Here is a 114,300-nt window from a genome sequence, read left to right as displayed (position 1 = left end):
AGCGGGATTTTCTTGTTTGGAAACGAGGAAGCATTTTTTCTTTTAATTCGTCCCATAGCTCAAACATCACAGGAACAAATTCTTCCGTTTCCTGCCATGGAAGCTCGTCTGTTAAAACTTCTAAAGATAGATCATATGCGAGCGGATTGGCTCTCAGTATATCTACTCGATCACCTTTAATCTCTACCTTTTTTTCTTTTAGCTTTTCGACATATGAGATGAAAACAGCTGCCCCGCTCATGCCAGCTTCACCAATCCTTTTTTCAGCCTCTTCTGCCCTTCTCTGCACATATCAAGAAGTGGACACGATTCGCACTGCGGCCGCTGCGCCTTACAATGATATCTCCCAAAAAAGATCAGACGGTGATGCGTCACAGACCAATCTTCTTTTGGCACCTTTTTCATCAAGGTTTGCTCTACTTCAAGCACAGAATCCTTCCAGCGGCAGATGCCGAGACGTTTGCTGACTCGTTCTACATGTGTATCTACTGCTATTGCCGGTACCCCAAAAGCGACTGAAACGACGACATTTGCTGTTTTCCGGCCAACCCCAGGAAGCTTAACAAGCTCGTCCCGGTCCTTTGGTACTTCACCGCCATATTCTTCAATCAGCATTTTGCTCAACTTTTGAATGTTTTTAGCCTTATTTCGATAAAGACCAATCGATCGAATATCTTGCTGTAGTTCTTCAAGCGGTACACTTAAATAGTCTTCTGGTGTTTTATATTTTTGAAATAACGTTTTGGTGACCTTGTTTACAAGCACGTCCGTACATTGAGCTGAGAGCGCAACAGCAATCACAAGCTCAAATGGATTGGCATGAACAAGCTCACACTCAGCCTCTGGAAACATATCTCCTATAATATCTAAACACTCATTGATTTGTTTTTTTGATAACATGCCTTCTCCTTTATTGGTTATTGTTCCAGCCAATTATAAAAAGGAACTTGTCGTTTATAAGTGGACGTCTCTTCGTTTGAAGGTGGCGTTTTCTGCTGAGAACGGAAGTGCTGGCTATGTTCTTTTGCTTCTTTCGCTGTTTTCAGCCCTTTCTTTTTCCACTCAAATAAAATTCGATCAATATAACGGAAATTTAATTTCCCTGATAAAACGGCTTCTCTTAGTGCTAGCCGTATCATCTCAGCATCATGATGGTCTTGATCCATCCAGATCGAAAGTGTTTCTCCTTCAAGGGGTGACAGCGGTCTGCCGAATTCATCTTCAAATAAAGCATATAAAGATTTTTCAGCCTGCACCTGCTGTTTTTGAACTTCTTTCGCCTGTTTTGTTTCTAAAAAGTCATACAGCACGCCCCATAAAGGTTCTACTGAGTAACGGTCATGCTGAATACCAGACCTGTCTTCAAATGGCTGAATCGAGATAAATCCTTTTTGAATCAGATGCTGAACCATATACGCGCACTCTTCCGCTGAAATGGTCATGCCTTGAGAAAGCTCTTCAAATGTTTGAAAGAAAACGCCTTGTTCTTCATTCATTTTAATTTTGAGCATCACCATCATCTGTGATTCATTCAGTCCTAACTGCTCATAATGAGCAATCAGCAAATTAGGCAAACTTGTCGACCCCATTTGCTGCATATTAATAAATTGCTGCCTATTCATCGGATACACCTCTTCACTTTAAGTATATCACGTTTTATTTCACGTGCCTCTCTAAAAAGACGTTTGAAAAAGCCTCCATTTGTTGGAGGCTTTCACGTCTTAAGGGTATAAACGGTTTAATAATCTTGGGAAAGGAATGGTTTCACGCACATGCGGCGCTCCGCTAATCCAAGCAACTGTACGTTCAAGTCCAAGACCAAAACCTGAATGCGGTACAGAACCGTATTGTCTTAATTCTGTATACCATTTGTAAGTTTCCTGATCAAGCCCATGTTCTTTCAATCTTGCTTCAAGAAGCTCTAAATCATGAACACGCTCAGAACCGCCAATAATCTCTCCGTAGCCTTCTGGTGCAATCAAGTCTGCACAAAGGACAACATCTTCACGATCCGGTGCTGGCTGCATATAAAACGGTTTTAATGATGTTGGGTAATGAGTGATAAACACTGGTTTATCATAGCTTTCGGCGATCGCAGTTTCGTGAGGCGCTCCGAAGTCATCTCCCCATTCGATATCATCAAAGCCTTTTTCCTGCAAGAATTTAATCGCTTCATCGTAAGTGATGCGCGGGAATGGTGCTTTGATATTTTCTAATTTTGCTGTATCACGGCCTAATGTTTGCAGCTCCACTTTACAGTTTTCAAGTACACTTTGAACAACATGAGTCACATAATTTTCTTGATACTCAAGGTTTTCATTGAATTCGACAAAAGCCATCTCCGGCTCGATCATCCAAAACTCAATTAAATGACGTTTTGTTTTAGATTTTTCAGCTCTAAATGTTGGGCCAAATGAGAATACTTTTCCGAGTGCCATTGCTGCAGCTTCCATGTAAAGCTGGCCACTTTGAGAAAGGTATGCATCTTCATCAAAATATTTCGTAGCAAACAGTTCCGTTGTGCCTTCAGGTGCACTTCCAGTTAGAATTGGCGGATCTACTTTCACGAAACCTTCTTGATGGAAGTATTCATATGTAGCACGAATAATTTCGTTACGGATTTTCATAATGGCATGCTGTTTTTTAGAACGAAGCCATAAATGACGGTGATCCATTAAGAATTCTGTTCCATGCTCTTTTGGTGTAATTGGATAATCTGTCGCTTCATGAATCACTTCAATGGATTTCACTTGCAATTCAAAACCTAGCGGTGAACGCTCATCTTTTGTCACTTGACCTGTCACATAGACAGATGTTTCTTGAGTGACTGATTTCGCAAGCTTAAAGACTTCCTCTTCCACTTCTGCTTTTACTACGACTCCTTGAATAAAGCCTGTCCCGTCACGCAGCTGCAAAAATGCAATTTTTCCGCTTGAACGTTTATTGGCAATCCATGCGCCGATGGTTACTTCTTGATCGACGTGTTTGAACACTTGATTAATCGTTGTTTTCAACATAATTCCCTCCAAAGCCAGAAAGAAACTCACCTATTTGGCAGGTGTGAATCTTTTTTCATACATTTTATTATAACCGTTCTAAATCAGCATGGTCAACGCAAGACAGGAGAAACTACGGTGTTAAATTTTTTTCCACGTGTCCTGTCGAGAAGTCGACATAGCTGAAGCTATATTGATTGTTTTCATTTAAATATGTCACTTCCCAAAGAAGTACGTCACCTTCTCTCGCTAATTTGACTTCTTTTAGCTTAGAGACCGTGTTCTCCTTTTGAACGGCTTGTACTGCTTGATTCGAGGTAATGCCTTCTTTTGCTTTTTTTGCGATCACTTTTTCTTTTTTGCTGGCAGGAACCCAAACGTAGGTCGTTTCGTTCTGTTTGTTTTTCCCTTCAACAATAAATTGTTTTTCTTTCCCGACAAAGGTTTCCACTTGCTCCACTTGTACGATGTTTGCTTGTTCTTTTGCTCGTTCGATCGCTGCTTCATGCCCTTGTTCTCTTTGTCCCATGGCAATTTGATAAATCCACGTAAAGCTGATGATGCCAATAAGCAGAACGAGAGCCACTACAGATGAAATAATCCAGACTATTTTTTTCATGTCAAGCTTCCCCTATGTGCGATATATCGTAAATACCGCTTGATTTTGGTCTTCTTGATCTAATGCTAATCCAAACATGAGATCTTCTCTTTTAAGCGTTCTGTTCAATAAATCAACAATTTTGTATAGGTCTTCTGAATGCTTAATTTGAACAGTTGAAAGTACCTCTATTTTACTTTCCAATTCTAATTCCTCCTCGGTACGTAAATATTGTTAGTCATACTTTTCTGCACGGGAACCGATACTATTTTTACAACGGAACACAAAAAGCCGTTACGATAAATTAACTCCAAACCCACACCAGCTAAAGGCCGCTTATGACAGCGGCTTTTCGTTGTTAAGGTTTTCTATATACGCCTCAAGTGACTCTTTTGACATCTCGTGAACCGGCGCATGAGGGAGTGATTCTAAAAATAGTTTTCCATATGAAGCTGTTTTCACTCGGCGGTCTAAAATCAGCAATGTGCCTATGTCTTTTTCAGAGCGCAGCAAGCGTCCAGCTCCTTGCTTAAAGGTTAACACAGCTTCTGGTAAAGCGACGGCTTTAAACGGATTCTTCCCTTGTTTTTTAGCTGCATCACATTTGGCTTCAATGAGAGGAGAATCAGGCGGCCTGAACGGAAGACGTGCCATGATGACCGTTGTCAGCTCTGAGCCTGGAAAATCAACACCTTCCCAAAAACTACCCGTACCAAGTAAAATGGCTTGTTTTGCTAATTTGAACATTTTCGTTAATTTTACGGGGCTTCCGCCTGTCAAACCTTGAGCAAAAAGCGCTGACTGCATCCCTTCTGTTTTTAGCTCTTCATAGACTGCTTTTAACATCTCATGTGAATTAAACAAAACCAATATTTTTGCATGCTGCTGCTTTTCCATAACCTTAATATATTGCGCAGCCTGCTTTACATAATCTCGTTCATCACGGTTTGTAATCGGCGGCATGTCTGCTGGAACAATGACCTTAAGCTGTTTTTCAAGTTCAAAAGGTGAATCAATTTGCACAAGATGAGGGTAAAAATCTTGCAGGCCAAACCGTTCCAAGCAATAATCAAAGCGGTGATTGATGGTGAGTGTCCCTGATGTGAGGACAACACTCTTTTTGTTCATAAAGAAACGATCAGCCAAAAGCTCCCCAGTATCTAACGGCTGTGCATGCATAAAGACTGCGTTTTTGGCACCTTTTGCATCAATTTCAATCCAAACCGTTTCATCGTTTTTCGGTTCAAAGATAAATCGGTACAGTGTACTGCAAAAAGTATGCATAAACGACATGACTTGGTCGTATTCCTCTGCTTCAAAGGCAAAGTGTTCTGTCAGCTGATCACTTTTTTGAAGAAGCTCATTTTTTTGCTGTTCATACAGTTTCTCACAAGCAATTAACAAGGAACAAAGCTTACTTGCTGTTTCTTTAATCCGTTTCCACTGAGCATGCTTTGAATGATGACGTACTCTATGAATGAGACGATTGATGTCGGCTTTTGGTTTTGTCCTTTTCACAAATGAATGAACGGTGCTAAAGAAAGCGTCACTTTCCATTTGAAGCTGATTGAGATACTCATCCATTTCAATAAAGGTGTCTGTCTGTAACCCTGCATGATGAAATCTCTTTTTCAGTTTCTTTAACAGTCCGCCTTGCAAGGAGCCAAGCTGCGTTAATTTCGCATGAAGCTGGATATAAGAAGCACTATCCCCTAGTGTTTCATTGGCTGTTTTCTCAAATTGATGGGCTTCGTCTATCACATATACGTCAGCATGCTGAAAGATAGACGATGCCTCCGTTTGTGATAAAAGCAGACGATGATTCGTTAAAATTAAATCAGCTGTCCTTGCCCTTTTTTTGGCGCGCTCATAAAAGCAATACTCTTTAAAACGGCGCTTTTTCGATGTAAACGGCATATGCACACAGGAAATGCGGTCTTTTATATTGGCAGCTCCTGACGGTAAATTCAGTTCAGATAAATCACCTGTTTCTGTTACAAGGAGCCACATTAAAATTTGCGCCTTCGTTAAGACGACATCATAGTTATCATCTTCCTCATGAAGCACATGCTCAAACTTATCTAAACAAATATAATGCGCCCGACCTTTAAATACACAGGCAGCAGGCTCAAACGGGAGCAATTGATTCAACATCGGCACATCGCGCTGAAGCATTTGCTGCTGCAAAAGTATGGAATATGTACTAATAATGACAGGTTTTCCTGATTTCCTCGCTTCTAGAGCTGCTGGGATGAGGTAAGCGAGCGTTTTCCCAATACCCGGCGCCGCTTCAATTAATGCATAGGCTCTTTCATGAAACACGTCTCTCACTTTATTCATCATCGTAAGCTGGCCTTCTCTTACCTCATAGCCTTCTACCGTTTGCGGAAGCTTCTTTTTGATTTCCTCAAACAGCTGTTCATCATCTTCACTTACTGAATGTGTCGCCCTGCTGATAGGATTGGTGACATTTTTTACAGCAAAAGAGCCGACTTCTACTAAAGAATCTTCCCGGCTAGCATGGCTTGTTTCAAGCTGCTTAATTAAAAGTCCTATATCACTTAGGAGATAAGAGGATAATCTGCGCAGCTGCTTCAGCACATTTTTCGGTGTATGTTTTAATTGATGTAATAAAGTTAAAAATAACATGGCAGTAACTTCCGCATCACTATCCGCCCTATGCGGGTGGTCATGTGGAAGCATGAGCTCTTCACTTAATTCAGTGAGCTTATAACCTTCAAGCTCAGGATAAAGAATTCTAGAGATCTCAACTGTATCAATTGCTAGCACATCCAGCTCATTTTTCCCGCATGCTTTTAGTTCATCATTTAAAAAATTCAAGTCAAAATGAACATTGTGCGCAACAAAATAAGCACCCTGTATGAGATCATACACCTCTTGGGCAATGTCCTCAAAAAACACCGCATCGTCAACCATGTGCTGCTGAATGCCTGTCAGCTGTTCAATAAATCCTGGGATTGCTTTTCCCGGGTTCACATATTTTGAATACCGTTCGACAATTTGTCCATTTTCAATGACCACCGCAGCTATTTGAATGATTTTATCACCCTTTTTAGGTGAATTCCCGGTGGTTTCAATATCAACGACAACAAACCTTTGATCGGTCATAAAATGGACACCTCAATTCCTCGTTTCACCCTGAAGTGAAACACGCTCTGGACAAAATAGATGAAACAGAACAGCCTCTCTTCTGAACCTGTTCTGTTTCCACGGAGCCTGCGTTATAAAATCGTTCTCGCAGGCTCTTGCCCAATCATTTGTTCAATTTGATTTTGTTTATTTAACACGACCACTTTTGGTGTATGTGACTTAGCTTCTTCTTCTGACAGCATCCCATAAGCGATAATAATGACTTCATCCCCTGGCTGAACGAGTCTCGCCGCCGCCCCATTTAGACAAATGACACCGCTCTTTCTTTCGCCGGGAATAATATATGTTTCAAGTCTCGCGCCATTATGATTATTGACAATTTGTACTTTCTCATTTGCCATCATACCTGCCGCATCAAGTAAATCTTCGTCAATTGTTATACTTCCTACATAATGTAAGTTTGCTTCTGTTACCGTTGCTTTATGAAGCTTAGATGTCATAAAGGTTCTATACATGTTTTTCACCGCTTTCAGGAACATGGAAAATCACATTATCAATCAGTCTTGCCCGTGAGAATTTCACCGCAACCGCCATAATGACTTGACCTGCTAACTGCTGAAGCGGCTCAAGTTCTGGATAAGAATAGATCTCAATATAATCAATTTCTCCGCACGTCTGAACAAGTTCCTCTTCAATCAGCTGATATACACGACTGACATCACGTTCACCTTTTTCAACAGCTGACCGGCCTTTTTTTAATGCGCGGTATAAAGCGGGTGCTTCTTGTCTTTCTTTTTCTGACAAGTACACATTCCTTGAGCTTTTCGCTAAGCCGTCTTCTTCTCTGACTGTGGGTACAGATACAAGGTGAAGATCAAAGAAGAAATCCTTGATCATCGCATCGATCACAGCGACTTGCTGTGCATCCTTTAGTCCAAAGTAGACATTTGTTGGTGACACAAGATGAAACAGCTTTGTGAGCACAGTGACAACGCCGTCAAAATGTCCTGGACGTTTTTTTCCGCATAAGACATCTGTCCGCTTTTGAACCGTCATCGTAATAGATGGTTCATTTTGGTACATTTCCTTCACATCAGGTGTAAATAAAATATCCACCCCTGCTGCTTCTGCCAGACGCTGGTCTCTTTCCATATCCCTTGGATAGGATTCAAAGTCTTCATTTGGTCCAAATTGCAAAGGATTGACAAAAATACTCATCACGACAATGTCATTTTGACCTCTTGCCTCTTTCGCAAGCGTCAGATGTCCTTCATGAAGAAAACCCATCGTTGGGACAAAGCCGATGGAATGCTGTTTTTCTTGATGCTGCTTGATTAATTCTTTTAGCTCGTGAATATGGGTGACAACGTTCATTTTTTGATTCCCCCATATAAGCCATCAAGGACTTCTTCTTTGATATGAAACGTGTGCATGTCCTCTGGAAATGTGCGTGCTTTTACTTCTTTCGTATATTGAATGAGCGCTTCTTCTAAAACATTATCAATTTGCGCGTATTGTTTCACAAACTTAGGTGTTCTAGACACCCCGTATCCTACTACATCATGGTAAACGAGAACTTGTCCGTCTGCCTCAGCTCCTGCACCAATTCCGATCACAGGAATCTTCAGCATGTCGGTAATTCGTTTTGTCAGTTCGCCAGGTACACATTCCAGCACAAGAGCGATTGCACCGGCTTCCTCACATTTCAAGCTGTCTTCAATCAATTTTTGAGCACTTTCGTGGTCTTTTCCTTGCACTTTATACCCGCCAAGTACACCAACTGATTGAGGTGTGAGGCCTAAATGACTGACGACAGGAATTCCGCCTCTTGTTAAAGCTTGAATGGATTCAAATACTCCGTCTCCGCCTTCTAGCTTTAAGGCATCGGCACCACTTTCTTGCATGATGCGTGCAGCATTTTTCATTGTTTCTTCTAACGAATAATGGTAAGACATAAATGGCATATCAGTCACAACAAATGTGTCTTTTGCGCCTCTTTTCACTGCTTTTGTGTGATGGATCATATCATCCATCGTGACTTGAACTGTAGAATCTAGTCCAAGTACAACCATCCCAAGTGAATCACCAACTAAGATCATGTCGACTTCCGCTTTTTCCGCTTGCTTTGCAGCTGGATAGTCGTATGCGGTCAGCATCACAATAGGTTCGTTTTGTTCTTTCATTTTGAAAAAATCTAGCTTTGTCTTCATTTGTTCCTCCTCATTCTGGAGAGGAGATGGCTAGCCTCACATCACATGCTTTGATTTCTCATGTGCGGCGAATCATCCCTCTGTCCAAGTCCCTTAGGATCAAGGCAGAAATTTATCGAATTTTTCTTCCTAACAGGTACAGTTCTTTGCAGATACTGCCCACACGAAGTATATCAAAAATGTGCCGGGTGTTCCACTCAAGTTGACTTGATCTCAATGTCTGCGGAGTAGATTTTTTGGATACCGTCCTCCGTTTCAAGCAATAAAACACCTTCTTCATTGATGCCAAGCGCCTTCCCCGTATATTGCCCATTGACGGTGCGGGCAACAATATGTTGACCGATCGTCATCGCAAACGATTCCCATAATTGTTTAATCGGCGCAAATCCTTGCTTCATATAATCATCATATCTTTTTTCAAAAGTGGACATGATCTGTTGGATGAGTGCAGCACGATCCACTTTTTCATTCAGTTCCATCCGCAGACTTGTGGCGACATCCTTTAGGTCATCCGGGAAGTCATCAGCTGTTTGGTTCACATTTATGCCCGGTCCAATAATGACCGCATGAACCTGGTCCGCTTCTGCTTTTAATTCAGTCAGAATGCCAACGACCTTTTTTCCATTCAACAAAATATCGTTTGGCCATTTAATAGATGGACTGAGTCCTGTTTGCTGCGCAATCGCTTCTGCGATGGCTACAGATGCCAAAAGTGTCATTTGCGGCGCTTTATGCAGCGGAATTTCAGGCCTGAGAATGAGACTCATCCAAATGCCTGTCCCGTTTGGTGAATGCCACGTTCTTTGAAGACGCCCTTTTCCGTTTGTCTGATGATCGCTGACAACGATCGTGCCGTGGGGCGCACCTTCATTGACAAGATCATGGGCAATCAACTGAGTTGAAGCGACTTCTTTCTGAAAGTAAATATGCCTGCCGAAGCTCTCTGTTTCCAGACCAAACAGAATTTCGTCCTCACTAATTTTGTCCGGTTTACGAAGCAGACGGTATCCTTTTCTTCTAACTGCTTCTACCTCATACCCCTCTTTTCGCAAGTCCTCCATATGCTTCCACACAGCTGTTCGGGAGCAGCCAAGTTCATCACAAATCTGCTGACTTGAGACAAAATCCTCACTGGATGCTGTAAATAGTTCAATTAATCGTTTTCTAATTGCGGATCGCATGCTTTAAGCCACTCCTCTATGGCTTCTTTTCGGTTTTCTAAACGGTTTTGCAAAACGGCTTTTTTCACAAAATTGAGCTCCTCTGCAATCCATTTCCCAGACGTCTTTTGCCGAAAGGCCATTAAATCTTTTCCTGAAACAGCGAGGTCTTGGAGCTTTTTAATCGGCAGTGCATCATAAGAACGTTTCGCTGCCTCCAGCTCATCAAAGAAAATGCGGCGCTCATGTTTTAGCTGTGTGATCTTCAAACTAGATAAGAGCACGTGTTCACCAGCTTCAAACATGTTTTCCGCATCCCAGTCACAATCAACGTATTTACTAATGGCTACTGCTTCTTTCAAAAGCTTGGTTGACAGCTTCCATTCTTTTAATAAGGCCGCAGCCTCCGCTTCATCTAGGCCGAGCAAATGGATGCAAGCCCCCCATACCTCTTCTAGTCCATCCAGTAAGTAATATGGAAAGGCTTGAAAGGATTCATGAAGACGCTCCTCTTTAAGACCTGGCAATTCTTCATATAATTTGGTTGAAATGAGCACTTGAATGGCCTGCTCGCAATGACGGCCTTTTAAAAGCTTCTCCATTTCAATTTTTTTGCGCTCAACTGATATGTTGGCAAGCAGATGCTTATCCTTTTTCATAGCTTCAGCCGTTTCATCAGCGAGTTCAAAGCCAAGCTGGCTTAAAAAACGGACAGCTCTCATCATGCGAAGCGCATCTTCTTGAAAGCGGCACGCAGGATCTCCAACAGTTTGAATTCGTTTCCGCTTAATATCCTGTTTACCACCTACATGATCAATAATTTCTCCATTTATATCCATGGCCATTGCATTAATCGTTAAATCTCTTCTTAAAAGATCTTCCTTAAGCGACGTAATAAACGCCACTTCTTTCGGTCTGCGAAAATCTTCATATTCTGATTCCGTTCGAAACGTCGTGACCTCATAGCTGACACCATCATGCAACACAATGACAGTGCCATGCTCCTTACCGACATCTACTGTTTTTTCAAATAAAGACTCAACCTTATCAGGTGTTGCATCTGTCGCAATATCGATATCACCGATTTCCCGTCCTAATAGAACATCTCTCACCGCTCCGCCGACAAAGTAAGCCTGATGCCCATGTTCGTGCAGTGTATGTAATATAGGGATCGCATGTGTGAATGGTTCATTCATCTTCATCATCACCTTCGATCAATTCTAGGTAAAGCTTCTCATATTCACTCACAATCTTATCAGAGGAGAAATGAGCCTGAACACTAGACTGAGCTGCCGCTGACACTTTTTCATGAAGCGCTTCGTCTTTCAGCAGAGACACTGCGTGCTTTGCTGCTCCGTCTATATCGCCGAGCGGGACAAGAAAACCTGTTTCTCCATGTGTAATGACCTCTGGAATACCGCCGACATCCGTACCGATACAAGGAACACCGCACGCCATTGCTTCAAGAAGCACAAGCCCAAAGCTCTCCTTCTCTGAAAGAAGCAGCTTCAAATCACTTATTGAATATAGCTCCTCAACCTTCTCTTGCTTGCCTAAAAACAACACGCGGTCTGTCAGTCCTAATTTTTTCACGAGTTCACATACAACCGATTTCTCAGGACCATCACCAATGAGCAGCAGCTTTGCCTGCACCTGTTCAGCAATCTTTTGAAACACATGAATCACGTCATGCACCCGTTTCACCTTTCGAAAGTTTGATACATGGATGATGACCTTTTCGTTCGGTAAAAGACCATAATGTGTCTTTAGCAAATCGTGATCTTCACGCAAATACACCCGTTCATCTACAAAATTATGAATCGTATCAATCTTTTTATCTGGTTTGATGAGATCGTATGTCTGCGCAGCTAATGAATGCGACACCGCTGTTACGCGATCTGATGATTCGATGGCGAACCGAATCACTTCTTTTAATGATGGATCATAGCCTAAAACCGTAATATCCGTTCCATGAAGCGTCGTAACGACTTTCACAGAGTGTCCAGTCATTTGTTTGGCTAAGAACGCACAGACAGCGTGCGGGACTGCATAATGCGCGTGAATAATATCAAGCTTTTCTCGTTTTGCGACTTCTGCCAATTTACTTGCCAGCGCAAGGTCATAAGGTGGATATTGAAAAACTGCATATTGATTCACATCCACCTCATGAAAATAAATATTCGGATATACTTTATTAAGCCTAAACGGAATGCTAGAGGTAATGAAATGAACATCGTGCCCTTTTTCAGCTAAACGTTTTCCAAGCTCCGTGGCTATAATGCCTGAGCCGCCGACACTTGGATAACAAGTAATTCCGACCTTCAGTTTTTTCATAATTACCCCCCAAGTAAGTCATCGTCCAACAAAAGTGGTTTCTTTGTGATAAACCCTTCTGCATAAGCTTTGTTGACTTCTCTTCCATACATAGACTCTCTCATTTTGACAAAATCAATATAACCGTTCACAAGAGGTGTCTCTACTGAGTTTGCCGATTTAACAAATTGGCTTTTATACGCATGCAGGCTATCAATTTTTTGGTGCATTTCCTCAGAAATATCGATCACAAAATCTGGACGATGGTGCCCATTAATCATGTAATAATACATTTGGCTTATTTTATGCGCTGGCTGCTTGTATGAATCTTCAAATTTATGTATACCTGCAGAAAAAGCGGCCTCTTCTACAAGTGAGCCCGCATGGCCATGATCTGGATGCCGATCTTGGTGGTACGGAGCGAAAATCAGTTTCGGTTTGTAAGTTCGAATCACGCCCGCAATTTCCTTCATCGCTTCATCATTTAGATACAGCCCTCTATCTGGCAGTGTGAGCTGGATTCTCGCTCTGACACCTAAAATAGCGGCGGCGGCTTTTGCTTCTTCTTTGCGGCTCTCTACTGTTCCATTTGAAGATAATTCGGCCTGGGTCAAGTCGCAAATCCCGACGCGCGCCCCTTTTTTTACGTATTTTGCAATCGTTCCGCCCATTCCGATCTCTACATCATCGCTATGGGCACCGAATGCAAGGATATCAAGTCGTTTCATTTGTTCCTCCGTTTTTTGCTACATCTCGAAAATCAAACGTACCTTTATTTAAATTCCTGACTAAAATTTCAGCAGTTCCCATATTGGTGGCTAATGGAATGGTATACACATCGCAAAGCCGGATGAGTGCAGATACATCCGGTTCATGCGGCTGCGCAGTTAGCGGGTCTCTAAAAAAGAGCACAAGATCCATTGCATTATCAGCAATTAAAGCACCGATCTGCTGATCTCCCCCAAGTGGTCCTGATTGGAAACGATGAATGGGAAGCCCCGTCGCTTCTTTCACTCTCAAACCTGTTGTCCCTGTTGCGTAAAGTGTATGATCTGCCAAAATATCACGGTACGCAGTGGTAAACTGAATCATGTCACTTTTTTTCTTATCATGAGCGATTAAAGCAATGTTCATCAGGAATCCACTCCTTATTAGTCGATGATATTTTCTAAACCATAAACGAGCTGATCAATGTGCATGACCTGCTCTACTGAAAGCTTCACGCCTGACATAAAGGATGCACGGTTATAAGAATCATGACGAATGGTGAGCGTCTGTCCGTCCATTCCAAACAGCACTTCTTGATGTGCAATCATGCCAGGAAGTCTCACGCTGTGCAGACGGATACCATCATAATCTGCTCCTCGTGCACCTTCGATTAATTCTTTCTCTTCTGGATGTCCCTGTTTCTTGCTTTCTCTTACTTCTGCAATCATTTCAGCCGTTTTTAAGCCCGTACCGCTTGGGGCATCTAATTTTTTATCATGGTGAAGCTCAATGATTTCAACGTCAGGAAAATAATTCGCTGCCATTTTGGCAAATTTCATCATTAAGACCGCACCCACAGCAAAGTTTGGTGCAATAATACAGCCTATGCCCTTTTCTTCTGTTAATTGCTGAAGCTCTTTTAGGTCATCTTCTGAAAATCCAGTTGTTCCGACGACTGGACGCACGCCATGTTCAAGTGCTTTTTTTGTATGTACTTTCCCGATTTCTGGTGTTGTTAAATCAATTAATACATCTGGTGTTGTTTCTGAAAGACACACATCAATATCCGTATAAATTGGCGCATGAGATGTCGTATGAATCACATCAGATAATTTTTTTCCTTCATGCGCGTGATCAAGTGCTGCCACCAGCTCAAAATGGCCTGTTTCTTCCGCCAGCTTCACAGCCTCTATCCCCATTCTTCCTCTTGCTCCAGCGATTACTACTTTGATGGTTTCGTTCGTCATCGTCTCTACTTCCCTTCTTTTTTCGTCCAGCGGTCTTTATCTCTTGTGTTGAATTTATGCATCACACGATCATGTGCTTCTTCTAGTGAAATATCAAGTGAATTAGCAAGGCATGTTAACACAAACAAAACATCGCCAATTTCTTCTTCCATGCTTTTTTCTGTTTCCGTTGTTTTTTTCGGCTTTTCTCCATAGTAATGGTTAACCTCTCTTGCCAGCTCCCCTAATTCTTCTGTCAGGCGGGCCATCATGGCAAGCGGGCTGAAATAGCCTTCTTTAAATTGTCCTATGTAATCATCTACTTCTTGCTGCACGTGACGCAGCGTTTTTTCTTTCGTCATGAAGCTCATCCTCCTATCCATCTCTTACATGTTAGCGAAATCATAAATATTTGACAAATGTTTAAGACTCAGTTTGCTTGTTTCTCTCCCATACCATATAATATTATCGCTGTCTAAGCAAAAAAAGGAGTGGTCTCTTGCTAAAAGAAATTCGTCTTAAAAATATCGTATTTATTTTAATAGGATCTGCGATTTTTTCTTTCGGTCTTGTTCATTTTAATATGCAGAACAATTTGGCGGAAGGCGGATTTACAGGTATTACACTGCTTTTATATTTTCTATTTCACATTGACCCATCTATTTCAAACCTTGTCTTAAACATTCCGATCTTTTTTATAGGCTGGAAAATGCTCGGCAGAACGATGTTTACTTATACAATTGTAGGAACAGTGAGTCTTTCTGTCTTTCTTGCCATCTTCCAGCGCTTTCAAATACATATGCCTCTCCAGCACGATTTAGCCTTAGCCGCCCTCTTTGCAGGTGTATTTATCGGAACAGGCCTCGGAATCATCTTTAAATTCGGCGGTACAACAGGCGGTGTGGACATCATTGCAAGACTGATCAACAAGCATTATCAGGTGGCAATGGGACGAACAATGTTCATCTTCGACGCATGCGTCATTACCATCTCTCTGACCTACTTAAATTATAAAGAAGCGATGTATACACTTGTCGCAGTGTTTGTGGCTGCGAAGGTCATTGACTTCATGCAAGAAGGCGCTTACGCTGCCAAAGGCGCCATGATTATCTCTGAAAAAGACGACATCATTCAAAAGAAAATCACAGATGAAATGGAGCGCGGTGTCACCATCTTAAAAGGGGTCGGTTCCTACACGAAACAGGAGCGCAACGTTCTTTATTGCGTCGTTCCGAAAAACGAGCTTGTCCACCTTAAAAGCGTCGTGACCTCAGTCGATCCCCATGCGTTTGTATCTGTCAGTGACGTGCATGATGTACTCGGTGAAGGCTTTACATTAGATGAACACAAAAAGCCGCTCAATCCACATTAAAAAAGAAGCACCAGTTTTGGGCTTCTTTTTTTATGATTTAGGATAATCAGCCTGACGTTTTTGCTTCTTTTCTTTTTCTGCACGATATTTCCGAAATCCAACATACGTTAACGTTAATAAAATGATACTCCCGGTTGTTAAGATGACCCATAAAAGCGATGGATCCGCTTCATCTTCATCGACGTGAGCAAACACACTCGATAAATCCTCTTCCAGCTTCGTGAGACGTTCAAGCTTTGTCCCACTTGATGCTTTTAAAAATTCACCTTGCTCAATCACTTCCATGTGCTGCTTAATTGTCTGCAGCTTTTCAGGCGAAATATCAATGGTTAAACTTGGATAGATCATATCGTATAAAGAAACCAGCTCATTCCAAGTTTCATAAAATGTCGTCGATTCTGGATCTTTTACTTCTTTTTTCAAAGTAGGAAAAGAGCCCATAATAGGCTTCTCCAGCGAACCCCAAAGAGGCTCAGAATCCGACTGGATCGCATCAAGCAGCATTCTAAATTGAGAGGCATAACGAAGCTTTTCGCGCTCATTCAATTCTTCCTGCGGCAGCCCTTTTATCATATCTTGATAGCCAAGTGTAATTTGCCGAATCTGCGTATTCGTCAAAGTTCCACGCCAATTCTCAGCTTTAAATGTCTTTTCAACATACAATGCGACTTGTAACGCCTCATCATATTTAGCTTGTCTCGTTAATTGAAAGATGGAATCTGATAGTTCCGTTAATTCTTGCAGCGTGTTAGCAGCTGTTTCCTCACCTTTGACAACTGCTGGCTGTAATACGAGAAAAAATAATAGAATCATCGCGATTGGCTTTCGTTTCATGCAAGTCCCTCCTAGCCCTTCTCCTTACAGCGTATGAAGAAAAGGACAAGGTTAGACCAACATTGTTAAGGGAGTTCCAGCTTGACCGATTTTTTCGATAGAACGAGATAATACGAAACAAGAAGAACCGCAATACTTAGCCAAAACGTCACGTAGCCGATCTCGTTTGAGTAAGCAGACAGCATAGAATAACGGGGCATCATACCAAATACATAATCAATTACATCATTATGTAAGATCCAAATGCCTGCTACCACGAGATGACGCATTTGAAAACGATAATATGGCGCAAACAATACAGCCTGAACCGCCATCGCAAAGTGAGACCCAATCAGCATGTATCCTTCCCACGGAAAATCATCAACAGATAAAAGCACAAAGATATTCATTCCTACTGCCCATAGCCCATATTTAATCAAGGTTACAAGAGCTAGTGCTTCAAAATAAGGAGCGTTTCGTTTCATCAAAAACGCAAGTAATACAAATAAAAAGAAAAAGCTGGCTGTTGGACTATCTGGTACAAAAGCTAAAAAGACAGCCGGCGTCTCTACGAGCTGCGGAATATACCAATAGTAGCCGTACACAGTGCCAAGGAAATTGATCATAAGCACCAGCACAAGCATGTAGCGCGTCGCTAGCAAATATTGAATCCATCTCATATGTCTCTTCACTCACGATCTGTTAAAATCAGAAAAAAGCTGACAGCGCCAGCTTTTTCTCTTTTGAGTATATCCTTGTACTTGCATTTAAACAACTGAATTATTTTGATTTGACCTCAGATAAATATTTAGAGAGCTTCTCAAGTTCTTCATCACTGCCTTTAAAGACACCCTTCGGCATGTTGCCTTTTCCTTCTACAGCGATTTTAGCGATCTCCTCAGGCGCAAGACCGTTGTCAACGAGTGACGGTCCGGCTGCTCCGCCCTGCATGTTATCCCCGTGGCAGGAGATACATGTCTGCTCTTGATAAATTTTATACTCTTCAGCTGAAGTATCAATCTCTGCTTCTTTCTTAATCTCACCTTGTTTTGCCGCTGCTTCCCAATCATGAGTTGCAACAGACTCCCACGTTAAATATGTTGCTGCGCCGACTGCAAGAATCATCATCCCGACTGCAATTGGTCTTCTATACGGTCTGCGTTCTGGACCTGAATCAAGAAATGGTGCGAGCAAAAGTGCACCAAACGCAATTCCAGGCATAATCATCGCGCCGACGACAGTGAAGTTTCCTGCAGCAAATTCATATTTTAATAACTGGTACAAAAATAGGAAATACCAGTCTGGCAGCGGAATATAGCCAGTATCTGTTGGATCAGCCATCCGCTCAAGCGGAGGCGCATGAACAACAGTTAGGACAAGAAATCCAATTAAAAAAACGGCACCTACAAGCCATTCCTTTAAAAGAAAGTTCGGCCAAAAGGCTTCTGTTTTTCCCGGATATTCGGAATAGTCTTTAGGTATGTTAGGTTTTCTTTCTGCCGGTATTCTGGAATCTCCGACAAACTTCATCCCTTTTCCCCTATGCAAAGTCATCCCCTCCTCATTGAACATTCATCAAACGCAGCATTTTATAGCGGTCCAGAAATTCCTTGCTTACGAATCATAATAAAGTGGGCAGCCATCAGCCCAAATAATGCCGCTGGCAAGAAAAAGACATGGATAGCGAAAAATCTCGTCAGCGTTTGTGCCCCTACAATGTCAGGATGACCTGCAAGCAGCGTTTTGATCTCTTTACCAATGAAAGGTGTTGCTTCTGCTATTTGAAGACCAACCTTCGTCGCAAACAGCGCCTTCATATCCCATGGTAAAAGATAACCTGTAAAACCAAGTCCAAGCATCACAAAGAAAATGAGCACACCAACAATCCAGTTCAGCTCTCTAGGCTTTTTATACGCCCCTTGGAAAAAGACCCTTAGCGTATGTAAAAACATCATCACAATGACTAAACTCGCACCCCAGTGGTGCATCCCTCTGACAATCTGGCCAAATGCCACTTCATTTTGCAAATAATAGACAGATTCCCAGGCATTTTTAATATCCGGCACGTAATACATCGTTAAAAACATGCCCGACAGGACTTGAATGACTGTCACAAAAAACGTTAAACCGCCAAAACAATACACAAAAGCGGAGAAATGATGTGCTGGGTTGACGTGCTCTGGCACCTCGTGATCCGCAATATCTCTCCATATTGGTGTAATGTCCAGCCGCTCATCTACCCAATCGTAAATCTTGTTAAGCATCGTTACCCTTCCCCTTTCGGCACAGCTTTTCCAAGATAGAGGTATCCGTCCTTCACTTGCTGCTTATAATGGTCAAGCGGTGCAAGCGGTGGAGTTCCGGGTACGTTTGTACCATCCTTGTCGTACAGCCCATAATGGCACGGGCAGAAAAATTTGTTTGGATTTTTCGGATCACTGTTCCAGTTCACTGTACATCCTAAATGTTTACAGATTGGCGATAAAGCGACAATTTCATCCCCTTCTTTGTACACCCATGCTGACCTAGATTCCTTTGACTCGTACCATGCATCTACTTGATCAATTTTAAAGTCAAAGCGCTTCGGTTCCTTTGTCAGTTCATCTACACTGACAACTTGAACCATATCCTGATCCTCTGTTCCTTTTAGCACAGGGTCAAGCGCAAAGCGAACCATAGGCATGAGCATTCCAGCGGCCATAAATCCCCCCACGCCGGTCAACGTGTAATTCAAAAATTGACGCCTGGACACTCCATGTCTCTTCTCGCTCATTTTTTTCTCCCCCCCTCAGGTCGTCAGCTACTTTATAACTGAATTAGAAAAAATTTCATAAAACTAGGACACCCTCATAATATATCAATCTATTCACAAGGTCAACATCCTAAAAAGCTATGTACAATGCAAATGTAAGGGTTTTTATGAAGGGTTCCATTTTTGTAACAAAAAGTTCAAAATTTGTTCTACACTGTCTTGAATGACTTTTTGCTTTAATTCAACCTTCAAATGCTCCAGCGGAACCGGCTTGAGCAAAAATAGCGATTCACTGATCTCAGTATGCTCTTTCCACTGGTGATCAGATGTGATCAATACGACATGCTGAAAATGATCCTTGAGCGACTGCTTCATTATGAGTATATCTTCTTGTTTCCGGTCACTCACTTCCAAATATGTATGTGGCGGAAAAAGAAAAACCCGCCCTTTTAACTGTCTTTCAAGTTCATCTGCTACAAGAATAGTAAACTCTCCTAAAGACACGGTTTGTTTCATTTGATCCGCATCAATCCCAACTAATGGAATGATAGCGGTATCAATGTAAGCTTTAGATTGCAAAAAGCGATCCGCGTCCTCTGCTTGAAACCTCATCAATTTCCCCTCTTTCATGACATAAGCCCTGCCTGTGTAGGGCAAGGCTTATTCGTTCAGTTTATGACAATAGGCTTAATTCTTTTGCCAGCTTATTAAATGTTTCTTGATCATGACGGTCAAGTGCTTCATCTATCTCTTTCATGAGCCGTTCTTTTTGGAAAGTTGCGATTGAGTGCTCAAGCACTTTCTCAGCAAGATCCTTATCTTTTTCGTTCTCATAAAGATCCTTTGGAATATGAGGATTTGTTTCAAGAACAGCTGCATATTCCGGCGAACGATAAGCAGAACGGAAATTCAATTGAATAAACAAGTCCTGCTGTTTATTCAAACGAATATCATGAAATGACTTTTCAGCATCTGTCGTCATGATGTTTTCTTTATAAAATCTAAAGGGAACTTCATCCACACAGTGTGTTGACATGATGATTCCCCTTGGGCAAAATTCTGCTTGCTCTACAAAATGAACCTTTTCCATCAAAGAGTCGTGACTCATTAAATAATTTAATATCCAAACACACTCTCTTCGCTTTAGCTGATAATGGTTTAAGAACCACCGGATAAATTCCTTTTTTTCATTGACAGAAACAGGGGTCTGCATGTTATTCCCTCCTCTATCGTAAATTAAATTGCTATACATGAATTATTCAACAAACCAGTTCTTCATTCCTGCAAACTATAAGGAAATTTCGTCTTCAATTCTTAAAATCGTTTCTTCAATTTCTTCATTCGTGCCATCTTTCTCTAGAACTTTGCGTAATAACGGCAATGCTTCTTTTTGTCTGCCCTCTTCTAAAAGGAACGAAGCGTATTCATATAAAAAGTCACGCTCCTCATCAAAATCAGGCAGGGCAAGCTTGAAATACTCGGCAGCTTCTTTGTATTCTTCTCGCCCGACAGAAGCAGATGCAGCATACCAATTCCATTTTGGATCATCTTCCCCAAAGCTTTTTACCTCTTTAATAACATCCAGAATTTCATCAAACAGCTCTTCATTTAAATAGATCGCCAGCAATGTTTGAACTGCTTCAATATAACCCGGATCGAGAGCAAGTGCTTCTTGAAGAAGTTTTTTCGCATCTTCTGAATCCCCATTTTTCAAATCAATCTTGGCACCATATAAATATAATTCTTTGTTATATTCATCAACTTTAATACCCTCTTTTACTACCTCTAAAGCCTCGTGATATAGTCCTTCTTCCTCATAACTTTTCGCTAAAGGCATATAAAGTGACGAATAGGACGGATCAATATCTTTCAGTTCTGTAAGCTGCTGAATGGCTGTTTTTGTTCTGCCAGCCCTCATTGCTGTAAATCCGTAGCCAAAAAGAGTATTCGGGTCTGCTTGATCTTTTACTGCCTTTTCGTACCATTCAAGTGCATCCTCAAATTCTCCAGCTGTGCTGAGCGATTCAGCGAGCCGCTGATACACATTGACACCGCCAACCTCATGCTGTTGATCTGCCACTTTGTAGAAATAATCGGCCGCTTTTTTTGAAAGGCCTTGAGAAAAATACAACTCACCTAATGCAAAATCGATGATGGCTTCATTCGGAAGTAGTTCTTTCGCTTTTAAAAGCTTTTGTTCACTGACTTCAAATAGTCCTTGCATTTGATACAAATCTGCCATTAACAATAAACTCTCTGGGTACGCATCATCATCTTCAGGAATCGTTTCTAATACTGCTATCGCCTTCTCTTCTTCATCAGAGTCAATCAACAGCTCTGCATAAAAACACGTTAAACCTGTTTCCTCTGGATATAAATCATGTAAATCACTGATGAGATTCCGTGCTTTATCGATATCTCCCCAATCATAATATAATTGAGCCGCTTGCGCCTTTTCTTCATCATGCAAATGCTTCTCTGCTTGAGCAAGTGTTTGGAGTCCTTTTTCAGTCTCACCCGCCTCAACTAATTTTATGGCTTCTTGTAATGAACTATTCAAATCAAACCGTTCCTTTCTGTTTCCAAAAACCTAAACTATTGTTACTTCATATCATAATCGACAGGTACACATCCAGCAAATATGTTGCTCTTTTAAAATGAACCCATTTTTGTGTTTTAAAGACTGTTTTTCATTTCATCCTATACGAAACTGATGATTTGTAAACTGCAGACACTATTTTTATAGGACAAAATGTTTTTTTTCAAGGTTTCACCTTGAGACAAGCTATGCTATATTTCTGACAAATATGCAAAAGGAAAGAAAAAGCCTGAGGACCTCCTCAGACTGTTTTCGTTAAATATTCAATGTGTTCAAAGAAATTCGGGTATGAGACACGAACAGCATCTGTATCTTCAATCTCAATTGCTTGCTTTGTCACACATGCGGCAATTCCCAGCATCATACCGATACGGTGATCTCCGTAGCTTGAGACGACTGCGCCGCCTTGAAGCGTAGTTTTACCATGAATCTTCATACCATCATCTGTTGCTTCAATATCAGCACCGAGTTTTTTAAGTTCTGATACGACTGTATCAATTCGATTGGTTTCTTTAACTTTTAACTCAGCAGCATCTTTAATGATCGTTGTTCCTTCTGCTTGGGTCGCAAGAAGCGCAATAATCGGAATTTCATCGATGAGTCTTGAAATCATGTCACCAGAAATTTCAATCCCTTTTAATGATGAAGTAGAAATCGTTAAATCACCATACGGTTCTCCGCCTTTGGCTTCTACTTCATTGATCTCAAGGTTTGCACCCATAAGTTTCAGCACATCAATAATACCTGTTCTTGTTTTGTTTAGCCCGACATTTTTTAAGACAATCCGGCTGTTAGGAACGATTGATCCAGCTACAAGGAAAAATGCAGCTGAAGAGATGTCTCCAGGAACAAATATATCGGTTGCTGTTAATGTCTGGCCGCCTTCAATGGAAACACTTTGTTCATCTTCATCTAGTTTTACACCAAACATAGAGAGCATTCTTTCTGTATGATCTCTTGATTTATGTGGTTCAGTTAATGTTGTTGTACCCTCTGCTTGCAGCCCAGCTAAAAGGACAGCCGACTTAATTTGTGCACTTGCCACCGGAGACTCATAAGTTATGCCTTTTAAATGACCGCCACGAATAGACAGTGGTGTATACTCGCCATTTGCTCTGCCGTCTATTTTGGCTCCTAGTTGTTTCAGCGGACCCGTCACACGTTTCATTGGTCTTTTGGCAATACTCTCATCACCAATTAGTGTACTGTGAAACTCACAACCAGCTAATATTCCCATCATTAATCGAATGGTTGTACCAGAATTGCCAACATCAAGAATGTCAGACGGCTCCTTGAGCTCTTTCAGTCCTTTACCATGAATGACAACATCTGTCCCTTTTTGTTCAATTTCAACGCCCATCTTTCTAAAGCAATCAATCGTACTTAAACAGTCAGCTCCAGGAAGAAAGTTTTTCACTACTGTGGTCCCTTCAGCAATTGCACCAAACATCACTGATCTATGTGAAATAGATTTATCACCTGGGATATGAATTTCTCCATTCATAGGAGCATTTTTATGAATTTTCATGTTTGTCACCTCAGTCAGCATAAAATGTATCGTAATTCGCTCTATTTTTTATACAGATTTCTGCACGCTTGCGGTCGTCGTCTGTTTGAAAACTAATGCGTAAAATCCCATTAATGTCTTCCCGCGTCTCAATAATACGGATATTTGTAATACTAATGTTTTCACTTGCTAGATGCCCTGTAATCTCCGATATGACCCCAGGGTGATCCGGAACATCGACATACAGATCATAAAAAGCAGGAATGGCACCTTTTTTCCTTAGAGGCAGTCCATCACGATATTCCTTTGCATCTTGAAAATAAGAGAACAATCCTTCAGCATCTTCTTGCTCTACGAAGGTTTCAATGCGGTTAATCTCTTTTTTCCATTCATGAAAACGGTCTAAAATCTTGTGTTTATTGTGCAGCAGGATATCCCGCCACATTGCAGGATTGCTTGAAGCAATTCGTGTGATATCACGAAAGCCTCCAGCAGCAAACCGTTTAACAAGTGGGAATTGTTCTTCAAAATGATGTGCTTGATGCACAAGGCTGGCTGCAACAATATGAGGAAAATGGCTAATTACACTCGTCACAGCATCATGTTCTTCTGGTGTCATCTCTATGAAATGAGCATTTGTCCCCTTTAGCAAATCCATCAACCGATCAACAGCTTGGCGGTTTGTTTCCTTTGCAGGCGTTAAAATGTAGAACGCATTTTCAAATAAAAAGTCTTTTGCTGCAATAACACCTGACTTATGAGATCCTGCCATTGGATGTCCACCAATAAATTGGTACTGCTCAGGTAGCGCTTTTTCAGCAAAATGGACAACCTTTTGCTTTGTGCTGCCGACATCAGTGATTGTGAGCTCTCTTTCAATTCCAGAGTCTGCAATATCACTAAGCATCTTTACTGTTTGCTGGACAGGTGTTGCCAAAATAATGGTCGAAGATTCTTCTAAACCAGCCAGAAACGAATCAGCTGTTGCATCAATAATTCCCAGCTTTGTTGCAGCAACCATTTGCTCTTTGGAAACATCAAATCCTACAATTTTTTTATGAGGATACTCTTTTTTAATCGAGAGTGCAATGGATCCCCCAATTAAACCGAGTCCAGCGATTAATATTGTTTCGTTTGCATCATTCATATTCATCACCTGATTTTTCGCGAAAATTAAACAACTTATTTCAACAGCTTATATGTATTGAGGTTGGTACAATGAAAGCCATATCCTGCCTTAGGATATGACTTTATGGTTATGCTACGCACGAATGCCTTGCAGTAAATCGGCAAGTGTACTTAGAATGTCTTCATTTTGCTCTTTTGTTCCGACGGTAATACGTAAAGAAGTCGGAAAACCAAGTGCTTTCCCGGAACGAACAATGTAACCTTTTTTCAATAATGCATTGAACAATTCATCTGCATCTCTTTTAAAATCAATCAGCACAAAGTTTGTTTGAGATGGATAGATATATAGTCCAAAACGGTCTGCAAAATCTTGATATTGCTTGAGACCTGCTTCGTTTTTCTGTCTGCATGATTGTATGAAATCTTGATCTTTGATCGCTGCACGAGCAGCTGCCTGAGCGATACGGCTGGTATTAAACGGCTCTCTCGCTGGTTCAATGGCAGTAATCAGCTCTTCTGATGCAATTCCGTAGCCTACTCGAAGCGCTGCAAGTCCATATGCTTTAGAAAACGTTCGAAGTACAATGACATTTTGATAATTGTGTAATAAAGATAAACTGTTTGGAAAATCTTCCGCACGAACGTATTCAAAATACGCTTCATCTAGAACAACAAGCACGTGAGCTGGCACTTCGTCTAAAAACGCCACAATCTCAGATTCTGACAAATGATTTCCTGTCGGGTTATTTGGATTACATACCCAGACAACCTTCGTGTTTTCATCGATCGCATCCAGCATGCCCTTCAGATCGTGAGCTCCTCCTTCTAAAAGAGGCACTTCTCGAATTTCAGCATGTTCAATCACTGCATTGTGACGGTATTGCGGAAAAGATGGAGATGGGATGACGGTATTTGTATGTTGGTCAAGGAAAGCTCTCGCAATAATTTGCACAAGTTCATCTGAGCCATTCCCGAAAATTAATTGCTTTTCACTTACTTGAAGAAACTCAGCAAGCTCCGTTCTTAAACTTGCGCTGTATCCATCAGGATAAATCGCTAAATGTTCGAGCTCAGCTTGTATTGCCTCTCTTGCATGTACAGAACATCCAAAAGGGTTTTCATTTGAAGCCAATTTCACAATTTTGTCTAATTGATATTCTTTTTTGACCTCTTCAATTGGTTTCCCAGGTTGATACGGTTTTAGCTGTTTTAATTGATCTTTGATTTGCAAAATGTTTCACCTCATTTGAATGAATAGAGGGCACTAAATGTTTTTGCATATGTTTCAAATTCTCTTAAAGCCTCTTGACGTGTATCACTTGCCAGCAATTGTTCATGAAGCTCTTCAATTTTTTTCACAAGTGCACTTCCGACAACAACACCGTCACTCAGTTGATTCATTGAGTCTACCTGCTCTCTTGTTGAGATGCCAAAACCGACCGCAACCGGTATGTGACTCAGCTGTTTCACTTGTTGAATAAAATCTGTAATTGACGCGTCAAAGGATTGTCTGACACCTGTTACACCAAGAGATGAAACACAATACACAAAACCTTCTGCCTGCTCTACAATGTTTACTAATCGTTCCTTGCTTGTTGGTGCAACGAGTGAAATATATGAAATGTCATGTGTTTGACAGTTCTTTTGCAGCTCGCTGCTCTCTTCAAACGGCAAGTCGGGTGTTAAGAGTCCCGAAATATGATTTTTGCGCAGTAAAGCGAAAAAGTATTCTGTGTCTAATTGTAACACAGGATTATAATACGTAAATAGAATTACAGGAATTTTTACACCGTTTTTTTTCATCTTCCCTGCTAATTCTATCGCTTTTACGATATTCATGCCATGATTTAGAGCTCTTTTGGAGGCTCTTTGAATGACAGGACCGTCTGCTAATGGATCGGAATAAGGAACACCGAGTTCAATCGCATGTGCACCGGCAGCTTGAAGGGAGATAGCTAAATCAATCGTGATGTCTTCTGACGGATCTCCAGCTGTGATAAATGGGATAAATAATTTTTCGCCTTGCTCTAATTGAAATCTAATCATTTTGTTTTCCCCTCACTTTCGAGCACGTTCATTAATGTATGCACATCCTTATCGCCTCTTCCTGACAGGCAGACAAGGACGATTTCGTCTTCATCCATCGTCTTGCTTACCTCAAACGCTTTGGCTAGCGCATGTGCAGATTCAATTGCTGGCAGAATTCCTTCTTTTTCAGTCAGCAGCTTTAGTGCAGCTAGTGCTTCTTGATCTGTCGCACTCACATATTGAACCCGTCCGCTCGCATGTAAATATGCGTGTTCTGGTCCAATTCCCGGATAATCTAAACCAGCAGAAATAGAATATGGCTCAATAATTTGGCCAAATTCATCTTGAATTAAATATGTCAAAGACCCGTGGATCACACCTTTGGTTCCTTTCGTGATGGTTGCAGCATGGAGCGGCGTATCGATTCCTTTTCCAGCTGCCTCTACACCAATGATATCTACTTCTTCATCTAAAAATGCCCGGTACATTCCAATGGCATTACTTCCGCCGCCAACACAGGCAATGACTTTATGAGGAAGCCTTCCTTCTTTTTCAAGCAGCTGCTCTTTTGCTTCATCACCAATCATGCGCTGGAACTCGCTGACGATTTGAGGATACGGATGAGGGCCTACAACGGAGCCAATCATATAAAAATGATCACTGCAGTGCTGAACCCAATAGCGGATGGCTTCGTTGGTTGCATCTTTTAGTGTGCCATTTCCGCTTGTGACAGGTATGACTTCAGCGCCCAGCAGTTTCATTCGGAAGACATTGAGTGATTGTCTTTCCACATCTTCTTTTCCCATAAATACCGTGCAGGATAACCCGAACTTTGCGGCCACCGTTGCAGCAGCTACTCCGTGCTGGCCCGCGCCTGTTTCTGCGATGATGTTTGATTTCCCCATTTTTTTCGCAAGCAGGGCCTGACCAAGCGCATTGTTAATTTTATGAGCACCCGTGTGGTTTAAATCTTCTCTTTTTAAATAGATTTTTGCGCCGCCGAGGTATGCTGATAATTGGTCAGCATATGTAAGCGCAGTTGGTCTGCCCGAATAGTTTCGAAGTAGTGAAACATATTCTGCTTGAAAAGCAGGGTCTTCTTTTAATTCACGAAATGCCTGCTCGATTTCTGCAAGTGGCTGCATGAGCGTTTCCGGGACAAATTTCCCTCCGAATTCTCCGTATCTGCCAATCTCATTTGGATATGCGTACATCATTTAACATCCTTTCTTCGAGCGCTTCGATCTTAGCGCTGCTTTTCTTTCCGTTTTCTTCTATTCCGCTTGAAAGATCGATCGCTTCTGGACCATAGGCAAGGAGCTCTGCTATCGTTTCTGGTGTGATGCCGCCTGCAATTATGCAAGTTTTCTCCAGCCGTTTTGCATGCTGAACGTATGCAGGCACCGCCTCCCAAGCAAAAGCTGTTCCAGAGCCGCCTCTCATCCCTTTTACTTTCGCATCAATAAGGAAGCCATCGACAACAGGCGCAAATGCCGTCATTTTTTCAAGCGTGTTTGTGATATTGGATGCGTGGTGGAACACTTTCCAAACGACAGCCCCTGTTTGTTGTTTGATTTCTTTAGCGTCATCCTGCGTTTCATCTCCATGAAGCTGTACGATATCTAAAGGTATATGTTTTGTGATCTCACACACTTTTTCGATCTTTTCATTTACAAATACACCGGCAATTTTTTTCTCACACTTTGTTTGGATGAGCCATTGTTTCACTTGATCTGGCTGGACTTGTCTTTTACTTGGAGCAAAAATAAATCCAATGGCATCTGCGTGAGATTGCGCAATACATTCCACATCATCTTGTGACACTGCCCCGCAATATTTTACATAAGGCTTCATCCTGTTCATTCTCCAAACAATGTCTGAACGGCTTTTTCTTGTGATTGTTCTCTCATTAATGATTCTCCTACAAGAACTGCACCCGCTCCATGTTTCTTCACAAAGGCCAGATCATCAAATGTTTGAATACCGCTCTCACTCACTAGTAAAACATCTTTTGGAACAAGGGGTGCGATCTCTTTTGTTTGTTCGACTGTTGTTGTAAATGTATTTAAATTCCGGTTGTTCACTCCAATGATTTCAGGAGTGAACAACTTTAAAATATTTTCCAGTGTATCTGCTGCATGTACTTCGACAAGGACATCAAGGCCTTTCTCTTTCGCTTCAGCATAGAGCTCTTGCAGCTTTTGCGGCTCAAGTACTTCTCCAATTAATAAAATGGCATCTGCCCCTATACGTCTTGACTCTTCTACCTGTATGGAGTCAATGATGAAATCTTTTCTTAAAATTGGACGATCTACGTGTTTTTTAATGAGGGATAAGTATTCGTTTTTCCCTTGAAAGAACGGTTCATCCGTTAAAACAGATAAGCAATCAGCGTTTGATTTTTCGTAAGCTTTTGCTGTTTGTAAAGGATCAAAATTCGGTTGAATGATTCCTTTGGAAGGAGACGCTTTTTTCACCTCCGCAATGAGACCAATTGAGCGATGAGGATTCATGAGTGCTTCTTTAAATGATCGTCTTTCAAAGTGTCCATCTACTGGTAACTGCAATGTTTGAATATGTTCTTTTTTGCGGGCAATGATTTGATTAAGCATAGATCTCTTCCTCTCTCGTTTTTTGTTTTAATCGAGCCAATTGTTCTTTGGCTGCGCCGTTTTTAATCGTTTCAATCGCTTTTAATGTTCCGGCCATGAGGCTTTCTGACTTCCCTGCGACATATAAAGCCGCTCCAGCATTCAGGGCTGTAATATGAAGCGGCGCCCCTTCTGTTTGATGATTCAATATATTCTGAATCAATTTAGCACTCTCTTCCGGTGATTGGACCTGAATTTCTGATAAATATCCTTTTTGCAGCCCAAAGTCTTCGGGATTGAGTGTATATTCTGTCATGACATCTTTTTTGAGTTCAATCACATATGAATTTGCTGTAATCGTTAATTCATCCAGTCCATCTTCTCCGCAAACAAACAGCACATGTTCTGGCTCTAACGGTGCAAGGGCTTCTGCCATTAATTTTGCCTTTTCCTTTGAGTAAACACCGATGATTTGCTTTTTGGCTTGCATTGGGTGGCAAAGCGGGCCTAAGAGATTAAATACCGTCCGGAAGCCGAGCTGCTTGCGGACTGCGGCTACTTGTTTCATAGATGAATGATACAATGGTGCAAATAAAAAGCCCATGTTTTTCTCTTGTATTTGTCTTCTTGTTTCTTCTGGTGTGGATTGAATATGAATCCCAAGACACTCTAGTACATCGGCACTCCCGCTTTTAGAAGAAACTGATCGATTTCCGTGTTTGGCGATTTTGGCTCCAGCAGCGGAAGCGACAATGGCAGCCGCAGTTGATATATTAAAGGTGGAGAGTCCATCGCCTCCTGTGCCGCAAGTATCTACTACATCAAGCGCTCGTTCCATTGGTGCTGCATTTTGCCGCATGGCTTTCACAAAACCCGTCATTTCTTCAGCGGTTTCTCCTCTATGCGCTAAAATCGAGAGACTCGCAGCGACTTCAGCATCTGTTAAAAAGCCGCTCATCATATCTTGCATGAGTTTATTTGCTTCATTTTCTGATAGAAAGCCTCCATTAACAAGAGCTGATAGTCGGTGATTCATCCTGCACACTCTCCTTTTCTGAGAAAATATGTTCCGCAAGCTGAATGGCTTTCAGAAGTGCTCCTGCCTTGTTACAAGTCTCTTCCCATTCATTTTCTGGGACAGAATCAGCCACAATGCCGGCGCCTGCTTGTATAGAAGCGGTCTGATTTTTGACGCTCATCGTACGAATCGTAATACAGGAGTCGATATTGCCGTCGAATCCAATATAAGCAATACAGCCGCCATACGTTTCCCTTGGCTCAGGCTCCATTTCATTTAATAATTGCATCGCTCTTATTTTCGGGGCACCTGTTAATGTGCCTGCTGGGAATGCGGACATGAGCGCATCAACTGGATGTGTATCCCGCTTTAGCTTTCCTGTCACAATGGAGATGATGTGCATGACATGAGAGAAGTTCACTACTTTTGTAAAGGTTGGTACGGACACACTGCCGTATTCTGCCACACGGCCTACATCATTTCTGGCAAGATCCACTAACATGTAATGCTCGGCTTTTTCCTTTTCATCTTCAAGCAGCTCTCTTGCTAGTTCAGCATCCTCTTCTCTTGTTGTTCCTCGTTTTCTTGTGCCAGCAATAGGATGAATTTCTAAATGCCCATTTTTGGCATGGATTAATCGTTCTGGCGAGCTGCCGACTAAATCACGATCTTTTAATTTCATAAAATACATATAAGGAGATGGATTCACAATCCGAAGCACGCGGTATAACTCAAATGAACTCACTGATACAGGGATATCAAATCGCTGCGAGAGTACGCCTTGAAAAATGTCACCCGCTCGAATGTATTCTTTGATTTTTTCTACGTCTTTTAAAAATTGCGCTTTTTCATAGGTTGACGTCACATGTTCAAAGGATGGCGGCTCATTCATATTCCCTGATAAAATCAGTTCTTTCATATCAACCTTTGAATGGAGCTTGTGAATCATCTGTTCAAGCTGTTTTTGATTTTCTTTGTAAGCTCGAATTTTTTCGTCTTCTGTTTCATGTCCGGCCAGCTGAGTGTATTGGATAAAATGAACATGATTTGTTTCATGATCAAAGGCAATCATCGTTTGGCAGACAAATAATGTGCAATTTTCTGCCAGCGATGCGCTGCGGTGAGGCCTGACAGAAGGTTCAATGTTTGGGATCAGATCGTAGCTTAAGTACCCAACAGCCCCGCCTGTAAATGGGATATCAATATCTGGCGTTTTGATTTGATATTGCTCTTTCATCCAATCCAGCAGTTCTTTCAGCTCTTGCTTTTGCATGACTTCCTGCCCCGCAGCGTCACGTGCAACGTATTTGTTTTGGTCATCATGTAAGGTTAAAAACGGGTGCAATCCAATGAAGGAATATCTCGACCAGCTGGAAGACTCATCTTTGCTTTCTAGCAAATACACAATATCTTGTTTGAGTTTTTCAACAATTTGAATCGGTGAGAGCGTATCGACTGTAATGGTTTCAACAATTGGGATCGTTTTGTAGGACTCACTGTCCTTTAAAAATTGGGTCAGGTTTGATTGGGAATTCATAAGCACACTCCTTAAATGGGATTAAGGAGAATGAGGGGACATATAGAGGGTTTGTATGAGTATACGAAATAAGCCTAAAAGAGGATTGCTCTTTTAGGCAGTATGATTAAATAGAAGTATCGTATCTCTGCTCAACTCTACTCATCTCAACTACCCTAGTCTCATTCTCATCTTCTCTAAGCTTGCAATGCCGTTTACACCTGTGTGTAAACTTCGGCTGTTCATATCGTATTATAATTCCTTGTTTTTTGTCAACTGTAAATCAGGGCGAAGCGTCACAGCTTCTTCCAAGTATACATGCTGTATGTCTTCCTGCTTTGTATCCGTCTGGACAGTCATTAAGACACGAATACATTTCTTTAAACCGCCATCAATGTCCAGTTCCTGCATGCAAGTAACTGGTACATATGTCCATCCTTCAAACTGACGAAGTGCTTTTGCCGGAAAAACGGAGTGAATATCTTGTGTAGCTGAAATCAAGATCTGCACGACACGTTCTGGATCTACTTGGTTTCTTGAAATGATCACTTCTAACAGCTGTTTCGTTTTGTTTAACACTTCTGTTTCTGTATCTTCTATCACAGTTGTAGCCCCACGTATCCCGCGAAACATCATAGACACCCCTCCTCCCGTTTCCATTCTTCGAGCCAGTAGTGCAGCTCATCTTTTGTGAAAGACTGCAAGGTGACGTCTCCAACCTGTTTTAATAAAACAAATTGAACACTGCCGCCTCTTGCCTTTTTATCTCCAATCATCCGGTCAACAAAAGTTTTTGTGGAAATATCTTGTGTGACTTTGACCGGGAAACCGAGATCTTTCATCCATTCTTTTAGTTCCAAACGATTAAGGCTGAGCCCCAGCTGCTTTTCGCTCACATACAGCGCAAACTGCATGCCGATTGCAATGGCATCTCCATGCGTGATGGCGCCATATCCATACTCTGCTTCAATGGCATGCCCCAGTGTATGGCCTAAATTCAAAAATGCACGCACACCTTGTTCTTTTTCATCTTCTTGAACGATTGACGCTTTGACTTGAATGCCTTGATACAGCATATGTGCCAGCTCGCTTTTTGATAAATCCGTCAAAGAACGAATGGACATGAGTTCTGATAAAAATTCTTCACTTGAAATCAGTGCATGTTTGATGACTTCTGCAAAGCCTGATCTTCGTTCAATTTGAGATAGTGTCTCAAGCATACTAGTATCATAGATCACAGCTTTCGGCTGATGAAACGCACCGATTAAATTTTTACCGAGCGGATGGTTGATCCCTGTTTTCCCGCCAACTGCACTATCATGTGCCAGCAGTGTGGTCGGCACTTGGATAAAATCAATGCCTCTCATATAAGTGGCAGCAGCAAAGCCAGCCAAATCTCCAATTACGCCGCCTCCCAGCGCAATGATGCAGGAGGAACGATCAAGCTGAAATCGAATGGCTTTCGTATGAATATGCTCAAATTCGGCAAAGGATTTTGACTGCTCTCCGCTCGGCACAACCACTTTGTTCACAGGCCACTTCTGCTGAAGTAAGCGAACCATCTCATCACCATAAATGGCATCAACAGCTGCATCTGTGACGATTAAAAGCTTCGTATAGGAATGCCCAGTGGAAGTTATCAAGTCGACGATATTGCGTTTAATCCCATCACCGATAAATACAGGATAAGTGGCTGAAGACGTCTTAACTTCCAGTGTTTTCATTAAAATTCCCTCTGAAGCTGGCGCATTTTCTCAACATTTTCTTTAATGCGGTCGATTTGGTCAAGGCCAAACTGCTCCACAACTGCATTGGCAATTTCCCATGCAACGACTGCTTCTGCAACAACACTTGCAGCAGGAACAGCACAGCTGTCAGATCGTTCAATACTTGCAGAGAAAGGTTCTTTTGTTTCAATGTCAACGCTTTGAAGCGGCTTATAAAGCGTTGGGATTGGTTTCATAACCCCTCTTACGACAATTGGCATACCCGTTGACATTCCGCCTTCAAGACCACCTAGGCGATTTGTTTTTCTCGTATAGCCCTTTTCCTCATCCCAGATAATTTCATCATGGACCTCACTGCCATTTTTAGAGGCTGCCTCGAAGCCAATACCGAATTCAACCCCTTTAAAAGCGTTGATACTAAGTACAGCGCCAGCAAGCTTGCTGTCCAATTTACGGTCGTAATGAACATAGCTGCCAACCCCAACCGGCATCCCTTCAACGATGACTTCAACAATTCCACCAATTGAATCGCCGTTTTTCTTCGCTTCATCAATTGCATCCATCATTTTCTGACCTGCTTCACTGTCATAGCAGCGAACAGGTGATTCTTCTGTTACCTTCTGCAAATCTTCAATAGACTCATATGCTGTATGAGCTGCTTTCACTCCGCCAATTTCAAGAACGTGGCCAGCTACTTTAATCCCTAGATGCGCCAAGATTTGTTTGGCAACTGCGCCTGCTGCTACGCGAACAGTTGTCTCGCGGGCTGATGAGCGCTCTAATACGTTTCTCATATCACGGTGTCCATATTTAATCGCCCCATTTAAATCCGCATGTCCTGGTCTTGGACGGGAGATTTGACGCTTCATTTCACTTTCTTCTTCTTCTGTGATCGGCTCTGCCCCCATCACCTTTGTCCAATGCTTCCAATCGTTGTTTTCAACAACAAGTGCGATTGGGGAACCTAATGTTCTCCCGTGGCGAACACCACTTAACACTTTCGCCTGGTCTTTTTCAATCTGCATTCTTCTTCCGCGGCCATGACCTTTTTGTCTTCTAGCCAATTCATAATTGATGTCATCCTGCTCTATGTAAAGTCCCGCTGGAACTCCTTCAATAATTGTGGTCAGTTGTGGACCATGTGATTCACCTGCTGTTAAGTACCTCATGACTCAATCTCCCTTCATCGCATTAACGCTTTTAAGTAAAAATATAATAACACACTTGCTACTAAAAAGTCAGCTACATACCCTTCTTTTGATAAAAGAAAGTATCAGCAGATGTCAGTCCAAACTTTTCTGGGTGAAAAATTTGCTCTGTAGAACCAACAAATAATACGCCATTTTGTTTTAAACTGCTGCTCATTTTTAAGTAAATTTCTTCTTTTGCCTCTTCAGTAAAGTAAATCAGTACATTTCGGCAGACGATGAGGTCAAGCTGTTTTTCATATGGATCTGCTAAAAGGTTGTGCTTCTTAAATTGAATATGCTTTCGAACCTCATCCTTCACAGTGTAAAATGAAGAATCTTCTTTTTTGAAATATTTTTGCTTGATATGATCTGGCACCTCTTGCAGAGAGCGTTCGTGATATCTGCCTTTTTGAGCTGACTGCAGAACTTTATCATCAATATCAGTTGCAATAATTTGGAAGTCTTTCACAAGAGGATGACTTGACAGCAGCATGGAAAGTGTATATGGCTCCTCTCCTGTCGAACATGCTGCACTCCAAATCTTTAAGGTGCCGCCATTTTTCGAGAGCAGCGGCAGGATTTTTTGATCAAGTACTTCCCAGCGCTGATAGTTTCGGTAAAATTCTGACACATTTATCGTCATGCGGTCCATCGTCTCATCTAATAATGCTCTGTCCTTTTCAAGCGCGGCCGCGAATGCTTCAAAATCTTTAAATCCTTTTTTATCATAAAGTGAGGTTAATCTACGTTTCATTTGTGCTTCTTTATATAAATTTAGATCAACCCCGGTTAGTTTTTTCCATTTTCCAACAAATACTTGATATGGATCCATCAATGTCCTCTCCTGTCTCATCTATCTTTGTCCTAGTATAGCTGTTTTTATCGAAAATTTGTATCTTCTCACGAGAAATTTCGTGTAGAAAGTTCAATATAAAAAAAGCCAAAGTGCTCATTAGATGAACACCTTGGCTTGAAACTTAATAAATCCAGCTTGAGATGGTTTGATCCCAGCTTGTGAGTTCTTCTTGTTTGAAGAATAAGTTAATTTCTCTTTCAGCACTTTCTGGTGAGTCTGACCCATGGATAATGTTTTTCCCAACAGTCAATCCATAGTCTCCTCTTATTGTGCCTGGAAGCGCTTCCTTTGGATTTGTTTTGCCGATAATCTGTCTTGTTACGTCTACTACCTGTTCACCTTGCCATACCATTGCAAATACAGGTCCTGACGTAATAAAGTCAACCAATTCCCCGAAAAACGGTTTTTCTTTATGCTCTCCGTAATGGGTTTCTGCTACTTCCTTTGGAATACTCATTAGTTTTGCACCAACAAGCTGAAGCCCCTTTTTTTCGAATCTTGACACAATGTCACCGATTAATTGTCTTTCCACACCATCAGGTTTGACCATAAGAAATGTTTTGTCCATATACGTTTTCCACCCCGTCGTTATGTATGTATAGGCTTACATTGTTACAAAGTGATCGTATCATTTTTTTTTATAATAATCAATTTTTGACAAAAAATTTCACAAAAAAACCAATCAACATCACGTTGATTAGAATTTTCGTTTCCCAATATATTTTGCAATGGAGGCGAGTGACGTTCTCGCTCGTCCTCGAGGAAGTTTGTCGAGCTGTTCAAAAGCTTTTTTCAAATACATTTCACTCACTCGAATCGAGCGGTCGATCGCATCTGTTTGTTTGAGGCTTTCAATGACAGGCTCCAGCTGCTTCTCCGTCGTTTCACTATTGATCAGCTTCAATTGACCTTCTAGCGTCGGATTTTTCAGTGCATATAAGACTGGGAGTGTGACATTCCCTTGTAAAAGGTCTCCTCCGACAGGCTTGCCCAGCTCTTCTTCAGTTGATGTGAAATCAAGGACATCATCAATGATTTGATAGGACATGCCGACATAGTATCCAAACCAATAGAGGGCTTTATGTGTTTTTTCATCTGTACCTGCTGCAATGGCGCCTAATTGACAGCTGCCTGCAATGAGCAAGGCTGTTTTTCGTTTGATTCTTCTTAAATATGTACGGAGGTTTTGATCCATATTATATTTATCTTTCACTTGCTCTATCTCACCAAGACAAAGCTCGACGACCATTTTTGACAAAATTTCATGTGCCATTGGGTGATTGATTTTTGTCATGTATTCAAGTGATCTCGCAAACATATAATCCCCTGTGTACATGGCAATTCTGTTATCCCATTTTGCCTTTATCGTTGGTTTGCCTCTTCTCAGCTCTGCATCATCAATAACATCATCGTGAACAAGTGATGCCATATGAATCAGCTCGAGGGCAACGGCAACATATTTAATTTTATTAATGTCATAGTCACCAAACATGCCTGAAAGGAGAACAAAAACGGGGCGGATTCGTTTTCCGCCCGCTTGCAGCAAATGAAGACCTGCTTCACTTAATAATGCATAATCAGAGCGAACTGTTTGTTCAAGCTCTTTTTCAATTATATCGATATCATGATTTAAAAAAGAGATCATTGCTTTTAGTTTCATTATCTTCACCCAAATATCGTTTATTCAAAGCTTCTTTCCGATATGTGTTGCTGCTACACCGCCTGTAAATGGATGATACGAGACATCAGACAACCCGGCCTCTTCGAACAGAGCCGCCAGCTCTTTCATGCCAGGGAACGTTTTGGCTGATTCTTGAAGCCATGAATACTCCTGATAGCTTTTGGCAAACAATTTACCAAAGAGCGGCATAATGTATTTGAAATAGATGTAGTAGCCCTGTTTAAAGCCGATCATCTCAGGCTGTGAAGTCTCCAGACAGACAACCATTCCGCCAGGCTTCACTACTCTTGTCATTTCCTTGAGCACCGTTAAATAATCAGGAACGTTTCTAAGTCCAAAACCGATGGTGACATAATCAAATGAGTTGTCCTCAAAAGGGAGCTCCATCGCATTGCCATGAAGCAATTCAATTTGTTTGTAGCCCCCAGTCTTCACCTTCGTTTCTCCAACACTCAGCATGTTTTTACTGAAATCAAGGCCTTTGACCTCGCCTTTTTCTCCAACAGCATCTGCAAGCGCAATTGTCCAATCGGCTGTCCCGCAGCATACATCTAATGCTTTAGAGCCTTTTTGCACATTCATGAGTTTCATTGTTTTATCACGCCATTTTTTATGCTGTTTAAAGCTGATGACAGAGTTCATTTGATCATAGTTTTTATAAATTTTTTCAAATACACCGTGTACTCGCTGTTCTTTTGATTGCTGCATGACTTACCCTTCTTCCACTTTCTGATGGTACGCAGGCTCATTTTTCATATGATCCAAGCGATTTAATAGCTCTTTTTGAACGACCGGAGATGAAACAAGATGCTCCTTGATCGGCCGTTTGGCCTTTTCATAGCCTTCATTCTCAAAGTTGTCAAAACATGAATAGGCGTCCGTATAACGATCGTTCAAAAAAAGTTTTAAATGTTTGTCATTTTCTGCTTGTTTCATGAAACGTTTATAAACAAGAAAACGACTTGCAATCTCATTCCAATGCGTTAATTGAAAATGCTCAGAAATCCTTTGGAAAAGCGCAGATTCAACTGTAGCTACACTTTTGTAAAAGTGCGCTGCATCTTGAATGGACCGGTCATACAGTCTAATTTTATGTTCATTGATCTCTTTGATCGCCGTAGCGAGCGTGCGGATCATATAAATGTCTTTCATGTCAGAGAGAAGAGAATAATAGAGACCGCTGAAATAGTCTCCTGCCAGGATGGTCAGCTGACGATTTTTAAATTCGTCTTGCTTGATGGCTGCAGCAGTTGTGACTTCGTCATGGGTATCAAGGGCAATTTGCACAAGCATCGCCGTTAAAATATAATTTTCTTTTTTCTCTGCATCAATTTGAGCTTCTTCAAACATTGCATGAAAAAGAAGGAGCTTATCTTCATCGATGAGTGGTGCGCGTAAATGCTTCGCCAAATAAGGATGAGAAAGCTTTTTATTTAATTTTATATTTAGATTAGATAAAATTCCGTAGATGTCTTGCAAAGATATCACCCTTGTCCCAAAAATTACAGTTTCATATGTAGACCTGCACATTGTATAGAGATTTATTATACCATATCAGCTCTCACTTTTATGCTATCAAGTGCTACAAGTTCTTTATTTCTTTGCTTCGCTTTGAATTTCGCCGAAGCTTGTTTGAATGACAGCATCGCCTCTTACTTTGATCGCTGACGTATGCTCAGTAAATTGTGCAATGATCACTTCACCTTTATCGAGTTTCTCGGAATGGTGAAATCTTGTATCAGAGCCTCTTGTTAGGCCGATGACATTTACACCATTATCAATGGCTTTAATCACCACAAAATCAGATGCTTTATTTTCACTCATTTTGTTCACCTTCCATCTATTGAATTAGTCGTTTTTAATAAAGGAAAGCACTTCTGCTCTTGCGGCTGCATCATTTGCAAATGTGCCGCGGACGGCTGATGTCACTGTTTTAGCGCCTGGCTTTTTCACTCCGCGCATCGTCATACACATATGCTCTGCTTCAACGACAATCATCACGCCATGCGGATTAAGTGTTTCCACCATACTATCTGCAATGGTTGATGTAATGCGTTCCTGAAGCTGCGGGCGTTTAGCCACGGCTTCTACAGCTCTTGCCAGCTTACTAAGTCCCGTTACTTTTCCTCCGCGCGGAATATAAGCAACATGGGCTTTCCCGTAGAAAGGCACAAGGTGGTGTTCACACATTGAATGGAAAGCAATATCTTTTACAAGGACGAGTTCTTCGTGGTCTTCGCCAAAAATGGTTTTAAAATGTTCTTTTGGATCTTCATTTAATCCCGAGAACACTTCTTCATACATTTTTGCGACTCGTTTTGGGGTATCAAGAAGTCCTTCACGATCCGGATCTTCTCCGATTGCTTTTAATATATCGCGTACCGCGTGTTCAATTAATTCTTTATTTATTTCACTCATGTATTATATCCTCCAAAGGCGATTACATTTCATTCAGATTCTAGCACACTTCAGATCCTAAAAGCAAAGGAGAGCGTTCTAAACGAACCTTTTGATTCAAAAGGAAAAGCCCCTTATGAAAGGGGCTTTTCTAGACCAGTGTGAAACTGTATATGTATAACTCCTTCAACAGGATCATTACACATAACGATTATTTACCTGCCACCGCGTCTTTAAGTGCTTTACCTGGTTTGAAAGCAGGTACTTTGCTTGCAGGGATTTCGATCTCTGCACCAGTTTGTGGGTTACGTCCTTTACGAGCTGAACGCTCACGTACTTCAAAGTTACCAAAACCAATAAGTTGGATTTTGTCACCATTTTTAAGTGCATCTAAAATTGTATCAAAAACAGAATCAACTGCTTTTGTCGCGTCTTTTTTAGATAACTCGCTTGCTTCAGCAACCGCGTTAATAAGTTCTGTCTTGTTCATGCCTTTCACCTCCTCCCAAAAATATGCATTCAGTAGATTGTTATCATTTCTTCACAATTCATCTTCTTTCTATACCCTTTTTCAGAAAAAAAAGAGCGTCTAGAAAGCGTTATACATGGCTTTTCATTAGAAAACATCTCTTTGAAGGAATGTTTGTCCAACAAAGTGAAGATTTTCTGTAAGTAGATTAACACATATGAAATACCATATCAAGCATTTTAAAGGGAAGAATCCTTATTCGTCAAGGATTAAGGGCACTTTTGCGAACGAATATTCCTAATTTCAGCCTGAATCTGACTAATCTTTATACAATTGTCTTTTTATGACTCATTCTACACGCAAAAAAAAGACCCCATCAATGAGAGGTCTCACTTACTATAAAATAATCGCGATCAAACCGCCTGATCCTTCGTTAATGATTCTTTCAAGCGTTTCCTTCAGCTTATATCTTGCGTTTTCCGGCATGAGAGACAGCTTTGCTTGAATGCCTTCTCTGACAAGGGAGCTGAGGGAACGGCCAAATATATCTGAATTCCAGATCGAAAGCGGATCATCTTCAAAGTCTTGCATTAAGTAGCGGACGAGCTCTTCACTTTGTTTTTCTGTTCCGATAATCGGTGCAAATTCGCTCTCTACATCTACTTTGATCATATGAATAGATGGAGCGACCGCTTTTAATCTCACGCCGAATCTTGACCCCTGCCTAATGATTTCCGGCTCATCTAAACTCATATCTGATAACGCTGGCGCTGCAATCCCGTAACCAGTCTGCTTCACCATTTTTAATGCGTCTGATACTTGATCATATTCTGTCTTAGCATGAGCAAAGTCTTGCATGAGCTCTAGAAGATGGTCTTTTCCTCTAATTTCTACACCAACCACTTCTTTTAAAATATGATCATATAGATCATCTGGCGCATACAGGTCAATCTCCGCAATCCCCTGACCCATTTCAATTCCTGCTAAACCCGCTCTTTCGATAAAATCAAATTCACTGAATTGACCAACAACACGGTCGACATCTCTTAATCTTTTAATATCCTTTACAGTTTCCTTTACTGAATCCTGATAGCTCTCTCTCAGCCAGTGATCTTCTTTTAGCACCATCACCCAGCTTGGCAGGTTCACATTCACCTCTAGAACTGGGAATTCATATAATGCTTCACGAAGAACGCTGAGTACGTCTTGCTCTCTCATACTTTCTACGCTCATGGCGAGTACTGGAATATCATACTTTTGGCTAAGTTCCTGCCGGAGCGCTTCTGTTTCAGGATGATATGGCCTCACAGAGTTAATGACCATAATAAACGGCTTTCCAACCTCTTTGAGTTCATCAATTACACGTTCTTCAGATTCAATATAATCATGTCTTGGAATTTCTCCAATGGAACCATCTGTTGTAATCACTACACCTATTGTTGAATGCTCTTGAATGACCTTGCGTGTACCAATTTCCGCTGCTTCATGAAACGGGATTGGCTCTTCATACCACGGCGTATTGATCATTCTTGGGCCATTTTCATCTTCATACCCGCGCGCACCAGGGACAGTGTATCCCACACAATCGACAAGCCTGATGTTGACATCAAGGCCGTCACTCACGTGAATTGATGCTGCTTGATTCGGTACAAATTTTGGCTCTGTGGTCATAATGGTTTTTCCTGCTGCGCTTTGCGGCAATTCATCCTGTGCTCTTGCACGATCTGCCTCATTATTGATATTCGGGAGCACCACGAGCTCCATAAACTTTTTAATAAACGTAGATTTCCCTGTACGAACAGCGCCAACGACTCCTAAATATATATCGCCTCCTGTTCGTTCAGCGATATCCTTGAAAATATCGACTTTTTCCAAGTGATCCCCTCCCGGACTTGCTATCCTCGTTTTCAAATTAAATACTCTATTCTTCAATCAAACTGTGCTTGAAAGGTGTCTGGACAATATATGTGTATGACGTTGTCCTATTTGAATATGACACCTTTTTGTTTTGAGAGTAAGTTAGCCATAAAAAAACCTTTCTCCTCATTTATATGCAGAGGAAAAAGGTTCATTCTTGTTTATGACGTCTTTTTTTCTAAAAAGGCAGGCTCACCTTTTTTGTTGATGGTATATGGGACAGAAAACGCGGGTACAAACGGGGTTTCCTGCCAATATACATCTTGAATGTTTTCACCTGGTTTCAGCTTTTGCTTCGTATTCTTCAAAATGTGAGCAAAATCACTGCGGTAGTCCACATAGATGTCACCGTTTGATGAAATCAGTAATGGGAGGGAATTCCCTGTCACAGGACTTATCACCGCAGGGGGCGATTTTAATCCTAGTTTTTTTTCATTTAACGTATATAAATTGGCTGATACGACTTTGCCGTATGGCGGATATGTATGTTCATCTTGATATATCTTGATTCTAAGCCGTAATTCATTGATGGTCTGCGTCATTTTGACATCAAGCAGTTTCACAGTGGGTTTCTTTTCGACGTCTGTGAGGACATAAATATATTCGCCCCCGCCTTCATAAGATGTAGACGGTACATCGTGTAAATATCTTGGTGACAAGCGCTTAAAGTCGATGACATATTTCTGATAAACCGGCGTGTCTGCTTCTTTCGTTTCTATAGGCAAAAGACCATTTGTTGCTTTTTGAAATTCCTCAATCGCTGTCTGTACACTTTGCAGCTGCTCTTCGTATGGCACCCGGTTCTCAGCTTTGCGATTTTCTGGATACAGACATCCTGTTAATAAAATAAGTGCTAACAGTGTGACACTGACTTTTGCTTTGATCATCACATTCTTCCTTTTTCTTTATTCATTGACCGGTCCGCTAAAGACAACTAAAAACACAATGATACCTGATATCAGCATCAAGCTGTATGCAACGGTCGAGGCCGTTATTTTAAGAAATTTGCTTTTCAGCTTAAACCTGCTGAGATAAATGGTTACTACGGCTAAAAACATGAGCCCCATTGAACCAAGCGCAAACCACATCTTGATTAAAGCAAAACTCATCGTGCCTGTCCCCCTTCAAAACGAACGAATTGTAAGCGTTTATATTTCATTTTAAACCAAAAATAAGGTAAATATCAATCATTTTTCCAATCATTCAGAAAAAAGCGCATAAAAAAACTGAAGCAAAGAGGGGGACTCTGCTTCAGTCATTGGATCGACTATTTTCCTCATTCTGTAGAGGCAAAGCTCTATTCAAACTTCATTGCTATGTTATGCAAGTCTTCCCCTTCTTGCATCCTCTACATGCCTAAGTTCAGTCTTTCCTTTTATTTTGTTTGGTTTTCAAACATGTTCACAAGGTCTTCCATCTCATGTGTTTTCACACGTGCCATCAATGATTCTACAGCATCGTCCACCTTTTTCCCTTCAAACAGGACGCCGTAAAGAGCCTCTGTGATCGGCATGCTGACCTTGTATTCTTTGGAGAGCTGATAAGCGCCTTTTGTTGTGCGGACGCCTTCGACAACCATGCCCATTTTTTCAAGCACTTCTTCGAGCTTATATCCTTTACCGAGTAAATTCCCGCAGCGCCAGTTACGCGAATGAACACTTGTACATGTCACGATCAAATCGCCAACGCCTGTTAATCCAGCAAATGTAAGGGGATTCCCTCCCATTTTTGTGCCAAGACGTGCGATTTCAGCAAGTCCTCTTGTGATAAGCGCCGCTTTTGCATTGTCACCATATCCAAGTCCGTCTGTGATACCAGCCGCAAGAGCAATGATATTTTTCAATGCGCCGCCAATTTCCACCCCAATCACATCAGGGTTGGTGTACACTCTAAAATGATTGTTCATGAACAAATCTTGAACAAATTGAGCTGCTTCAATGTTTTCTGACGAGACAGTGACAGTTGTCGGATGACGCAGACCTACTTCTTCTGCATGACTCGGTCCTGATAGGACAACGACAGCCTCTCTTTTCTCAGATGGGACTTCTTGTTCAATCATTTGAGAAATTCTAAGAAGTGTATCTGGTTCAATTCCCTTACTGACATGGACAAATGGCACCTTCGATGAGATCAGCTCATTTGCCTGCTTCAATACCTCACGAATGGCCTTTGTTGGCACAGCGACAATAACCGCCTCTGTCCCCTCTAAAGCCTGCTTCATATCGGTTGTCGCCTGAATAGACGCTGGCAGTTCGACATTTGGCAAGTAATCATGATTTTCATGTTTCTCATTGATTTGATCAATGAGCTCTTGTCTATGTCCCCACATGTGTACATCATGATGATTATCAGCTAATACAAGCGCAAGAGCTGTTCCCCAGCTGCCTGCTCCAAGTACTGAAATTTTCTTCATCCTGCTCACCCTTTTTATTTTCTCGCTCTCGCAAATATTTTAATCGGTGTTCCTTCAAAACCAAATGCATCTCGAATGCGGTTTTCTAGGAAACGCTCATAAGAAAAGTGCATAAGCTCTGGATCGTTGACAAACACAACGAAGGAAGGAGGCTTAATGGCCACCTGTGTTGCATAGTAAATCTTTAGGCGCTGTCCGTTATGGGTCGGCGTTGGATTCATCGCCACCGCATCCATGATGATATCATTTAAAATATTGGTTTGAACGCGCATTGCATGGTTTTCGCTTGCTGTGATAATGGACGGCATTAATGTATGAATTCTCTTTTTCGTAAGAGCAGACATAAACAAGACAGGTGCATAATCAAGGAATTGAAAATGCTCGCGGATGTTTTGCTCAAATTCCTTCATCGTGCGCTCATCTTTTTCAACAGCATCCCATTTGTTCACAATGATGACAACTGCTTTACCAGCTTCGTGTGCATATCCAGCAATTCGTTTATCCTGCTCAATAATGCCTTCCTCGCCGTCAAGTACAACAGCGACAACGTCAGAGCGGTCAATGGCTTTTAATGCACGAAGTACACTGTATTTCTCTGTTGTTTCATATACTTTCCCTTTTTTCCTCATACCTGCTGTATCAACAATGACAAAGTCACGCTGATTGTACGTAAACATCGTATCGACAGCATCTCTTGTTGTACCAGCGATGTTGCTGACAATGACGCGGTCTTCTCCGAGCATCGCATTCACTAAAGAAGATTTCCCTACATTCGGACGGCCAATTAAGCAGAACTGGACAACTTCTTCATCATATTGCGTATCCGGTAAATTCTTAAAATGTTCTGCCACTGCATCAAGCAGATCACCAAGACCTAATCCGTGTGTTCCAGAAATCGGATACGGCTCGCCAAATCCGAGTGCATAAAAGTCATACACGTCGCTTCTCATTTCAGGGTTGTCCAGTTTATTGACAGCAAGTACAACTGGCTTTTTCGTGCGATATAAAATTTTTGCGACTTCTTCATCCGCAGATGTCACACCATCTCGGCCATTCACCATAAAGATAATGACATCCGCTTCGTCCATTGCGATTTCTGCCTGATGGCGAATTTGCGCCAAGAATGGCTCATCTCCAATATCAATTCCACCAGTATCTATTAAATTAAAGTCATAATTTAACCATTCAGCAGAGCTATAGATTCGATCTCTTGTTACACCAGGTGTGTCTTCTACAATCGATATTCTTTCGCCTGCGATTCGATTAAAAATTGTAGATTTTCCAACGTTGGGCCTTCCAACAATGGCTACGACAGGTTTACCCATAGTACCCTTCCTTTCAATCCAGCCGCGATTCAATATGTTCATCATCATGTTTCAACCGGGATTTATAATTTTCATTCAGTTTTATGAAATAAACCCTTCAAACATGAAGGGTTCAACTTATATATTATATCAATTTTTAATCAGACCACAATGAATAACTTAAAAATGTTTGACAATCAAGTAAAGATCTTCTCCAATGCCGTGTGCAATTCCATCTAAAATGGCCTCTAAATTCATGGCATACATGTCGAGCTCTTCTTTATTTTCACAGAAAAAAACCGCTGTTCCGCCAATGACCCGCTCTTTATTAGTTGTTGCCACAGCCAATATAAATTGTTCAATGGTGTTCGCCATGCCCTATTACCTCACTTTCTTTTTAATGAAATCTGTCGGCATTCTTATGGCATTTTCTAAAATAGGCACCTCTTCTAATACACGGACAGCCAAATCTTCACGCTGCCATTGCGGTAAAATGAACACACCAAGTGTACCGGTATTCAGATCACGTTTTGCGAGTGGACAGAGCGATGGTTCACCAGAATCGCGGTACACACCAAGCACGTTCGATAAATCAAATAAAATGGCTTGCCGCTGTCCAAGGTTAGCAATCGTTGTAGCAGAGTTGAAATTTTTCGGTGTCAAAATAAAACCCATCCCATGCTCTAAAATGAGCTTTTGCTTTTCAGGCAGCCCGATATTCATAATGTATATATCATTCACATAAAGCCCTGCCCCATCAAAGCGAAGTTCCCCTTTTTGAATGCTGACGATATCCTTTAATTGACTGCCTGACATTAATAGCTTTGCCATGAAAAAACAAAGAATACCGACCACTGTTCCAACAACAAGCGAGAAGAAAATACAGGCTGTCGTTGTAATAAGTGCAGTGAGAATCGCAATATAATTTCGACTTTCAAAGGCAATGGCAATGCCTTCTATATATGTACTGCCTCGTGAGACAAGCTCATACGAATCCATTTGGGTTAACGTATTTCTTTCCATATTTCGGACATCTCGAAATTGCGTGGCTGCCAAAGTGAGAAAGGTAATCGCTGTAAATTCCTCCTGAATTAGTGCAGGCATAATGATCGCACCTAATCCTGACGCAATAAAACCAAGTGCAATGTGAATCACTTGTCCATGAATATACGTAGGGTATTGCCGGTAATCCGTTCTTAACATGTAAAGTCTGGCCGCCATCCCAAAGATGACACCAATAATCACAGGAAACGTATAATCTGTCATGTTGATTTTGCAGCCCCTTTTACTGATTTTCTTGATGAACGGGCGTTCAAGAGCTTTTCAAACTGATCGACTCCTAATAGGAAGACGGCTCCTTGTACAACGAAGGAAAGAAAAGAGAGATCCCCTATGACAATTGATGATGTGAGGCGGTGAATCGTCAGCGCATAAAGGGCTTCGCCGAGACATACTGACATCATCCATAAGGTGATTCTTTCCGTTAACGGCTGTCCATATGTCATACACATTAAGATCAGCAGGGCAAATACGACCCAATCCACCTTTATTATCGTGAACCAAACAGGGTCATATAATGCAAATATCATAAAAAAGGCATACGCGCTCACCATCGAGCCCAATTGCATGATTCTCATCATTCGGTAACTAGGCCTGAATATGACGAAAGCAGCACATGCATATAAAAAAGTCATCAAGAAACCCGCATTGATGCTTATATCTAAAACGGATATCATGACATGACTGAATATAATATGGACAAGTACACAGATGCCCAGCACGGTGCGCCACAAACTTTTTTCCATGATAAATGTCACCATAATCCAAACGAACCATATAGACCAATAATAGTACAAAGCCTCCAACGCCTCATCACCTCAATTACATTATGGGAAAATCCCCAATTTTTAAACATGCGGATCGTTACCGGCTTTGTATGAAATAAACAAGAGGTGACACCCTAATAACCTGAGGAGGGATACATGATGGGAAAAGATAGACAGGAAAAGCGTTTAAAGGCGTCAAGAAGAGTGGAATCTGACCGCGATCAATCCATTCATCATAAGGGTGCAACAGCATTAGAAGGTCCAGAAAGCGCTCGAAAAAGAAATCAATAAAAAAAGGCATGTGATGATCACATGCCTCTCTTACTATAGTACTTTGTGTCAACGCCTCTTTCTTTGAGCCAATGACTTGTTTCCCCTGAGATCACAACTTGAGCCTGTCTCAGTTCTTCAATCGTCTTCACGCCAAGCACTGTCATCATCATCTTGATATCTTCTTGAAGTTCCATGATATCTGCGATGAGGCCGCTTTCTCCTCCACTGGTCAATGATTTTAAGAAAAATCCAGCTAGACCAGCAGCAGATGCGCCAAGAGCCATTGATTTGGTTACATCAAGAGCATCTTGAATACCTCCGGAAGCTAAAATCGTTTGATTTGGAAAGGCTGTATGTACTTCAGTAAGACTCGCTGCAGTTGGAATTCCCCATTGATCAAAATAACGAAGTGCTTTTTGGCGGCGGAGATTTTCAATCTTTGAAAAGTTCGTTCCACCAAATCCGCCTACATCAACGGCTGCAACCCCAGCATGGAATAACTTTCCTGCCGTCTCCTTGCTCATGCCAAATCCGACTTCTTTTACAACAACAGGCACACCAACAGATTCAACGATAGCTGCAATCCGCTCAAGCGCCCCCCTGAAATCGCGATCGCCTTCAGGCATGACAATCTCTTGGATGACATTCAGATGAATTTGGAGCATATTTGCCTCGAGCATGCTGACTGCTTCTTGAGCTTGCTTCATTGTCGCTTCACTGCCTAAATTCGCAAATACAATTCCATCCGGATTGACTTTACGAACGACTTCATATGTTCGTCTTTCTTCTTTATCTTTCAGTGCAGCCATTTGTGATCCAACTGCTACTGGGATATTGGTCTCCTTCGCTGCGATCGATAAAGAGCGGTTGATCTCATAGGTGGATTCTCCGCCTCCGCCAGTCATTGCATTGATAAAAATTGGCGAACCGAAAGTCAGTCCGCCAATTGTCGTATGTGTATCAATTTGTGATGTCGCAAGATCTGGTAAACTGGCGTGAACGAAGGAAACATCATCTAAACCTGTTGCTGCATGCTGGCCAGTGGACAGCGCATGCTCAATATGCTGCTTCTTTCTTTCTGCTCGCGTCAATTTTGATCACCAAATTATTTTAGTTTATTGAGTTTATCGCCGATCAGGTCACCAAGCTGGAATCCGCTTGTGTTTTCTTCTTTCGCCTGATATTGACGATAATCCTCTTCGATTTGTTTTTCAGGATTTTCTTCTAAATCACGGATGCTTAGTGAAATGCGCTCTTCGTCTTCATTCACATCAAGCACTTTCACTTTCACAGTCTGCCCTTCTTCAAGGACTTCTTGCGGCGTGCCGATATGTTTATGAGAGATTTGGGAAATATGCACAAGCCCTTCTACACCTGGCAGAATTTCAACAAATGCACCAAAGCTCACAAGACGTTGAACGGTTCCTTCAAGCACATCACCTTGTTTTACCTTTTCACCAATTTGGCTCCAAGGTCCTGGTAATGTTTCTTTAATAGATAGTGAGATACGTTCGTTATCACGATCAACAGCAAGTACTTTGACCTTGACTTCCTGTCCTTCTTCTACTACGTCAGATGGCTTTTCAACATGCGCATGGGATAGTTGAGAAATGTGAACTAATCCATCAATGCCGCCAATGTCAACAAATGCACCAAAATCAGTAAGCCTCTGCACTTTACCATCAATCACACTGCCTACTTCAAGCTTTTGCAGGAAGTCTTGCTTTTTGTCTAATTGCTCTTGCTCAACGACTGCACGGTGCGAGAGAATCACGCGATTTTTTTCGCGGTCAAGTTCTACCACGACAAGTGAGAGTGTTTTCCCTTTGTAATCTGTGAAGTCTTCTACATAGTGTGCTTCTACAAGAGATGCAGGAATAAATCCGCGCACACCAATGTCAACGACAAGACCACCTTTTACAACGTCTTTTACTTCAGCTTCAAATACCTCTTTTGTTTCAAACTTTTTCTCTAGGTCTTCCCAAGCGCGGTCTGCATCAACAGCACGTTTAGATAAAATCAAAGCATCGTCTTCGACCTTTGTTACTTTAAGCTCTAACTCGTCGCCATCTTTCACGACATCTGATGCTTTTTCAACGTGAAGACTTGATAATTCACTGATTGGGATGATACCAGGTTGTTTCACATTGACGATATCTACATTGACATGCTTGTCCTCAACTTTAGAAACAATCCCTTTCACTACATCTCCAACCTCTGGTACCTGAACATCGATTTGATTCATTTCCTCTGTCATTTCGATAACCTCCTTGGTCCAAACCTACACAGCTTAGTTAAAACGACTGGGCGAATATGTGTCTTAAGCATGATGATTGCCAGCCGAATATGTATTATAGAAACATTCAAATCAATATAATTGCTTGAATGATCAATAAAAATAGTATTAGTATAAACTTCTAATAAAAGACCTTGTTTGTCAAGAGATAAACCTCTAACTTATAAAAGTTTTCTAAAATTTCTTACTGTTTCTCCACGCGGTCTGCTGCATCTAAAATTTTCCCTGCCACCTCTTGAATAGAAAGGGAAGTGGTGTCAATCTCAATGGCGCCATCTGCTTTCTTCAAAGGTGAAACTTCGCGCTCAGAATCAAGCTTATCGCGTCTTGCAATCTCTTCGATCAACTGATCGTAATTGACATCGTAGCCTTTTTTCTGATTCTCTTCAAAGCGGCGTTTTGCTCTTTCTTCTACTGATGCAAGCAAGAAAATTTTCACTTCAGCATCTGGAAGTACGTGAGTGCCTATGTCTCTTCCGTCCATAACGACGCCGCCTCGTTTGCCAAGCTCTTGCTGCCTGCGGACCATTTCTTCCCGAACAGCTCTGTGCTTTGCAACAACCGATACTTGGTTGCTTACGCGGTCTGTGCGAATATCCTCTGTGACATCCGTATTGTTTAGATGGACTTTTTGACCCTCGTCTGTTGTGACTAGTTCAATGACCGTTTTTTTCAGTAATGAATCAAGTGCCTGTTCGTCTTCAAGGTCTACACCTTGATTGAGTGCCGCAAGTGTAATCGCGCGGTACATAGCACCTGTATCAATATAAATATATGATTTTTTGGCTGCGACAATTTTTGCCACAGTGCTTTTGCCTGCTGCTGCAGGACCGTCAATTGCAATAGATAATTTCTTTTTCATAATACCTCTCCTTGATTGAATCTCCCTTATGAATTGTAACACGATCACCGCTCAAACGGGGGAATTTTCTATCAATCCTTCTGCTTAAACGTTTCAATCCATTCTTCAATGCTCATGTTGTTCACACCCTCATACTGCACGACTTTTGACAAAAAAAGTTCTCCTTTCGTCAAATGAAGTGTGATCTGAACGGTGAGCAATAAAACAAGCTGAATGAGCACCACTTTCAATAACCATCTTTCCATTGTCTTCATACAAAAAGCCTCCACGCTAGATTCTTTCCTCTCTAGTATGGAAGCTTTTTACACCCTTTATTCTTATGCTTTTTTCACACGTGTTAAAAGCTGCTGCTGGAAGCAGTATTTCATGATGTGCTGCTGGTGGTCATTTGTGATCTCTGAAAACTCCATGATCGCTCTTGTTTTGCCAGACTGTTCATCTTGATATACTCGATTCATCTCTGCAACCGCTTTTATTTTCACGGGCTCTTTTAGGGGTAGTTCAAACTCTGTGACCACTTCTCCATATTCTTTCAATGACACGCCCTCAGGAACAGAGATTGCTACGCCGCCAGCACTCATATTTACAATAAACGTCTCAAAGGCCTCTTCGTCCGTTTGCATGATAGTAGCTTTGACCATCGTATCCACTCTCAGATATTCTCTTCGCTGAAGGCGAATCATTTCTTCTTTTGGCGGTATGGAAATGACAATCATCGGAATATCTTCTTTTCTTTTTCCGATGACTTCGCTTGTACATTTGTATGGAATTTGGTTTTCGTCAAAAAAGAAGACGGTGATTTCTGTCTGCTGGTTTAAGTAGATGGTGCGTCCCGTTTCTTTATCAGCTGGATAATTAATGCAAATATCATCGTTATTATTTTCCAAAACCTTCGATTTTGCTGTTTTCACTTCTTTGTTCTCATTGACATATTCAATTGTGATTGCATCCCCTATTTGTAACATTCCTCATCACTCTTTTCATCTGTGAAATCGTATCCTCTCCTATATTAAACCATGTCTAAAACAAAAGGAAAAGACTTATTAGCCTTTTCCTCGTTTCCTTTTTTATAGGTCTTTATATATAGGTTCTGCGTTTTTTAGTTTATCTACTCGTTCTTCTTTTCCAGTATCTGCATTAATGAACATGCGATACGTATCGTTTTTTATCGTTCCGAGGAACTCATAGCACAGAACTTCCTCTGACATATCATTTTGCACAATCGCTAAATGAGTATCTTCGATCTTTACATGCTGATTTAATGTTTTCTTCGCTTCTTTTTGCGAGATTTTAGGTGCTTTAATGTCTCGTGTTTTATGATTCGTTAAGTAATCCTTCGCTGAAAACCCAACAACCTCACCATCGTCCAATGCGACTTTCATGCGTATACTATCTGGATAAAGCAGAACATTTTTCTGAAGAGGAACATAGGTAAATACACCGATATTATCAAATTGTGCACTTTCATCTAAATGGAACGATTCTGTGTCAAACCCTTGCTTCTTTAGGAAGCTGAGTGCTTTTTCTGATGCCTCATTCAAACTGATTTTCTGTTTTTTCACGTCACGATTCTGAAGAAGGTAGACTGGGTGTCCTCCTTTTTCAGTTAAGTCTAGATAAAAGTTTGCATGGCTGTCTGGATCAGACATCGATAAGCTGTACACGTCGCGATTGGTTTTGCTGCCGCTTTTTCTCACTTTAAAATGTTGATTATGGTCTGGTGTGAATTGCTGTGCAATGCGGATCGCTTCTTTTTTTGAAATCTTATCGCCTTTTAAATGATTGTAGCCTTGTGTTTCTTTTTCTGTGGACACATTTGTAGGCCCAAGATCGACATCTGCAAATGCATCTGCATTTCTCTCGACTGTTTTCAGCCCGTCAATGATGGTGTTGTCGTTCTTTCGATCGCCGTCAGCGAGCGCCATTTCAACATCCATCCATTTTAAGTTTTTATTAAGTACGAGGTGCTGCACTTGTCTAAGTTCGTTTTGGATATCTGACGCTTGATTATATAGAGCTGTAATGGTTTTGTGCGTATCTTTATTTAATGGTTCATCTGATAAAGATTTGACTGATGATTTGTAGCTAAAATCTCCGACATTCGCCAGGAATTCTTCCGTTTTATTAAAAGGCATCAATGTAAGCGGGAGCTGGCTGACATTGTTATGCGCTTCTGATGACATTCTCCATACATCTGCAAGTGCTGGTGAGATGGATGTTTGGCTGTTCATCGCAAGTGTTGCGCCCAGTTTGTCATGCAGCTGATCCACCTGATACGTTAAATCATGGAATGCTCTTTGGTAGTTGTTCTCAGCATGAAGCAGTACGGCGTCTTTTTCTTGATGTTCTTTATAGCCCCAATAACCTGTTGAGATGACAGCAATTCCTAAAATAGCAATCAATATTCCTCTGATCATTTATTTACACCTCTTTTTATTCGCAGAATATATGTTTCCCGATTCGTTTAATTTGTGGTCTTCCCCAAATCCATGGACTTGTTGCTGTATCAGGATTAAAGTAATAGATGGCGCTCTCAGATGGATCCCAGCCATTGATTGCATCAAATACAGCTTTTTTTGCCGTTTCATCTGGCGTCATATAAAATTGCCCATCTGCTACAGCAGTAAACGCAAGCGGTTCAAAAATGACTCCTGCGATCGTATTTGGAAAGGTCGGATTGTTCAAACGGTTTAAGATAACGGCCGCGATAGCCACCTGTCCTTCATACGGCTCACCTCTTGCTTCACTGTACACAGCTTGCGACAAGAGCTGAATGTCATTACTAGAAAAACCACCAGGCATGTTGGCTGCTGTTTGTTTTGGTGTTTGATTTCCCTGCTGGCTGCCTGACTGATTGCCAGACTTCCCAGATGATCCACCTTGACTTTTTTGATTTTCGTTTGTACCTTGGGCTGTCTTTTTTTGCGAGCTTCTTTGCGCAGGAGCCTTTGTTTGCTGATCAAGAGGCTTCCCGCCATAATGGGTAAACTGGTTCCCTTCCTGCAGCTGCTTTTGAACAAACTCTTTGTAGTATTTCGTCTTTTGAACTAATAAGCTTTTTGTTTTCTCACCTACAAGTCCATCGACCTTCTTCATGCCAAATTGGCTTTGAAAGTTGCGAACGGCCCAGTACGTCCCCCAGCCATAGACGCCATCGATTTTGCCATTGTAAAAACCATTGTATTGGAGCCGCGCTTGCAGCTCGACTACATCTTCTCCTGTTGCCCCGCGCTGGATGACTTGGGCGGTGAAGGCTTCACTTTTACTGACTGTCAAAAGTGAAGACGCAAGAAGAACGATTGAGAAGATAAGAACAATTTGTTTCATGAAACGAGCTTTATCCATATTTGATCCTCCTGTACTTTTGATGTTTGAATATATGTTTCTTCCGATCCCTATTTTTATACATTCAACACAGGAGAGAATTGGATGGAAAAGACAAAAAAACGCCCTATAAACAAATAGGACGTTTTCCAAAATTAAATTTGCACCATTTTTACCGCACGGGCTTTTTTTGCTTTCCTTAAACCAAACCACCATAAAAAAATCATGAACGGCACCATGATATATCCCCAGTTTTTCATCCCTAATAGAATGAAATCATACAGGCCGTGAAACAGCACAGGGAGCGTTAAAGAAAGGATCAGCCATTTGCGCTGCTCTTTTTTATCAGAGAAGCGGGCTTTTCCGATATAAAAACCCATCACAACACCAAATAATGCGTGACTTGATACAGGTAATAAAGCACGGGTAAACGCATATTCGACCCCGTGACCGACTAAGTAAAGGATATTTTCAAGTGTTGCAAAACCAAGTGAGACACTCGTTCCATACACAATTCCGTCATAGTGTTCGTCAAACTGGGCATGTGCATAAACGCTGACCATTAAAATAAACCATTTTAATGATTCCTCTAAAAAGCCCGACGTCACAAATGAAATCAAGATAGGATTTGTTGCGATATTTTCCTCTTGAAGGACATATTGAATAAACATGGTTGGAAACACAAGTATGACACCTAGCATAAAAGATCTGATGACCATGTGAACCGGCTCATTGTCGTACTGATCTTTCAAATAAAAATAACTTAAAAGTGCGATGCCGGGAGCTAAACCTGCTGAGATGATTGCGATCATAACCAGACCTCTTTCCCTACATTATCCTTCATTATCGTACCATGATTTACCCTTTTTTTATATGACTCGGGCCCATTTTTCTAAAATATCTTTCTATATAATCCCAATTTATATAAAAAGAACCGAACCCCTTTGAAGGATTCAGTTCTTTTTTTATCCGTTGATTCTTTTGTTGATTTCTTCTGCAATGAGTCCGCCATGAAATCTTCCATTTTCAATGAAAATTTCATTGGCATTATTTCCAGCAGCAATGACTCCCGCAATGAAAATACCTTCAACATTCGTTTCCATCGTCTGTTCATCAAATGCTGGACGGCCTGATTCTGGATCAATCGTGACACCCATTTTTTCTAAGAAAGAATGATCTGGGTGATAGCCAGTCATAGCAAATACATAGTCACTTTTCACTCGATCCGTTTGATCTTGCTGGTTTGTAAAGATCACATCTTCTTCTGTGATTTCTTTCACCTGCGCACCAAACTCCATTCGAATGGTTCCATTACGGACAAGCGCTTCAAACTCTGGTAGTATCCAAGGCTTGATGCTGGATGAATATTCGGTTCCTCTATACAGCACAGTGACTCTGCTTCCGCATTTCACAAGTTCTAGCGCAGCATCCACACTGGAGTTCTTTCCGCCGATCACCGTCACATCTTTATCAAAATATGGATGTCCTTCTTTAAAATAGTGATATACGTGAGGAAGGTCTTCTCCTTTGACGTTCATATAGTTTGGATGATCATAGTAGCCAGTCGCAATGACGACGTAATCACATGAATAGTTGTCTTTTGTTGTATTTACCGTAAAACGGCCATCTTGTTTCGTCACGGCGTTTACTTTTTCAAAAGCATGTACACGCAGTTTTTTTCGTCTGACGACCTCTCGGTAATAAGAAAGTGCCTGAATACGAACGGGCTTACGGTTCTCAGTAATAAAAGCGACATCACCGATTTCAAGCTTTTCACTTGTACTAAAAAAGGTTTGATGTGTTGGGTAATGATAAATACTGTTCACGACATTCCCCTTTTCAATCACAAGTGCATCAATCCCAATTTGCTTGAATGCGATGGCAGCTGATAACCCGCATGGGCCGCCTCCTATTATGATCGCTTTTTCTTGTTTCATTTGTTCCACTCCTGTCATTTCACTGCAATAACAATTGCTGGGCTGTTTGATTCTTTGTTCCATTCCATAAAAAAATCTCCTATTTAAGGATAGGAGATTTTAAGGCGCGATGCAAATCAGCCGCTTAAATCCAGCCTCTGAATCGAGAAGCTTCAGCCATTTTACGTACACCGACCATATATGCAGCAAGACGCATATCAATTCGGCGGTTTTGCGCCATTTCATAAATATTATTAAATGATTTCACCATCATATCTTCTAAACGAGTTTCAACTTCTTCTTCAGTCCAGTAAAACCCTTGGTTATTCTGAACCCATTCAAAGTAAGAAACAGTTACACCACCCGCGCTCGCAAGCACGTCTGGAACAAGCAGTACACCACGATCTGAAAGAATTTTGGTTCCTTCCAGTGTCGTTGGACCATTTGCTGCTTCTACGACAATTTTGGCTTTAATATTTGCCGCATTATCTTCTGTGATTTGGTTTTCAATGGCTGCAGGTACTAAGATATCACAATCCAGCTCAAGCAGCTCTTGGTTTGTAATTGTATCGTTAAATAGTTTAGTGACGGTTCCAAAGCTGTCACGTCGGTCAAGCAAGTAGTCAATGTCTAGACCATCTTCATCGTATAATCCGCCGTATGCATCTGAAATCCCTACGATTTTTGCTCCAGCATCATACATGAATTTAGCTAAGTAGCTTCCTGCATTTCCGAATCCCTGTACGACAACACGAGCTCCGTTAATGTCAATTCCTTTTTTCTTCGCCGCTTCTTTGATGCAGATCGTCACACCTTTTGCTGTTGCAGTATCACGTCCGTGTGATCCTCCAAGAACAATTGGCTTCCCTGTAATAAATCCTGGCGAGTTAAACTCATCAATTCTAGAATATTCATCCATCATCCATGCCATAATTTGAGAGTTTGTAAACACGTCTGGTGCTGGAACATCTTTTGTTGGTCCAACGATTTGACTGATGGCGCGAACATAGCCGCGGCTTAGTTTTTCAAGCTCTCTGAATGACATTTCTCTTGGATCACAGATAATACCGCCTTTTCCTCCGCCATAAGGAAGATCCACAATTCCACATTTTAAACTCATCCAAATTGAAAGCGCTTTTACTTCTTTTTCCGTAACGTTCGGGTGAAAACGGATTCCGCCTTTTGTTGGACCGACAGCATCATTGTGCTGTGCACGGTAACCAGTGAAAATTTTCACCGATCCATCGTCCATACGTACTGGAATTTTGACCGTTAATAGACGAATTGGCTCCTTCAGCAATTCATACACTTCCTGCGGATACCCTAATTTGTCTAGCGCTTTATGTATGACGGTTTGAGTTGACTTTAAAACATCTAGCTTATCTTCTGCGTTATGAGCGGCGTTTTGATCGGCTGCCATTAAAATAAACCCCCTAGAAATCTTTCATGATCTACTGCTCCCTTTCAAGCAATAGTATACACCTTCGTACTGGTAAAGCAAAGGTAAAAAGCGTTTTTTATCAAAATAAAATATCAGCGTTTATAAATATAAAAAAGGATATAAAAAAATACTGTTGTTTCATCACAACAGTATTAAATATAATAGATAAAAGTGATTAAAAATACATTTGAATCGTTTTCACAGCATCGTCTTGCATGATCACTTTTCCATATTCTTTTAGCCGGTGGATGGTGAGTGTCGTAGGTGAGCCAAACTCTGCTAAAATCGAAATGACTGTATCAGCAGATAATTCTCCAACATCATCCAGGCTGAGGTAATATTGACCTTCATAATGGTAAACTGTACCCCCTAAAAGTCCAATACGACTTAAACTATGGGACAGTTGAATCACATCTTCAAACGAGGCAAATTGATAGAGCACATGCTTGCTCTCGTCGAGCTTGACTTGCATCTCAATGTAATCTTCATCAAACTCATCATCAGCATCTTCCTGCTGACTCTTTGTGACAATGACGACCATCCCCTGCGCCTGAAGAGAAAATACTTCAACAGCAATCGGTCCATTCGCTTCAAAACCGAGCTCCTGATTCGCCTCGTTCATCATGTCTTTAAACAGCTGATGGACTTTGAACGAATCTTTCCAAAGGTCTTCTTTCGTAAGACCTCGGTCTGTCAGGTCATCTAGTGTGAGAAAAATTTTGATTTTATTATAATTCAGACGCTCCAGTCGCATAACGTTCCCTCCTGCCTCTTCTAAACACACATCATACTGTAGTATATGAGATGATGAGTCATAGGTTCTTAATTTTGTATTCAGTTTACACTGTGTCAAGACGGAAGACAAGCATGAAGCTATGCTTACGGTGACTTTTATGGAAAATATTGAGGGTGCCGCAAGTTAACGCTTTTTTAGAGGCATTAAATAGATCAGATGGGTTTCTGGTTCTGCTCCGAGACGCATGGGAATTTTTGTTGTCCCGTAGCCATTACTAATGAGAAAGAACGCACCTTTGACCTGGCCTGTTCTTCCTTTTTCATATGGACCAAATTTCCCAATTCGGATCTGCCCCCCATGCGTATGACCGCTCAGGACAAGATCGATTCCCTCTTCTTCACTCATCAAATGATGTACATCTGGATTGTGTGATAAGAGAATATTGACATCTTCTTTCACAAACTCTGGCCGTATCGCTTCATAATCTGCTTTTTCAAGCCGAATATCATCAATTCCTCCGATTTTGATTCGCTGGCCATCGAAATTCCATACAGCCGTTTCATTTTGCAAAGTCGTGACATCGTATGCATGAAGAATCTCTTTAAACCTTTGCTGATGCAGCTCATGATCATTATTTCCCCAAACAAAATAAACCGGCGCAATTCTTGATAAACGTTTCACATTTTCTTCAATTCTTGCGTAGGGCACACCTTTTTCTGCTAAATCTCCGCCAATCATAATCACATCTGGCTCTTCCTGTCTGATTTCTGCTAATAAAGTGTCACTGATGAGACGTCTGTGTGTATCAGAAATAAAGAAAATGACAGCAGGCCGGTCTGATTGAAGTGCTTCTATTGTAAAGTAATGCTTTTTGATGTTGTTTTGTTTTGCCGTTTTCACCATTTTTGCCGTTACACACACACCTGTTGTAACAGCCGCAATGGCGGCAGTAAATCCGATGGCATATTTCATCACAAATGGCTCCCTTACATATCTTTCTTTCATAAGACGCTTGAATGAAAAAAGACGTTTCAACTGTTAAACGTCTTTTTTTCTCATTTATTTACTTTCATAATAGAGATTAATGTCAAATTGCTTCTGCATATAGTGAAAAACCGCCTCGCGCTCTTTCCACTGATTTGACTGCGGCCATAAGTCTGTGCTCTTTTGTATAATTTCACATCGAAGCCGATGATATTCATCTTCAGCCTTTTCTTCTTTTTTCTTATAGTAATAAGATGCGTAAAAAGCAAAGACCTCGGCCATGATCCAAAACAGAAATACGTCATGACCAAGCAGTGTGGCAATCATGGCTTCCGGCTGAAGCGAGCCGCCTCCCGCATTTGCCGTGATCACAAAATAAAACAAAAGAATGGCCAGCGATAGAAGGGCTGTCCATTGCCATCTTTTGCACTGCTTGGCAAAACCCTCATATTTATGCTTTCTTTTGATCAATGTTTCCATCATCTTCTGTGTCGGCTGATCCATATATCGGCTGATTGTGTGCAATGTCATCACATACACCCTGTCCCTTTTTTCTACATATGTATGTGCATGCTTCTTCGTTCATGTCAGGTGATTAGTTTTCTAGTGGAATATTCAGCACTTGACCACTGTACACGCTGTTACCTTTTAAATGATTATAGGCTCTAATTTTCTCTTCACCCGAACGGTTTTTGTAATATTTCATTGAAATTCGATACAGGTTTTCCTCTGGACCAACAGTGTGCTGCACGACACGGACTGGCTTTTCTTCCTGCTTCTTTTTCTCTTCGGCTTCTTTTCTTTTTTTCTCTTCCTGTTGCTTTTGCAAGGCTAGCTGCTGCTGTTCACGCTTTTTGGCAGCTTCAGCTCTCTCGCGTTCTTTTTCTTTCGCTGCTTGTTCACGCTCTTCTTTCTCTTTAGCAGCTTTTTCTTTTTTCTTCTGTTCAGCTTTTTCTTTCAATCGCTGTTTTTCTTCCTCTTTCTTTTGCTTCTCATCATCAGACGCATCCGCTTTATCAGCGCTTGAGTCATTTTTCGTTTCGACAAGTGCTGACGGGACTGGGTCTGTGTCAGCACTTGATGTAGAATCAATATTATATACATCTTGATTATTATTATGGTTGATTTCCTTTGATGTGTAGTAGATCAAAAGGAAGAACACTGTGACAACGATAATAGGAAAGATAATAGCCAGTGTTGTAAACAATGGATTGCGTACCTTTTTCGTGCGCTGTTTTTTATATTCATGAAAATCTTCTCGTGTAGGAAAGTGAGAGTCATCTGAAGGCTGAACTTCTTCTTCAAAAATTTCCTCTACATCATCATGGATGTTTGTCAGCTGCTCCTTCTTTCTCTTCATTCTCGACATTTCTTCCATGTTCATCCCTCCCCCTATATTTCAAACGAATTTGACAAGCAAAGACTAAGTCAATGACAAAATGGGTCATGACAGGAACAAATAAATTCCCCGTCCACTCGTATAAAAGTCCTAAAAAAATACTAATAGAAACCACAAGGATAAACAAGAGTATTTTTGATAAGTAGCGAAAGTGAAGGAGCGCAAACACAATACTGGCAATTTCCAGTCCAAATTGCTGCTGGACGATCCCTCGGAATAGAATTTCCTCTGAAAAGGCGATGAGCAGGGTTAACCAAACAATATGCGGGATGCTGCGGTTTTTGAACATTTTTTCATTTAATCCGCCATCATCATACATATGAGCAGGAAACACCTTCATGACAATCGCATCCACAATGATCACAACCGCAGCGCCGCCAATTCCATAAGTCAGTATCCGCGCATCTTGGATCTCCCAAAGAGATGTGAAATCTGTCCAATGATCAAACATAAATATACCTAGTAAATAGGAAATGACCAGCATCAGCAGCTGCGTGAAATACAGCTGTTCTACCACTTGTCGATCGGTTAATTTTTCGATGATCCGGCGATGTTGTTCAATCAATGCTGCGCCTCTTTTGTCAGATGAAACATACGATCCAGCACGGTCTTCCAGTGTTTCATTTCATTCAGCTCCAATGGTTGATCTTTTTTTTCATAATCAGACAGGTCAAGTCCGCAAGAAGAGCAGCAGCTGCCAGAGGATGTGCTCTCTGTTTGATCAAGCTGTTCGTAAAAGTATGATAACAGAGATTGTCTAAAGCAGCCATGATCTGTGATCCGCTCCTTAAATTGCCACACTTTTCTCAGTTTTTCTGTTTGTCTGTCCTGCAATTTCTCTTTCAGTTTCATCAGGAGCACACGCGGCTCGTCAGACTGATACATCCTGTAATAATGGATCAGCATTCTTGCACGTGTCTCCTGAAGCCCTGATTCCATTAATTGTTCACGTAATTTCTTTTCATCATTTGTCTGCATTTGTGTCAGCCTGGCTAAGAAGAAATCAATTTCTGGCTCATCAAAGCCCTCTGCTTGTATTAAATGCTGTTGAATGTCCGCATCCTCTTCTGTATATAAAAGAATGCTGACACTCTTTTTCCCGTCCCGTCCTGCTCTTCCAATTTCCTGCATAAATGCTTCAATTGACTGCGGCGGGCTCATATGAATAACAAATCGTATATCCGCTTTATCAATTCCCATTCCAAAAGCACTTGTACAACAAATAAGATCAAGCTGTCCGCTGATAAATTGCTGCTGAATAAGCATACGGTCTCCTGCATCCATTCCGCCATGGTAATACTCTACACGCTGATGGGTTTTTTGTTTCATAATGAGCGCCATATCTTCTGTCATTTGCCGGGTTGGGCAATAAATCAGACCGGGACCTTGCAGATATTCAACAAGCTCAATGGCCCGTTTTTCTTTTGCTTCTTTCGTTTCGTGCGCTTCTTTGACTAATGCGATGTTTGGCCGGTTGACAGAATGAATATGAAAGTCTGGATGCTTCAATCTTAACGTTTGTACGGTATCTTTTAGCGTTTGTTTTGTTGCAGTTGCCGTCAGTGCTAAGGCGACAGGATGACCTAACGCTTCTCTCCATTCTCCCAGCTTGGAATATTCCGGACGGAAATCATGCCCCCATTCGGATATACAATGGGCTTCATCGACGACGAACAGACCAATATGCATCGATTTGAGCTGTTCTAGCAGCACCTCTGACATTAATGCCTCAGGGGCGACGAATAAAAATTTATATGATGGCAAATGCCGAATGATATGTCGTCTCTCCTGAAAAGACAATGTGCTGTTCAGTGCCGCCACTCGTTTTTCTCCGCGCATTTTCATTCGTTCGACTTGATCCTCCATAAGCGATAACAGCGGCGAAATAATGAGAACTAATCCATCTGTCATATAGCCGGGAATTTGATAGCAGATGGATTTCCCGCCGCCAGTAGGCAGCATGGCCACCGTATCCTTTTGATTCAGTACACTTTGAATAATGTCCTCTTGACCCGTTTTAAATGAGTCGTAACCAAAATATCGCATGAGCGTCTGATGAAGCTTATCCATTTGCTTTCACCATCCTTGTCAGAGCCAATCGTATTTGAAAATAAGTAAATGGATGTTCGAGTTTTTCTTTAATCAGCTTCATCTTATTTGTCTGAAGCTCTCTGGCTACTGCATGAATGGTCTGCTGCTGTTCTTCGCTCACATACGGCTCTATTGAGAAGCTCGGTTCATGTATGGAAAGCTCGACAATATGGTCTTCGATCGTTGCCTTTTTTAAAGAGCGAATGTGAGCAATTTGATCAATATCAAAGCCTTTTTGCACAAGCTCGAGCGTTTTGTGCGTAGAGGTTGTCAGCACGCGTTTGAATTCAAGGTCACCTACGAGCTTTTGCATGAGCTGCGCCTCACCTTTTTGGGCAGCATGAATAAAATAATGGAGGACATTCCAAAAAAGCAGGTACACATACCACACATCTTCTTTTAGCCACTCTGCCATTTGCTGATACGTACGCCCAATTCTTTCATTTGAGGTCAATGAATAAACAAATATCAGCGCCTCTTGATCACTTATACGGCTAAGGAGCTTTTCGAGTTCATGATGGAGCTCTTCCGAAAGCTTATTCTTCTCGTGATGCTGTTTTAAGAAGGATTTCGTCCAGCTTTGTACAGATACATCTCTTTGTATTGGGACATATTGATGCGATCCAGCCAGATGGTGAGACAGCACTTGTACAAGTAACGAGAGCCTCATCCATAACACCTTTGCTTTATCATGATATTTGGCACCATGAAAATAAGCTGGCATCGGTTTTTCTGAGAAATACTGGTTTAGCATTTGCTGTCCTGCATCTGTAACAATGAATGTCTCCCCTGTTTTTTTGATGTAGTGCTTTTCGTCAAGCTTTATAGTAGAGCGATTCAGCTGATCCCTCGTAAACCCCGGGTAACAGCCGAAATACTTTGAAAGCTGAAACAAACTGGCATCCTGTATGGTTTGTGATGATTTTTTTCCTTTAAAAAGATGGTAGACAGCACTTATGGAGCGTTCGCCGTTCAATTTATATACGCTGTCCATTAACATGACATCCAAGTAATGAAGAGTCATTCGCCAAAGCACCTGTCTTCCTGACAAAATTCGAATATTTTCTCCCTTTATTTTAACAGATTTCATAGAAGAAGAAATGTTTAAACTCAATTTGTGGGGGAAAGTTATGAACAAACCCTTATGTGATAAGCATTCTCAATCACTTTACAGTTGAAATGTGAAATTAAAATCATTACAATAAGGTTTGAGGAAATTGTTTTTTATCGGTGAAACTAAAAAGGTTAGACCATTTGTTCCATCGAACAATCTGGGAGGTATTTTTTTAACATGGCAAAATATACAATTGTAGACAAAGACACATGTATTGCTTGCGGCGCATGCGGTGCAGCTGCTCCAGACATTTATGATTATGATGATGAAGGCATTGCATTTGTTACGCTTGATGACAACCAAGGGACTGTAGAAGTTCCAGAAGTACTTGAAGAAGATATGCTTGATGCATTTGAAGGATGTCCAACAGATTCTATCAAAGTTGCGGACGAATCTTTCGATGGTGACCCGCTTAAGCATGAATAGTATAAAAGCCCCTTATACAGGGGCTTTCAGCATGTAAACAAACCCTCGCATTCGGTGTCAGGTCTGCGCTCCAGTGCTCACGAATATTCAATTCGCTCCGCTCCGGTACTCGTCCTTCCTAGACTGCAAAGGTTTTCTATCACGCTGAAAAGAAGACAAAGAGCTAAAATAAAGATCATTTTAGCTCTTTGTCAACAATCTAAAAGCCCCTTATACAGGGGCTTTTTTTATATTAACTATTTTGAAGTCGGCGTTTATTTTCAAACCATGGACGCATTTTCACAAAAATGAGGCTAAACACGATGGTAATGATGATTCCTTTAATAAAGTTAAATGGTAAGATCCCTGCTGTAATGGTCGTCTTGAGCGCATGATCAGATAGTTCTGGCGCGTTTAAGAACCATGTGTAAGCTGGCAGGAATAAGAAGTAATTTAAAATACTCATCATCACAGTCATAAGCAATGTACCCGCGATCATAGACCATGCCATCCCTTTTGCTGATTTGATTTTTTTAAACATAAAGGCGACTGGCAAGATAAATAGTGTGCCTGCAATGAAGTTCGCGACTTGCCCAACTGGAACGCCGGACATACTGCCTTGAATGAGGTAATGCAGTACATTTTTTAAAGCCTCAACAGCAATCCCTGCACCCGGTCCATAAATTAAAATTGCAATAATTGCCGGGATATCACTAAAATCAATTTTCAAATACGCTGGAAGACCCGGGAAAGGAAAATCCAATAAAATTAACACAAACGAAATACTGCTGAGCATACTGGTAACAACTAAACGCTTTACTTTACTTTGATTCAATATTCTCTCTCCTTTTCGATCAAATCTTTCGAAAAGAGGATTGTTCCATTTTAGCCACAAAAAAACCGCCCTTGAAAACAGGAGCGGGGAAATTGGGCTAGACAAATAAACGTGTGAACATCAATGTTTTCAACGTTTATGAACCTCCATCTTCTCCCATCCAGACTATACTGTCGGCTTCGGAATCACACCGAATCCTGCCAAAAAGGCTCGCGGGCTTAGAGACTATGCTCATCACCGCCGGTAGGGAATTGCACCCTGCCCCGAAGATTGATCATTATTCAATTCGACATCATTATATATGATATATGAGCATTTGTACAGATAAAAATCCTGAGCAAATTCATCAGTTTTAAGAAATCGTAAAAAACACAAAAATTCTAATGACAAATGCGCAAAAATTGGTTATCTTTTGTTTAAAGGTGTTCATTCTTTATAAAGACACAAAGAAATGTTCGTGTTTTCTTTTTCACTTTACTGCTTTAATTTGATTGACACAGTGAAAAGGAATATGGTAAATTATCAGATATTTATGACGTTTATTTTAGGAGGAAATCTTACGATGTTTCGAGTATTAGTCTCAGATAAGATGAGCAATGATGGTCTTCTACCACTTTTAGAATCAGATTTTGTTGAAATTGTCCAAAAAAATGTAGCAGAAGCAGAAGATGAATTACACACGTTTGATGCCTTACTTGTCAGAAGTGCCACAAAAGTAACGAAAGAGCTTTATGAAAAAATGACTTCATTAAAAATTGTCGGCCGTGCCGGTGTGGGAGTAGACAATATTGACATTGATGAAGCGACCAAGCATGGCGTCATTGTAATCAATGCACCAAACGGTAATACGATCTCGACAGCTGAGCATACGTTCGCTATGATTTCATCACTTATGCGTCATATTCCACAAGCCAATATTTCTGTCAAATCAAAAGAATGGAACAGAGGGGCATATGTTGGTGCTGAGCTTTACGGAAAATCTCTTGGGATTGTCGGTTTAGGCAGAATTGGAAGTGAAATCGCCCAGCGTGCAAGAGCATTTGGCATGACAGTCAACGTGTTTGACCCATTTCTCACAAAAGAACGTGCAGAAAAAATTGGCGTCAATGCGAAATCACTTGATGAAGTACTCGAAGTATCAGATATTATTACGGTACATACGCCATTAACAAAAGAAACAAGAGGACTTCTCAATAAAGAAACGATTGCAAAAACGAAAAAAGGTGTTCGCCTTGTAAACTGTGCGCGCGGCGGCATTATTGACGAAGCTGACCTTCTTGAGGCACTTGAAAGCGGCCATGTCGCAGGAGCTGCACTTGATGTATTCGAGGTAGAACCTCCAACTGATAATCCGCTTGTGGATCATCCACACGTCATTGCAACTCCGCATCTTGGTGCCTCTACAAAAGAAGCACAATTAAATGTAGCGGCGCAAGTATCTGAAGAAGTCCTTCAATTTGCAAAAGGCCTTCCTGTCATGTCATCTATTAATCTACCAGCGATGACAAAAGACGAGTTCAAAAAGATTCAGCCTTATCATCAATTTGCAGGAAAACTTGGACGTCTTGTCTCTCAATCCATGAGAGAACCTGTAAAAGAAGTAGGCATTTCTTACGAAGGCTCTATTTCAAAACTCGAAACATCCTTTATCACAAAGAGTCTCCTGTCAGGGTTTTTAAAAGAGCGTGTTGATTCGACTGTGAATGAAGTAAATGCTGGAATGGTCGCAAAAGAACGAGGCATTAGCTTTAGTGAAAAAATTTCTTCCAGCGAATCTGGTTACGAAAACAGTATTTCTATTGAAGTCAAAGGTGATCTTTCAACCTTTACTCTTAAAGCGACTTACATTCCGCATTTAGGGGAACGCGTCGTTTCTATTAATGGCTTTAATATTGATTTTTACCCAGATGGACACCTTGTCTATATCCAGCATACAGATGCACCTGGTGTGATTGGAAAGGTTGGACAGATTTTAGGCGACCATGATGTCAACATCGCAACAATGCAGGTGGGACGTAAAGAAAAAGGCGGCGAAGCCATTATGATGCTTTCTTTCGACAAGCATCTAGAGGACGAAATTGTGAAAAAATTAACTGAAGTGCAGGATATTCTTTCTGTCCGCCTGATTGACCTATAAAAAACAGTGATAAACCTCATGCTTTGCATGAGGTTTATTTTGTTGAAACCATTAAACGATCTCCTGTTCGAATGAGGTGAGTGGTCAGCTCATTGATCTTTTTCAATTGTTCCACAGTCATTTCATGCGCCCTTGCTATCGACCAAAGGGTATCCCCTTGTTTAATGACATATGTATTTTTTTCATGTCCATTTACATGAAGAGCCGGCTCTTGGAAGCGTTCCACAGCAATCATTTTGAGCGGATCTATTGCATCCTCTTTGCTGACTGACCAATTGCCACGATGTACTTCAAAATGCAAATGAGTGCCTCTGGAGGCCCCTGTGTTGCCAATTATGCCAATCGGCTGTCCCGCTTGTACATGGTCACCCTTTTTCACAAAACGCTCGTGTAAATGAGCATAGACAGTTTCGTATCCATTCGGATGCTGAATAAATACAACTTCTCCATATGTAGCCGATACATACGAACGCGTGACCACACCTTCACTTGCAGCAAAAATGGATTCTCCTTCTGGCGCAGCTATATCTAATCCCTTATGCGAACCGCCCCTTGTCCCAAACAAGTCAGTGACTTCTCCTTTCACTGGTTCCACCCATTCGGTTGTCTTCTGTGCATGGGCAAATGGCGCTAAGATCAAGAGCAAAAAACAGCTGGCACCTATGAAGCAATACCTTTTCATCAGTGACTCCCCTTCTTTGAGGTTCTTTTCATGACAGCTTAGTATACAGCAAGAAGATCATTTTCTATACATCAAAAAAGAACGCAATGAAATGCTTGCGTCCTTTAACGTTCTTTGATGACAACTGGATTCGGCAGAGCCGGTACCTCTATTGGTTCATTTAATTCATATGGTCCTATTTGATCTGTTCCTGCATATTGAATGGTGACATCTGTAAAACCAAAATCTTTTGCTGTGAGCAGCAGACCTTCAATGAGTAGAGTATGATCAATTGAGTCCGATAATTGTGCTGATGCTCCAAACGTGATGGTTACATGCTTACCTTTTGATGTCACTTCTTTAATGGGTTCTTCTTTAATTAATGGTTCAAGTCCAGAATCACTCGTGCGTTTCATGGCCTCTACCGCATCTTCATAAGTAGAATAATGTGTTTTTGAGGGCACCAAAAAAGTCCCGCTCTTATTTTCTAACACGTAATAAGCTTTCTTCGTTTGTTTATCAATTGATATCGTGCCAAAGCTGCTAGTCCCTAATTGAAGATGAGAACCTTTGACTGACCTGACCTCCACTTGTTTATACCTGCTCCATTTGAGCGTTTCTTTTACCATATCTTTAAATCGATTGGCTTCCTTTATCGTATCAAGGGACAAATCATTTTTTAACTGAAAAACAAGTGTATTCCCATTTTCACGAAGGTCCACCATCTCAAGATAAGATTGAAGAGGCTTTGTCATTTCAGGCAGCTGCACCTGTTCATATGTGTTCATCAATTCCTGCAAATGGCCATGTTCATTCTCTTTTTCAATACTTATGGGAACCACTTGAGATGTCGATTCATCTATGTATGCAACCGTCATATACTTTTGCTTGTCTTCATGAGAAACAACGTGTGTGGTACCATTTGCCTGTTTGACGGGCTCTAATGTGGCATTTGCCTGTCCTTTGTCAGCACTTGATTCCATTTTCATCTGTTGATGCTGTTCTTGAGCAGCCGGCTGAAATAAATGAGGAGAAATTAAAAACGCCATAAATAAAACCACAACGGTTGCCACCGCTGGACCGATCCATTTGACACTTTTCTTTTTCTTCCCGCTTGCCATCAGCACCTGCTGGTATATCTGCTTAGATGAACGGTTGTCCTCCACCTTTGGAAGCTGACTTAGTAACACCTTGATTCGTTCTTCGCTCCAATCGGACCTGTTCGTTTTCATTCACTAGCTCCTCCTTCAAAAGCTCCATATGTTTTCGGAGCACTTTCAGGCCTCGGTGCTGCGTTGTTTTGACTTTGCTTTCCGAGAACTTTAGCGCCTTTGCCGTCTCCATGATTGAGTAGCCCTGGATAAACCTTAAAATGATGACAGCTCTTTGATCAATCGTGCAGTGATCAAGCGCGGCATAAATTTCTTTAGTATTTTCATCCTGTACAGCCAGTTCGTCTGGGAGCAAGTCTGGGTCTTTTACATCCTGCTTATCCCAATCAAACGTGCCGAGTACCCGTTGTCTAATGGTTTGCTGCTTGCGAAACCAGTCAATCGCCACATGCCTTGCAATTGAAAACAGCCATGTTTTCTCGCTGCTTCTTCCTTCAAAAGTTTTATATGAGTGAAGTACCCGAATGTAAACCTCCTGTACGAGATCCTCTGCCTGATTTTTATCTTTAACCATGTAAAATAAAAACTGGTACAAATCTTGATGGTACGAATCATATATTTTTTGAAAGGTTTCATGCATAGGAAACCCCTCCGTTCACTTATTTTTGTCGAGTGACTCTTATAAAACGTTACATTACAACTTTATGACAAATATATTACAAGTTCGACAGTTTGGGAAGGGCTTTTTGTTTAACTTCTCCTTAAAAATTTGAAAATAGAAAAAACACTTCATTTTCTTTACGAAAAGAAGTGTTTCTCATGTAACAAGATTCTTCGTCAAGATTAGACGAGTTCCTGCTTTTTTCTCGGAATATAGAATGTGAAGTGTGTACCTGCACCCGCTTTGCTATGAGCATGTATAGAGCCTTGATGTGCCTCGACGATGTTCTTCACAATCGCAAGGCCAAGTCCAGTACCAGAACGTCCTCTTGTCCTTGCTTTATCGGCTTTATAGAAGCGTTCGAAAATAAAGGGCAGATCCTCTTCCGGAATTCCGCTCCCCGAATCTTTTACATCCATTTTCAGTCCGTTCTCCACCGATTGAACCGAGAAGTGAACCTCGCCGCCCTCTGGTGTATGACGAATGGCATTATCAATGAGATTCGTAAACACTTGCTCGATCTTATCTGGATCGAATAAAAAATTCGGTTCATCCACTTGAATATCATACGTAAGGTCGATTTGTTTTTCTTTCGCAATCCCGAGAAACTTGCGGTAGATCTTCTCAGTCAGCTCTTCCGTATCTGTTGATTCAAGATTCAGTGTAATATGACCTGCTTCCATTCTCGCTAGATCTAGAAGGTCATTCACAAGACGTCCCATTCGAAGTGATTCATCATAGATAATTTGCGCAATCTCTTTCTTTTCTTCTTCTGATCCTGCAATATCATCTACAATCGCTTCACTGTACCCTTGCAGCATGGCAATTGGTGTACGAAGTTCATGACTGACATTGGCAATGAAGTCTTTTCTCAGTTTATCAAGTCTTCGTTCCTCCGTCATATCACGAAGGACTGCAACTGCTCCCCTGACATCCTGCTGATTATACAGCGGAGACATAAGAAGAACCCAGGTGCGCCCTTGCAGCGTAACTTCGATCATTTGCTCTTTTTCTGTGCTGACAGCTGTATGAAATAGCTCGCGCGCTTCTGGCGGCAGTTCATCTCCATCTTTGATCTTCATATTTTGCTCGTAATACCATGCCTGTAAAAATCGTTCTGCTGGAGGATTTGTCATCAAGATCGTTCCATCAATATTGATGGTGATGACGCCATCAGCCATACTGCTTAAAATATTAGATAAATGTTCTTTTTCTTGATTTAAGGCTGTGATATGGAATTTAAGCTGCTTCCCCATTTGATTAAAGGCGATCGCCAGTTCTCCAATTTCATCTTGCGTTAAAATAGGAATCTTTGTATCAAATTTCCCTTTCGCCAAATCTTGTGCACCCTCTCTCATCTTTCTGAGAGGATAGGTGACACGTGTTGACAAGAAGAAAGCGAATATAGTGGTCAGTACAATCGCAATTCCGGCGGCTAAAAAGATGTAGCGTGTCGTATGTTTCGTTGTTTGTTCTACAGCGAGGAGTGACTGAGAAAGAAAGACCATGCCTTTTTTTCCGTTCGCCTCATATGGAACACCGACTACAATCCGTTCATCTTTTTGATTGCCTGCATCAGGTTCTGCCCGTTTACTGATTTTTTTACGATCTTTCAGTGCTTGATTTAAATCGCTGTCTGCTTCAATTTGTTTCTTTGTAATCGCAGGAAGCTTCCCGTCTTTTTCAGACGAATACCACTCTAGCCCGTCCTCTTGGATGATCGCAATACTCGTCAATTTGTCAGCGAGCTCTGATGTAATCGACCTTGCAAGCGATTGATCCTCATGGCTTTCTAAAATGACCGCTACTTTGTTTGCCATTTGTGTTAAATCAGATTTTGCTTCTTCTACATGATAATTCTCAATGAACTCTAAAAGAAGCACAGTTAAAATAGATAAAACGATCAAGACGAGGAAAAGAATGGTTAACCATAGCTTTCCTACAACACTTTTCCACAGTTTCATTCAGCGCCGACCTCAAATTTGTACCCGACACCCCATACAGTTACGATTTTTTTCGCTGCTTCTGGTGACACTTTATTCAGTTTTTCACGAAGTCGTTTGACATGCGTATCAACTGTTCGTAAGTCTCCAAAGAATTCATATTGCCATACTTCTTTTAGCAGCTTTTCTCTGTCATAGACCTTATCTGGTGTTTTTGCAAGGAAATATAAAAGCTCATATTCCTTCGGCGTGAGGCTGACTTCTTTGCCATCAGCCGTCACTCTATGTGCATCATGGTCAATAGAAAGATGAGAAAACACAAGAACATCCTTTGTTGTTGTCCCAGTATTCAAATAAGACGTTTGAGACGATCTTCTGAGCAATGCCTTTACACGTAAAACCACTTCACGCGGGCTGAAAGGTTTGACAATGTAGTCATCCGTTCCTGCCTCAAACCCTTGAACGCGGTTGGCTTCTTCTCCTTTTGCCGTCAGCATAATGATTGGAGTCGCTTTTTTGTCTCGAATTTGATTACACACTTCGATTCCATCTGTACCAGGCATCATTAAATCGAGCAAAATGAGGTCGTAATCGGTTTGAAGCCCTTTTTGAATCGCCTCATCTCCATTTTCCGCTTCATCGATTTCATAATTTTCACGTTCTAAATACATTTTTAAAAGGCGGCGAATTCTTGCCTCATCATCTACGACTAATATTTTCGTTTGAGTTTTGTGTTCCATTAGACAGTCCTCCTGCTTTCTCCGTTGTTACATTCATTTTAACAAAAAGCCGAATTGAATCATAAAAGTTGGCTTTTCCTTGTGATTATGCGTAAGAATGAAGCCCCGCAATGACAAGGTTGACAAAGATGAGATTAAACATAATAATGGCGAAGCCGATCACAGCAAGCCATGCGGACTTTTCACCATGCCAGCCTCGCGACAAGCGAAGATGAAGATAGGCAGCATAAAAGAGAAACGTAATCAATGCCCATACTTCCTTCGGGTCCCAGCCCCAAAACCTAGTCCATGCAATTTGCGCCCAGATCATGGCAAAGATCAGCCCGCCTAACGCAAATACAGGGAAACCAATCGAAACCGCCCTATACCCAATTTCATCAACTAAATCTAGGTTCACCTGTTTCACTAGCGGTTGAAGCAGTGCGCTCAGCCGTTTGCGAATGATCAATCGAATGAGTCCGTATATGATCAGCCCTACGCCAAATGACCATAACACCGTATTGACCTTTCTACCTGAAAAAACAGGCGGCAGCTCAACAAACGGTTCCAAACGATCTTCCGTCACAAGCTCCCCTTTATGAGGTCCGACAAGAGCTGGCAGCTCATAGACCATCTCACTTTTTTCTTTATTTTTATCGATCCAATTAAATGTCGCTTCATATCCTGTCATTCTAAAGATAGATGTAACAGCGATAAATGCAAGTGTGACCACAATCATAAACATGACAAGCTCTAAACCAAACGTCTTCTTCCCTGGCTTTGTTTGATCCACATGCTTTAATAGAAAGATGACACCTGCCACAAAGCTGATGGCTAAAATGGCTTGGCCAAGTGCTGCTGTTGTCACGTGAATATAAAGCCAATTACTTTGAAGTGAAGGAATCAGCGGTGAAATATCTGATGGGAACATACTTGCATAGGCAATAATCAATAAAGCGATTGGAAGTGTGAATAAACCAAGTACAGATACTTGATACACAAAATATAAAATGATGAATGCAAGCACCAGCATCATGCCAAAAGCCGTTGTGAACTCAAACAAATTACTGACTGGTGCATGGCCAGATGCGATCCATCTTGAAATAAAATAGCCCAACTGGCTCAAAAAACCGATGATGGTAAGCGTAATGCCAATGAGTGCCGCCTTATTCCTGCGCGGTCCTTCTTCTTTTTTTCCCTTAATGGCACCACCAAAAAAAGGAACTGCCGCTAAATAAAATAGAAAAGCTGCAAATAACAGATTTTCACTGACTGCCGCCATCTAATCCTTCCCCCTTGCTTTTGCTGATACTTGTTGTATCAGGCAGTTCTTTTTGATCAACTGGCTGTTTGATGCCACTGCCGTTCAGTAACACTCCAATATCGGACTTTAAGCCGAACCAGTTTTTGTTTGTATGTCCTGCCACCAATACTTTTCCATCCTTTGCCGACAGCCAGATTCTTCTATGCTGCCAATACATCCCCTGCACGACACCAATCATGAAGATGATTCCGCCTACTATGAGCACGCCAAGTGTTAAATCCTTTCTAACTGTTAACCCTGTGACGTTTTTCGTTTCAACCCGATCAAACTTCATTTTATATAAATTATTATCAGAACCCTCTACTGTCTCTTGAATGGCGACAAAGCTTTTTTCACCTTTAGGTTTTTCAGGAGAAATCATTTCAAACACGAAAGCAGGATTATTCGGATTCCTTGTTTTCGTACTCGGCGTTCCATCATCGTCAAAATAAAAATCAGGCAGATAGCTCATCACCTTGACTTTGTAACCGCTACCAAGATCATATTCTGACTTAGGCTCCAGCAGATTAATCTTCACTGTACCGAAAGATTTTTCTGTATCTTTACGAATCAGCTGAAAGACCATTTGATCGAGTTCATTTTGCTTAAAATCTACTTGATATAATGAGAAATTGTCAAACTTGAGCGGTTCATTCACTTTGATATCGTGTTCTGTTACCTGCTTCAGCTTGGGCTTTTCACCAAATACAACTTCTCCTTCACGTTTGTATAAAATGGCATCCGTTTTATAGCTTTTCACCACTTGACCGTCGCCAGCTTTTTCAATAGCATTCTCAAACACTTCTTTTTCATTTCCAGTTTCATAGCGATCAATTGAAAACGCATTATTTTTCAAGAAGTATTGACCATCCGTACCTGGAATTGGTGCAGTTTCCCCTTCTCTGACCCAAAGCGTTTCATCCACGTACATGCCCGGGACAAACCGGAGCATCGCTCCAATGAGAAAGATGATTAGTCCAATGTGATTGACGTAAGGTCCCCAGCGTGAAAAACGTCCTTTTTCGGCTAAAATATGCCCATTTTCTTCTCGTACGCGGTAACGCTTTTGTTTCATTGCTCTTATGATGCCTTCATATGTATGCTGATCTAATGTTTTGTCTGTCTCGCTAAACAGACGCTGTCTTCTCATAAAGCCTTCTTTTTTGATAACCCCTTGGTTTTTGAGTGCTCGATAAAGAGGAATAACGCGGTCGAGACTGCAAATGACAAGGGAGATTCCGATTGATGCGACAAGAGCTAAAAACCACCAAGAATTATAAAGATCATGAAATCCAAGTGTGTAATACAGCTTGCCAAACGATCCATATTGCTCTTCATAATACGTGGAAGCAGATGCACCTGGCGGAATAAATCGCTCCTGCGGAAAAATCGTTCCAAGCGAAGAAGCGAGCAGTGTAATGACAATCAGCCACACACCCACTTTAACGGAAGAAAAAAAGTTCCATACTTTATCAACAATCGTTTTGTTGTATGTTTGCGAGCGTCTTGCACTGCCGTCATACCTCATATCAAGCAGCTTTGAAGAGTTTTTCTCTTTAGCCGCAATGGGATTCCCGCATGATTCACATAGAACAGTACCGATTGGATTAATGTGTCCACACTCGCACTTTACCTCTTTCATTCTATGACCCCTTTGGTTTAATCAAATTCATATATTCATAGACATTACGTTCTGTCATCGTTCCCTTTATGACTTTGATTACCTTGCCTTCAGGACTGATTAAAAATGTGGTTGGCAGCGGCGTAATATCATATGCCTCTGTCACTTGGCGATCTTTGTCCATGGCAACAGGAAAATTCACGCCATAGGATTCCATAAAATTTTTCACGGCAATCTTGGATTCTGCAACATTGACTGCAACAATTTCCACACCGCGATCCTTGAACACTTCATATTGATTCGCCATATAAGGAAATTCTTGTTTACACGGTCCACACCATGTACCCCAAAAATTAAGAAAGACACCTTTGCCTTTTAAGTCCTTTAACTCAATCCGATCCCCATCGACAGATTGAAGGACAAAGTTTGGCGCAATAGATCCTTCTTTGACTCGATCCTGTTTGGCAAATACTGAGTTATACATTGTATAACATAGTGCAGCAAGCATCACGAGGAGAATGCCCGTCCGTATGAAAAACCGTCTTTTTTTCATCTGAAGTACCCCTTCCCCATAGACATTCAGGTAAATTATAGCATTCTCCTTCTTTTGATGCTTCTTCATTTTTTGAAGTTTATGTGAAAATTAAAAAGCGCTTTTCCCATGATCGGCAATTGCTCTCAGGCGTTTTACTTCATGCGGAGACAATTCTCTGCGGTCTCCTGGTCTCATACCTTCAATATGAAGGAACGAATATTGCTCCCTTTTTAGCTTTAACACATCATGTCCAATCGCTTCAAACATGCGGCGCACCTGTCTGTTTCTGCCTTCGTGAATGGTTAATTGAACAATACAAGTTTGTTTTCGTTTATCAATAGAAAGCATTTTCGCACGAGCAGGTGCTGTTTTTTTATGATCTAACATGATCCCTTTTTCTAGCTTTCTAAGCAGTTCCTTTGATGGAATGCCTTTTAGCTTCGCTGCATACGTTTTATCAATTTCATATTTCGGGTGCATGAGCTTATGGGCAAATTCCCCATCATTTGTAATCAAAATCAAACCGCTCGTATCATAATCTAACCGCCCGATTGGATAAAGGCGCTGCGGGACATCATCAAAGAAATCTGTGACGACCTTGCGTCCTTTATCATCCTCGGCAGCCGAAATGACGCCGCGCGGTTTATAAAGCATAAAGTAAATCGGTTCTTCTCTTTCAAGCTTTAATCCATTGACTTCAATTTTATCTGAAGAGCCCACCTTCACTCCGAGCTCTGTCACTGTTTGACCATTAACGGTAACTCGTCCTTCTTTAATTAATTCTTCAGCCTTTCGTCTTGAAGCGACGCCGGCATGTGCAATTACTTTCTGTAAACGTTCCATTTGTCTTTCACCTCATGTACTATCTTACTTGCTTGACTTAAAACAAACAAGCATTCGTGGAAAAATAAGCGTTTCGTCTGTCTAATTTCAGCTAAAAAGCGATTTTCCATCCATGAAATACAAAAAAGCGCCTGATTAGGCGCCGCTAAATAACAAACTGACGATAATCACAGAGGCAATGACACCAATGAGATCTGCTAGCAAACCTACTTTCAGCGCATCTCCCATTTTTTTAATCCCGACTGCTCCAAAATAGACCGTTAAAATGTAAAGGGTGGTGTCTGTTGACCCTTGCATGACAGCTGCAAGCTGGCCAATAAAAGAATCTGGGCCATACGTCGCTATTAAGTCAGATGTCATTCCAAGTGCAGCCGTTCCTGATATCGGGCGAATAAACGCAAGCGGCACGACTTCTGGCGGGAAACCAATCGCTGTAAAGACTGGTTTTAATAGTCCCATAACAAAATCAAGCGCACCTGATGCACGAAATATCGTAATGGCTACAAGCATACCGACTAAATAGGGAATGATTGAAAAGGCAATTTGAATGCCCTCTTTTCCTCCCTCCACAAATGTTTCATAGGTTGGTACCTTTTTAATGGTTCCAGCAATCAAAATTCCTGCGATGATCAGTGGAATCAAAGCAAGTGACAGCCAGTTAATAAATGCCACAAGATCACCCCCGCCTGCTTCTGCGATAGTGGAAATAACGATCGATGATAATTGCACCGATTCCTGAAATGAGTGTTGCTAAAATGGTTGGCCCTACAATGTCTGTTGGCTGATCTGCCCCATAGGTCATTCTTATTGCAATGACGGTTGTTGGCACAAGTGTGATAGAGGATGTGTTGACCGCTAGAAATGTAATCATAGAACGGCTTGCCTCATTTTTTCCGCCGTTTAATGCTTTCATCTGCTCCATCGCCTTAATCCCAAGCGGTGTAGCGGCATTCCCGAGACCAAAGAAATTCGCCATGAGATTGGATAAAATATATCCCATCGCAGGATGATTAGGCGGAATATCCGGGAATAGCTTTGAAATAAAGGGCCGGCACAATTTACTAAAGAAATTTAACAGCCCTGCCTCTTCGGCAATCTTCATGAGCCCGAGCCAAAAAACGAGGACACTAATCAAACCAATTGAAATGGTAACCGCTTCTTTTGAGCCTTTAAATACAGCCTCGTTCACTTCCTGCATCGTTCCATTAAACATCGCATAGACAAGACCGATGACAGTGAGAAATACCCAAATTAGATTGACCATGAAGATCCGCCTATAGATGTCTGAAAGACAGACTTAAACATTTCTTGAAAGCTTTTTTGAGGCATGCGGTTTCGTTTATTTTCATAAAAAATCGGTAATTGCTCGATCACCTGTCCATCTAATAAAATCGTCATTTTTCCTACAACATCTGGGATGGCTTCGGCGTTTTTTTTCCATTTCTTTTCAGGGGTGAGCATTTCCGTTTCAATTTTGACAAGTTTTTTCTCATCTTCATTTAAAAAATAGTCCACATCACGCTTGATAAACGCTTTTTTTTCGTAAAAGGTCCCTTTTAACGAAGCAAGCCTTCCTTTTTCAGCAAGCACATACGTTTTATAGTGATCAAATGCATATTCAAACATAGAAATATGATCCTTCCAGTCGTCAGGTGCATTAATGGTCACAGCGATCAGCTGAGCATCACCCTTTGCAGCGGTGGAGACAAGTGTTCGTTTTGCAAGCTTTGTATATCCTGTTTTCCCTCCAGTGGAATATTCGTATAAACCGGTGAGCAGCTTGTTTTTATTTTTCCAATAGCCTTCCATTGTCTTCGCTTTATAGAAAGTTGTACCGGCAATTTTTTGATATTGTTTATGTTTCATCGCGTATTTTGTTAGGATCGCCATGTCATAGGCTGATGAATAATGATTTTTATGATCATCGAGTCCGTGCGGATTTTGAAAATTCGTATTTTCCATTCCTAGTTCAGCCGCCTTTTGATTCATCATAAAGATAAATCCTTCTAAGCTGCCGCCAACATGCTCTGCAATGGCAACAGCTGCATCATTTCCAGAACGCAGCATGAGCCCGTATGTCAAATCTTCTAAGCTCACCTTCTGCCCTTCCTTTAAATAAATGGATGACCCCTCCGCCTGAATCGCACGTTTTGATACTTTGACGGTATCTTTCATTTTTCCTGATTCAATGGCTAATACAGCCGTCATAATTTTTGTAATACTGGCGATTCTTCTTTTTTCGTGCTCGTCCTTTCCAAATAGGACTCTGCCTGACTGTCCATCTATTAAAATGGCGCTTCTTGCACTCACTGATAATGAAATGTCTGCTTTGGCATGTGAGGAAAAAGGCAGTAAGAGTGTAAATAGAAGAAGGACTGCTGTTCCAATTTTTAAATAGGGCATGTTCATTCACGTCCTTGTCCGTTTTGTACAAGTGTATGCTCAGCTGAAAAAGTTATGATGCCTCGTCCATAAAAAAAAGCGCCTCTACGTATAGAGGCGCTTCTTCAAGTTGCTTATACCATTTTCACTTGCTGATGAGAAGTCGTATATTCCAGCTCTTCTCTCATCGCTAAAAAGTCTTTTTCTAATGAAGAAAATAATCGTTTCATATCAGCGGATACTTCATGGTGAAAAACAATGCTGCTTTTTCCTGTATAGGCCGAACGGCTGTCTTCATACCATGTATCCTTTTTAGGCGTGAAAAATTCTTCAATACATTGATGATAAATACGGTGGAGCATCTGCTGTGCGGCTTGCTGCGGGAATGTCTGCTGCTGGCCCATTTTCCTGCAAACTGCTGCTGCATCCTCGCTGTACACTGCAAGCTTCCTTAATGTACTCAATATGTCACAATAATAGGCTTCCGCTTCGGGGTTTAATCGTTTCAAGCTTGATAAGGTGGTTTCGTTCAGAAAACCATTCATTTCAATTGCAACCTTTGATAAAAAGACGCCTGCTTGATCAACTTGAGCCTTTACATTCATATGTGCCATTTGTTTCGTGTTTACCTTCCCCTCATGGCTTTGTCACCATTTTATCTGTCATCAAAAGATTTTAGACCTAAAATCTTTTTTATATTTTATCATACATTTTTCATTCTTTTGAACTATTTTATGTCTTCAAATGTTTGATTGAAGTTTTCAAAAAATAGATCGGCCTCTTCTTGTACTCCATCTGCTTCTACATTCTCTGGAAGCGGCGGTAATTCATCTAAAGCTTTTAAGCCAAATTGCTCTAAAAAGGTAGGGGTTGTCCCATAAAGAATCGCTCGTCCCGGACCATCGGCACGTCCTACTTCACAGAGCAGTGCTTTGGCTACTAAGCTATGAAGTACCCGCTCTGATTTGACTCCTCTGATCTCCTCTACCTCACTGCGTGTAATCGGCTGTTTATAAGAAACAATGGCAAGCACCTCCAGCGCTGCCTGCGACAAACCCTTGGATGGTGTCTCGACTAATTTTTTTAAATACATGCTGTATTCTTTTTTCGTCAGCAGCATATATGAATCTGCATATTCAATGAGCTCAATCCCTCGTTCTTGTTTTTGATATTCTTCCTTTACGGAAGACATAATGTCGAGTAATACCGACTCATCTACTTCAAGAACAGACATGAGCTGTTTTCTTGTTAAGCCTTCGTCACCTGCTGCATACAGCAGCGCTTCTAAGATGGCTTTCCAATTCACGATATCAAGCGTCATGAATCGTTTCACTCCCTATGATATAAATGTCTTCAAAGTTCCCTTCCTGCTCTAGCATGATTTGATGACTTTTCATCAATTCGAGAACAGCAAGAAACGTCACGACAAGGTGTTCCTTTTGATCATGTTGAAATAGAGTCATGAAATTGGTCCGCTTTTTTGTTTTTCTTAAATGGTTCATAATCTCATTCATTTTGTCTTCAATCGGGATTTCTTGTCTTGTAATCTTTGATGGTGCTGGTTTCGTTATTTTCTTTCGATTTAATACCTTTTGGAACGCACCTAACATATCATACACCGTTACGTGTAAATTTGTGTCCTTCGCTTCTGATTCTTTTGCAAATTCGCTTAAATCACTCGGTGGTTTTGTAAAGGCATTTTGCCTTTCTTCTTCGCGTTCCTTTAGTTCTTGCGCTGCATTTTTATACTTGCGGTATTCAATCAATTTGCCAATCAGCTCTTCGCGAGGGTCTTCTTCCTCTTCGAGCAGGTCTTCATCAAACAGCTCTTCCTCTTGTTTCGGAAGAAGCATTCTGCTTTTAATACTCAGGAGGGTTGCAGCCATGACCAAATATTCACTCGCAACATCGAGCTCAAGCTCCCTCATCGTGTGGACATATAATAAATACTGCTCCGTAATTTTAGCGACGGGAATATCATAAATATCAATTTCCAACCGGTTAATTAAATGTAAAAGCAAGTCCAAAGGACCCTCAAACGAATCTATTTTCACCTGATATTCCAGCATCTTTTTCTCACCATTTCTACTGTCTTCTAAGTACCGTTTCACCGGCTAACCTTTAGTATAAGACAGGATAAAGCTCTCGTCCAATATAATTTCGGCCATGATGCCTTAGGCAAATCGAGAAAAACAGTGGATCCGCCCATACCAATAAGGGCATTTATACATAGAATACCATTGTAATCAGAACTGATGAAAAAGGAGGCCGTATCATTATGGGAGATGGCTATAACTTCGGCGGAGGATTCGCGCTTATTGTCGTGCTTTTCATCTTGCTGATCATCGTTGGCGCGGCTTGGGTTTATTAAAGAAACAGAGCGTCCTTTTCACTAAAGGGACGCTCTTTCTTCTTTTCTTTTCGATATGTTAGACTGAGAGTGGAAAAGGAGATGACCGCTGTGTATCCTGAAGCGTACGTGGCTTTTTTACACGAATTTCATACGACAAGAGATTATTTTGAGTGTCATGAAATTTTAGAGGAATATTGGAAAGAAGATCCCCCTGAGCAGCGCAAAGAATATTGGGTCGGGCTCATTCAGCTCGCGGTTGCTTTGTATCATCAAAGGCGGGGAAATGGAAAAGGAGCAAAACGGCTCATTTCTAACAGTCTTCATTTGTTAGAAGCAAACCGTTTAGTATTATCGAATCTTGGTCTGGATGATGAGGCATTTCTGATGCTTCTGAGAACGCTGAAAAAGAAAATGGATGAAGATATGCCCTATGAAAGTGTGATGCTGCCAATCAAAGATGAAGCACTTCTTTCTTTATGCCAAGAAATGGCCCAAAAAGAAGGACTGCTCTTTGGACAGGAAAGCAACTTATCCCATACATTTTTAATCGAAAAACATAGACTCCGTGACCGGACAGAAGTTTTGCTGGAACGAAAAAAGCAGATTGAACGTAAAAAAAGCAGAGGACTGTAGCCTCTGCTTTTACATGTGTGATATTTAATTTGATTCGCTGTGACACTTATGAAAGAAGCCTTGCGTTAATTCATTTGGAATGAGTGTTTTGGTTTTAAATATTTCTTCCACGGCTAAAACCATTTCCTTGCCGATTCCTTGATCACGATGGGATGGATTCACACTAATATGCTCAATTTGTACTTGGTCGTCTGTTTTCAACACACCAATAGCACCTACAATATCCTCGCCATCTTTCCATAGGAACAGCTGCCGATCTTCATCCATTTCATATGACTTCATCGTCTGCTGAAGCTGTTTGACGTCTTTCTCACCCGGCATAAAGGACAGAAGTCCCATGGCAATTTTTTCAAAAGACCTCTTGTAACGAATTAACATATATACCCCTCAATATTCAAATTATCCTAATTTCCAGCAAATGTCTTATGATTCATTTGCTCATCACACATTATAAACATTTTTATACCGTTTTTAAACTCTTTTTCACTAAATTAAGAGAACGTTCGATTGAGATTCGCCATTTCAATAGCAGCTGCAGCCGATTCGCTGCCTTTATTTCCTGCTTTTGTACCAGCTCTTTCAATGGCTTGTTCAATAGATTCTGTTGTGAGTACACCAAAGATAATCGGTACCCCTGTTGACATAGCACTCTGAGCAATTCCTTTAGCAGCTTCATTACAAACGTAATCATAGTGAGTCGTTGCGCCTCTGATCACGGTTCCAAGTGTGATGACTGCATCATATTTTTTGGTTTCTGCTAATTTTTTTGCCATGTACGGGATTTCAAAAGCGCCTGGTACCCACACCACATCGATATCATCACCATTTGCTCCGTGTCTGAGTAATGTATCTTCTGCTCCATCTAACAGTTTACTTGTAATAAAATCATTGAATCTCGCTACAACGATTGCAAATTTTAGTCCTTCTGCTACTACATGGCCTTGTATTGTATTCATATGTTGATCATCCTTTTTTGTGATTTTTATTTTGTTTCAATAGCGGCTGTTCGATTGTTGTTTAAATATGTCTGTAATGCTTCGATTGTCAGCATCTTTAAATCATGCTGTTTTTGGATCTCCTTTAGTTCAGGGACGCGCGCCATTGATCCATCTGCATTCATAATTTCACATATGACACCCGCTGGCTCTGAGCCTGCCAGTTTAGCAAGATCAACCGCCGCCTCTGTATGACCCGGTCTTTCTAGTACGCCGCCCTCTTTTGCAATAAGCGGAAAAACATGTCCTGGACGGGCAAACTCTTCTGGTTTTGCGTCTTTATTTAACATGGCCAGCATGGTCGTGGAGCGCTCAAAAGCACTAATACCAGTCGTCGTTGTCACATGGTCGATGCTTACTGTAAATGCTGTATGGTGTGCATCCGTATTATGTTCAACCATTGGATGCAGATTCAGGTGTTTGGCGATCGACGCATGGACTGGCGTACAAATGAGGCCTCTTCCATGTAATGCCATGAAGTTAATCACCTCAGGTGTGGCATGCTCAGCAAGTGCCACAAAGTCTCCTTCATTTTCTCTGTCTTCATCATCCACTACGATAATGATTTCTCCTTGTTTAAGGGCATTTACTGCCTCATCAACGGAATGATACATACAATCGCCTCCTAGAATCCGTGCTCTTTTAGAAATGATGGGGTCAATCGAGATGGCTGTTTTTCGCTCTGCTCTTTTGTTAAAAAGCGATAAATGTATTTACCGATCATGTCACACTCTATATTCACGATATCCCCCATAGATTTAGTCGGGAAAATAGTTCCTTCAAGCGTGTGAGGAATAATAGAGACTGTGACATGTGAATCTCGCAAATCGAAAATGGTCAAGCTGACACCATCTATTGCGATCGAACCCTTTTGGGTGAGCATATCTGTGAGGGTCTTGTTCATCTTTAAATCATAGTAAATGGCATTACTCTTCTTTTCTATCCGGGTAATGACAGCCGTTCCATCAACATGGCCTGAGACAAAGTGGCCGCCAAATCGTCCATTTGAGGACATGGCTCGCTCTAAATTCACTGGACTGCCTTTTGTCAGCTGATCCAGCGATGTCGCTTTGACCGTCTCTGGCATCACATCTGCCGCGAACTGTTCTTTTGTGAAGCTAGTGACTGTGAGACATACTCCATTAATGGCGATACTGTCTCCGAGGTGAACATCTTCCAGCACACGGCTGCATGTAATGACAATTTCCATGGCATCTGCTGACTTTTTACTTAATGACTGAACGGTGCCAACTTCTTCAATTATCCCCGTAAACATGTGATCCTCCCTTTCGTTTCATTTGTATTTCTCACTTTTAAAAAAAGCGATGTTAGGGACATGTGATCGATTGAGCACCTTCGTCGCTTTTTATGGTCCATACAAGGTAGATGAGGGATCACCAAATAAACACTGCATGCAGTCTATTAACGACAAAATCATACAGAAAGCCCCGGAAAAAATTCCGGGGCTGTGGTTTTTTTGCATCAGAAATAAGACTATGATCAACAAATATTTTTCGTTCATAGCTTTCTTTATCCTTCTCCCATCCAGACTTTCACTGTCGGCTTCAGCTTTTCACTGAATCAACCGTTAATAAATTAACGGGTCACGGGCTGTAAAGCATTTGCTTTATTACCGTCGGTCGGGATTTTCACCCTGCCCCGAAGGATACAATCGATATTTAGCTGTCCTTAGGGGCTATTATAGCGATCCTTGTTGTCAAATGCAACAATCAAGATTTCTTCACAAAAAAAAAGCCTCCTTATAGGAAAGGAGACATGTTAATTAACGACTTTTACTACTTTTATCAGTCCATCTATTCTTTTTTCATTACTAAAGTAGGCTTTAATACGATCGCCTTTTTTCAGATCAGCCACATCATCTTCAAATTTCTTACCATTAAAAATGATTTTTGTGCCATTCTTCGCTTGACCGTAATATTCATCTCCATCAATTTTCGTAATGGTATATTCATAGATGGTATAATCTTTATCATTATTTGTTAAGCTTTCGCCAATAGCTGTTGGCACATCTTCAATTTTCATGCCATTCATGTATAAATAACCTGCGCCTAAACAAAGCAGTAAAACAAATAAGATCACAATTTTTAATTTAATTTTCCCCATATTTAGAACCTCCATCATCTGCACTTCGCCTATTTGTATGTTTTATTCCTTCTTTTATTGAAATAAAACCAAAAAAGCTGATTTTCATTAATGGTTACTTATATAACGATTCAGATGGCCCTTTGGTTCCACCTCTTAATCATTACATATGATACGAATATGCGTTCTTTATTAAGGGGGTCTTTTTCCTGTTTATTAGTTCGTAACACACCATACAGCAAGCTTTTCATTATATTCTTTTTTCGAGTGCAAATAAGTCTTCCTCTAACAATTGTGACCGCTGAACAGCGATGCTGCGGCTGTCGCGAACCCCTTGATTATAGTAGTAGCTTCCAAGGTTTTTTGTGATAAATTCTAGTATATTAATGGCTGCTAATTCACCAATCTCTTCTTCTCGTTCTTCAGCAAAATAACGCTGAATGGCCATCGTCATTTGATTTTTCTCTTCTTTTGTGAGTGGTTTCAAAGTATCCCCTTCTTTCTTTCAGATTTCTTCATTTGCATCTGATATGCTGGCACCCCGCAAATACGAATGTTTGTTCTCCTATCATATCATAAAAATACATTCTGTGCATGACTGCCCTATAAGAAAAAGCGTATTTTGATGTAATGGATCAAATACGCTTTCACTATGCTGATGATTTTTTCATGGAAGCTGTCATAGCGTGTTGTCCATTTTATTTTAAAATGGATAGGATCGTCGCTACAGAATGATCTACAAATGAACGCTCTGGACGTGACTTCATGAGGACGGTAAGCCCGATGAAAGAAACGACCAGTGTCTGTGCTAAGGCTTTAGCATTCAAGCTGCTTTCAAGCTCACCCGAGCGAATACCTTGCACAATCTTTTCTTCAAATATGACCGAAAGATACATCTGATGCTCTCTTGTCAGAATTTCAAATTTCTCTTCGTGTGGAGCAAGTTCCACTATCGTATTAATGCAAAAACAGCCTTTACTCGGGCCATCTCTATATTCCTCTTCCACTACATCTGTAAATAAAGTATGAAATGCTTTCTTTACAGATTGATTGTTTTGAAGTTTTGTTCGAATATGGGCTGCATGCTGCTTTGTATATTTACGTAATGCAGCCTCAAATAACTCCTCTTTATCTCCAAAGGCTGAGTATAAGCTTGGCCGCTGTATTCCCATTTTTGCAGTCAAATCGCTTAACGTTGTAGCTCTATACCCCTTTTCCCAAAAAAGCACCATTGCATCATCCAACGCTTTTTTCTCATCAAACTCACGCTGTCGAACCATCCTCAATTCCTCTTTTCAACAATAAAATCATTTCACCAAAACAATTATTCATTTATTTGTAAGGATATCATTTTTTATTACCAATCAGTACATTATAATTTTATTTTATTCATGTAAAATTGTCAAACTGTCTTTCTTTAATCAAGATCAACTTAGAATAACTGGATGAAACTCTTGACTTTAAAATATTTTATTGGTTATCATTAACAGGAATCGTTTTATACCGATCGATATATTATACTCTTTAGTATAAAAAGGAGAGGATGCAATGAATGGTTAAAGATGAAATGACTCCAAGAGATCATCCTGATATGAATTTTCGGTTAAAACCTGAATCAAAGATGAGTCACTATATGGCACTACTTTTTGCAGCAGCGTGCGGGATGGCTGTTGCAAACATATACTTCGCACAACCGTTACTAGATTCACTGGCAGACGAGTTCGGTATCACGTATTCATCCATTGGTATTGTCATTACGATTACTCAGCTTTGTTATGCGGCGGGGCTGCTACTGATAGTACCGCTTGGTGATCTGTTGAATCGACGACGGCTCATTATCGGTCAGATGCTTTTATCTGTGCTTGCCCTCATTCTAGTCGGCATCGCTCCTATCGTCACCGTCCTATTTCTAGGATTAGCAGTGGTCGGACTGCTCGCTGTAGTCACTCAGGTACTCGTTGCGTTTGCAGCAAGTTGGGCTGCTCCAGAAGAACGCGGCCGTATAGTCGGCTTGGTGCAAAGTGGAATCGTAACCGGCATTCTTCTCGCTCGAACCTTTGCTGGTGTATTAACCGATTTTGCTGGCTGGAGGTCTGTTTATCTTGTTTCTGCCGTCATCATGCTTATCCTAACTGGCGTATTGTTCCGAGTGCTCCCGCGTGATGACAGCAAAAGAGAGTCATTATCCTATGTTCATCTGCTTCGTTCAATGTTTATATTGTTCATACAAGAACGAATCCTGCGCATCCGTGGGATTTTGGCTCTTTTGATTTTTATCGTCTTTGGTACGTTATGGACTTCACTCGTACTGCCTCTCAGTACTGCGCCATACCCTCTTTCACATACTGCAATTGGCGCATTTGGTCTTGCTGGAGCAGCCGGAGCGTTAGGGGCTGCTCGGGCTGGCAGCCTTGCTGATCGAGGTTTTGGACAGATCACAACTGGTATAGCCCTTGTCCTATTATTCATTTCATGGTTTTTCATCAGTTTGACTGAACATTCACTTATTGCATTAGTCATTGGCATTATCATTCTTGACCTATCTGTGCAGGCAGTTCATGTGACCAATCAGAGTATGATTTTTACAGTACGGGCTGAGGCAAGAAGCCGGCTTACTGCGGCTTACATGATTTTTTACTCCATCGGCAGTGCGACCGGTTCAATTGTTTCAACCAGTATATACGCGACCTACGGCTGGAGCGGAGTATGTCTCTTTGGTGCCTCTATCAGCGCTTTAGCCATTTTGTATTGGTTCATCACCTACCGCCTAACGAAACATATCACAGTCGTCTCACAAACAAAATAAAAAAACACCGCGATTAAGCGGTGTTTTAGATTAAGCATCTACAACTTCAACTTTTTCCATGCCTTGCCCTTGCTCCATATCAAGTACAGCCTCGATACCAGATGTTACCTTGCCAAAAACAGTGTGAACACCGTTTAAGTGCGGCTGCGGGTCATGTACGATAAAGAATTGGCTGCCGCCTGTGTCTTTACCAGCATGTGCCATTGATAATGAACCTCTTTCGTGCTGATGTGGATTTCCTTCTGTTTCACATTTAATTGTGTAACCAGGACCACCCGTTCCATTACCGTTTGGGTCGCCGCCTTGGCTGACGAAGCCTGGGATCACGCGGTGGAATTTTAATCCATCGTAGAAGCCTTCATTCGCTAATTTTTCAAAGTTTGCTACTGTACCTGGAGCAGCCTCTGGGTAAAGTTCAAACTCAATTTTCTTTCCATTCGTTAATTGTATGTATCCTTTTTTCGCCATTTTTCACATTCTCCTTTCAAGTTAAACAACGCTCATTATAGCACATTTCCGGTGATGTTAAACATCCCCTGCTCTTCGATTGTCATTTACCTCTTAACTGATGATTGATAAAATAGGGTTGCTTGATCCTTTTTTCCTAATAAAATGATATCTGACTAAATGACATGTTTTCATTTATTGGAACAGGAACACATCTTAAAAAGAAAATTGAAACGTCGAGCCAATTTGTTACGTCTATATGATGGAGTGCACTTCATCACGTGTACTCAAAAGATAAGTTTCTCTTGAAAGAGGAACGCTTTCGACTTGAAGGAGGTCAACATGTTTAAAAAAATGATGCTTGGTATGATGGCAGCGCTCCTTTTCCTTATTGGTGCGCCAAAAGTCAGCTTAGCGGATGCAGCTGTCGGCGATGTCATCGTCACACTCGGGCAAGACTTAACACCGGCTGATCGCCAGAAGGTGCTTGACGAGTTGAATCCACCTGAAAATGCGACAAAAATTGAAGTAACCAATAAAGAAGAGCACGAATATTTAGGAAAGTATATCCCTCGTTCTTCTATCGGGACGAGAGCATTATCATCTTCATCGATTACCATTGAAAAATCAGGTACTGGTCTCACTGTGGATACACACAACATCAAGACCATTACAGATGAGATGTATTTAAATGCTTTAATGACAGCAGGTGTCAAAGATGCCAAGGTTGTCGTGACTGCTCCATTTGAAGTATCTGGTACAGCCGCACTGACAGGCTTACTAAAAGCTTATGAGGTGTCAAGCGACAAAGCCATTCCAGAAGATGTGAAGCAGGTGGCAAACGAAGAGCTTGTGACAACTTCTAAATTGGGTGACTCTATCGGGAAAGATAACGCTTCTGCCCTTATTGCAAAAATCAAAGATGACATTGCAAAAAATGGTGTCCCTAAAACCACAAAAGAAGTAGAAGAAAAAGTGGATCAGGCTGCGTCTGATTTGAATTTAAATCTGACGCAGGATCAAAAAGATCAGCTTGTCTCGCTATTTGATAAAATGAAAAACATCAATATCGATTGGAATCAAGTAGGATCTCAAATTGATAAAGCAAAAGACAAGATTACTAAATTCATAGAATCGGATGAAGGGAAAAACCTTCTTCAAAAGATTTGGGATTTCTTTGTCTCCATTTGGAATGCGATCGTTTCTGTATTCACTGGAGGAAAATAATTCATGAAAAAAAGCTGCCTGAACTCCAGGCGGCTTTTTTTAAGTAGATGATTTCACTTTTGATTGATACGGTAAATCAAGTTTCACAATGTCCTCATATGTTTCACGCTCAACCACAAGCTGCGCTTCCCCGTCTTCTACAAACACAACAGCTGGGCGCGGGATACGGTTATAGTTGTTTGACATACTATAGCCGTAAGCTCCGGTACAAAAGACAGCTAATAAATCTCCTTGTGATAATTCTGGCAGATCGATATCCCAAATGAGCATATCTCCGCTTTCACAGCATTTCCCGGCAATTGAAACCGTTTGATCATGCGTTTGGCTCATTTTGTTGGCACTTGCGGCTTCATATTTCGCTTGATATAAAGCTGGACGAATGTTATCACTCATTCCGCCATCTATCGCTACATAATCACGGATGCCAGGTACATGTTTTGATGATCCGACCGTATAAAGAGTCGTCCCTGCATCTCCAACAAGAGAACGGCCTGGTTCTATCCAAATCTCTGGCATATCGAACTGGTAGCGGGCCACGTTCTCTTTCACAGCTTGGATAATTTTTTCGACATATTCTGTCGCAGGAAGTGGTTCATCCTCTTCTGTATAACGAATCCCAAAGCCGCCGCCTAAGTTTAATACCGTAGAAATAAAACCAAATGATTCTCTCCATTCATCCAGCTTCAAAAAGATTTTATCGGCTGCAAGGACAAAACCAGCCGTATCAAAAATTTGTGAACCGATATGACAATGAACACCTAAAAGCTCGATCACTTCTGAACCAAGCACTTGTTTCACCGCTTCATCTGCTTGTCCATTGTGAAGATCAAAGCCAAATTTTGAATCCTCTTGACCTGTCGTAATGTAATCATGCGTATGCGCTTCGACACCAGGCGTGATGCGGAGCAATACTTTCACTTTTTTTGACAGCTCTTGACCAAGCTGTTCAATGAGCTTCATTTCATAGAAATTATCCACAACAATACAGCCGATCCCATGCTCTAAAGCCATTTTTAATTCTTCTCTGCTTTTATTATTGCCATGGAAATGAATTTTTTCTACTGGGAATCCAGCGCAAATGGCTGTGTGAAGCTCACCGCCTGATACGACATCAAGAGATAATCCTTCTTCTTTGGCAAGCTGAAACATGGCGATGGAGGAAAATGCTTTACTCGCATATGCAACCTGTGCCGTTAATTCTTCTTCTATAAATGCTTTTTGAAAGTTTTTTGCGCGCTCCCGTATTAAAGCCACATCATATACATAAAGTGGTGTCCCATACGTTTCAGCTAAAGAAACAGCATCAACACCACCAATTTCTAAATGACCGAGTTCATTTTGTCTGCAAGTGCCGTGTAAATACAATGTCATTCCCTCTTTCTCCGCTTCGGCTGAAAAAAGGCAGCTGCGTGAGCTGCCTTTTGCCGTGTCTCAAAGTTAAAAATACAATATCACAATCTTCAGCCACTTTCAATGAGCGTTAAGAATTTGGCGGAATTTTTGATCTGTTTTGAGGGTGAACGATGCTCGGCCTTACTTTTGAGCCAGGAACAGACGTCCGAATCAGCACTTGCCACAAAGCCTTTCCATTGAAAGGAATGAACGGCCACATATAAGGCGTCTGCAATGAACGAATGGATGTTAAATAAATGATTAACAACGTAAAACCAATGATGAGTCCATTCAGCTTAAAGATCGCCACTAGTGCTAGGATGATGAGCCTTACAATCTTATTGGCGACACTCAGCTCATAGCTTGGCGTTGTAAAGGTACCGATCGCCGCCAGCGAGACGTATAAGATGACCTCTGGTGTAAATAAACCGACATCAATAGCGATTTGTCCAATTAAAACAGCCGCGATCAACCCCATGGCAGTCGACAATGCGGTTGGCGTATGAATAGCTGCCATCCTTAAAAACTCCACCCCGAAATCAGCAAGAAATACTTGGAGAATGACAGGGATATGAGAAGGTTTGTTAAACCCAATATAGCTTAAATTGTCAGGCAGGAGATTTGGTTCGAGAATAAAAAGAAACCAAATCGGCAAAAGAAAGGTAGAACATAAAATGCCTAAAAAGCGTACCCATCTTAGGAACGTACCAACGGCAGGCGCCTGGCGGTATTCTTCTGCATGCTGAACGTGGTGAAAAATAGTGGTTGGTGTAATGATGACACTAGGGGATGTATCTGTAATGATGATGACATGCCCTTCTAATATGTGGTTAGCGGCGACATCCGGACGCTCGGTGTAACGCACTAGCGGAAAGGGATTATATCCTTGCTTAATTATAAATTCTTCAATCGTTTTATCAGACATCGTCAGCCCATCGACTTTGATTCCTGATACTTCTTTTTCTATAATATCTACTAAGTCAGGGTCTGCAATATCTTCAATATAGCAAACACAAACATCCGCTTTTGAACGTTCGCCTACTTTGAGCATTTTGTATCTCAGCTTTTCATCCCGCACTCTTCTTCGAATAAGCGCTGTATTCACAATAATGTTCTCAACAAAGCCGTCCCTTGCTCCCCGGACCACCTTTTCTGTATCCGGCTCTTCAGGCATTCTGCCAGGATAGCTTCTAACATCAATGATAAAGGCGTAGTTTTCACCTTCTACAACGACTGCTACAAGCCCAGACAGTACTTGATCCACTGCTTCATCCAGCGTTTCCACCTTGGAGACCTGCTGATTGACAAGGCGGTTCTCGACTACATGTGCAAGATCATCGGTTTCAGGTTCGTTGTCATTGATTTCGATTAGCTCTTTTAATAAGTAGATAATATACTGTGTATCACACAATCCGTTTACATAGTAAAGCTGGATTTCCTGATCGTGTATATAAATTTTCCGAACACCAAGGTCAAAGCTGAGACCCATTCCGACATTTTCCTTGAAGTAATCTTCATTTTTCTTCGGGTCTCGGTACACGTTTACCTTGTCTTTCTTCATGGAAACCACTCCTTTCTAATATTAATTCCACTGCTTTCATCGTGATTGGAGATCCCTTGCTCAGATCATCTTTCCGTCCCATCTTGCCAATATCTCCAATACCGACAACTAACGGAAGATTGAGGGAGTCAAGACAATACACTGTATCACCGCTCATTTTATGGGGCTCCATTTCGGGAAGACCGTGTTTGTCGACACCGTATTCTGTCAGTTCACCTTCCCGGTCAATGGAGACATGAACCTTTGTCCATTCGGCTTGGTGCGTCTTGGATGCAACTGCGATCGCTCCAATGACTTCGATTTCAGGGTGGCGCGCCACATGTTTCATCGCTGTCTCGCCTGTTCCTTCACCTGTCAGTCCAGAATCATCGAACATCACAAAGACTGGATCATACGGCGTTTTTAAAATCATCTGAACAAGTTCAGGTCCTGTCCGTTTGCTTGGATTTCCTTTTGAGCTGGAAATACATCGTCCGCCAACGTTTTTAGCGGCAAGCTCAATGGTTTTGGCAGCATATATATCTCCGTCTGTCACTAAAATGACTTTCCGTCTTTGCCCCATATTCGGTTATCCTTTCGGTTTAAAGATAAGTGCGATAATAAATGAAAATAAAATCGCAGCTGATATTCCAGCAGAGGTTAATTCAAAGATACCGATACCGATGCCGATGAATCCGTGCACATCTGCCTGATGCATGGCCCCATGAAGCAAGCTATGACCAAAGCTGACAATTGGTACGGTTGCGCCCGCGCCTGCAAATTCAATAAATTTATCATAAATACCGAATCCGTCTAAAATGGTACCTGCCACAACAAAAGTAGTCATGACATGTGCAGGCGTGAGTTTGAGTACATCTAGCAAAAGCTGGCCAATGACACAAATAAGTCCGCCTGCCACAAAAGCGATAAGATAATCCATTAGCTCTCTCCTCCTGCACGCTCAAATACGACACCGTGCGCAATGGTTGGAATGGTCTCTTTTTGCTGAACCATCATTGGGCTGAGTAACGCCCCGGTTGCCACAACGAGTACTCTTTGCAGATTCCCTGCTTTCATTTCTTGAAAAATATGACTAAATGTCACAACCGCTGAACAAGCACAGCCGCTGCCTCCAGCGAATACGTTTTGGTCGGGTGTATAGATGATTAAACCGCAATCATCGTGTTTTCGCCCAAGCTGAATGCCTTCTTCTTTCAAGAGATCCTTTAAGATCGGTGAACCAATGCCTGATAAATCTCCAGTTAAAATCAAATCGTAATCATCTACTGTTCTGCCTAAGTCTTCTAAATGCTGCTTGATGGTGTCTGCCGCTGCTGGTGCCATGGCCGATCCCATATCAAATGGATCTGTAATGCCAAGATCCATGACCCTGCCTACCGTTGCGCTCGTAATTTGAATTTGAGAGGGTTCTTGGCTGATAATAACGGCTCCGCCACCAGTTACGGTACTTGTTGCTGTATCTGGCTTTTGTCCCCCGTATTCTGTCGGATTACGAAATTGGCGTTCTGCAGTCGCATTGTGACTGCTTGTTGCTGCGATGGCTCTATTTGCAAAGCCGCCATCAATGAGTGCTGACGCAATGGCGACCGATTCCATTGAAGTCGAGCATGCCCCAAACAAGCAGAGAAACGGGATCTTCAGCTCTCTTGCCACATAGTTTGCTGTGACGTTCTGGTTGAGTAAATCTCCAGCCAGCAAAAGATCAATATCGCTTTTTTGCAAATTTGCTTTTGATAAAGCGGTTGATATCGCATCATCCATGAGCTTCCTTTCAGCCATTTCCCAGTTCTTTTGATCACAGTGCATTTCATCGTACGTTTTATCAATTAAATGACCAATCGGGCCTTCTTTTTCTTTCGGTCCTGCAGCAGTTCCTTCTGCATTGACATAAAGCTTGTGCTCAAATACCCAAGATTGTTTACCTGTTAGTTTCACCTTTCATTCCTCCTACGAAAACATCTTTTCCAAGACGTATCGAATGATCCCTACGACATATGCCGAAACGACACCAAATACAATAACGTTCCCAGCGAGTTTAAACATATTTGTGGCAACACCTAAAACAAGCCCTTCACTTTTATGCTCAAGGGCAGCACTTGTCATACTGTTAGCAAAGCCTGTCACTGGTACAGCTGATCCGGCTCCAGCAAACTGGCCGATTCTATCGTAAATACCGATACCCGTTAATAGAGAAGAAATTAAAATGAGGGTCGCCACTGTCGGGTTCCCTGCTGTCTTTTCGTTAAAATCAAAAAAGTGGATATAGAAATGTTGCAGCCCCTCCCCTATCAGACAGATTAAACCGCCAACTAAAAACGCCTTAATGCAGTTGAGGACATAAGGAGGTTTGGGCTGATACGTTTTCACCTTAGATGGATAGTTCTCTTTTAAACTCGACACGTGTTGTTCCCTCCAATTGATTAAATATAAATAAGCCAATGAAATAGTGAACCAAATACCTTTCCTAAGACGATGGCCATGAGCAGCAAAACAATTTTCCCGTCCATTCCAATTCTTTTCGTTAATATAGGAAGTACATTTAATACTTCAGTGAGTGCAGCTGCAAGCATGCCGACGAAGATGCCTGATAAAAGACCGACCGGCATCGCCAGCCATTTGGTTAAATGAAGATGTATTTGACTTAAGGTGGCCCAGCCGCCAACAACCGCCCCGCTAATAACAGCCGCCTCGTACCCTTGTATGAAGCGCTGCGTTTTGGTTAATTGCATTAAGCGGGGAATGATGCCAAGCACTGTAAGAAAAGCCACAAATCCTGCTCCGACCGTTAAACCGCCGCCAAGTCCAACGAGTACGACAAAAAGCCACTTACCGATCATGGATATCCTTCAATGTTTCTTTATTTTCATTGAGTGCGACATAATGATCGAGATCGAGCTGATATTTAAACATTTCCACTTCGAGCGGACTTGGTTCTTCATTTAAACGCTTTTTAAATACATGATTGAAAAACAAAATCATGCCAAAACCGAGTCCAAAGCTATATGGAATTTGTAATAAATACGGATGCTCAACCGTTTTCCCTGTGATCATTTCATATAGGCGGATATGAACGAGACGCATACTGACATCCTCGTGGAAATTCATAATGGCAAGCGCCGCTCCAACAAATAATAGGAGCCATACAAACACAAATAAAACGGGAGAAAGCTGGCGTTTGCCTGTATCAATTTCAACAATGGCCTCAGAGCCGCCAACGGTTTGAATGTCGATATCTGGCCACGTTTTTTTGATCGTTTTGACGACATGCATGATATCAAGAACGGCGATGTGACGATCCTTTTTGCTGACATGATACACCGGCATTTTACTAAGCTTTTGCACAGCAAACTCATCACCAGTGATTTGGGCGATATCCTCTAAATAAATGAGCTGATCAATACCGGTCTTGATTCGATGGCGCAGCCGAATAAAGATTTGTCCGTCCATCCAAGTCACTTCCTATACGATGGGTTAAAAATAGTATGTGGTGAAAAATGGTTCTCATACTGATAGAACTTGATTTACCGGTAATTACCACACAAAAAAAGCCAGCCGAATTGGCTAGCTGTCTTTTTGATCCATTTGCATTTGGATTTGTTTTAAAATTTTCTTTTCAAGCCGTGAGACTTGTACTTGTGAAATGCCAAGTCTCTCTGCAACCTCAGATTGTGTCTGGTCTTTATAATACCTTAAATACACAATAAGTTTTTCCCGTTCTTCTAATTCCTTGATCGCTTCTTTCAGTGCGATTTTGTCAAACCATCTTTCCTCAGAATGATCGGCAATTTGATCAAGCAATGTAATCGGATCCCCATCATTTTCATACACCGTTTCATGAATGGATGATGGCGAGCGCACTGCTTCTTGGGCGAGAACAACATCCTCTGGTGTGATATCAAGGTATTCGGCAATTTCCTGAACGGTCGGCATTCTTCCATGAGACTTAGACAATTCATCCCTTGCCCGCCGAATTTTATTTCCGAGTTCCTTTAATGAACGGCTGACTTTGACCGTTCCATCATCCCGAATGAATCGCTGAATTTCTCCAATGATCATAGGGACGGCGTACGTTGAAAACTTTACATCATATGACAAATCAAATTTATCAACAGATTTCAGCAGTCCAATACAGCCAATCTGAAATAGATCATCTGGTTCATATCCCCTATTTAAAAAGCGCTGAACAACGGACCAAACAAGACGCATGTTTTTTTCTACGAGGAGGTCTCTTGCTTGCTGATCACCGTCTTGGCTTTTTTTGATGAGCTCTTTGACTTCATCATTTGACAGCTGGGCTTTTTTAGCTTGCTTTTTTACCTCCACATCCATATGAGCAGCTCCTTTAATTACAAAGCGCTTTGCTTTTTGATAGATGCTTTGTTAAACGGATGGTCGTGCCCATTTCTGGAGATGAGTCCACCATGACATCATCCATAAAATTCTCCATGATGGTAAAGCCCATGCCAGAGCGCTCTAAGTCTGGTTTTGTGGTGAAAAGCGGCTGTCTTGCTTCCTCAAGATCGGTAATACCCATACCTTCATCACGGATGGTGAGGTAAACGACATGATCATCTAATGTGACATGGATATGCACCTTGCCATCTGGATTCCCATCATAGCCATGGATGATGGAGTTTGTCACTGCCTCAGATACGACGGTCTTGATTTCTGTTAATTCATCTAAAGTCGGATCAAGCTGAGCGATAAATGCCGCGACTGTCACCCTCGCAAACGATTCATTTTGGCTTAATGCCGAAAAAGTCAGGTTCATTTCATTTCTCATGATGCCACCCCCAATGTTTGCAAAGCCGTTTGTTCTGAAGGCTCCATCCGAATGATTTTAAACAAGCCAGACATATCAAATAACCGGTTCACCGCTGGCGAGATGGCACAGACGACCATTTCCCCGCCAAGCTGCTTAATTTCCTTATATCTTCCTAAAATCACTCCGAGTCCAGAGCTGTCCATAAACGATAAATCAGCTAGATTCAGCACAATGTGGCGAATGTCCTCTGTTTCCAAATAATTCGTCACCTTTTGTCTCAATGTTTCTGCGGAGTGATGATCGAGCTCTCCTGTTAACCGAATGCAAAGTACGCTCTCTTTTACTTGAAAATCAATACCAAGGCTCATTTTTTATTCCTCCTTGCTCTAATTTCGGATAAAGAGTGTTTCTCTTTTATATAAAGTAAATCCTTCACCATGACAAAACTAGTGACCATTCGTCACATTTAGATGTTCTTTTCTTTTCCTCATAGCAAAAAGACTGCCAATTACAGCAGCCTTTCGCCTTTTATTTCCATTTTACGAAATCAGCCATCGCCCGTTTGAAGAAAGTCCAAACGCTTGCCTTTTCCATTCCTTCTTTTGCTTCTACAGGGCTTTCATGCAGCACTTTTCCATCTTTTTTCAAGACGATCGTACCAAGTTCCGTTCCTTTTGAAAATGGAGCCTTGACATCATGAGACAATTTGATTTCTTTTTTGATCTGATCCACATTTTCGCCTTTTTTCGTTAAAAGGGAGATCGGTTCAGAAGTAACGAGCTGAATGTTTTTCTTTTTCCCTTTGCTCACTTTGACCTCCGCCACATCTTGCCCTCTTTTGTAAAGCGGATGAGTCGTATATTGACTAAATGCGTAATCTAACATTTTGACTACCTGAGCGTTTCTGTCTTTCGGCGTGCTTGCGCCAAAGACAACCGCAATGACGCGCATGTTACCTTTTTTAGCAGATGCAGTTAAACAGTATTTCGCTTCACCTGTAAAACCTGTTTTCACCCCATCGACCCCTGGATAAAATTTAATTAGACGGTTTGTGTTGACAAGCCAGAATTTTTTATCTGTGTTTTGCCGGAGATAGTCTTCGTAGACACCTGTGAATTTGGTGATTTGTTCGTATTTCAACAGCTCTTTTGCCATTATTGCCATATCGTGAGCTGTGCTGTAATGGTCTTTTTCAGGAAGTCCTGTTGGGTTTTGAAAGACTGTTGAGGTAAGGCCAAGCTCTTTCGCCCTTTTGTTCATCTGCTCAACGAACTGTTCTTCAGATCCTGCAATATGCTCTGCCATGGCAACTGAAGCATCATTACCTGAAGCAATCGCAATGCCTTTCAGCATTTCTTTCACGGTCATTTCTTCTCCTGGTTCAAGGAAGATTTGCGACCCTCCCATGGACGCTGCATAGTCGCTCGTTCTGACCTTGTCTGTCATTTTTAGTTTACCCTGATCAATGGCTTCCATGATGAGAAGCATCGTCATGATTTTGGTCATACTTGCGGGTGCAAGCTTTTCATCGCTGTTTTTGTTGTAAAGCACCTTTCCCGTGTCACGTTCTATTAAGATCGCTGATTTGGCTTCGTGTGCCAATTCTGATGTTTGTTTTTCTCCTGGTTTTTCAATCTTTTCTTTTGCTATCGCTGATGGTGAAACCATTGAGATAAGGATCATTAAAATAAACAATGCACATATATGACGTTTCAAGTGGCAGACCTCCATTATCGTAATCCTTTCTATTTTTTCCTCATACAGGCTGTTTTATTCAGAGATCGTATGATTACAAATAAAAAAGCCTTCTGCTTGGGTAGCAGAAGGCTTCTGGACACATGCTATGAAAGTTGTTTGACAATGTCTTTTACTAAATCAAGAAAACTTGCTTTCACTTTTTCCGTTACTTCGATCACTTCATCATGAGACAGCGGCTGATCCAAAATACCAGATGCCGCATTGGAAATGCATGAAATGCCAAGCACTTTCATTCCTGCATGACGCGCAACAATAACTTCTGGAACTGTCGACATGCCAACAGCATCTGCTCCAAGTGTTCTTAAGAAACGAACTTCAGCAGGTGTTTCATATGAAGGGCCTGTCATCCCTGCATAAACCCCTTGCTGTACAGATATGCCTAAACGCTGGGCTGTTTCTTCTGCAAGTGCCAGCAATTCTTTATCGTACGGTGCAGACATATCAGGGAAACGAACGCCTTGACTATCATTTGGGCCAATTAATGGATTGGTTCCCATCATATTGATATGATCTGTGATCAGCATGAGATCTCCTGGACGGAATGACGTATTCACACCGCCGGCTGCATTTGTGACAATGCATGTGTCAATGCCAATTTCTTTCATCACACGGACAGGAAACGTCACTTGCTTCATATCATATCCTTCATAGAAATGAAAACGTCCTTGCATCGCGCAAACGACAGTGCCTTTCAGCGTTCCGATCACGAGCTGCCCTGCATGTCCCTCTACTGTTGAAACAGGGAATCCAGGAATATCTTCATATTTTATTTTGATTGGATTTTCAATCTCATCTGCTAAAATGCCAAGCCCTGATCCTAAAATCAATCCAACTGTTGGTACATATGTCGATGCTTGTTTAATGTATGCCGCCGCTTCTGAAAACTGTGCTCCCACGAGATTTCCCCCTATTTAAGTTTAGATAAAAAGCTTGTTCCATATTTTGGCATCGCTATCTTGAAATTATCTGCAACGGTTGCCCCAAGATCAGCAAACGTTTTTGCTGTTGGCAGTTCATTTGCTTCCTGATGCTTTTTGCTGTAAGCAATGAGCGGAACATATTCTCTTGTATGATCTGTTCCGTGATGAACTGGGTCATTACCATGATCTGCTGTGATCACAAGAAGATCATCCTCTTTCAACAGGTCAAATACTTCAGGAAGACGCGCGTCAAATTCCTCTAATGCTTTTCCATAACCCTCTGGATCTCTTCTATGTCCGTAAAGAGCGTCAAAATCAACAAGGTTTAAAAAGCTGAGTCCTGTAAAGTCTGTTTTAAGTGTATCGACCAGCTTGTCCATTCCATCCATGTTTGATTTTGTTCTAAGAGATGATGTGATCCCCTCGCCGTCATAAATATCAGAGATTTTTCCGATCGCAATGACATCGAGTCCATCATCTTTCAGTTCATTCATGACTGTACGGTCAAATGGTTTTAACGCATAGTCATGACGGTTTGGCGTTCTAACAAATGCGCCAGGCTCTCCGACAAACGGACGAGCGATAATCCGTCCAACCATATATTTTTCATCTAATGTAAGTTCACGGGCAATTTCACAAATACGGTAAAGCTCATCTAATGGCACAACTTCTTCGTGCGCAGCAATTTGCAGCACAGAATCCGCAGATGTATAAACGATTAAATCACCTGTTTTCATGTGCTCTTCGCCAAGCTCATCTAAAATTTCCGTACCAGACGCAGGTTTATTTCCAATAATACCTCGGCCTGTTTTTTCTTTTAGTTCATTTAATAGTTCATCTGGGAATCCTTCTGGAAAGACTTTGAACGGTGTGTCTATGTAAAGACCCATGATTTCCCAGTGTCCTGTCATTGTGTCTTTACCGTTTGATGCTTCTTGCATTTTTCCATAGTACGCAAGCGGTTTTTCATCCGCTGGAATTCCTTTGATTTCTTTAATATGACTCAGCCCAAGCTTCGCCATATTCGGCATATGAAGCCCGTTCATTTTTTCAGCAATATGTCCAAGTGTATCTGCACCTACATCATTAAAATCAGCAGCATCTGGTGCTTCCCCAATTCCTACTGAATCCATGACGACGAGGAAAATACGTTTATACTGATAATCAGGCATTAAAAAGCGCCTCCTTCAATATTCTTGTCTTTTGACCTTACAAACAGTGAGAGGTCAGACATCTCAAGTATAAACCGTTTACAAGCCAGTTGACAACCATAAACGGTGTAAACATGAAAAAGCATGACACCCGTTCACTGTGTCATGCTTTACTTATGCCCTTGGATGGAATTTGTGATACACATCTTTCAGTCTTGTTTTCGTCACATGTGTATAAATTTGTGTTGTCGAGATATCGGCATGTCCGAGCATCTCCTGTACAGCTCTTAAGTCCGCACCGTTTTCAAGCAGGTGTGTAGCAAATGAATGCCTGAGCGTATGAGGCGTTAGTTCCTTTTGAATCCCTGCTTCGATGGCTCGTTTTTTTAAGTTCTTCCAGAAGCCCTGGCGCGACATTTTTTTCCCGTGATGATTGAGAAATAGGGCATCGGACGGCTGTTTTTTTAACAGCTTGCTTCTTCCCTTTTCGAGATATTCTTCAATCGCGCTTGTAGCAGCTTCACCGATTGGCACAATACGCTCTTTTCTTCCTTTTCCAAAACAGCGGACAAAGCCCATTGTGAGGTGTACATCGGCAAGGGTCAGATCCAGCATTTCACTGACGCGAATGCCTGTTGCATATAAGAGCTCAAGCATCGCTTTGTCTCGGTAGTCAAAGGGAGTGTGCTGATTTGGTGTATCAAGCAGCTTTTCGACCTCTCCTAATGATAGAACTTTCGGTAAAGTCCGCTCTGTTTTTTGCGTTTCAATATTCCAGGACGGGTCATCCGTTGTCACTTTTTCCCGAAGCAGAAATTGATGAAAGGAACGGATCGATGATAGATGCCGTACAGACGTTTTACTCGATTTCCCTTCCTCTTTTAGCTGCTTTAAATAATGAATGATATGCAGGCGCGTGACATCATTGATATCCGTCAGCTGTTCATGTGTCATTAAAAAAGACAAGTAGTTTTGTAAATCTCTTTTATAAGAAACAATGGTATTTTCAGAGAGTCCTCTCTCTACGGTCATAAAATGAATAAAGTCGGATAATTGATCGTTCAATGATTTCTACTCCCCGTTTTGATAAAAATAAATCAATCGATCTTGCCAATTGTCTTGATTCGGCTGATCCATTTCCATCACTTTAATTGCTGCACCCTCTGGTTTATCATAACGATGGTAGCTTTCATATTCTGAATTTATCCATATCATAGCATAATAGAACAGGACGGTAAAACCAGTGAACAAGATAAATACTTTGATCACTTCACCTGTTGTTTTGAGCCATTTTCGCATGATCTTCAAGTCCTTTCTCACCTTCTCATTACTTCAGCATATGCCAGGTGGGACAAGGAATATACAGCGAAAATGCAAAAAACCTCTTCATCTTAAATGAAAAGGTTCCAATTCGGATTATTTGCCGGATTCATCATCATGACACCGGTGGCAAATGCCGTGGAATGTCAATCTATGATCCTTAATTTTAAATTTCCAGTCACGTTCAATAATCTCTTCGACATCTTCTAATAAATCTTCTTCTATCTCATCGACTGTTCCGCATTCCATGCAGACAAGATGATGATGGAAGTGAGCGGCTCCTTCTTTGCGAAGATCATATCGCGAAACGCCGTCTCCAAAGTTAATTTTATCAACAACTTTCAGTTCAGTGAGCAATTCTAACGTCCGATAAACAGTAGCAAGACCAATTTCAGGAGACTTCTCTTTTACGAGGAGGTATACATCTTCTGCACTTAAATGGTCTTCTTCATTCTCAAGCAGTACTCTTACTGTGGCTTCACGCTGTGGCGTGAGCTTGTAGCTGGAAGAATGAAGCTGTTTCTTAATTCGATCAATCCTATTTTCCATTGACTTTCCCTCCTACGCCACATTACTTGATCATTATATCAAATGATGTGCTGAGAGCCAACTATAATCATTTTAAATTGATAAATAAATTGATTATTAATTAAGAACAATTATAAAAGAACACCTGCCAGCTTTTTCATCAGCATGAATGATATGTACGATTCAAAAAAAGACGAAAGTGCAGCAAGCGCTAAAATCATCAGCAGAACAGATGCATACCGGCCAAACCACTGGACGGGTGCTTGACTGATGGTTTTTTTCATGAAGAGCTGTCCAATGAGACGGATGGAAAACGCAATCGCACAAGTGCCAATTACTAAATAGGCTGGAATGAGTAAAATGTTTTGCGGAAGCACCGATACGAACGAGAGAAAAAATCCACTCAGCCCCATTTGATTCACGAGAAAACCAACAGTAAACCCCACAACAATTCCTTTTAAAAAGATCATAAGAAAGATAAGCGGCAGACCAACGATGGAGATTCCCAGAATCCACATAAGGCCTAAATATTTCATATGATGCAGGAAGCTTTGTAAAAACATTTCTTTTGATTCTGCTGCTTTCTCATTTGTCAGCTGACCAAAAAATTGATTTAAATAATAGAATAAATCCTCTTTCTGGCTGAATGTCATGCTATTGACAATGATGGCCCCGAAGATCACACCCATTAAAAAGAGTACAGAGACAAATAAATAAATCGAGAGATGATCTTTTACGTGCTGAAGAAGATGCTCCTTCCAAGACTTTTTCCGCATGTGTCTTCCTCCCAAATAGTAAGGTTACTAGATTCTATGAGAGAGATTACGAAACATGACAGTTTTATTGAAAGAAAAAAGAGAAAGCAGCCTGCTCACTGCTTTCTCTTTTTCATTTATCGTGCGGCTTTTTGTACGTTCACAAGCCCGGCACCATAATAAAAAGGTTCTCCAAGCTTTGTCGCCGTTTTTGACAATCTCTCGCGTACTTCATCGTTTGTCAGATTCGGATGTTTTGATAGAATGACAGCCGCAGCGCCCGCTACATGCGGTGATGCCATTGACGTTCCGCTCATGTAGCCGTATTCGTTATGAGGAATGGTGCTCAGCGTTGAAACGCCTGGTGCTGAGACTTCGATTTCCTCGCCAACTGATGAATCAAAGGCTCTTTGCTTTTTTTGGTCAACAGAAGCAACCGCCATCACTGAGCTGTATTTAGCCGGATAGTCAATCGTATTGAGAGAACCATAGCTTCCTTCATTCCCTGCAGAAGCCACAATGAGAATCCCTTTATCATACGCTCGATCTACCGCTTCTTTCAGCGCCTCAGATTCACTTGCTCCCCCCATACTAATATTGATGACATCCATGTCATTCTCAATGGCCCATTCAATCCCTTTTATGATCCAGCTATAGTAGCCGTCACCATTTTCATCTGCCACCTTGACAGCATAGATAGAAGCTTTTGGCGCAACACCAACGACACCTACCTTATTATCTAATGCAGCAATTGTGCCTGCCACATGCGTTCCATGTTCATGCGGATCAACAAGCGGATCAGACTCTGCCGGTACAAAGCTCACCCCGCCGGTGACATGTAAATCCTCATGTTTACCGTCGATGCCGCTGTCAAGAACGGCTACTTTGACATTCTGTCCAGCGTATCCTTGTTTATGTACCTTTTGTGCTTTGATGCTTTTGATGCCGTATGGAACAGTTTGACCGCTAGTTTTTGCTTTTTGGTCTTCCTCGATGAAGGTCACTTCTTTTGCTTCATTCAGTTTCTTTTTCGAAGTCTCATTCATTGACACTTTCATCATATCTATTTGCTCTATGGATTCTTTCACATGCCCGCCAGCTTCTTCTACAAGCTGTTTTTGTGTTTTGTCTTGAACGGAAGAAGAAAAGCCGATCATGTACTCTTTTTTTGCTTGCTCCTTTGCAGAAATATCTGACGCGCCAAACATGACCGATGCCACAAGCACACTTGTCATACAAAGCCCTGCTCCAAATGACTTGACGTTCACGATACTCACTCTCCCTTTCGTTTCTTTTTGTCATTTAACTACATTTTTAGACAAAAAGAAACGACCGTTTGTCCTATTTTTTAAAATTTTCCATTTATTTGATCTAGTTGTCACAAAAAAGCAAAATAAAAATGCTTATGATCCTCTTGATAGTGATCATAAGCATTTCGTCCTTTATGTTTTTTCATCATATGCTGCAAGGCTTCTTGTTTTGTTTTTGTCTTCCTTTCGTGTGTGCTAAAATGCGGCATGTTTCCTCTCGACAGTTCTGGATTTCGGCTGTGCTGCCTTTGGATATGCTCTCGTTTTTTCTTTGCTCTGCTTTTTCCCATTTGGCAAAACCCCTTTCGTTGACGTTATGATACACGATGTTCCATAAAAAAGATAGACGTATATCGTCTATCTTTCTGTTTTCACCATATCAAGATGCGGAATCCCATCTTCATCATAAACATCTGAGACGGCCTTGAAACCAAATGATTCGTAAAATGACTTCAGGTAGGCTTGCGCCTGTATTTTGACACTTGTTTCACCTAATTCACTAAGCTTTTCTAAAGCCTTGATGAGCAGCAGCTTTCCATAGCCTTTTTTCCGGCCGGCCTGCGTCACAAGAACGCGGCCGATGGACGCCTCTTTGTACATGATCCCGTTTTGGAAAATTCGGCAATACGCCACAATGACGCCGTTCTCTTTTGCGATGAGATGAAGCGCTTCTTTGTCCCTGTGATCAATTTCAGGGTAAGGGCATGTTTGTTCTACAACAAACACGTTGACTCTTTCCATGAGAATCAAGTAAAGATCCTCTTTTGACAATTGTTCAAATGTGTGACATGTCCATTTAATGTGACTCATGATTGATATCCACCTTACCGTACACTCCGCCTCCACCAGCGATGAGTCCGACTTCGCCCTTCCTTGCTTTGATGATGTAGCCCGCTGTCTTTTCTGGCAGAACGGCTTTTAGTTCTTGTTCTGTTGCTTGATGTAAAATATTCATCTCTGTGTGAAACACGGCTTTTAGCTTCTCCAGTGTTTTAGGTCCAACTCCCGGAATAAACTGAAGCGGAAGCTGATGAACATAAGGAGGTCTCGTTCTTTTTTCACTTTCTTGGTCAGCAAGCTCTTCTAAACGTTCACTTACTCCTTTTGTCATCCGTGTATGTCCGCATACATGGCACTCTTTTTGATCTGGTGCGTGAGGTCTAACCCCGCATTTTTCGCAGGTCGTATGATAATACTTCCCAAGCCGCGGAGCAAGCCCATAATTTCCTGTGACAGCTCTACCATCTTTTTCTTCAAGGGCTAGCTTGAATTCGGCAAAAGAGGCATGATCCATTTTGATTTTTGTATATTCTCGCGCGATTTTCCCTAAAGAATGAGCATCTGAATTCGTTAAAAAGGGATACCGGTTCAGCTCACTCAGCTGAGACGCCATTGACGTATCACAGCTAAGACCAAGCTCAACAGCATCAATAAGGTCAGGATCAAATACTTCCGTTAAAGAAGTGTTGACCCCTTTGCCGTATAGACTTTTATGCGGCGTGAAAATATGAGCAGGAATAAACAATCCTCCCAGCTCCTTAACCTTGCGCTGAAGTGTTTTCCCATCAACATAGAGGCGCTGTGAACTCAAATGCACATTTTTCATATGAAGCGAAAGCCATGCGGAAAACTCAGACATTTTGTGTAGTGTGGGCATAAATGCCAGCACATGAATTGGACCCTTTGAATAGTCATCATTGATTTCTAATTCACTGCCCAAAAGCAGCACTGTCTCTCCAAATGATAGACCGCCGTCATTTAGTTCAGTGTACCTGCCTTCCTCTACACCTTCTATTAATTCTTCTAGGACTTCTGGAGATTGTGCATCAATCACACCAATCATCCCCATCCCTTTACTTTCTGCTGCTTCAATAAGAATTTGATCAATTGTCAGTGACCTTGCACCTGTAATTTTGACAGCTCTGCCTGTTCTTGTTCTGCCAATATGGATATGGATGTCTGCAAAAAATTCCTTCATTTTGTTGACTCAAGTACCTCTTGCAGTTGTAAGTACTGAATGGCATAGGCTGTTTTTGCATCATAAATATGCTGCTCTTCAATGAGGTGCAAGGCTTCTTCTAATGAAACTTCCATTACTTCGACAAATTCATCTTCATCCAGCTCTCTTTTTTCTTCAAGCGGAACTAGCTGATCTGCTAGATAGATGTGAACAATTTCATCTGCAAAACCAGGTGATGTATAAAAGGCCGTCAGCTTTTGAAGCTTCTGAGTTGTATATCCTGTTTCTTCTTCTAATTCTCTTAATGCTGTATGTGCCGGCTCTTCCCCTTTTTCTAGTTTTCCGGCCGGAATTTCAACGATGGCTCTCTCTAGTGCTTTACGGTATTGTTTGACCAAGATGATTTTATTTTCGTCTGTACGTGCAATGACGGCTACTGCACCAGGATGTTTAATGATTTCGCGTTTGCCTTGTTTTCCATTAGGCAATTCTACATCTTCAAGAACCAAATCAATGATTTTTCCGTTGTATAATTCTTTCGACGATAATGTTTTTTCTTCAAAGTCCTTCAATTTTGTCAGCTCCTCGTTCTACTTTCACTTTTTACTTCATTTATTTTAACATAGATGATTTAAGAGAAGCGAAAAGCGAAACGCTTGCTTCAATGCGCCATTTGAAATCACCTAGCTTGAATTCCTGATTTTTTTCACTTAATGTGAAAGGATAGGAGTGTGATGGAATTGAAAAAAAGACGAATTGGCACCTCAGATCTCTTAGTGAGCGAGGCGGCACTAGGATGCATGTCTCTTGGGACGGAAAAAGAAAAAGCGCTCTCTTTATTAGATGAGGCCATTGATCTCGGAATTAACTATTTGGATACAGCCGATTTATATGATTTTGGGACAAATGAGGAAATTGTCGGGGAAGCCATTAAAAACAGACGGCAGGATTTGATTTTGGCGACAAAAGGCGGCAACCGCTTTGAAAAAGGCAAACCAGGCTGGGACTGGGATCCTTCAAAAGCGTACATAAAGGAAGCAGTAAAACAAAGCCTCAAGCGGCTTCAAACAGATTATATTGATTTATATCAATTGCACGGAGGCACGATTGATGACCCCATTGATGAAACGATTGAGGCTTTTGAAGAATTAGTAGAGGAAGGCGTTATTCGCTATTATGGCATTTCATCTATCCGTCCAAATGTCATTAAAGAATATGCCAAAAAGTCCAATATCGTAAGCGTGATGATGCAATATAGTTTACTCGACCGCCGCCCAGAAGAATGGTTCTCACTTCTTGAAGAACAAAGCATTAGTGTCGTCGCAAGAGGTCCTTTAGCGAAAGGATTATTAACTGAAAAGCCACTTTCTCAAGCAAGTGCAGCGATTCAAAAAAACGGCTATCTTCAATATTCATTTGAAGAGCTCCAGCAGATCATTCCTTCTTTAAAGAAAGTCGCTTATGACCTATCACTCACTGAACTGTCCATTCAGTATATACTGAAACATTCTGCGGTCAGTTCCGTTGTATTTGGTGCAAGCTCAGTGGATCAGTTAAAAGAAAATATAGCAGCAGCAAATGCACGTTCATTAAGTGACCAAGAAGTCAAAGCATTAACTTACTATACAAAACCATCTGTGTATGAGGCGCACCGGTTCAAATAACAAAAAAGATCACATGATGTGATCTCTCAGATTGTAGAAGAACTCATGTTTTTCTACAATCTTTTTATTTTAGCGTATGTATGATGCTAGTGTTTCTCTATTAAAAATGAGGAGGGGCTAAAAGCCCCGTTGTCCTTATCTTGCACTTTCATAATATGCATAATTTCCAGATTTGCCTTTAAGATAAAATGTAGTACCAAAGCGACTGAAACTATTTGCAAAAGAACCATTATCTGAATACATACATAGCCGATTACTTGCGCCTTTAAAAGGGGTTACAGAACAATCTACAATTGAAGTAGCCTTTGTACTCAAATCAGCATTCGTTAAATCATTTGTAGCAAGAGCTTGTCCAGAAACAGGTAAAAGCAATCCTAAAGATAAAGCGACTCCAGCCATTGTTTTTCTCAATTTCATGTGAATCATCTCCATTCCCAAATTTTGTAATACACCTTCATTATAAGGAGAATGATCCTCTATCAAAAGGGTCTTAATGACCATATTTTCAATAAAAAGGAATTTAAATAATTCAATACTCACCTTTTTACTTCTATCTTAAACATAAGTTATGGGATTTCGTTCGTTTGACTGTAGATATCATACTGTCACAATTCTGAAATGAAGTGATGTGAAGAGGGAAGAAGCGCTTTTCTCTTTAAGCACTTCTATGTTTCTGCTGTAGATCTATCTTAAAATGATGGTATGAAAAAAAGAGAGCATCATCGCCCTCTTTTTTAGCTTTTATACTTTCTCCAGTCTAAATGGCTTTCATCTAGCAGCTCTGAAAAGCTTTTGTTTTTTTCTTTTTCTTTCTGCTGCCGAAGGAGGTCTTGTCGTTTTTGTTCTTCTCTTTTTTCTGTTTCGACGGCAAGGTTCTGCTTCATTTGAAGAAGCTGCTGTTTGACATCATCGTTTATGCCATCCTTTAATTTCGCTTGATCTTGTTTGGTCTTTTTCATTGTGCCTCTCTCCTTTTGACTTAGTGTATCATCCGTTTTATTTTCTGAGCAAGAGGCACGCCAATCTCCCAAGATGTGGTATGATCGTCATAGAAAAAACTCCGGAAAGGAAGAATCGGCTAGATGAAGAAATGGATCGCTATATTTGCCTTCATATTATGTCCACTCGCTGCAATCGGCATTTTTTTCACCAATAAAATGATGTATATTCGAAAATTAACGGTTGAAGAGCTCATCAAACGAGAATCAGATGGAGGCCATTATCATCATGAGGAATTTCAACAGCTTAAAAAAGAGAAAGTGTGTATTCCTTCAGCATTTGGTTATGATCTCCATGGCTATTTTGTGCCGTATCCACATACAACACGCACAATCGTCCTTTGCCACGGTGTTACAGTCAGTTTGATTAACTCCGTTAAGTATATGAAATTATTCCAAAAGCTCGGATGGAATGTGATGCTTTATGATCATAGAAGACATGGGATGAGCGGCGGAAAAACCACGAGTTATGGATATTATGAAAAAGAAGATCTAGCAAAGATCGTAAAGTGGCTCAGACAAAAACTCGGAGAAAGTGCCATCATTGGGATACACGGGGAATCAATGGGTGCAGTCACGACCTTGTTATATGCTGCAAAGCCGGAAGCAAACGCCAATTTTTACATAGCAGACTGCCCTTTTGCTTCTTTTGAGGACCAGCTTCTTTATCGATTAAAAACAGATTTTCGCCTTTCAGGAGAGTGGATTCTTCCACTAAGTGATCAAGTGTTAAAATGGCGGGACGGATACCGCATCCGGCAAGTTTCCCCTCTTGATGTGATTGATCAGGTGAAAGAACCTGTACTTTTTATTCATAGCCGCCATGACGACTATATCCCCTGTGAGCAAAGTCAGCAGTTATATGCACGAAAAAAGGGCGACAAACAGTTATTTATTGCGCCACACGGTGCGCATGCAATGTCTTTTAGCGAAAATAAGGAAGCTTATGAGCAAGAAATTCAAGCATTTCTTCAAAGATTTGAATTGAATGAAAATAAAAGAGGAGAATGAACAGCAGTTCGTCCCCTCTTTTTGAGCTAACTTATACGATAGTCACCACTGTTGTATGGTGTCTGCCCGCAAGCTCCATATGGCTCTCTTCCGATTGCTGCTGACTCATGACCGATAATCCTGCAGTTGCTGCCAATAAAAGAACTATCAAACTCGTTTTCATATAAATGACCCCCATTTTGGATTTTTGATATGGCTTGAATTTTCCTTTCGTAAAACCGGGTAGATACTTCAAACAGTCCAAGCTCATTGTAATAATGAGCCGCATCAAGTGCCAATTCCTCAATATCTGGGTATAAGCGCTTGTCCTCGAGCAGGTCTAATGTATCGTCTATGATTGTTATGTCTGCATCAACGTATAATGCTTTTAAGAACTGAAATTTGCAGATGTAAATTTCATCTTCTAATTCACAGGCCTTCATAATACCTTGTTGATAGAGGGTTAACGACTCTTCTATTTGTTTTTGTTTAAACAGGATTTGTGTCAGCATAAATAGTGGGTCTAGAGAGCGATTAAGATGGGTTAAATTCTCCTTTTCAAACACTTCAATAGAGTCTTTCAGATAACGGCTTGCTTCCGCAAGATCGTTCATTTGATAATAACAGTTACCTAAGTTGAAAAGGGCCGAACCTATGACTCGAGGGTTTCCAATTGAGCGTGCTCGCTTTAGAGCATTTTTAAAGTAGGGCAATGCATGTTCATAGCATTTCAAATCATCATAGTTTGCACCAATGACAAATTCACAGTGGATGATTCTCAGCGTGTACGTTCTGTAGGCAGAATACGTATCTAACGCTTGCAAGGCATAGTGCATCGAAAAGTGGGTTTGTTTCATGTGGTAGTAAATTTCTGCTAATTTAAAGTAAAATTCTGCTCTTTCTATATCATCTGATATGAGATTGAGCTTTTTTTCTGCTGAGCGGTAATAAGCAATGGCACTTAAATAGTTTCTCTGTTCAAATTCAAACATTCCTGTGAAAAAATGAACATAGTATTCAAGCATATCCGTTAATTTCGTTTGTGAATGTTCAATCGTTTCTAGCAAATTCTTAATCTCTTCATCATTCGAGGCTTTCTTTGCCGGTTCAAAATATTCAAGCATCACCTTGTGGCGAAAATCCATCAGCTGGTAAAACAATAACAAGTTTTGATCCTGCTCCATCTCCAGGATTTCCTGCTCGATCTCCGCCTTCAGCTTCTCTGCTTTCATCACATGAAATCCGCAAATCTGCCTATACCATTCGTTTATTTTGATTCCAACCTGAGGCGATGACAGCTTGAGCTTCAATTCACTTTAGCACCTCCCTTCTCATATACGATACATGTTGTATTCTATCACATTTCCTCGAATGGAAGAAATATGAAATGTCATTTTTCGCAAAGTTTTCGGTATCCCGCAATTAACGCTACAAATGCCTATTTTTCGGCATTTACAGCCATTATTTTTTTATTTCCAGCTTGCTCATTTTGTCGAATTGTTTGTTGAAAAACGGCTTTTTCCGTTCCCAAAAGATCATTTTCCGGATTAGACAGCCATGCGGTTTGATGAGATGATGAACGCACGAAAAAAACCCTTCCGAAAAAGGGCTTTTATAATACATCTGTTACTTGGTCCATATTCTCTTTGATCCAATTGACAGCTAATTCGAGCGTTGGAAATTCTTCTGTTTCAAATGTGACTTCATCCTGAAGAAGCCAAACGTCCTTTTTCACCGAATCCATTCCACCTATTGACCAGTGCAAAAGGCTATAGGGATGATTGTTATTTAAAAACGACACCCATGTTTTATTTTGTGCCGTATTTTGTATCACTTTTAGCTTTTGATCCACTACATTTCCACCTTACTTTACAAGTATACCCATTCTCGGGCTGAGTATTTGTTGAGGACTTTTCAACATGAGTGTGTTGGCTTTTTCGTTAAAATCAATCGTCATTTCCTCGTCAAAAAAGACCTTTTGTGCTGTGTGTATGTACAGCTTAAAGAGCTGATTATGCTTGAGTTCTTCCCATTCGCCTGTTCTTTCACCTGTAAGCCAAATCATTGGGACACCGCTTACCGCACAGCCGCACCCATCTGAATCATATCGAAGGAGCAGTTCTTTTGTTTCATGCCCTGCTTGTTGTTTTGTAAGGAACGCTGCTGCTGGTTCTGTTATATGAATATACATGCCGAACATCCTTTTTTCGTTGATTGTTACATTGTAACATATCAGTCATCAATTAAACATGTTCACGCCCTGTTAGCTCTTATGTCTGATCATTTGTCTTTAACTGGTCTGACCAATTGTACGCTTCTTGTTCAATTTCTTTAATGAGCTCATCTTTTCCTTTGATATAACTTGCCATATCTTCAGGATAGGCTTTTGCCAATTGACGCTTTTTATCTGCATAGGCTTTGGCACGATCAGGTGCAGCTTTTAAATAATCTCGGAACACCAAATGCCTTTTTACATCATCATGGCCGGCTTCATAGGCGTGAACGTGATGTGTTCGGTTCAAGCCGCCTTTTCTAAAAAAACGTCTTCCCTTGAGTCCATTTTCTCCGAGCGGTTCATATCCAAGCTGGCGAAACAGGGGGTTACACTCATCTAACGTGCTGATATGCTTCACCTCTAGCAAGATATCAATAATTGGCTTAGCCGCCATTCCTATGACTGACGTACTGCCAATATGGTGGCCATATACCCAGTTGTCGCCAACTATCTTTTTCAGCTTGTCATGCTCATCTTGAAATTGTTTTGGCCAGCTCGATTGGTATTCAATCACTTCCACCTTTCGAAGCATCAAACGTTCCATCTTTGTTAACATCAGCTTGTTTTCCACCTGCAAACGGGCCTTTTGTTTAAACCCTAGTTTTTCATAAAGCTTAATTGCTGGTGTATTTGCCTCTGCTGTTGTGAGCTCGATTGTTTTTTGATACTGGATAATGGATTGCAGGAGCGCTGTCCCGATTCCTTGATTGACATGATGTGGGTGCACAGCTAACCGGCTGAGGATGATCCGATCATCATGCAGTTCATATGAAGCGATTCCTAACAAATGCCCCTCTTTTTCAAAGCCTATGAAAATCTCATCTGTTTCTATTATGTCTTGAACCGTTTCTTTTAAGGGCGGTAAATCTTGATAGCCAATTTGTTCTGCCTCCCGCTGATATGCAGCCAATTGGATATGTAACAGCTCTTTCGCTTGTTCTTCATTTTTTTGATCCAGTCTGATGATCATGCTTTCGCCTCCAGCTTTTTCACAAATAGCACCCGGTCTTCATGAATGCCGTCGTAATCTGAAAAAACTGAAATACCATCCACTGTTTTATCTCCCTTTTCTATCTGAAAACCGAGCTTTGTATGGTAAGCAATCGAGACTTTATTGACAGGAGCTGTAATAGCCTTAATCGTTGTTCTTCCTTCCTTTTCAGCCGCTTCATAAAACGCTTGATAGAGAATTTTGCCAATCTTCAATTTCCGGTGGTCTGGATGTACCCCAACAAAGTGAATATACGCTTCATCTGAATGCGATTGCGATAAAAAACCGACTAGAAAGCCGATCAGTTCACCTTTTTCAACAACGACAAAACTTGTTTGCTGAAAATGTTCGAAAAATAGCTTTGGCAATTTCGCTCGTA

The 114,300-nt window shown here is 41.2% G+C and carries 135 protein-coding genes and 2 riboswitches (2 of these 137 cut by a window edge); of the genes, 10 read left to right on the top strand and 125 right to left on the bottom strand.

The genetic code is table 11. The features are described 5' to 3' along the window. From M1D84_RS08730 to M1D84_RS08650, 17 genes are all read right to left on the bottom strand, one after another. Positions 1-241, bottom strand: the beginning of a protein-coding gene (locus M1D84_RS08730; protein WP_103132008.1) for a YpoC family protein. The gene continues 269 nt to the left of window position 1, outside the view; the window shows 241 of its 510 coding nt (coding positions 1-241); its start codon is at positions 239-241; its stop codon lies off the left edge, out of view. Next, positions 238-900 (bottom strand): endonuclease III, encoded by a 663-nt coding sequence (nth, locus tag M1D84_RS08725; protein ID WP_024422776.1) that lies wholly within the window; start codon positions 898-900, stop codon positions 238-240. Before nth ends, M1D84_RS08730 begins: the two co-directional genes overlap by 4 nt. A gap of 17 nt (positions 901-917) precedes the next feature. Further along, positions 918-1,622 carry a DnaD domain-containing protein gene (locus M1D84_RS08720; RefSeq protein ID WP_024422777.1) on the bottom strand — a complete coding sequence of 235 codons (705 nt, stop codon included), beginning with the start codon at positions 1,620-1,622 and terminating at the stop codon, positions 918-920. Positions 1,623-1,721: 99 nt separating this feature from the next. Beyond that, positions 1,722-3,014, bottom strand: a complete 1,293-nt coding sequence (gene asnS, locus M1D84_RS08715; RefSeq protein WP_024422778.1) for an asparagine--tRNA ligase — start codon at positions 3,012-3,014, stop codon at positions 1,722-1,724. A 115-nt stretch (positions 3,015-3,129) separates the two neighbouring features. Further along, entirely contained in the window at positions 3,130-3,615 is a 486-nt protein-coding gene (gene tseB, locus M1D84_RS08710) for a cell wall elongation/penicillin-binding protein regulator TseB (protein ID WP_024422779.1), read from the bottom strand. A 12-nt stretch (positions 3,616-3,627) separates the two neighbouring features. Further along, positions 3,628-3,798, bottom strand: coding sequence for a YpmA family protein (locus M1D84_RS08705; protein WP_065214698.1), 171 nt, complete (start codon positions 3,796-3,798; stop codon positions 3,628-3,630). A gap of 132 nt (positions 3,799-3,930) precedes the next feature. Further along, positions 3,931-6,723 carry an ATP-dependent DNA helicase DinG gene (gene dinG, locus M1D84_RS08700; protein ID WP_103132007.1) on the bottom strand — a complete coding sequence of 931 codons (2,793 nt, stop codon included), beginning with the start codon at positions 6,721-6,723 and terminating at the stop codon, positions 3,931-3,933. A gap of 113 nt (positions 6,724-6,836) precedes the next feature. Then, on the bottom strand, positions 6,837-7,220 hold the full coding sequence (gene panD, locus M1D84_RS08695; protein WP_017359738.1) for an aspartate 1-decarboxylase: 384 nt from the start codon (positions 7,218-7,220) through the stop codon (positions 6,837-6,839). After that, positions 7,213-8,079 (bottom strand): pantoate--beta-alanine ligase, encoded by an 867-nt coding sequence (gene panC / locus M1D84_RS08690; protein ID WP_103132006.1) that lies wholly within the window; start codon positions 8,077-8,079, stop codon positions 7,213-7,215. Before panC ends, panD begins: the two co-directional genes overlap by 8 nt. Beyond that, complete coding sequence (gene panB, locus M1D84_RS08685) at positions 8,076-8,915, bottom strand: 3-methyl-2-oxobutanoate hydroxymethyltransferase (protein WP_103132005.1); 840 nt, start codon at positions 8,913-8,915, stop codon at positions 8,076-8,078. Before panB ends, panC begins: the two co-directional genes overlap by 4 nt. Before the next feature lie 197 nt (positions 8,916-9,112). Further along, positions 9,113-10,096 (bottom strand): biotin--[acetyl-CoA-carboxylase] ligase, encoded by a 984-nt coding sequence (locus M1D84_RS08680; protein ID WP_025093069.1) that lies wholly within the window; start codon positions 10,094-10,096, stop codon positions 9,113-9,115. Continuing rightward, the gene (locus M1D84_RS08675; protein WP_458106441.1) at positions 10,069-11,271 is read right to left on the bottom strand and encodes a CCA tRNA nucleotidyltransferase; all 1,203 of its coding nucleotides are present in this window, start codon (positions 11,269-11,271) and stop codon (positions 10,069-10,071) included. The genes M1D84_RS08680 and M1D84_RS08675 overlap by 28 nt, the downstream gene beginning before the upstream one ends. Continuing rightward, a complete protein-coding gene (gene bshA / locus M1D84_RS08670; RefSeq protein ID WP_024422784.1) occupies positions 11,264-12,409 on the bottom strand; it encodes an N-acetyl-alpha-D-glucosaminyl L-malate synthase BshA in 1,146 nt (381 codons plus the stop codon). The genes M1D84_RS08675 and bshA overlap by 8 nt, the downstream gene beginning before the upstream one ends. 2 nt (positions 12,410-12,411) lie before the next feature. Continuing rightward, a complete protein-coding gene (bshB1, locus tag M1D84_RS08665) occupies positions 12,412-13,116 on the bottom strand; it encodes a bacillithiol biosynthesis deacetylase BshB1 (protein WP_024422785.1) in 705 nt (234 codons plus the stop codon). Further along, positions 13,103-13,522, bottom strand: coding sequence for a methylglyoxal synthase (gene mgsA, locus M1D84_RS08660; RefSeq protein ID WP_024422786.1), 420 nt, complete (start codon positions 13,520-13,522; stop codon positions 13,103-13,105). Before mgsA ends, bshB1 begins: the two co-directional genes overlap by 14 nt. 17 nt (positions 13,523-13,539) lie before the next feature. Continuing rightward, positions 13,540-14,343 carry a 4-hydroxy-tetrahydrodipicolinate reductase gene (dapB, locus tag M1D84_RS08655; protein WP_024422787.1) on the bottom strand — a complete coding sequence of 268 codons (804 nt, stop codon included), beginning with the start codon at positions 14,341-14,343 and terminating at the stop codon, positions 13,540-13,542. A 5-nt stretch (positions 14,344-14,348) separates the two neighbouring features. Beyond that, the gene (locus M1D84_RS08650; protein WP_024422788.1) at positions 14,349-14,684 is read right to left on the bottom strand and encodes a nucleotide pyrophosphohydrolase; all 336 of its coding nucleotides are present in this window, start codon (positions 14,682-14,684) and stop codon (positions 14,349-14,351) included. Positions 14,685-14,821: 137 nt separating this feature from the next. Between M1D84_RS08650 and M1D84_RS08645 the strand changes: the two genes are divergently transcribed. Next, complete coding sequence (locus M1D84_RS08645; RefSeq protein ID WP_024422789.1) at positions 14,822-15,694, top strand: YitT family protein; 873 nt, start codon at positions 14,822-14,824, stop codon at positions 15,692-15,694. A gap of 30 nt (positions 15,695-15,724) precedes the next feature. Here the strand turns inward: M1D84_RS08645 and ypjB are convergent, their stop codons facing one another. The 36 genes from ypjB to M1D84_RS08465 all read right to left on the bottom strand — a co-directional run bounded on the left by ypjB (position 15,725) and on the right by M1D84_RS08465 (position 47,405). Further along, positions 15,725-16,528: a sporulation protein YpjB gene (gene ypjB / locus M1D84_RS08640; RefSeq protein ID WP_024422790.1), complete on the bottom strand. Its 804-nt coding sequence runs from the start codon at positions 16,526-16,528 to the stop codon at positions 15,725-15,727. A gap of 65 nt (positions 16,529-16,593) precedes the next feature. Then, positions 16,594-17,187 (bottom strand): lipoprotein heptaprenylglyceryl N-acetyltransferase LhaT, encoded by a 594-nt coding sequence (lhaT, locus tag M1D84_RS08635; protein ID WP_024428102.1) that lies wholly within the window; start codon positions 17,185-17,187, stop codon positions 16,594-16,596. 100 nt (positions 17,188-17,287) lie between these two features. Continuing rightward, positions 17,288-18,055, bottom strand: a complete 768-nt coding sequence (locus M1D84_RS08630; RefSeq protein WP_073206084.1) for a menaquinol-cytochrome c reductase cytochrome b/c subunit — start codon at positions 18,053-18,055, stop codon at positions 17,288-17,290. 41 nt (positions 18,056-18,096) lie between these two features. Further along, positions 18,097-18,771: a menaquinol-cytochrome c reductase cytochrome b subunit gene (gene qcrB / locus M1D84_RS08625; RefSeq protein ID WP_003215804.1), complete on the bottom strand. Its 675-nt coding sequence runs from the start codon at positions 18,769-18,771 to the stop codon at positions 18,097-18,099. Between the two features lie 2 nt (positions 18,772-18,773). After that, the gene (locus M1D84_RS08620) at positions 18,774-19,280 is read right to left on the bottom strand and encodes a ubiquinol-cytochrome c reductase iron-sulfur subunit (RefSeq protein ID WP_007500911.1); all 507 of its coding nucleotides are present in this window, start codon (positions 19,278-19,280) and stop codon (positions 18,774-18,776) included. A gap of 144 nt (positions 19,281-19,424) precedes the next feature. Beyond that, entirely contained in the window at positions 19,425-19,871 is a 447-nt protein-coding gene (locus tag M1D84_RS08615; RefSeq protein WP_024428101.1) for a YpiF family protein, read from the bottom strand. Positions 19,872-19,932: 61 nt separating this feature from the next. Beyond that, a complete protein-coding gene (locus tag M1D84_RS08610; protein ID WP_008344562.1) occupies positions 19,933-20,472 on the bottom strand; it encodes a ReoY family proteolytic degradation factor in 540 nt (179 codons plus the stop codon). A 75-nt stretch (positions 20,473-20,547) separates the two neighbouring features. Continuing rightward, complete coding sequence (locus tag M1D84_RS08605) at positions 20,548-21,819, bottom strand: tetratricopeptide repeat protein (RefSeq protein WP_024422794.1); 1,272 nt, start codon at positions 21,817-21,819, stop codon at positions 20,548-20,550. Between the two features lie 280 nt (positions 21,820-22,099). Beyond that, positions 22,100-23,386, bottom strand: a complete 1,287-nt coding sequence (aroA, locus tag M1D84_RS08600; protein ID WP_073206090.1) for a 3-phosphoshikimate 1-carboxyvinyltransferase — start codon at positions 23,384-23,386, stop codon at positions 22,100-22,102. A gap of 10 nt (positions 23,387-23,396) precedes the next feature. Beyond that, a complete protein-coding gene (locus M1D84_RS08595; protein ID WP_024422796.1) occupies positions 23,397-24,512 on the bottom strand; it encodes a prephenate dehydrogenase in 1,116 nt (371 codons plus the stop codon). 114 nt (positions 24,513-24,626) lie between these two features. Further along, entirely contained in the window at positions 24,627-25,724 is a 1,098-nt protein-coding gene (gene hisC / locus M1D84_RS08590; protein WP_024422797.1) for a histidinol-phosphate transaminase, read from the bottom strand. Positions 25,725-25,735: 11 nt separating this feature from the next. Next, positions 25,736-26,539: a tryptophan synthase subunit alpha gene (gene trpA / locus M1D84_RS08585; RefSeq protein WP_458106440.1), complete on the bottom strand. Its 804-nt coding sequence runs from the start codon at positions 26,537-26,539 to the stop codon at positions 25,736-25,738. After that, the gene (gene trpB / locus M1D84_RS08580) at positions 26,536-27,735 is read right to left on the bottom strand and encodes a tryptophan synthase subunit beta (protein ID WP_103132000.1); all 1,200 of its coding nucleotides are present in this window, start codon (positions 27,733-27,735) and stop codon (positions 26,536-26,538) included. Before trpB ends, trpA begins: the two co-directional genes overlap by 4 nt. Further along, entirely contained in the window at positions 27,716-28,384 is a 669-nt protein-coding gene (locus M1D84_RS08575) for a phosphoribosylanthranilate isomerase (RefSeq protein WP_103131999.1), read from the bottom strand. Before M1D84_RS08575 ends, trpB begins: the two co-directional genes overlap by 20 nt. After that, positions 28,381-29,133 carry an indole-3-glycerol phosphate synthase TrpC gene (trpC, locus tag M1D84_RS08570; protein WP_025093058.1) on the bottom strand — a complete coding sequence of 251 codons (753 nt, stop codon included), beginning with the start codon at positions 29,131-29,133 and terminating at the stop codon, positions 28,381-28,383. The genes M1D84_RS08575 and trpC overlap by 4 nt, the downstream gene beginning before the upstream one ends. Then, positions 29,126-30,148 carry an anthranilate phosphoribosyltransferase gene (gene trpD, locus M1D84_RS08565; protein ID WP_024428092.1) on the bottom strand — a complete coding sequence of 341 codons (1,023 nt, stop codon included), beginning with the start codon at positions 30,146-30,148 and terminating at the stop codon, positions 29,126-29,128. Before trpD ends, trpC begins: the two co-directional genes overlap by 8 nt. Then, positions 30,120-31,667, bottom strand: coding sequence for an anthranilate synthase component I (gene trpE, locus M1D84_RS08560; protein ID WP_024428091.1), 1,548 nt, complete (start codon positions 31,665-31,667; stop codon positions 30,120-30,122). Before trpE ends, trpD begins: the two co-directional genes overlap by 29 nt. Before the next feature lie 231 nt (positions 31,668-31,898). After that, on the bottom strand, positions 31,899-32,282 hold the full coding sequence (gene aroH / locus M1D84_RS08555; RefSeq protein ID WP_103131998.1) for a chorismate mutase: 384 nt from the start codon (positions 32,280-32,282) through the stop codon (positions 31,899-31,901). After that, a complete protein-coding gene (gene aroB, locus M1D84_RS08550) occupies positions 32,279-33,370 on the bottom strand; it encodes a 3-dehydroquinate synthase (RefSeq protein ID WP_213404671.1) in 1,092 nt (363 codons plus the stop codon). Before aroB ends, aroH begins: the two co-directional genes overlap by 4 nt. Next, entirely contained in the window at positions 33,370-34,542 is a 1,173-nt protein-coding gene (aroC, locus tag M1D84_RS08545; RefSeq protein ID WP_024422806.1) for a chorismate synthase, read from the bottom strand. The genes aroB and aroC overlap by 1 nt, the downstream gene beginning before the upstream one ends. Positions 34,543-34,615: 73 nt before the next feature. Then, entirely contained in the window at positions 34,616-35,395 is a 780-nt protein-coding gene (locus M1D84_RS08540) for a CheR family methyltransferase (protein WP_458106439.1), read from the bottom strand. A 145-nt stretch (positions 35,396-35,540) separates the two neighbouring features. Then, positions 35,541-35,987, bottom strand: a complete 447-nt coding sequence (gene ndk, locus M1D84_RS08535) for a nucleoside-diphosphate kinase (RefSeq protein ID WP_024422808.1) — start codon at positions 35,985-35,987, stop codon at positions 35,541-35,543. A gap of 129 nt (positions 35,988-36,116) precedes the next feature. Further along, positions 36,117-37,079, bottom strand: coding sequence for a heptaprenyl diphosphate synthase component II (gene hepT / locus M1D84_RS08530; RefSeq protein WP_024422809.1), 963 nt, complete (start codon positions 37,077-37,079; stop codon positions 36,117-36,119). Positions 37,080-37,103: 24 nt separating this feature from the next. After that, on the bottom strand, positions 37,104-37,808 hold the full coding sequence (locus M1D84_RS08525) for a demethylmenaquinone methyltransferase (RefSeq protein WP_024422810.1): 705 nt from the start codon (positions 37,806-37,808) through the stop codon (positions 37,104-37,106). Positions 37,809-37,811: 3 nt separating this feature from the next. After that, a complete protein-coding gene (locus M1D84_RS08520) occupies positions 37,812-38,579 on the bottom strand; it encodes a heptaprenyl diphosphate synthase component 1 (protein WP_061109295.1) in 768 nt (255 codons plus the stop codon). A 114-nt stretch (positions 38,580-38,693) separates the two neighbouring features. After that, on the bottom strand, positions 38,694-38,924 hold the full coding sequence (gene mtrB, locus M1D84_RS08515; protein ID WP_008344541.1) for a trp RNA-binding attenuation protein MtrB: 231 nt from the start codon (positions 38,922-38,924) through the stop codon (positions 38,694-38,696). Positions 38,925-38,948: 24 nt separating this feature from the next. After that, positions 38,949-39,518 carry a GTP cyclohydrolase I FolE gene (gene folE, locus M1D84_RS08510; protein WP_003215789.1) on the bottom strand — a complete coding sequence of 190 codons (570 nt, stop codon included), beginning with the start codon at positions 39,516-39,518 and terminating at the stop codon, positions 38,949-38,951. Positions 39,519-39,708: 190 nt separating this feature from the next. Then, positions 39,709-39,987: a non-specific DNA-binding protein Hbs gene (hbs, locus tag M1D84_RS08505; RefSeq protein ID WP_003215863.1), complete on the bottom strand. Its 279-nt coding sequence runs from the start codon at positions 39,985-39,987 to the stop codon at positions 39,709-39,711. A 375-nt stretch (positions 39,988-40,362) separates the two neighbouring features. Then, positions 40,363-41,841, bottom strand: coding sequence for a stage IV sporulation protein A (gene spoIVA / locus M1D84_RS08500; protein WP_008344534.1), 1,479 nt, complete (start codon positions 41,839-41,841; stop codon positions 40,363-40,365). A 203-nt stretch (positions 41,842-42,044) separates the two neighbouring features. After that, on the bottom strand, positions 42,045-42,770 hold the full coding sequence (locus M1D84_RS08495) for a hypothetical protein (RefSeq protein WP_024422812.1): 726 nt from the start codon (positions 42,768-42,770) through the stop codon (positions 42,045-42,047). 18 nt (positions 42,771-42,788) lie between these two features. Next, positions 42,789-42,992 (bottom strand): DUF2768 domain-containing protein, encoded by a 204-nt coding sequence (locus M1D84_RS08490; protein ID WP_024422813.1) that lies wholly within the window; start codon positions 42,990-42,992, stop codon positions 42,789-42,791. 266 nt (positions 42,993-43,258) lie between these two features. Further along, positions 43,259-44,296 (bottom strand): NAD(P)H-dependent glycerol-3-phosphate dehydrogenase, encoded by a 1,038-nt coding sequence (locus M1D84_RS08485; protein WP_024428086.1) that lies wholly within the window; start codon positions 44,294-44,296, stop codon positions 43,259-43,261. A gap of 14 nt (positions 44,297-44,310) precedes the next feature. Continuing rightward, a complete protein-coding gene (gene der, locus M1D84_RS08480; RefSeq protein ID WP_024422815.1) occupies positions 44,311-45,621 on the bottom strand; it encodes a ribosome biogenesis GTPase Der in 1,311 nt (436 codons plus the stop codon). A 159-nt stretch (positions 45,622-45,780) separates the two neighbouring features. Then, on the bottom strand, positions 45,781-45,975 hold the full coding sequence (locus tag M1D84_RS08475; protein WP_008344527.1) for a capping complex subunit for YIEGIA: 195 nt from the start codon (positions 45,973-45,975) through the stop codon (positions 45,781-45,783). A gap of 6 nt (positions 45,976-45,981) precedes the next feature. Next, positions 45,982-46,866, bottom strand: a complete 885-nt coding sequence (locus M1D84_RS08470; RefSeq protein WP_024422816.1) for a YIEGIA family protein — start codon at positions 46,864-46,866, stop codon at positions 45,982-45,984. Continuing rightward, a complete protein-coding gene (locus M1D84_RS08465; protein ID WP_133744152.1) occupies positions 46,863-47,405 on the bottom strand; it encodes a YphA family membrane protein in 543 nt (180 codons plus the stop codon). Before M1D84_RS08465 ends, M1D84_RS08470 begins: the two co-directional genes overlap by 4 nt. Positions 47,406-47,585: 180 nt before the next feature. Here M1D84_RS08465 and M1D84_RS08460 point away from each other — a divergent pair, with 180 nt between their 5' ends. Further along, the gene (locus M1D84_RS08460) at positions 47,586-47,717 is read left to right on the top strand and encodes a YpzI family protein (RefSeq protein ID WP_073206119.1); all 132 of its coding nucleotides are present in this window, start codon (positions 47,586-47,588) and stop codon (positions 47,715-47,717) included. A gap of 17 nt (positions 47,718-47,734) precedes the next feature. Here M1D84_RS08460 and fni read toward each other — a convergent pair whose 3' ends face one another. The 17 genes from fni to M1D84_RS08375 form a co-directional block, all read right to left on the bottom strand. Continuing rightward, a complete protein-coding gene (gene fni / locus M1D84_RS08455) occupies positions 47,735-48,790 on the bottom strand; it encodes a type 2 isopentenyl-diphosphate Delta-isomerase (protein WP_332284201.1) in 1,056 nt (351 codons plus the stop codon). A gap of 14 nt (positions 48,791-48,804) precedes the next feature. After that, the gene (rpsA, locus tag M1D84_RS08450; protein ID WP_024422818.1) at positions 48,805-49,956 is read right to left on the bottom strand and encodes a 30S ribosomal protein S1; all 1,152 of its coding nucleotides are present in this window, start codon (positions 49,954-49,956) and stop codon (positions 48,805-48,807) included. A gap of 223 nt (positions 49,957-50,179) precedes the next feature. Continuing rightward, positions 50,180-50,857, bottom strand: a complete 678-nt coding sequence (gene cmk, locus M1D84_RS08445; protein WP_024422819.1) for a (d)CMP kinase — start codon at positions 50,855-50,857, stop codon at positions 50,180-50,182. Between the two features lie 71 nt (positions 50,858-50,928). Beyond that, positions 50,929-51,111: a DUF5359 family protein gene (locus M1D84_RS08440; protein WP_024422820.1), complete on the bottom strand. Its 183-nt coding sequence runs from the start codon at positions 51,109-51,111 to the stop codon at positions 50,929-50,931. Positions 51,112-51,174: 63 nt separating this feature from the next. Then, entirely contained in the window at positions 51,175-51,822 is a 648-nt protein-coding gene (locus tag M1D84_RS08435) for a flagellar brake protein (RefSeq protein ID WP_024422821.1), read from the bottom strand. A gap of 102 nt (positions 51,823-51,924) precedes the next feature. Next, entirely contained in the window at positions 51,925-53,274 is a 1,350-nt protein-coding gene (gene ypeB, locus M1D84_RS08430; protein WP_024422822.1) for a germination protein YpeB, read from the bottom strand. A 16-nt stretch (positions 53,275-53,290) separates the two neighbouring features. Continuing rightward, positions 53,291-54,202: a spore cortex-lytic enzyme gene (gene sleB / locus M1D84_RS08425; RefSeq protein ID WP_056767158.1), complete on the bottom strand. Its 912-nt coding sequence runs from the start codon at positions 54,200-54,202 to the stop codon at positions 53,291-53,293. Between the two features lie 134 nt (positions 54,203-54,336). Then, positions 54,337-54,993 (bottom strand): glutamic-type intramembrane protease PrsW, encoded by a 657-nt coding sequence (prsW, locus tag M1D84_RS08420; protein ID WP_024422824.1) that lies wholly within the window; start codon positions 54,991-54,993, stop codon positions 54,337-54,339. A gap of 153 nt (positions 54,994-55,146) precedes the next feature. Next, positions 55,147-56,118 (bottom strand): YpdA family putative bacillithiol disulfide reductase, encoded by a 972-nt coding sequence (locus tag M1D84_RS08415; RefSeq protein WP_286099146.1) that lies wholly within the window; start codon positions 56,116-56,118, stop codon positions 55,147-55,149. A 124-nt stretch (positions 56,119-56,242) separates the two neighbouring features. After that, entirely contained in the window at positions 56,243-57,517 is a 1,275-nt protein-coding gene (locus M1D84_RS08410) for a Glu/Leu/Phe/Val family dehydrogenase (RefSeq protein WP_007500982.1), read from the bottom strand. Between the two features lie 196 nt (positions 57,518-57,713). Beyond that, positions 57,714-58,292 (bottom strand): genetic competence negative regulator, encoded by a 579-nt coding sequence (locus tag M1D84_RS08405; RefSeq protein WP_024422826.1) that lies wholly within the window; start codon positions 58,290-58,292, stop codon positions 57,714-57,716. A gap of 165 nt (positions 58,293-58,457) precedes the next feature. Beyond that, on the bottom strand, positions 58,458-59,246 hold the full coding sequence (locus M1D84_RS08400; RefSeq protein ID WP_268478780.1) for a metallophosphoesterase: 789 nt from the start codon (positions 59,244-59,246) through the stop codon (positions 58,458-58,460). An 87-nt stretch (positions 59,247-59,333) separates the two neighbouring features. Continuing rightward, entirely contained in the window at positions 59,334-59,789 is a 456-nt protein-coding gene (locus M1D84_RS08395; protein ID WP_133744156.1) for a DUF2663 family protein, read from the bottom strand. A 64-nt stretch (positions 59,790-59,853) separates the two neighbouring features. Further along, positions 59,854-60,636, bottom strand: a complete 783-nt coding sequence (locus M1D84_RS08390) for a LysM peptidoglycan-binding domain-containing protein (RefSeq protein ID WP_458106438.1) — start codon at positions 60,634-60,636, stop codon at positions 59,854-59,856. Beyond that, entirely contained in the window at positions 60,581-61,222 is a 642-nt protein-coding gene (locus M1D84_RS08385; protein ID WP_206533722.1) for a CPBP family intramembrane glutamic endopeptidase, read from the bottom strand. The genes M1D84_RS08390 and M1D84_RS08385 overlap by 56 nt, the downstream gene beginning before the upstream one ends. Next, positions 61,219-62,727, bottom strand: a complete 1,509-nt coding sequence (locus tag M1D84_RS08380; protein ID WP_458106437.1) for a RecQ family ATP-dependent DNA helicase — start codon at positions 62,725-62,727, stop codon at positions 61,219-61,221. Before M1D84_RS08380 ends, M1D84_RS08385 begins: the two co-directional genes overlap by 4 nt. Continuing rightward, a complete protein-coding gene (locus M1D84_RS08375; RefSeq protein ID WP_206533720.1) occupies positions 62,720-63,772 on the bottom strand; it encodes a YpbB family protein in 1,053 nt (350 codons plus the stop codon). The genes M1D84_RS08380 and M1D84_RS08375 overlap by 8 nt, the downstream gene beginning before the upstream one ends. A 267-nt stretch (positions 63,773-64,039) precedes the next feature. On the opposite strand from M1D84_RS08375, the gene M1D84_RS08370 reads away from it, so the two are divergent. Next, a complete protein-coding gene (locus M1D84_RS08370) occupies positions 64,040-64,288 on the top strand; it encodes a ferredoxin (RefSeq protein ID WP_008361239.1) in 249 nt (82 codons plus the stop codon). Between the two features lie 232 nt (positions 64,289-64,520). On the opposite strand, the gene M1D84_RS08365 is transcribed toward M1D84_RS08370, so the two are convergent. Continuing rightward, on the bottom strand, positions 64,521-65,063 hold the full coding sequence (locus tag M1D84_RS08365) for an ECF transporter S component (protein WP_044332864.1): 543 nt from the start codon (positions 65,061-65,063) through the stop codon (positions 64,521-64,523). Between the two features lie 183 nt (positions 65,064-65,246). After that, positions 65,247-65,377, bottom strand: a riboswitch (FMN riboswitch). 287 nt (positions 65,378-65,664) lie between these two features. Between M1D84_RS08365 and serA the strand changes: the two genes are divergently transcribed. Then, positions 65,665-67,239: a phosphoglycerate dehydrogenase gene (gene serA / locus M1D84_RS08360; protein WP_024422834.1), complete on the top strand. Its 1,575-nt coding sequence runs from the start codon at positions 65,665-65,667 to the stop codon at positions 67,237-67,239. A 34-nt stretch (positions 67,240-67,273) separates the two neighbouring features. On the opposite strand, the gene M1D84_RS08355 is transcribed toward serA, so the two are convergent. The 15 genes from M1D84_RS08355 to M1D84_RS08285 form a co-directional block, all read right to left on the bottom strand. After that, positions 67,274-67,921, bottom strand: coding sequence for a M23 family metallopeptidase (locus M1D84_RS08355; RefSeq protein ID WP_206533719.1), 648 nt, complete (start codon positions 67,919-67,921; stop codon positions 67,274-67,276). 104 nt (positions 67,922-68,025) lie between these two features. Next, positions 68,026-69,132 carry a sigma X negative regulator gene (locus tag M1D84_RS08350; RefSeq protein WP_206533718.1) on the bottom strand — a complete coding sequence of 369 codons (1,107 nt, stop codon included), beginning with the start codon at positions 69,130-69,132 and terminating at the stop codon, positions 68,026-68,028. Beyond that, on the bottom strand, positions 69,044-69,652 hold the full coding sequence (gene sigX / locus M1D84_RS08345; protein ID WP_024422837.1) for an RNA polymerase sigma factor SigX: 609 nt from the start codon (positions 69,650-69,652) through the stop codon (positions 69,044-69,046). Before sigX ends, M1D84_RS08350 begins: the two co-directional genes overlap by 89 nt. A gap of 203 nt (positions 69,653-69,855) precedes the next feature. Continuing rightward, entirely contained in the window at positions 69,856-71,637 is a 1,782-nt protein-coding gene (locus M1D84_RS08340) for an ATP-binding protein (RefSeq protein ID WP_122631056.1), read from the bottom strand. Further along, entirely contained in the window at positions 71,634-72,356 is a 723-nt protein-coding gene (locus M1D84_RS08335) for a response regulator transcription factor (RefSeq protein ID WP_044332833.1), read from the bottom strand. Before M1D84_RS08335 ends, M1D84_RS08340 begins: the two co-directional genes overlap by 4 nt. Before the next feature lie 85 nt (positions 72,357-72,441). After that, complete coding sequence (gene ccsB / locus M1D84_RS08330; RefSeq protein ID WP_044332831.1) at positions 72,442-73,617, bottom strand: c-type cytochrome biogenesis protein CcsB; 1,176 nt, start codon at positions 73,615-73,617, stop codon at positions 72,442-72,444. Beyond that, positions 73,601-75,280 (bottom strand): cytochrome c biogenesis protein ResB, encoded by a 1,680-nt coding sequence (gene resB / locus M1D84_RS08325; RefSeq protein ID WP_024422840.1) that lies wholly within the window; start codon positions 75,278-75,280, stop codon positions 73,601-73,603. The genes ccsB and resB overlap by 17 nt, the downstream gene beginning before the upstream one ends. Before the next feature lies 1 nt (position 75,281). Beyond that, positions 75,282-75,812, bottom strand: coding sequence for a thiol-disulfide oxidoreductase ResA (gene resA / locus M1D84_RS08320; RefSeq protein ID WP_024422841.1), 531 nt, complete (start codon positions 75,810-75,812; stop codon positions 75,282-75,284). Between the two features lie 90 nt (positions 75,813-75,902). After that, positions 75,903-76,637, bottom strand: a complete 735-nt coding sequence (gene rluB, locus M1D84_RS08315; protein ID WP_458106436.1) for a 23S rRNA pseudouridine(2605) synthase RluB — start codon at positions 76,635-76,637, stop codon at positions 75,903-75,905. Between the two features lie 135 nt (positions 76,638-76,772). After that, positions 76,773-77,309 carry a spore maturation protein gene (locus tag M1D84_RS08310; RefSeq protein WP_024422843.1) on the bottom strand — a complete coding sequence of 179 codons (537 nt, stop codon included), beginning with the start codon at positions 77,307-77,309 and terminating at the stop codon, positions 76,773-76,775. Between the two features lie 4 nt (positions 77,310-77,313). After that, positions 77,314-77,901, bottom strand: coding sequence for a nucleoside recognition domain-containing protein (locus M1D84_RS08305; protein WP_024422844.1), 588 nt, complete (start codon positions 77,899-77,901; stop codon positions 77,314-77,316). After that, positions 77,889-79,040, bottom strand: a complete 1,152-nt coding sequence (locus M1D84_RS08300; protein WP_024428069.1) for a D-alanyl-D-alanine carboxypeptidase family protein — start codon at positions 79,038-79,040, stop codon at positions 77,889-77,891. The genes M1D84_RS08305 and M1D84_RS08300 overlap by 13 nt, the downstream gene beginning before the upstream one ends. Positions 79,041-79,153: 113 nt before the next feature. Further along, the gene (locus M1D84_RS08295; RefSeq protein WP_206533717.1) at positions 79,154-79,633 is read right to left on the bottom strand and encodes a YpuI family protein; all 480 of its coding nucleotides are present in this window, start codon (positions 79,631-79,633) and stop codon (positions 79,154-79,156) included. Between the two features lie 113 nt (positions 79,634-79,746). Further along, positions 79,747-80,340 carry an SMC-Scp complex subunit ScpB gene (gene scpB, locus M1D84_RS08290; protein ID WP_024422847.1) on the bottom strand — a complete coding sequence of 198 codons (594 nt, stop codon included), beginning with the start codon at positions 80,338-80,340 and terminating at the stop codon, positions 79,747-79,749. Next, a complete protein-coding gene (locus tag M1D84_RS08285) occupies positions 80,330-81,088 on the bottom strand; it encodes a segregation/condensation protein A (protein WP_024422848.1) in 759 nt (252 codons plus the stop codon). Before M1D84_RS08285 ends, scpB begins: the two co-directional genes overlap by 11 nt. Before the next feature lie 209 nt (positions 81,089-81,297). On the opposite strand from M1D84_RS08285, the gene M1D84_RS08280 reads away from it, so the two are divergent. Continuing rightward, entirely contained in the window at positions 81,298-81,390 is a 93-nt protein-coding gene (locus tag M1D84_RS08280) for a YjcZ family sporulation protein (protein ID WP_012010430.1), read from the top strand. A 90-nt stretch (positions 81,391-81,480) separates the two neighbouring features. Continuing rightward, positions 81,481-82,005, top strand: a complete 525-nt coding sequence (locus M1D84_RS08275) for a DUF309 domain-containing protein (RefSeq protein ID WP_332284181.1) — start codon at positions 81,481-81,483, stop codon at positions 82,003-82,005. 24 nt (positions 82,006-82,029) lie between these two features. Here the strand turns inward: M1D84_RS08275 and M1D84_RS08270 are convergent, their stop codons facing one another. The 7 genes from M1D84_RS08270 to M1D84_RS08240 all read right to left on the bottom strand — a co-directional run bounded on the left by M1D84_RS08270 (position 82,030) and on the right by M1D84_RS08240 (position 86,383). Beyond that, positions 82,030-82,383 (bottom strand): GNAT family N-acetyltransferase, encoded by a 354-nt coding sequence (locus M1D84_RS08270; protein ID WP_024422850.1) that lies wholly within the window; start codon positions 82,381-82,383, stop codon positions 82,030-82,032. Positions 82,384-82,496: 113 nt separating this feature from the next. Beyond that, positions 82,497-82,961, bottom strand: a complete 465-nt coding sequence (gene ribH / locus M1D84_RS08265; protein WP_029706184.1) for a 6,7-dimethyl-8-ribityllumazine synthase — start codon at positions 82,959-82,961, stop codon at positions 82,497-82,499. Between the two features lie 26 nt (positions 82,962-82,987). Then, positions 82,988-83,614: a 3,4-dihydroxy-2-butanone-4-phosphate synthase gene (gene ribB, locus M1D84_RS08260; protein WP_080652974.1), complete on the bottom strand. Its 627-nt coding sequence runs from the start codon at positions 83,612-83,614 to the stop codon at positions 82,988-82,990. 11 nt (positions 83,615-83,625) lie between these two features. Next, complete coding sequence (ribE, locus tag M1D84_RS08255) at positions 83,626-84,276, bottom strand: riboflavin synthase (protein WP_024422851.1); 651 nt, start codon at positions 84,274-84,276, stop codon at positions 83,626-83,628. Between the two features lie 253 nt (positions 84,277-84,529). Next, positions 84,530-84,671: riboswitch (FMN riboswitch) on the bottom strand. A 108-nt stretch (positions 84,672-84,779) separates the two neighbouring features. Continuing rightward, positions 84,780-85,124: a hypothetical protein gene (locus tag M1D84_RS08250; RefSeq protein ID WP_024422852.1), complete on the bottom strand. Its 345-nt coding sequence runs from the start codon at positions 85,122-85,124 to the stop codon at positions 84,780-84,782. A 229-nt stretch (positions 85,125-85,353) separates the two neighbouring features. Then, positions 85,354-85,590, bottom strand: a complete 237-nt coding sequence (locus M1D84_RS08245) for a DUF2164 domain-containing protein (protein WP_024422853.1) — start codon at positions 85,588-85,590, stop codon at positions 85,354-85,356. Positions 85,591-85,801: 211 nt separating this feature from the next. Beyond that, complete coding sequence (locus M1D84_RS08240; protein WP_024422854.1) at positions 85,802-86,383, bottom strand: TetR/AcrR family transcriptional regulator; 582 nt, start codon at positions 86,381-86,383, stop codon at positions 85,802-85,804. A 311-nt stretch (positions 86,384-86,694) separates the two neighbouring features. On the opposite strand from M1D84_RS08240, the gene M1D84_RS08235 reads away from it, so the two are divergent. After that, a complete protein-coding gene (locus M1D84_RS08235; protein ID WP_414629323.1) occupies positions 86,695-87,909 on the top strand; it encodes an MFS transporter in 1,215 nt (404 codons plus the stop codon). Positions 87,910-87,939: 30 nt separating this feature from the next. Here the strand turns inward: M1D84_RS08235 and M1D84_RS08230 are convergent, their stop codons facing one another. Continuing rightward, on the bottom strand, positions 87,940-88,377 hold the full coding sequence (locus tag M1D84_RS08230; protein WP_008359679.1) for a peptidylprolyl isomerase: 438 nt from the start codon (positions 88,375-88,377) through the stop codon (positions 87,940-87,942). 321 nt (positions 88,378-88,698) lie between these two features. On the opposite strand from M1D84_RS08230, the gene M1D84_RS08225 reads away from it, so the two are divergent. Next, positions 88,699-89,583, top strand: a complete 885-nt coding sequence (locus tag M1D84_RS08225) for a DUF1002 domain-containing protein (protein ID WP_024422856.1) — start codon at positions 88,699-88,701, stop codon at positions 89,581-89,583. 39 nt (positions 89,584-89,622) lie between these two features. Here M1D84_RS08225 and lysA read toward each other — a convergent pair whose 3' ends face one another. From lysA to M1D84_RS08110, 23 genes are all read right to left on the bottom strand, one after another. Then, complete coding sequence (lysA, locus tag M1D84_RS08220) at positions 89,623-90,948, bottom strand: diaminopimelate decarboxylase (RefSeq protein ID WP_458106466.1); 1,326 nt, start codon at positions 90,946-90,948, stop codon at positions 89,623-89,625. 115 nt (positions 90,949-91,063) lie between these two features. After that, the gene (locus M1D84_RS08215) at positions 91,064-92,536 is read right to left on the bottom strand and encodes a spore germination protein (protein ID WP_044332806.1); all 1,473 of its coding nucleotides are present in this window, start codon (positions 92,534-92,536) and stop codon (positions 91,064-91,066) included. Then, the gene (locus tag M1D84_RS08210; protein WP_024422859.1) at positions 92,490-93,098 is read right to left on the bottom strand and encodes a stage V sporulation protein AE; all 609 of its coding nucleotides are present in this window, start codon (positions 93,096-93,098) and stop codon (positions 92,490-92,492) included. The genes M1D84_RS08215 and M1D84_RS08210 overlap by 47 nt, the downstream gene beginning before the upstream one ends. A 6-nt stretch (positions 93,099-93,104) precedes the next feature. Next, on the bottom strand, positions 93,105-93,455 hold the full coding sequence (gene spoVAE / locus M1D84_RS08205) for a stage V sporulation protein AE (RefSeq protein ID WP_007501045.1): 351 nt from the start codon (positions 93,453-93,455) through the stop codon (positions 93,105-93,107). Next, positions 93,455-94,471, bottom strand: coding sequence for a stage V sporulation protein AD (gene spoVAD / locus M1D84_RS08200; RefSeq protein WP_024428061.1), 1,017 nt, complete (start codon positions 94,469-94,471; stop codon positions 93,455-93,457). The genes spoVAE and spoVAD overlap by 1 nt, the downstream gene beginning before the upstream one ends. Positions 94,472-94,483: 12 nt before the next feature. Beyond that, positions 94,484-94,936 (bottom strand): stage V sporulation protein AC, encoded by a 453-nt coding sequence (gene spoVAC, locus M1D84_RS08195; RefSeq protein WP_024422861.1) that lies wholly within the window; start codon positions 94,934-94,936, stop codon positions 94,484-94,486. 20 nt (positions 94,937-94,956) lie between these two features. Then, on the bottom strand, positions 94,957-95,373 hold the full coding sequence (locus tag M1D84_RS08190) for a stage V sporulation protein AB (RefSeq protein ID WP_024422862.1): 417 nt from the start codon (positions 95,371-95,373) through the stop codon (positions 94,957-94,959). After that, positions 95,363-95,983, bottom strand: a complete 621-nt coding sequence (locus M1D84_RS08185) for a stage V sporulation protein AA (protein WP_024422863.1) — start codon at positions 95,981-95,983, stop codon at positions 95,363-95,365. Before M1D84_RS08185 ends, M1D84_RS08190 begins: the two co-directional genes overlap by 11 nt. A gap of 114 nt (positions 95,984-96,097) precedes the next feature. After that, on the bottom strand, positions 96,098-96,865 hold the full coding sequence (gene sigF / locus M1D84_RS08180; RefSeq protein ID WP_024422864.1) for an RNA polymerase sporulation sigma factor SigF: 768 nt from the start codon (positions 96,863-96,865) through the stop codon (positions 96,098-96,100). A gap of 13 nt (positions 96,866-96,878) precedes the next feature. Then, the gene (gene spoIIAB, locus M1D84_RS08175; protein ID WP_024422865.1) at positions 96,879-97,319 is read right to left on the bottom strand and encodes an anti-sigma F factor; all 441 of its coding nucleotides are present in this window, start codon (positions 97,317-97,319) and stop codon (positions 96,879-96,881) included. Continuing rightward, the gene (gene spoIIAA / locus M1D84_RS08170; RefSeq protein WP_024422866.1) at positions 97,316-97,669 is read right to left on the bottom strand and encodes an anti-sigma F factor antagonist; all 354 of its coding nucleotides are present in this window, start codon (positions 97,667-97,669) and stop codon (positions 97,316-97,318) included. Before spoIIAA ends, spoIIAB begins: the two co-directional genes overlap by 4 nt. A 160-nt stretch (positions 97,670-97,829) precedes the next feature. Continuing rightward, a complete protein-coding gene (locus M1D84_RS08165) occupies positions 97,830-98,984 on the bottom strand; it encodes a D-alanyl-D-alanine carboxypeptidase family protein (RefSeq protein ID WP_370880883.1) in 1,155 nt (384 codons plus the stop codon). Between the two features lie 158 nt (positions 98,985-99,142). Beyond that, on the bottom strand, positions 99,143-99,955 hold the full coding sequence (locus M1D84_RS08160) for a purine-nucleoside phosphorylase (protein WP_056767204.1): 813 nt from the start codon (positions 99,953-99,955) through the stop codon (positions 99,143-99,145). Between the two features lie 11 nt (positions 99,956-99,966). Then, positions 99,967-101,151: a phosphopentomutase gene (deoB, locus tag M1D84_RS08155; protein ID WP_024422869.1), complete on the bottom strand. Its 1,185-nt coding sequence runs from the start codon at positions 101,149-101,151 to the stop codon at positions 99,967-99,969. Between the two features lie 153 nt (positions 101,152-101,304). Then, entirely contained in the window at positions 101,305-102,195 is an 891-nt protein-coding gene (xerD, locus tag M1D84_RS08150) for a site-specific tyrosine recombinase XerD (protein WP_458106435.1), read from the bottom strand. A gap of 6 nt (positions 102,196-102,201) precedes the next feature. Next, the gene (locus tag M1D84_RS08145; RefSeq protein WP_024428058.1) at positions 102,202-102,429 is read right to left on the bottom strand and encodes a YqzK family protein; all 228 of its coding nucleotides are present in this window, start codon (positions 102,427-102,429) and stop codon (positions 102,202-102,204) included. A 117-nt stretch (positions 102,430-102,546) separates the two neighbouring features. Then, a complete protein-coding gene (fur, locus tag M1D84_RS08140) occupies positions 102,547-102,999 on the bottom strand; it encodes a ferric iron uptake transcriptional regulator (protein WP_024422872.1) in 453 nt (150 codons plus the stop codon). A 110-nt stretch (positions 103,000-103,109) separates the two neighbouring features. Further along, on the bottom strand, positions 103,110-103,754 hold the full coding sequence (gene spoIIM, locus M1D84_RS08135) for a stage II sporulation protein M (protein ID WP_024422873.1): 645 nt from the start codon (positions 103,752-103,754) through the stop codon (positions 103,110-103,112). Between the two features lie 116 nt (positions 103,755-103,870). Further along, entirely contained in the window at positions 103,871-105,001 is a 1,131-nt protein-coding gene (locus tag M1D84_RS08130; RefSeq protein ID WP_133744168.1) for a S8 family peptidase, read from the bottom strand. A gap of 110 nt (positions 105,002-105,111) precedes the next feature. Beyond that, on the bottom strand, positions 105,112-105,333 hold the full coding sequence (locus M1D84_RS08125; RefSeq protein ID WP_024422875.1) for a hypothetical protein: 222 nt from the start codon (positions 105,331-105,333) through the stop codon (positions 105,112-105,114). A 67-nt stretch (positions 105,334-105,400) separates the two neighbouring features. After that, entirely contained in the window at positions 105,401-105,853 is a 453-nt protein-coding gene (locus M1D84_RS08120; protein ID WP_133744169.1) for a GNAT family N-acetyltransferase, read from the bottom strand. Next, the gene (locus M1D84_RS08115) at positions 105,840-107,021 is read right to left on the bottom strand and encodes a TIGR00375 family protein (protein WP_133744170.1); all 1,182 of its coding nucleotides are present in this window, start codon (positions 107,019-107,021) and stop codon (positions 105,840-105,842) included. The genes M1D84_RS08120 and M1D84_RS08115 overlap by 14 nt, the downstream gene beginning before the upstream one ends. Continuing rightward, positions 107,018-107,575, bottom strand: a complete 558-nt coding sequence (locus M1D84_RS08110; RefSeq protein ID WP_133744171.1) for an NUDIX hydrolase — start codon at positions 107,573-107,575, stop codon at positions 107,018-107,020. The genes M1D84_RS08115 and M1D84_RS08110 overlap by 4 nt, the downstream gene beginning before the upstream one ends. A gap of 168 nt (positions 107,576-107,743) precedes the next feature. Between M1D84_RS08110 and M1D84_RS08105 the strand changes: the two genes are divergently transcribed. Continuing rightward, positions 107,744-108,667, top strand: a complete 924-nt coding sequence (locus M1D84_RS08105; RefSeq protein WP_270127884.1) for an aldo/keto reductase — start codon at positions 107,744-107,746, stop codon at positions 108,665-108,667. A 135-nt stretch (positions 108,668-108,802) separates the two neighbouring features. Here the strand turns inward: M1D84_RS08105 and M1D84_RS08100 are convergent, their stop codons facing one another. Beyond that, positions 108,803-109,207 (bottom strand): antimicrobial peptide LCI, encoded by a 405-nt coding sequence (locus M1D84_RS08100; protein WP_224426704.1) that lies wholly within the window; start codon positions 109,205-109,207, stop codon positions 108,803-108,805. A gap of 194 nt (positions 109,208-109,401) precedes the next feature. Then, entirely contained in the window at positions 109,402-109,626 is a 225-nt protein-coding gene (locus M1D84_RS08095) for a YqkE family protein (RefSeq protein ID WP_024422881.1), read from the bottom strand. 123 nt (positions 109,627-109,749) lie between these two features. On the opposite strand from M1D84_RS08095, the gene M1D84_RS08090 reads away from it, so the two are divergent. Continuing rightward, the gene (locus M1D84_RS08090) at positions 109,750-110,676 is read left to right on the top strand and encodes an alpha/beta hydrolase (protein ID WP_458106434.1); all 927 of its coding nucleotides are present in this window, start codon (positions 109,750-109,752) and stop codon (positions 110,674-110,676) included. Positions 110,677-110,702: 26 nt separating this feature from the next. On the opposite strand, the gene M1D84_RS08085 is transcribed toward M1D84_RS08090, so the two are convergent. The 6 genes from M1D84_RS08085 to M1D84_RS08060 form a co-directional block, all read right to left on the bottom strand. Beyond that, positions 110,703-111,965 (bottom strand): response regulator aspartate phosphatase, encoded by a 1,263-nt coding sequence (locus tag M1D84_RS08085; protein ID WP_024428051.1) that lies wholly within the window; start codon positions 111,963-111,965, stop codon positions 110,703-110,705. 128 nt (positions 111,966-112,093) lie between these two features. Next, a complete protein-coding gene (locus tag M1D84_RS08080; protein WP_155762198.1) occupies positions 112,094-112,240 on the bottom strand; it encodes a hypothetical protein in 147 nt (48 codons plus the stop codon). A 27-nt stretch (positions 112,241-112,267) separates the two neighbouring features. Beyond that, on the bottom strand, positions 112,268-112,507 hold the full coding sequence (locus M1D84_RS08075) for a YqkC family protein (protein WP_024422884.1): 240 nt from the start codon (positions 112,505-112,507) through the stop codon (positions 112,268-112,270). Between the two features lie 12 nt (positions 112,508-112,519). After that, positions 112,520-112,846, bottom strand: coding sequence for an iron-sulfur cluster biosynthesis family protein (locus M1D84_RS08070; RefSeq protein WP_024428050.1), 327 nt, complete (start codon positions 112,844-112,846; stop codon positions 112,520-112,522). A 79-nt stretch (positions 112,847-112,925) separates the two neighbouring features. After that, on the bottom strand, positions 112,926-113,900 hold the full coding sequence (locus M1D84_RS08065; protein ID WP_044332778.1) for a GNAT family N-acetyltransferase: 975 nt from the start codon (positions 113,898-113,900) through the stop codon (positions 112,926-112,928). Continuing rightward, a protein-coding gene (locus tag M1D84_RS08060) for a GNAT family N-acetyltransferase (RefSeq protein ID WP_024428048.1) crosses the window boundary here: on the bottom strand, positions 113,897-114,300 show its 3' portion. Its footprint extends 76 nt past the window's final position; the window shows 404 of its 480 coding nt (coding positions 77-480); the start codon falls outside the window, past its right edge — the gene reads right to left on this strand; its stop codon occupies positions 113,897-113,899. The genes M1D84_RS08065 and M1D84_RS08060 overlap by 4 nt, the downstream gene beginning before the upstream one ends.

Source organism: Bacillus sp. PK5-006 (genome assembly GCF_054161415.1).
This window is presented reverse-complemented; position numbering and strand designations above follow the sequence as displayed.

Coding starts and splice junctions, on each gene's coding strand:
- nth (WP_024422776.1), bottom strand. CDS start 900: ATGTTATCAAAAAAACAAATCAATGAGTGTTTAGATATTATAGGAGAT.
- M1D84_RS08720 (WP_024422777.1), bottom strand. CDS start 1,622: ATGAATAGGCAGCAATTTATTAATATGCAGCAAATGGGGTCGACAAGT.
- tseB (WP_024422779.1), bottom strand. CDS start 3,615: ATGAAAAAAATAGTCTGGATTATTTCATCTGTAGTGGCTCTCGTTCTG.
- dinG (WP_103132007.1), bottom strand. CDS start 6,723: ATGACCGATCAAAGGTTTGTTGTCGTTGATATTGAAACCACCGGGAAT.
- panD (WP_017359738.1), bottom strand. CDS start 7,220: ATGTATAGAACCTTTATGACATCTAAGCTTCATAAAGCAACGGTAACA.
- panC (WP_103132006.1), bottom strand. CDS start 8,079: ATGAACGTTGTCACCCATATTCACGAGCTAAAAGAATTAATCAAGCAG.
- panB (WP_103132005.1), bottom strand. CDS start 8,915: ATGAAGACAAAGCTAGATTTTTTCAAAATGAAAGAACAAAACGAACCT.
- M1D84_RS08680 (WP_025093069.1), bottom strand. CDS start 10,096: ATGCGATCCGCAATTAGAAAACGATTAATTGAACTATTTACAGCATCC.
- M1D84_RS08675 (WP_458106441.1), bottom strand. CDS start 11,271: ATGAATGAACCATTCACACATGCGATCCCTATATTACATACACTGCAC.
- bshA (WP_024422784.1), bottom strand. CDS start 12,409: ATGAAAAAACTGAAGGTCGGAATTACTTGTTATCCAAGTGTCGGCGGC.
- bshB1 (WP_024422785.1), bottom strand. CDS start 13,116: ATGAAACGACTTGATATCCTTGCATTCGGTGCCCATAGCGATGATGTA.
- mgsA (WP_024422786.1), bottom strand. CDS start 13,522: ATGAACATTGCTTTAATCGCTCATGATAAGAAAAAAAGTGACATGATT.
- dapB (WP_024422787.1), bottom strand. CDS start 14,343: ATGACGAACGAAACCATCAAAGTAGTAATCGCTGGAGCAAGAGGAAGA.
- M1D84_RS08650 (WP_024422788.1), bottom strand. CDS start 14,684: ATGACGAAAGAAAAAACGCTGCGTCACGTGCAGCAAGAAGTAGATGAT.
- ypjB (WP_024422790.1), bottom strand. CDS start 16,528: ATGAAACGAAAGCCAATCGCGATGATTCTATTATTTTTTCTCGTATTA.
- lhaT (WP_024428102.1), bottom strand. CDS start 17,187: ATGAGATGGATTCAATATTTGCTAGCGACGCGCTACATGCTTGTGCTG.
- qcrB (WP_003215804.1), bottom strand. CDS start 18,771: ATGCTTAACAAGATTTACGATTGGGTAGATGAGCGGCTGGACATTACA.
- M1D84_RS08620 (WP_007500911.1), bottom strand. CDS start 19,280: ATGAGCGAGAAGAGACATGGAGTGTCCAGGCGTCAATTTTTGAATTAC.
- M1D84_RS08615 (WP_024428101.1), bottom strand. CDS start 19,871: ATGAGGTTTCAAGCAGAGGACGCGGATCGCTTTTTGCAATCTAAAGCT.
- M1D84_RS08610 (WP_008344562.1), bottom strand. CDS start 20,472: ATGCAGACCCCTGTTTCTGTCAATGAAAAAAAGGAATTTATCCGGTGG.
- aroA (WP_073206090.1), bottom strand. CDS start 23,386: ATGAAAATTCATAAAAATGCTCCTATGAATGGAGAAATTCATATCCCA.
- M1D84_RS08595 (WP_024422796.1), bottom strand. CDS start 24,512: ATGAATGATGCAAACGAAACAATATTAATCGCTGGACTCGGTTTAATT.
- trpA (WP_458106440.1), bottom strand. CDS start 26,539: ATGATTAGATTTCAATTAGAGCAAGGCGAAAAATTATTTATCCCATTT.
- trpB (WP_103132000.1), bottom strand. CDS start 27,735: ATGTACGCATATCCAAATGAGATTGGCAGATACGGAGAATTCGGAGGG.
- M1D84_RS08575 (WP_103131999.1), bottom strand. CDS start 28,384: ATGAACAGGATGAAGCCTTATGTAAAATATTGCGGGGCAGTGTCACAA.
- trpC (WP_025093058.1), bottom strand. CDS start 29,133: ATGCTTAATCAAATCATTGCCCGCAAAAAAGAACATATTCAAACATTG.
- trpD (WP_024428092.1), bottom strand. CDS start 30,148: ATGAATCACCGACTATCAGCTCTTGTTAATGGAGGCTTTCTATCAGAA.
- trpE (WP_024428091.1), bottom strand. CDS start 31,667: ATGAATTCCCAATCAAACCTGACCCAATTTTTAAAGGACAGTGAGTCC.
- aroH (WP_103131998.1), bottom strand. CDS start 32,282: ATGATGTTTCGCGGGATACGTGGGGCTACAACTGTGATAGAAGATACA.
- aroB (WP_213404671.1), bottom strand. CDS start 33,370: ATGAAAACACTGGAAGTTAAGACGTCTTCAGCCACTTATCCTGTATTT.
- aroC (WP_024422806.1), bottom strand. CDS start 34,542: ATGAGGTACTTAACAGCAGGTGAATCACATGGTCCACAACTGACCACA.
- M1D84_RS08540 (WP_458106439.1), bottom strand. CDS start 35,395: ATGGATCCATATCAAGTATTTGTTGGAAAATGGAAAAAACTAACCGGG.
- ndk (WP_024422808.1), bottom strand. CDS start 35,987: ATGGACAAAACATTTCTTATGGTCAAACCTGATGGTGTGGAAAGACAA.
- hepT (WP_024422809.1), bottom strand. CDS start 37,079: ATGAAACTAAAAGCAATGATCTCTTTTTTAAATCATGATATCGATATA.
- M1D84_RS08525 (WP_024422810.1), bottom strand. CDS start 37,808: ATGCAGCAATCAAAAGAACAGCGAGTACACGGTGTATTTGAAAAAATT.
- mtrB (WP_008344541.1), bottom strand. CDS start 38,924: ATGAGTGAAAATAAAGCATCTGATTTTGTGGTGATTAAAGCCATTGAT.
- folE (WP_003215789.1), bottom strand. CDS start 39,518: ATGAGTGAAATAAATAAAGAATTAATTGAACACGCGGTACGCGATATA.
- hbs (WP_003215863.1), bottom strand. CDS start 39,987: ATGAACAAGACAGAACTTATTAACGCGGTTGCTGAAGCAAGCGAGTTA.
- M1D84_RS08495 (WP_024422812.1), bottom strand. CDS start 42,770: ATGATCAAAGCAAAAGTCAGTGTCACACTGTTAGCACTTATTTTATTA.
- M1D84_RS08490 (WP_024422813.1), bottom strand. CDS start 42,992: ATGAGTTTTGCTTTAATCAAGATGTGGTTTGCGCTTGGTTCAATGGGG.
- M1D84_RS08485 (WP_024428086.1), bottom strand. CDS start 44,296: ATGAAGAAAATTTCAGTACTTGGAGCAGGCAGCTGGGGAACAGCTCTT.
- der (WP_024422815.1), bottom strand. CDS start 45,621: ATGGGTAAACCTGTCGTAGCCATTGTTGGAAGGCCCAACGTTGGAAAA.
- M1D84_RS08475 (WP_008344527.1), bottom strand. CDS start 45,975: ATGGCGAACACCATTGAACAATTTATATTGGCTGTGGCAACAACTAAT.
- M1D84_RS08470 (WP_024422816.1), bottom strand. CDS start 46,866: ATGACAGATTATACGTTTCCTGTGATTATTGGTGTCATCTTTGGGATG.
- M1D84_RS08465 (WP_133744152.1), bottom strand. CDS start 47,405: ATGGAAAAAAGTTTGTGGCGCACCGTGCTGGGCATCTGTGTACTTGTC.
- M1D84_RS08460 (WP_073206119.1), top strand. CDS start 47,586: ATGGGAAAAGATAGACAGGAAAAGCGTTTAAAGGCGTCAAGAAGAGTG.
- rpsA (WP_024422818.1), bottom strand. CDS start 49,956: ATGACAGAGGAAATGAATCAAATCGATGTTCAGGTACCAGAGGTTGGA.
- cmk (WP_024422819.1), bottom strand. CDS start 50,857: ATGAAAAAGAAATTATCTATTGCAATTGACGGTCCTGCAGCAGCAGGC.
- M1D84_RS08440 (WP_024422820.1), bottom strand. CDS start 51,111: ATGAAGACAATGGAAAGATGGTTATTGAAAGTGGTGCTCATTCAGCTT.
- M1D84_RS08435 (WP_024422821.1), bottom strand. CDS start 51,822: ATGTTACAAATAGGGGATGCAATCACAATTGAATATGTCAATGAGAAC.
- ypeB (WP_024422822.1), bottom strand. CDS start 53,274: ATGATCAGAGGAATATTGATTGCTATTTTAGGAATTGCTGTCATCTCA.
- sleB (WP_056767158.1), bottom strand. CDS start 54,202: ATGGATAAAGCTCGTTTCATGAAACAAATTGTTCTTATCTTCTCAATC.
- prsW (WP_024422824.1), bottom strand. CDS start 54,993: ATGATCGCAATCATCTCAGCAGGTTTAGCTCCCGGCATCGCACTTTTA.
- M1D84_RS08415 (WP_286099146.1), bottom strand. CDS start 56,118: ATGAAACAAGAAAAAGCGATCATAATAGGAGGCGGCCCATGCGGGTTA.
- M1D84_RS08410 (WP_007500982.1), bottom strand. CDS start 57,517: ATGGCAGCCGATCAAAACGCCGCTCATAACGCAGAAGATAAGCTAGAT.
- M1D84_RS08405 (WP_024422826.1), bottom strand. CDS start 58,292: ATGCGACTGGAGCGTCTGAATTATAATAAAATCAAAATTTTTCTCACA.
- M1D84_RS08400 (WP_268478780.1), bottom strand. CDS start 59,246: ATGAAATATGCCATCGGATTTACTGCCGCCATTGCGGCTGTTACAACA.
- M1D84_RS08395 (WP_133744156.1), bottom strand. CDS start 59,789: ATGACATTGCACACAATCAGCCGATATATGGATCAGCCGACACAGAAG.
- M1D84_RS08390 (WP_458106438.1), bottom strand. CDS start 60,636: ATGGAAGAAATGTCGAGAATGAAGAGAAAGAAGGAGCAGCTGACAAAC.
- M1D84_RS08380 (WP_458106437.1), bottom strand. CDS start 62,727: ATGGATAAGCTTCATCAGACGCTCATGCGATATTTTGGTTACGACTCA.
- M1D84_RS08375 (WP_206533720.1), bottom strand. CDS start 63,772: ATGACTCTTCATTACTTGGATGTCATGTTAATGGACAGCGTATATAAA.
- M1D84_RS08370 (WP_008361239.1), top strand. CDS start 64,040: ATGGCAAAATATACAATTGTAGACAAAGACACATGTATTGCTTGCGGC.
- M1D84_RS08365 (WP_044332864.1), bottom strand. CDS start 65,063: ATGCTCAGCAGTATTTCGTTTGTGTTAATTTTATTGGATTTTCCTTTC.
- serA (WP_024422834.1), top strand. CDS start 65,665: ATGTTTCGAGTATTAGTCTCAGATAAGATGAGCAATGATGGTCTTCTA.
- M1D84_RS08355 (WP_206533719.1), bottom strand. CDS start 67,921: ATGAAAAGGTATTGCTTCATAGGTGCCAGCTGTTTTTTGCTCTTGATC.
- M1D84_RS08350 (WP_206533718.1), bottom strand. CDS start 69,132: ATGAAAACGAACAGGTCCGATTGGAGCGAAGAACGAATCAAGGTGTTA.
- sigX (WP_024422837.1), bottom strand. CDS start 69,652: ATGCATGAAACCTTTCAAAAAATATATGATTCGTACCATCAAGATTTG.
- M1D84_RS08340 (WP_122631056.1), bottom strand. CDS start 71,637: ATGAAACTGTGGAAAAGTGTTGTAGGAAAGCTATGGTTAACCATTCTT.
- M1D84_RS08335 (WP_044332833.1), bottom strand. CDS start 72,356: ATGGAACACAAAACTCAAACGAAAATATTAGTCGTAGATGATGAGGCA.
- ccsB (WP_044332831.1), bottom strand. CDS start 73,617: ATGGCGGCAGTCAGTGAAAATCTGTTATTTGCAGCTTTTCTATTTTAT.
- resB (WP_024422840.1), bottom strand. CDS start 75,280: ATGAAAGAGGTAAAGTGCGAGTGTGGACACATTAATCCAATCGGTACT.
- resA (WP_024422841.1), bottom strand. CDS start 75,812: ATGAAAAAAAGACGGTTTTTCATACGGACGGGCATTCTCCTCGTGATG.
- rluB (WP_458106436.1), bottom strand. CDS start 76,637: ATGGAACGTTTACAGAAAGTAATTGCACATGCCGGCGTCGCTTCAAGA.
- M1D84_RS08305 (WP_024422844.1), bottom strand. CDS start 77,901: ATGGTCAATCTAATTTGGGTATTTCTCACTGTCATCGGTCTTGTCTAT.
- M1D84_RS08300 (WP_024428069.1), bottom strand. CDS start 79,040: ATGCCCTATTTAAAAATTGGAACAGCAGTCCTTCTTCTATTTACACTC.
- M1D84_RS08295 (WP_206533717.1), bottom strand. CDS start 79,633: ATGGCACATATGAATGTAAAGGCTCAAGTTGATCAAGCAGGCGTCTTT.
- scpB (WP_024422847.1), bottom strand. CDS start 80,340: ATGACGCTTGATATCGTGAATTGGAAAGCCATCTTAGAAGCGCTGCTG.
- M1D84_RS08285 (WP_024422848.1), bottom strand. CDS start 81,088: ATGCTGGAATATCAGGTGAAAATAGATTCGTTTGAGGGTCCTTTGGAC.
- M1D84_RS08280 (WP_012010430.1), top strand. CDS start 81,298: ATGGGAGATGGCTATAACTTCGGCGGAGGATTCGCGCTTATTGTCGTG.
- M1D84_RS08270 (WP_024422850.1), bottom strand. CDS start 82,383: ATGTTAATTCGTTACAAGAGGTCTTTTGAAAAAATTGCCATGGGACTT.
- ribH (WP_029706184.1), bottom strand. CDS start 82,961: ATGAATACAATACAAGGCCATGTAGTAGCAGAAGGACTAAAATTTGCA.
- ribB (WP_080652974.1), bottom strand. CDS start 83,614: ATGTATCATTCCGTTGATGAGGCAGTAAATGCCCTTAAACAAGGAGAA.
- ribE (WP_024422851.1), bottom strand. CDS start 84,276: ATGTTTACGGGGATAATTGAAGAAGTTGGCACCGTTCAGTCATTAAGT.
- M1D84_RS08250 (WP_024422852.1), bottom strand. CDS start 85,124: ATGGGGAAAATTAAATTAAAAATTGTGATCTTATTTGTTTTACTGCTT.
- M1D84_RS08240 (WP_024422854.1), bottom strand. CDS start 86,383: ATGGTTCGACAGCGTGAGTTTGATGAGAAAAAAGCGTTGGATGATGCA.
- M1D84_RS08235 (WP_414629323.1), top strand. CDS start 86,695: ATGAATTTTCGGTTAAAACCTGAATCAAAGATGAGTCACTATATGGCA.
- M1D84_RS08230 (WP_008359679.1), bottom strand. CDS start 88,377: ATGGCGAAAAAAGGATACATACAATTAACGAATGGAAAGAAAATTGAG.
- M1D84_RS08225 (WP_024422856.1), top strand. CDS start 88,699: ATGTTTAAAAAAATGATGCTTGGTATGATGGCAGCGCTCCTTTTCCTT.
- M1D84_RS08215 (WP_044332806.1), bottom strand. CDS start 92,536: ATGAAGAAAGACAAGGTAAACGTGTACCGAGACCCGAAGAAAAATGAA.
- M1D84_RS08210 (WP_024422859.1), bottom strand. CDS start 93,098: ATGGGGCAAAGACGGAAAGTCATTTTAGTGACAGACGGAGATATATAT.
- spoVAE (WP_007501045.1), bottom strand. CDS start 93,455: ATGGATTATCTTATCGCTTTTGTGGCAGGCGGACTTATTTGTGTCATT.
- M1D84_RS08190 (WP_024422862.1), bottom strand. CDS start 95,373: ATGATCGGTAAGTGGCTTTTTGTCGTACTCGTTGGACTTGGCGGCGGT.
- M1D84_RS08185 (WP_024422863.1), bottom strand. CDS start 95,983: ATGGACGGACAAATCTTTATTCGGCTGCGCCATCGAATCAAGACCGGT.
- sigF (WP_024422864.1), bottom strand. CDS start 96,865: ATGGATGTGGAGGTAAAAAAGCAAGCTAAAAAAGCCCAGCTGTCAAAT.
- spoIIAB (WP_024422865.1), bottom strand. CDS start 97,319: ATGAGAAATGAAATGAACCTGACTTTTTCGGCATTAAGCCAAAATGAA.
- spoIIAA (WP_024422866.1), bottom strand. CDS start 97,669: ATGAGCCTTGGTATTGATTTTCAAGTAAAAGAGAGCGTACTTTGCATT.
- M1D84_RS08165 (WP_370880883.1), bottom strand. CDS start 98,984: ATGATCCTTATCTCAATGGTTTCACCATCAGCGATAGCAAAAGAAAAG.
- deoB (WP_024422869.1), bottom strand. CDS start 101,151: ATGCCTGATTATCAGTATAAACGTATTTTCCTCGTCGTCATGGATTCA.
- M1D84_RS08145 (WP_024428058.1), bottom strand. CDS start 102,429: ATGCGAAAATGGCTCAAAACAACAGGTGAAGTGATCAAAGTATTTATC.
- fur (WP_024422872.1), bottom strand. CDS start 102,999: ATGGAAAATAGGATTGATCGAATTAAGAAACAGCTTCATTCTTCCAGC.
- spoIIM (WP_024422873.1), bottom strand. CDS start 103,754: ATGCGGAAAAAGTCTTGGAAGGAGCATCTTCTTCAGCACGTAAAAGAT.
- M1D84_RS08125 (WP_024422875.1), bottom strand. CDS start 105,333: ATGGGAAAAAGCAGAGCAAAGAAAAAACGAGAGCATATCCAAAGGCAG.
- M1D84_RS08120 (WP_133744169.1), bottom strand. CDS start 105,853: ATGAGTCACATTAAATGGACATGTCACACATTTGAACAATTGTCAAAA.
- M1D84_RS08115 (WP_133744170.1), bottom strand. CDS start 107,021: ATGAAGGAATTTTTTGCAGACATCCATATCCATATTGGCAGAACAAGA.
- M1D84_RS08095 (WP_024422881.1), bottom strand. CDS start 109,626: ATGAAAAAGACCAAACAAGATCAAGCGAAATTAAAGGATGGCATAAAC.
- M1D84_RS08090 (WP_458106434.1), top strand. CDS start 109,750: ATGAAGAAATGGATCGCTATATTTGCCTTCATATTATGTCCACTCGCT.
- M1D84_RS08070 (WP_024428050.1), bottom strand. CDS start 112,846: ATGTATATTCATATAACAGAACCAGCAGCAGCGTTCCTTACAAAACAA.
- M1D84_RS08065 (WP_044332778.1), bottom strand. CDS start 113,900: ATGATCATCAGACTGGATCAAAAAAATGAAGAACAAGCGAAAGAGCTG.